Raw genomic sequence first — 115,343 nt, 5'->3', positions numbered from 1 at the left:
AGGAGTTCGATCTGGCCCTGGGCCGGCCCAGGGGGATGGGCCGATGGTTCGGGATCCACGTCACGTGGCCCACGTCCCCGGACGATCAACTGCACGTGGGCTCGGCGATCGAGTTCGACGCCCCGGTGGGGCCGTTCACGTTCGACTACGTCATGATCGTCGCGGACCGCGTGCCCGGTGAATCGCTCATGCTGCGCACCACCAAGGGGTTCGCGGACATGATCATGGAGTACGCGTGGCAGCCCACGAGCTCGGGGGTGACCGTCCAGCTGCGCGCGGATTTCCGACTGCGCGGGGGGTTGTGGTGGAAGCGTCCGTGGGCCCGAATGATGGCCGAGCGCCGACTTGCCCAGGGGCTGGAACGCATGCGGCGGGATCTGGCCGCGGGGCAGCCGGGGGAGCTGGCGACGTCGTCCACCGAGTATTCCTCTCGCGGCACCGGCCACGGCGTGCGGGCTGCCGCCCACGGGAGGCACGCGGGAACGCACCGGAAAGCCACGGGACGGCGACGCGCGCAACGCGCGTGAACCGCTCGAAACGCGCTTACTACTGAGAGCCGCGCGGTCGCCACCGGGACCAGCCGGGGGTGTCCCGCGGCGCCCGTCGGCCCCGGATCACGGGGTGAGGCGGCGCTCCATGCGCATGACCGTGACCCGGTAATCCAGCCGGGGGACGGTGAAATCCACGGCACCGCGGGGCGTGTAGCCCAGGCCCGTGTAGAAGCGCTTGAGCACCGGGTTGTCGTCGTCGCAGTCCAGGCGGGAGACGCTTCGCCCGGATTCGGCGATCACCCGTTCTGCGGTGCGGATCAGCCGGGCACCTATTCCGGTGCCCGCGAGCGAGCGGTCCACCGCGACCCCGTGGGTGTAACCGGCGGGCTCCGGCTGTTCGCCCCAGATCTCCGGATCCGCCCAGATTACCCGGACGCTCGCCAGGATGAGGTCCGGCTGCACCGGGGATTCCACGACCCACCATTCGCCGCGGTCGATCTCGCGGCGCACCTCGGCGGGGTCGAACTCGCCCTCGCGCCACTGGTCGATGCCCCGGCCCTGCAACCACCGCGCCAGACGGTCCCGCAGGTCCACGATGCCCTGCGCGTGGGACGCGTCCGCGCGCACGACCTCGAGGTTCGCGGGGTTGCCCTCGGCGGTCCGGGCCGCCGACGGCGCGTGGACGGCGTCGTCGCGTCCCGGTACGTGGGCGCTCGCGGTGGCGCCGCCGGAACCGGTGGCGGTCGCGGTGGCCTCCGGGGCGGTATCGGGGGTGGACATGGACCCGAGGATAGGTCACGGCCCGGGCGGCAACGCACCGGTTGTGACGGAAGATGACGGGCTCGGTGAAACATACGCTAGTGGCTGAACATTCTTGACCCGCCGAACCGCAGGGACGGACAGTTGAAGCATCACGCACCCGCAAAGGAAGGATGATTCACCGTGGCTGAAAAGTTCACTCTCCCCGATCTTCCCTACGACTACGCAGCGCTCGAGCCGCACATCTCGGCCCAGATCATGCAGCTGCACCACGACAAGCACCACAACACCTACGTGACCGGTGCCAACACTGCCCTGGAGAAGATGGAGGAGGCCCGCGCCAACGGCGACGCCGCCGGTGCCGCCAAGCTCTCCAAGGACCTCCAGTTCAACCTGGGCGGCCACATCAACCACTCCATCTTTTGGAAGAACCTCTCCCCGGAGGGTGGCGACAAGCCCGAGGGTGAGCTCGCCGCGGCGATCGACAACTTCTTCGGTTCCTTCGACGCCTTCCGCGACCAGTTCACCGCGGTGGCCACCACCATCCAGGGCTCCGGCTGGGCCATCCTGGCGTACGAGCCCATCGCCGGCAACCTGGTGATCGAGCAGATGTACGACCAGCAGAACGGTGTGCCCGTGGCCACCATCCCGCTGCTGCAGCTGGACATGTGGGAGCACGCCTTCTACCTGGACTACCAGAACGTGAAGGCCGACTACGTCAAGGCCTTCTGGAACATCGTCAACTGGGCGGACGTGGCCGAGCGCTTCGAGAAGGCTCGCGGCGGCGCCAAGTCCCTCATCTGATCCGGATGTGACGTTCGCACCCCACGGGGTGCATTAGAACCCCGCACGGCAGTTCTCGTGGCCGCGCGGGGTTCCGTGTTCCTTCGGGCGGCCGCCGACGACGCCGCTCCCCACCTCCCACGCCCATCCGCCCGGTCCGTGCCGCATGAGTCGGTGCGTGTCGCACCCGAGGAGAGTTCATGAAGACACCGCGTTTCCTGGTCACACGTGAGATCCCCGAACCGGGGCCGTCCATCCTGGAGGACGCGGGCGACGTCGAGATCCGGGACGGGATGAGTGGGGACGAACTGCGCAAGGCGGTGACCGGCGGCGAGTACGACGTGGTGGTCTCGCAGGTCTCCGACCGGTTCGACGCGGACCTGCTGAGCGAAGCGCGGATCCGGGGGATCGCGAACTACGCGGTGGGGTACAACAACATCGACGTCGCGGCGGCCGCCGAACACGGGATCGCCGTGGGCAACACCCCAGACGTCCTCAATGACGCGACCGCCAACACCGCCATGCTGCTTCTGCTCGGAGCCGCGCGGCGCGCCCACGAGGCCGCCGAGTACCTGCGGGACGGGAAGTTCACGGGGATCGGACCCCAACTGCTGGTCGGTCAGGACATCACCGGGGCCACCCTGGGGATCGCGGGCATGGGTCGGATCGGCAAGGCTGTGGCCCGCCGCGCACTGGGCTTCGGCATGACGGTGATCTTCACGCAGCGCCCGCCCGAGGACCGCGAGGTCTCCGACAACGAGCTGGGCGACCTGGCCGGGCGGGTGCGTCAGGTGCCGTGGGACGAACTGGTCGAGACGAGTGACTACCTCTCGCTGCACGTGCCGCTCACCGAGGACACCACGCACCTGGTCGACGCGGACGTATTGCGGCGGATGAAGTCCACCGCGGTGCTCGTGAACACCGCCCGCGGCCCCGTGGTCGATGAAAATGCATTGGTTTCTGCGCTGCGGGACGGGGAGATCTTCGCGGCCGGGCTGGACGTGTTCGAGAACGAACCCCAGCTCGCGGACGGTCTGGCCGATCTGCCCAACGCGTTCCTGTTGCCGCACGTGGGCTCCGCGGAAGTGGGCTCACGGGCGGGGATGGCCCGCAAGGCCGCGGAGAACGCCGTGGCCATGGCCCGCGGTGAGAAGCCGCCGTACGAGGTGACGCCCTAGGCGCTCAGCCGGCGGACGACTTCCGCGGTTGCCCGCACGGCGGCATCGACCTCTTCCTCCGTGGTGTCCCGACCGAGGCTGTAGCGCACGGACGTGGTGGCGAGCTCCGCGGGGATCCCCAGGGCCGTGAGCACGTGGGAGGGCTCGCTGGAGCCGGCCGCGCACGCCGAGCCCGAGGACACGAGCACCCCCGCGTTCTCGAGGTCCACCAGGACGGTTTCGCCGTTGACGCCCGGGAAGCAGAAGGACGCGTTGGTCGGTAGTCGCGTGATCCCGTTCCGTCCCGACGTCGGCATCCTTGCGGATGGGCTAAGGGGATCGGTGGCCGCCGGTTCCGCGCGGTCCGAGGGGGCGTGCACATGTCCGAGGCGCTCCGGTCGCGGATCCGGGCCGGTCAGGATTGCGCCCGGTACGCGGCTCAGGATGCCCGAGATCAGGTGGTCACGCAGGGCTGTCGAGCGGGCTGCGTAGGTAACCCGTTCCCGCTCGGCCAGCTCCAGTGCCACCGCCATGCCCACGGCACCGGCCACGTTGGAGGTTCCCGAGCGGCGCCCGCGCTCGTGACCGCCGCCGCTCATGAGCGGTCGCAGGGGAGTGCCCCGCTTGACCCACAGCAGACCGATGCCCTGTGGTGTGCCGATCTTGTGTCCCGCCAGGGTCAGTGCGGCCACGCCCAGGTCTCGGACGTTCAGCGGTAGGCTCCCGGCCCCTTGCACGGCGTCCGTGTGCAGGGGAACTCCGTGCTCCGCTGCGATCTCCGCGAGGGCGGGGATGTCCTGGACGGTCCCCACCTCGTTGTTGGCGAGCATCACCGACGCCATGGCCACGGTGGCTGGATCGGAGACGCCGCTGCTCCCGGGAGGGGCATGGGAGGCGACGCCGCGGGAAGGTGCGGCACGGTCGGGGAGGGTGTGAGCGGCGTCGTCGTCGGACACGAGGGCGGCGCGGAAGGTGTCGGGGGAGAGCGCACCGGAGGGATCGACGGGCAGTTCGAGCGCCTCGAAACCGTCGTGCCGGGCGAGCGCGCGGGCGGATTCCAGGACGGCGTCGTGCTCGATGGCGCTGACCAGCACGCGGTGACGCGAAGGCTGCCGTTCCTGGCGGGCCAGGGCGATGCCCTTGACCGCCAGGTTGTCCGCCTCGGTGCCGCCGGAGGTGAAGATGATCTCACCCGGGCGGGCCCCGAGGACCGCGGCAACGCGCTGGCGGGCGTCCTCGAGGGCGCGGGCCGCACGCTGGCCGCGCTCGTGATGACTGGACGCGTTACCGAACCCGCCGGTCAACCACGGCCACATGGCCTCGAGCACTTCGCGGCGCGGGGCGGTGGTCGCCGCGTGATCCAGGTAGATCATGATGTGACCTCTCGTGATGACGGACGTGTCGTGCCCGTGACGGGCGGTGAGCCGGACTGTAAAGATGGACCATGGAAGAAAACACGCTGACCACCATTGCCCAGGACATGCTCGCCGAGGCGCGCGAGGCGTCCAGCGGGCGTTCCGCCCACCACCTCCACGGCGGCCGCGAGCACACGCTGCAGCAGACCATGATCGCGCTGGCCGAGGGCCAGGACCTCAAGGAACACGAGAACCCGGGCGAAGCCACGATCCAGGTGATCACGGGTCGGGTGGAGCTGGTCGCCGGTGATGAATCCGTGCAGCTCGGTCCTGCCCAGCACGCCGTGATCCCGCAGCAGCGTCACTCCCTGCACGCGCATGAGGACTCCGTGGTGTTGCTGACGCTCGTGAACAAGGGCTAGGCCACGGCCACGTCCAGACCCAGGTCCAGCGCGCGCACCGAATGGGTGAGTGCGCCCACGGAGATGACGTCCACGCCGGCGGAGGCCACCCTGCCGATGGTCTCCAGCGTGATGCCACCGGACGCCTCCACGATGGCGCGACCGTCCACGACGGCCACGCCGCTGATCAGGTCCGCGTGGGCGAAGTTGTCCAGCATGATGGTGTCCACCCCGCCGGCCAGGACGTCCTCGATCTGATCGAGCCGGTCCACCTCGACCTCCACGTGCGTGGTGTGCGGCAGCTTCCTGCGCAGCTCGCGCAGTGCGTGAGTCACGGAGGTGCCGTCCGCGGTGAGCACGGCCAGGTGGTTGTCCTTGAGCATCACGGCGTCCGAGAGCCCGAAGCGGTGGTTGTGGCCGCCGCCGCACGTCACCGCATGTTTTTCCAGCGCTCGCAGCCCGGGGGTGGTCTTGCGGGTGTCGGTCACGCGGGTGCGCGTGATGGTTCCGGCGGGCAGATTGTTGGCGCGTTCCACCTCCGCCACGGCCCTCTCGACCTCGGCCACGTACCGGGCGGTGAGCGTCGCGATCCCGGACATCCGCTGCGCGAGGTTCAGCACGGTGCGTTCCGCGCTCAGCAGCGGCCGCGCCGGGCCGGTGATGGTTGCGATGGTGGTTCCGGGGGTCAGCGGGTCACCGTCATGCACGTGGAGCGTGACCTCCAGGCGCGGGTCCGCCGTGGTGAAGCCGGTCCGGATGACCTCCTCCCCGGCGAAGATCCCTTCCTCACGCGAGGTGAGCGTGGCGGTGGCGGTCGCCGCGGCGGGGATCACGAGCTCGGAGGTGATGTCACCCCACGGCGCGTCCTCGGCCAGGCTCGCACGGATCACGGTCTCAACGGCTGAGCGAGTCAGCATGGTCTGTCCTTTCGGGGGTGGGTGCTGCGGATCCGGAGGCGATCCACGCGGTGCTCGTGGCCAGGCGGGGGTCGGTGGCCGGGTGGTCCGCGCGCTGATGGGCCCCGCGGGACTCGGCGCGGGCCAGTGTCGCGCACACGAGCGCGTGCCCCACGGTCAGGAGGTTCCGGTCCTCCGCGTCAGTCAGGGTTCCAGGGGCCGCCGCCGTATCCTCCTCGTCCGATGACGACGCCGCCGCGAGCCAGCTCTCCAGCCCCGCCTTCGCCCGTTCGATGCCCTCGGCGGTGCGGAACACCCCGGCGCCCTGCCACATGGTGCGCTGCAGTGCTGCGCGGGAGAACGATTCGGCGGTGGTCGAATCGCAGTGAGGAAGTTCGCGCGGCTCCGGATCGGTGCCGCGGGCCACGGGCCACACGTCCGAAGGTGCTCCCGAGTCGCCGAGTAGCTCGCCGATCCGCCGTCCGAGGACCGCCGCTTCCAATAGGGAGTTGGAGGCCAGGCGATTGGCCCCGTGCATGCCCGTGCGCGCACATTCGCCGGCGGCCCACAGCCCGGGCACGGTGGTGCGGCCCAGCGCATCGGTGGCGATACCACCCATGAGGTAGTGCGCGGCGGGGCTCACGGGGACCCACTCGGTGGACCAGTCGATGCCTCGCCTCGTGAGTTCGGCGTGGATGGACGGGAAGCGGCGGGCCAGGAACTCGGCGCGGGTCAGCCCGGACGGGACGGGGATCGTGGAGCAGTCCAGGTACGCGGCGCCGTCGTCGGATGCCGTGCGCACCGCGAAGACCGCGCGCGCCACCACGTCCCGGGGAGCGAGTTCCTCGCGGGGGTCCACATCGGTCATGAAGCGGCGGCCGTGCTGATTGCGCAGTACCGCTCCCTCACCGCGGACCGCCTCGGAGATCAGGAACGAACCCGGTGCCGCCAACGCGGTGGGGTGGAACTGAAAGAACTCCAGGTCACGCACCTCGGCACCCGCGCGCAGGGCCAGTGCGATGCCGTCCCCGGTGGCCACCGGGGGGTTGGTCGTCCACGGATACAGCTGACCGGCGCCGCCCGTGGCGAGCACCACGTGGTCCGCGGGCAGGAACTCCTCGCCGCCCAGCTCGCGGCCGGGAAGAACCGGGCGGGCGGTGCAGCCCACGACCCGGTCACCGGCCACAATGACGTCCGTGACCAGGGTGTATTCGCACAGACGGATATGTCCCCCGTGCGCCATCTCGCGTGCCCGAGCGGATAGGGCCTCCTGGATCGCGTGGCCCGTGGCATCGCCTCCGGCATGCAGGATGCGCGAGACGCTGTGCGCGGCTTCCAGGCCCTGCACCCACGGGGAGTCGGGGCCGGCCACGCGGTCGAAGGCGACGCCGCGGCCGGTGAGATCCCGAACGGCCGCGGCGGAATCCCGGACCACGCCGTGCACCACCAACGGATCACACAGGCCCGCGCCGGCCACCAGGGTGTCCTGGACGTGCAGCCGTACCGAATCCGTGGGGTTTCCGCCGGGGAGGGATCCGGTCATTGCGGCCATCCCGCCCTGTGCGCGATCCGTCGCGGTGTGGCTCAGCGCGGCCTTGGTGACCACGGTGACGCGGGCACCGGCCTCTGCTGCGGACAATGCCGCGCTGAGACCGGCCACCCCGGTGCCGATGACCAGGACGTCAGTCATGACTCAGGCCCTCGGGACGGCGGCGAGCATGCGTTCGAGCGCCACGGACGCCTCCCGTGCGACGTCGTCGGCCACGGACACCTGGTTGATCACCCGGCCGGCCACGAGTTCCTCCAGGACCCACGCGAGGTAGCCCGGGTGGATGCGGTACATCGTGGAGCACGGGCAGATCACGGGATCCAGGCAGAAGATGGTGTGTTCGGGGTGTTCCGCGGCCAAGCGGTTGACCATGTTGATCTCGGTGCCGATCGCGAACGTCTGCCCCGGCTCCGCGGCCTCCACGGCCTTGCGGATGTGGTCGGTGGAGCCCGAGGAATCGGCGGCGTCCACGACCTCCATAGGGGACTCGGGGTGCACGATCACGGTGCAGCCGGGGTATTCCGCGCGGGCCTTCTCGATCTGGCCCACCGTGAAGCGCTTGTGGACGGAGCAGAAGCCGTGCCACAGGATCACGCGGGAATCCTGGAGGACCTGCGCGGTGTTGCCGCCCAGCTCCCTGCGGGGATCCCACAGGGGCATGTGCTCCAGCGGCACACCCATGGCCTTGGCGGTGTTGCGACCCAGGTGCTGGTCCGGGAAGAACAGCACGCGCTGGCCGCGGCCGAAGGCCCAGTCCAGCACGGTCCGTGCGTTCGAGGACGTGCACACGATTCCGCCGTTGCGACCGCAGAACGCCTTGAGCGCGGCGGACGAGTTCATGTAGGTCACGGGGATCACGGAGGCGAGCGGCTCGCCGTCCTCGCCCATGATCGTCCGGCCGTGGGCGTCCGTGGCGTGGGGGCCGAACACGTCCATGAGATCCGCCCAGCACTCCTCCACGGAATCCGCGTCCGCCATGTCCGCCATGGAGCACCCCGCAGCGGGATTGGGAAGGATCACGGACTGGCCGCCCCGGGAGAGGATGTCCGCCGTCTCGGCCATGAAGTGCACACCGCAGAACACGATGGCTTCCGCCTCCGGGTGCGCCTTGGCCTGCTGCGCGAGCTGGAACGAATCACCGATGAAGTCCGCGTGCTTGACCACTTCGTCCCGCTGGTAGAAGTGCCCCATGACGACGGCGCGCTCACCCAGAGTCTTCTTGGCCGCCGTGATCATGGCGTCCAGTTCCTCGGGGGAGGCATCCCGGTAGCGCTGCGGAATGGTGGGCTGCGCGGGGGAGCCGGCCGGAGCGGCGTCGTCCTGGGAAGCACCCGGGCCGTAACCCGCCGAGAGCGGGGCGGGGAACTCCCACGGGTCCTGGGTGAGAGCGGCGTTGCACGAACCGCCCTCAAGGGTCGCCGCGGTGCCGGATGGGCGGGTGGGTAGCAGCGTGAGTCGGGTGGCCACGGAGGTCATGGGGTCTCCTCGGTACGGTCTGACGGGGATGGGCGGAAGAGTCCGGGCGGTTTGGCCGCCGCGAAGCGGTACAGCGTGGGAGGGCGGTGCCGGGCGCCGGCGAGGCGCTCGCCGGTGTCTCGGAGCTGGCCGGAGGACAGGACGTGGCGCCGGAAATTGGGGGGATCCAGGGCTTTGCTGATGATGGCTTCGTGCACCTCGCGCAGGGCCGCGATCGTGAACGTCTCCGGCAGGAACGCCCGGGCCACGGTTGGCTCGGCGATGCGACCGCGCAGGTGTTCCAGGGCGTGGGCCACGATGAGTGAGTGGTCGAACGCGAGGTCCGGCAGGTCGGTGACGCGCAGCCACGTGACGTTGAGGTCGTTCTCGCCCATCGCGGCCTCGTGCGGCGGGAGGGAGGCCCAGTAGACCACGGTGACCTGGCGTTCTTCAGCCCCGGCGGAGCGGGTCAGCCCGCCGAACGTGGCCAGTTGTTCCAGGTGGGTGGGGGCCAACCCGGTGGTCAGGGTGAGGCTGCGCAGGGCGGAGTCCTCGAGATCTTCAGTGGATCGCAATGGACCGCCCGGCAAAGCCCACATGCCGCGGTAGGGATCGCGAATCCGGCGGACCAGGGGTAACCACAGCTCGTGGGCACTGTTCTCGCCCGTGGGGCGGACCGTGAAGATCACCGTGGACACGGCCAGCAGCACGCGCTGATCGGTCATGGCGGCTCCCCGGTCTTCGACGCCCCGCGGGGCCGAATCGTTAGTGTCAAGATGACTCTAACTTGCTAAAGTCGTTATGACCATAAGTGCGACGGGATGCTTCACCCAGCAGGGAGCAGGGCGGTCCACCGAGCGGGGGTCCCGTTCCCCGGGGATGCCAGGAGACCATCGGGGTGCGGGAGCGTGTCGGCGGGCCCGGCTTGCCGTGCGCCGTCGCCGACGCCGTCGGTGCGAGGGGTCGAACGCTCGGGATGCCTGCTACCGTGTGCCGTCGCGGTAGCCGTCGTCCCCCACGGCCGTCGAGTCCGTCGCGTTGGAGGTGGCCCCACCGCGGCGTAGCTAACGTCCAGGTCCGAGTGTTCGACGCCGGCCCGGGAGAGGATCTCGCGACCGTAGCGGACTGCTTCAGCAACCGTTCCGCCGTTGGCCACCACGGCGGCCATGATCCGTGCCGCGAAGTCCACGGCGAGCACGTCCGTTCCGGTGCCGTGGGACTGGGATGTGTGCTGGGTGCTCACGGGTGGACCGTCCTCGGACTCGCGGGTGGTGGATGTGGCCGGTGGTGGGTGTTGCTGATGGTGGGTGCCGCTGGTCAGCCTCATTCAGGGCGGGGAGGCCGGACCCCGCGGTGGGCGCGGTAGGGTCACACGTGCACCGCCGCATGGAAAGGATAGGCCCGGGTGAACGCGACCAATCCCTCCGAGCTGGTTCTCACCGGCGAGTTCCGGGAGGCCCTGCAGCGGCTGCACCACGGGGAGAGCGTGTTCCTCACGGGCAAGGCCGGGACCGGTAAGTCCACCCTGATCCGGGAGTTCATGGCCCACACCCGGCGCAACGTGGTGGTCGTGGCACCCACGGGTATCGCGGCGTTGAACGTGGGCGGGTACACGATCCACCGGTTGCTCTCGTTGGCCCCGGGGATGTCCCCGGAGGAGGTGCGGCGCGGGCGGTACTACCCCGGCCGGTTCGCGGCCACCCTGCGCGAGTTGCACACACTGATCGTGGACGAGGCGTCCATGGTCCGGGCGGATCTCTTCGACTGCCTCGTGGCCGCCCTGGAACGTTTCGGCCCCAAACCCGGGCGCAAGTACGGCGGTGTGCAGCTGGTGTTGGTGGGGGACCTCTACCAGTTGCCGCCCGTGGTCACCGATCACGAACGCGAGTACTTCGCGACCCGCTACTCCACCCCGTACTTCTTCTCCGCGGACACCTACCACCGGGACGACTTCGCCACGGTGGAACTGACCACAGTGTTCCGTCAGCTCGGGGACGACCGTCTCGTGGACATCCTCAATGCCGTGCGGGAGGGTGCGCTGCTCGAGGAGGCCCGCCGGGAGCTCAACGCCCGCACCGACCCGGACTTCACCCCACCCATCGACGAGTTCTGGCTGACCCTGACCACGACCAACCGGATGGCCACGTCCCGCAACCGCGGGATGCTCGAGCAGATCCCCGAGCCGGCTGTGCACCACTCCGCGATCCTCACGGGGCAGCTGGACGGGTTCGAGATCCCCGTGGACCGGGAGCTCGTGTTCAAACGCGGCGCGCAGGTCATGATGCTCACCAACGATCCCTCCGACCGGTGGGTCAACGGCACGATCGCCAAGGTGGCCGACCACTTCTGGGAGGACGGCGAGCTCATCGTGTACATCGAGCTCCCCGACGGTCGCCTGGCCAAGGTCGAACCCAATCTGTGGGAGGTGACGCGGCCCGCCGTCGAACACGGAACGCTGCGCCACGACGTGATCGGGACGTACACGCAGCTGCCGTTCCGCCTTGCGTGGGCGGTGACCATCCACAAGAGCCAGGGGCAGACGCTCGACAATGTGGTGGTGGACCTGACCGGGGGCACGTTCGCCGACGGCCAGTTGTACGTGGCGCTGAGTCGCTGCACGTCCTTCGAGGGGCTCGTGCTGCGGCGCAACGTGTTGCCGCGCGATCTCAAGGTCGATCAGCGCATTCGCCGCTTCCTGCGCTCGGGGTCCCGGGACGCGGACACGAGCAAGGGCAACGTGTACCTGGGCATCTGCAGCGTGGGGGACGTGGGCGAGCGCTGGAGGCCCCGGCCCGTGGAGCTCGCCCTGGTCACGGACGACGGCCTGGAGCTGAGCACCCTGGTCAACCCCACGCGGGACATGGGGGACGCGCGCAGCGCATACGGGATCACCGCGGGCCAGGTCCAGCTCGCGCCCCTGCTCACGGACGCGTGGGCCGCGCTCGCCCCGCACCTCGCGGGTCGCGTCCCCGTGGGCGCGGACATCGACCGCCAGCTCGGGTACCTCGATTACGAGCTCAAACGCACGGGGTACGTCACGCACATGCCCCTGGGGTACGACGTCGCCGCGGGGCGGGTCTCCGCCCAGCAGCGCCGCGGTCTCGAGGCGGCGACGGCGCTCGAACGGGCCCGTGCGGTGCGTGAGATCGCGGCTTCGTCGGGCGTCACGGAGGGACTGGCCGATCCGTTCCCCGAAGCTCAGGACCGGTCGGGCTATCTCATGCCCCGGCCGGACGGTGTCACCGGGTTCACCGTGCGGTGCAGTGCGGATACCGCGGGGCACCCGGGTGCGGTACTCGCCGAGAAGTTGCGGGAGGCCCGGGAGCGCGGGCGGCTCTCTGCGCAGAGCCTCGCGGTGGTGCGCGCCGTGGAGGAGCACACGGGTGAGTACATCCTGGACGGGTCGGCCGATGCGGCTCAGGGGATCGAGGCGGTCCTGGTGCCGGGTGCGCGGATCTGTTTCACCGGAACGGTGATCGGCCCCGACGGGCGGGAGGTCTACCGGGAGGACCTCGAGGACATGGCCGTGGAGCGTGGGCTGCAGCCGGTGGCAAACGTGACCAAGACCCGCTGCGACGTCCTGGTCACCGCGGAGGACGGCTCGCAGTCGAACAAGGCCAAGAACGCCGCGAAGTGGGGCAAGCCGGTGTTCACCGCCCGGGAGTTCACGGCGTGGTGGCGGGGTGAGCCCGCCTCCGCCGGACTGGAGTCGGCCGCGGAAGCGGGCGTGGTGATCCGCCCACTGATCGACCCGGCCGGCTGAACCGGGTTACTTGGAACCGGTGGCCACGGGATCCGTGGTGACCGCAGCGGCGTCGTCGGGCAGGACCGTGCGCTCGCGGCCCTTGCCGCGCACGAACGCGAAGAACACCGCCGTCATGATGACGAGCCACGCGAGCCCGGCGCTCAGGGCGATGCGGGTGTCCGGTGTGAAGGCGAGCAGCACGATTACGAACGCCATGAACGCGAGGGCCGCGTACGTGCTCACGCGACCGCCGGGCAGGGGGTAGGAACTGCGCGGGGCGCCGGCGCGGGCGCGCTCACGGGACATGCCCAGGTGGGAGACCAGGATCATGATCCACACCCACACGGTCGCGAACGTGGCCAGGGACGCGATGATCAGGAACACGTTCTCCGGGATCACCGCGTTGAGCACCACACCGATCAACAGCACCACGGCCATGAGCGCCACGGTGAGGGTGGGCACGCCGCTGCGGCCCACATGGGTGAACGCGCGCGGCGCGTGACCCTGCTGCGCGAGCCCGTAGACCATGCGCCCGGAACCGAAGATGTCCGAGTTGATCGCGGAGATCGCCGCGGTGATGATCACCGCGTTGAGGATGTGGGGTGCGAACGGGATGCCCAGGGAGTCGAAGATCTGCACGAAGGGGCTGACCTCGCCGGTGACCTCGTTCCACGGGAAGAGGCTCATGAGCACGAACAGGGTCAGCACGTAGAACAGCAGGATCCGCACGGGCACCGTGTTGATCGCGGCGGGGATGGTCTTGGCGGGGATCCGGGCCTCACCGGCGGTGATGCCGATGGTCTCGATCCCACCGAACGCGAACATCACCACGGAGAAGGACAGCAGCAGACTCGTGAACCCGTTGGGGAAGAGGCCGCCGTGATCCACCAGGTTGTGCAGCCCGGGCGGGGTGTCGGAGGGGACGGCGAAGCCGAAGAGCAGGATCGCGAAACCGCCCACGATCATGAGGATGATGGCCGTGACCTTCACGACCGAGAGCCAGAACTCCAGCTCACCGAAGACCTTGACGTTGAGCAGGTTCAGGCCGGTGATCAGCAGCACGATGGCCAGCACCCAGATCCACTGGGGTGTGTCCGGGAACCAGAACTGCATGTAGATGCCGAACGCCGTGACGTCCGCGAGGGCCACGATCGCCATCTCGAACACGAACGTCCACCCTGTGATGAAACCGGCCAGGGGACCCAGGTAGCGGCCGGCGTACTGACCGAAGGACCCCGAGACGGGGTGGAGCACGGCCATCTCACCGAGCGCACGCATCACCAGGAACACCACGGCCCCGCCCACGATGTACGCGAACAGCACCGCGGGGCCCGCGGTCTGGATGGCCGAGGCCGAGCCGTAGAACAGCCCCGTCCCGATCGCCGAGCCGAGGGCCATGAAGCGGACGTGGCGCACGGTCAGTCCGCGTTTGAGGGCGGCGGGGAATTCGCTCACGGGCGGTCCTTCTCGAGGGTTTCCAGGTGGCGGCCGGGGCGCCGCACACCAGGGGCGGCCGGATCCGGGCCTCTAGGAGATTACACCGGGCGCGTACCCGCCCCGGCTCGTGGGGCGAGAATGAACGGGGTGCATGCCAGGATGCAGGTGCGCCAGCGGAACAGGACGCCGGTGTATCGGTGACAAAGGTGCGCCACGTCACCACTGCTGCGCCGTAATCACGTGTCATGGCCCCGCGGTTGCGTACGTTGGGCGCAGCAGACTCCGCCGGCAGAACGGAACCAGAGATGTCCTCGTCCACGCCCCGTGCCCGCTCGCACGGCACACAGAAGGGGACCGGTGGCCTGCTCCGGGTCCTGAACTGGATCGAGTGGGTGGGTAACAAGCTTCCCGACCCGTTCTGGCTGTTCTTCCTGCTCGCGGGGGTCGTGATCCTGCTCAGCTGGATCCTCTCCGCCGTGGGACTCAGCGCGGTCAACCCCGCCACGGGCGAGACGGTGGCGGTCACCAACCTGTTGGCCCCGGACGGGCTGCGCAAGATGGTCGCGGAAGCAGTCACGAACTTCGTGGAGTTCCCGCCCCTGGGGCTCGTGGTCGTGATCCTGTTGGGCGTGGCCGTGGCCGAACAGTCCGGAATGCTCTCCGCGGCGCTGCGCGGCTCGGTGTCCCGCGTGGGTCCCAAGTGGCTGACCTTCGTCCTGGCACTCACGGGCATCACGGGGTCCATCGCCTCGGACGCGATGTACGTGGTGCTGATCCCCCTGGGTGCGCTCGCGTTCAAGGCCGCCGGCCGGTCCCCGGTCGTGGGGCTCGTGGTGGCGTTCTGCTCGGTCGCGGCGGGCTTCAACGCGTCCCTGTTGCCGACGGCGTCGGACGCCCTCCTGGGTGGCATCACCACCGCCGCCGCGGGGCTGATCGACGACAGCGTGATCGTCACCCCGGTCTCCAATTACTTCTTCACCTTCGTGTCGTCGCTCGTGCTCGCGGCGATCATCACCCTGGTCACGGAGACCGTGCTCGCCAAACGCGGTGCGGCGCTCGAGGAGGACACGGATACCAAGCAGCAGAACATGGGGGACTTCGAGGACATGCGCCTGAAGCCCCGCGAGAAGCGGGGTTTGCGCAACGCCGGCATCGCGTTCGCGATCATGCTCGTGATCTATCTCGCGGTCCTGCTGATCCCCGGCTCACCCCTGCGCGCGGAGGACGGTTCCGTGCTGATGTCCCCGCTGCTGCTCAACGTGGGCATCGTGATCGCGGTGATGTTCGCCGTCGTCGGTTGGATCTACGGACGGGCCGCAGGGACCATGACCGAGGCGCGACAGATCCCCGAGGCCATGGCCACGGGACTGACCACCGTGACCCCCGTGCTGGTGCTGTTCTTCGCCGCGGCCCAGTTCACCGCGTACTTCCAGTGGTCCGGAATCGGTCCCGTCCTGGCGATCTACGGCGCGGACTTCATCGGCTCGCTGGGACTGCATCCCATCCTCACGTTCACCGGGATCGTGGCGATCGTGGCGGTGATGAACCTGCTCATCACCTCGGGCTCGGCGCAGTGGACCCTGCTGGCCCCGGTGATGGTGCCCATGCTCATGCTGCTCGACGTCTCACCGGAGATGACCCAGGCGTTGTTCCGGATCGGGGATTCCCCCACCAATGTGATCAGCCCCGTGAGCCCGTACTTCGCCCTGGTCCTCGGGTACCTGCGCCGCTACCAGAAGGAAGCGGGCGTGGGCACGCTCATCTCCCTGGTGCTGCCGGTCTCGATCGCCATGCTCATCGGCTGGTTCCTGCTGTTCATCGTGTGGTACCTGCTGGGTCTGCCGCTGGGCCCGCAGGACCTCTGAGCCCACGGTGCCCGCGGGACCGTCTGAGTTGCTGGGCGGTCTCTGGGCGGACGGACTGCTGGAGAGACAGCTGGGCACCTCCCGGGGCAGAGGTGGCCTTTCGTGCTGACACCCCCTCCTTTGAGAAAAAGTTCTTCACCCGCGCACGCCATTCAATGGAGGGCCGTATATCGATGCACTGACCGAAAGGAGCGATACCATGCTGAGGGGTGTCCTAGTTTGCGTATTCCTCGCAGTTCTATACCTCTATCCGGGGAACTGCTGCATGGATAGGCCAGGGAGCTATTCAAGCAGTAGTCCCGTCTGACTGTGTTGGAGGTGCGGCTGTGTCGGTACCGATGCACCGGGGGCGGGCACGAATGGCGTCAGGACTGCGGCGTTGCAGCGCAGCCGTGGGCCATGCTCTCGCGCTGGGGGCTGCGGTGGCCTCTGGTAGTCGACGTGTGTGAGCACCTGACGTTCGCCAGGGTCGCCGAGGGCCTGGGAGTGTCGTGGAACACCGCGAACGACGCGGTCTAGTTGTTGCGGGGCATGAGGTATTCGCCGTGGGTGTGCCACTGAGATGAGGAGCGGGCTCCTCGCCACACGATGTTAGTTCCTACACCGTCCGTCCGCAGCAAGAGAGCCCGTTCATGCCCCACAACATTTAGCATTACCCATTTTTGGCTCCGACGGTTCCATGGACGGCCTGAAAAGGCACGAATACCCGTTCATGGTTCGTGCCTTCTGGTTCACGGAGCGGTACGCGCGTTCGGGTCGCTTGGAGAGAGCTTAGGAACCCGCGCGCACTCCGGTGGGGTCCTTATCGGAATTGGGCCTTCTGGTCGAAGAGTACGACGTAGCCGCCCACAGGATGGCGGGTAATTTTCCGCAAGGGTTCAGTCACCTGGGATTGACTCGAGCTGCGGGACGCGGGTAAATAATCGATCCGCCGGTCAGGCGCCGGTATGGCCCATGCGGCGGGAAATCTCCGTGGCCGCAAGACTGGCCGCATGGCACATGTGCCGCGCCTGTTCCTCACCTACGCGGAAGCGTGGCGCAGCGACCATGAGACCGGCCACCAGATCGCCCCGGTGGTCCCGGATCCCGGCGCAAATGCCCACCTCGTCCACGGAGGTCTTGCCGTAGTTGAGGGCCACGCCCGAGAGGCGGACCTCCGCCAGTTTCCCCAGGTAGTTCGCCACATGGGGTTCGTCCTGGACGGGTAGCTCTATGGCGCCCGACGTGACCAGAGACCGGATACGCGGTTCGGGGTGGTCGGAGAGGAACAGCTGGACGGATGAGCTGTATGCGGTGTTGTACCGGGTGCCCAGAGGGGAGGTGTGCTTGATCGAATGCGGGCTCGGCAATTGTTCCACGCACACCGCCTCGAAGCCGTTCCACAGCAGCAGGGCGGTGGTCTCCCCGGTCTGCGCTGTGAGCTCCTGCATGTGCGGGTAGGCTACGCGCCGAACGTCCATAGTGGCCAGCAGCGGACCGGACACCGTGATCAGCCCCATCCCCAGGCGGAACTGGCGGGACACAGGATCCCGCTCGACCACGTCCGAGTTCTCCAGGGTGGCGAGGATCCGGGACACCGAGGACTTGTGCAGGCCCACCCGGCTCGCGATCTCGGTGACCCCCAGCAGGGGTTCCTCCGCCGAGAAGCAGCGCAGGACGGCCAGGGCGTGGTCGATCACCGAATTGCCCTGCGGTCGCCCCGGTTGCTGGGATGTTGCGCTCATCGGTGTTTCGTCCTTCCGAGGGGTTGTCGACCGGGCCGGGGTGCTCGGTGGTGACACGGGTGGGGGCCGTGGGACGGTGATGCCGTCCCACGCCCCCACCCGTTCGGCGCCACATCGGGTTGCGGCGCCAAGGTCCGATATCGCGGATCAGGCGTCCACGATGTTCTTCTCCGGGCCGTACGGGAACTTGGTGATGTTCTCGGCACCATCCTCGCCGACCACCAGGATGTCGTGCTCACGGTACCCGCCCGCTCCGGGCTGGCCCTCGGGAACGGTGATCATGGGTTCCATGGACACGACCATTCCCGGTTCCAGAACGGTGTCGATGTCTTCACGCAACTCTAGGCCCGCCTCGCGGCCGTAGTAGTGGGACAGCACACCGAAGGAGTGACCATAGCCGAAGGTGCGGTTGGGCAGCAGGTTGTGGGAGATGTAGATCTTGTTCAGTTCCGCGGCGATGTCCTTGCAGACGGCACCGGGCTTGATGAGTTCCAAGCCAGCCTCGTGAACCTCCACGTTGACGTTCCACAGTCGTAGGGACTCGGCGTCCGGCTCACCGAGGAACATGGTGCGCTCCAGGGCCGTGTAATAACCGCTGGTCATGGGGAAGCAGTTTAGTGAGAGGATGTCCCCGCGGCGCAGCTTGCGGGTCGTGGCCCAGTTGTGGGCCCCGTCCGTGTTGATCCCGGACTGGAACCACACCCACGTGTCGCGAATCTCGGAATCCGGGAACGTGCGGGCGATCTCGTGGGTCATGGCCTCGACGCCAGCCAGAGCGACCTCGTACTCCATGATGCCCTCGCGGATGGCCTTGCGGATCGCCTCGCCACCCAGGTCGCCGATGCGGGCGCCGTGCTTGATGACTTCGATCTCTTCTGCGGACTTGATCGTCCGCTGGCGCATGGAGTCCTGGGAGACGTCCACCAGCTCGGCGTCCGGGAAGGTTTCCCGGAAACGACGGCGGATCAGCTCGGGCATCGTGTCGTCCTCCACACCGAGGCGCTTGGCGGTGATCCCGCGCTCCTGCAAGGCCTGCTGGACGCCGTAGTAGTAGTTGTCACGGCGCCAGTCGGTGTAGACGATGTTCTCGCCGTAGCTGCGCCGCCACGGCATGCCGGCGTCGATGTTGGCCGTCACCGAGACGGAGTCCTCGGGGGTGACCACGAGGGCGTATGAGCGGCCGAAGTAGGTGAACAAGAAATCGGAGTAGTACTTGATGCCCTGGTAGCTAGTGAGCACCACGGCGTCCAGGTCCTTCTCCGCCATGATCTGACGCAGCCCGCCCAGTCGACGCTCGAACTCCGCATCCGAGAACGTCAGGGGCGTTTTCTCGCCGTTGTGCAGGACCTTGAGGCGCTCGAGTTCGGAGACGCTGGTGGTGGTTGGGGTATTGGTGGACATTATTTCTCCTTTGTGTGGTGTGGATGTCCAGACTCGAGGGCGTACGTTCAGCGCTCGAGCCCGAGTTCGGTGGAAAGATCGGTTGCCAAGTCCGTAACGGTCCGCTCGAACAGCAGCCGCCCTTTCTGCGCCGTGGAACCACTCGGTGCGGACAGTGCGCCCGTGTGCGGGGTCCGTTCCGGAACGACCGGAAGCCGGTCGAACCGGGGGAGCAGCGCGGGGTTGTGTTCCACGGCCTTGTCCATGTGCACCAGCTCGGGGTGCAGATGGAGCATGAGGGAGGTTTCGAGGACTCCGCCGTGTTCGATGTCCCAGCCCGGGAAGCCCTGGGGGTACACGGTTGCGAGGGTGCTCTCGGAAACGTAGTCCCAGTAGGACAACAGAAGGACCGACGGGCCGGCGGGGTCGGACAGGCCGAGTTCACGCAGCGCCAGGTCCACGCCCTCGTAGAGAAATTGGTAGTTCTCGTAGTGGCCGTTGACGAACACCACGTTGCGGACACCTTGCTGCAGGAACGAGCGGGTGATGTCCCGGGCGATGCCGATCAAGTTGTCGGCATCGAGGCTCAGGGTGCCCCGCAAGTGGTTTCCCCCGCCGGACTTCTGCTGGGATTTGTATCCGTAGTTGAGAGTCTGGGCCATCTTGGCGCCGGTGCGCTCGGCCGCCCCCAGGCTCACGGCGGTCGCGAGCAGGCTGTCGGTTCCCAGGGGGAGGTGGGGCCCGTGTTGTTCGAGCGCTCCCACGGGGACCAGGACTGTGGCGCGTTCGTTGTCGAGCCAGTTGGAGAATTCAGGTGCCGTGGCATGTGCGAGCAGGGAAGTTTTCACGCGTGTCCCCCTTTCATGGGATCTTCATCCGGCGCGGTGGAAGGCCGGCGGGAATCCGCGACGGAGGTGTCGGTGAGGATGGGCATCTCTCCGGTGGGGAGACCGTGCTCGTCCACGTAGTCGTCCTCAGGGCGAGGATTCGGGTCGTTGATCTCTTTCTCGAGTCTCCTGCTGTCCTTGGTCCGTGTGACCAGCCTGCGGATCAGGTTGGCGATCATCAGGAAGATGATGAAGGAGAAGGGGAAGGCCCCGATAATGGTGCCGGTCTGGACCGTGTCGACCACCGAGGTGCCACCGATGGACAGGAGCACGGTTGCCACGGCGGCAATGCTCACAACCAGGACCACCCGGAACCACGGACCGGCCTTCCGGGGTGCGGACACGAACTCGGCAAGCGCGTAGGTCCCTGAGTCAAGGCTGGTGACGTAGTAGGTCGCCACGAGGATGGTGGCCACCACCAGGAGGATCCCTCCCACGATCGGGACCATTTCGAGCGCTGCGAACAGACCGGAGGAGGTGTCTGCGGCGACCTTCTCTGCAATTTCACCGCCGCTTTGTTGGTTGTAGTACACCGCGGCAGATCCAATGATGCCGATCCAGATCATGACGATCAACGACGGGATAATGGTCACGCCCAGGATGAATTCCCGGATGGTGCGACCACGGGAGATCCTGGCGATGAATCCCCCGACAAAGGGGGAGAAGGCGATCACCCAGCACCAGATGAAGACTGTCCACGGTCCACTCCAGCTATCGGACCAGCTCTCAAGAGGGGCGCCGGATGTGCCGGAGTCGGACCAGAAGCTCATCGGGATGAAGTTGTAGATGAAGGTACCGAAGGTCTGCGTTAGGTTCGAAAGAACGAAAACGATGGGGCCGAAGAGGAAGACCCCCACCACCAGCACGATACTGAGCACCGAGTTGGCCTCGCTGATGCGCTTCATGCCCTTGTTGACCCCGACGAATGCCGAGAAAGCGGCGAACGCGGCCAGTGCGACGATGACGATGACCCATACGGTGATGCTCGGCTCCACGCCGGTGAAGGTGGACAGGCCGCTGGTGAACTGCATCACGGCGAAACCGAAAGAAGTCGCGAGACCCAGGACGGTGGCGATGATGGCCAATAGTTCGACAATCACGCCTGCGGAACGCTGCAGGGGTGCGGGGAGAATGTCAACGGTGGCCTCACGGAAGGTCAGGGTCTTCCCCAGATTATGGTGGGAGTAGGCAAGGCAGATGGCAACCACGCAGTACATCGCCCACGCAGTCAATCCCCAGTGGAAATAGGCCCAGACCATCCCGGGTTCCCCCGGACTGTCGGAGCTCGGGACCACGGGAGCCTCGTCGCCCAGCAGGATGGGCTCGGCAACGGACCAGAAGATCAGTCCCACGCCCTGCCCGCAGGCGAACAGCATCGAGTACCAGGCGAACTTGCTGTGCTCGGGCCGAGCCTTCGGGCCGCCCAGTCGAACCCGGCCGATCTTGCTGAACGCCAACCACGCGCACACTGCGATGGCCGTCAAGGAATAGAGCACGAACCACCAGGTGAATCCGGAGGTCACCCACGTCCGAAGATCGTTGATGACGCGAGCCGACCCGTCGGGATTGACGCTGACGGCCACGATGACCGCGATGATCAACAGCGGGGGCAGGACCGTGATGATCGTTCGATCGACCGGTGGGATTACCCGTCCTCGGAACCGTGGAAGCGAAACCTTCAGCTGCTGATCTGCCTCGGGCACTGCTTCGCCCGTGCGGTCAGTGACCTGCTGGTCTTTAGTGCGGGCCATGGGGCCTCCTTCTATCGACGGCGATCTCGCCGACGACCGTTCGCTAAAAATGCAGGATGGCTGGCTGTCCACCGAAGTTGCATTCAGCAATACGGTGTTGCAAAGAAAGTGAACCACACCACAGTGCCTTGGTCAAGGGTGCCAGCAGATCTGGGTTCTTTTCTTCATACGCACGTAATTTCCCCACGAAACGTTGATGTAAGCGGAACCTGTACGCAACCCTGTTGCAACACTGGTCAGTTCTGCGACCCCAGCGCAACGGAGGGTGTTAGGGACAAACGCGATCAATGGGTGAGTGGGCGGCCTGCAGTCTCTTTGGAGACGGCTACGGCGATCAAAGATCCAAGAGCTGCAACCACCAAGTACCACGCGGGTGCCAATGGTGTACCGAGAGCTGAAATTAAAAGGGTAGCCATGAAAGGCGCGGTGCCGCCGAACAACGCATTGGAGACATTGAAACTGACGGCAAAACCGCTGTAACGCATTCGGGTGGGGAATGATTCGGCCAGGAAGCTGGGTAGTGTCCCGTCGTTGAGGGTCAGCATGGCTCCGAGGACCACCTGAAGTATGAGGATCAGGACAAACGAGCCGGTGTCCAAGAGCATGAAGATGGGGACCGTGAGCACCATGAAGCTGATAGACGCCGCCATCAGCACTTTCTTTCGCCCAAATCGGTCTGAGGCCATCCCTGTCAGGAAAATGAATCCCACATATGTGACCAGGGCGATGGACGTGGCAATGAAGGACTCCGTCTGGCCGAGCCCCACTTCCTCGTGGAGGTACGTGGGCATGTAGCTGAGCAGTATGTAGAAGCCCACCGCGTTCAGTAGTACCGCGCCAATGGTGCGCAGCAACGTCCACCAGTGGTACTTGAACATGTCCAGGACCGGGGTTGATTTTGTCTGTTCCTGTTTCGCGAGTTCGCGGAACACGGGTGCGTCCTCGAGCCGGTTGCGGATGTATCGGCCGATGAGACCCATCGGTCCCGCCAGAAGGAAGGGGACCCTCCAGCCCCAGGACAGCATCTGATCGTCGGAGAGAATGGCCGTGAGACCAGCGACGAACAACGAGCCGAAGAGCAGGCCACTTGCCGTACTCGCCGGTACCACCGCTGCGTAAATCCCTCGCTTGTGGTCCGGGGCGTACTCCACCAGGAAGGCCGAGGCGCCCGCGTACTCGCCCGCGGCTGAAAACCCTTGGACCACACGCACGAGCAGCAACAGGATGGGTGCCGCAATGCCAATAGTTTTGTAGTCGGGAATCAGGGCGATAGCGAACGTGGCGGCGGACATCACCAGGATGGAGAACGACAGAGCCACCGTTCGCCCGATTTTGTCCCCGATGTGCCCCCAGACGAACCCGCCTATCGGTCGGATGAAGAACGAGATGGCGAAGAGGCCGAAAGTTGCGAGCAGGGCTGTTTGCGGGTCCGATTCCGGGAAGAACACTCGTGCGATGGTTGCGGCCAAATAGCCGTAAACCGCGTAATCGAACCACTCCACGAAGTTGCCGACGAAACTCGCAGCAATGACTCGGCGTCGCTCGCTGGAGGTGACCGCGTTTGAGGTGATGCTGGATGTGTGTTGTGCCACAGGATTCCTTTCGGGCGGCCTGTCATGTAGAGGCAGGAGTGTGATCAGTGGCAGTGGAAAACTCGCTAAGCAGACAACTACGTTGCAGTGAGTGCAAGCTAGTTGCTTAAAAGTAAGCTACATCACATGTCGAGTCAAGGCTTGGAGGGCAAAATTTCGCGGTCGTTCGCTCCGGAACACCCCTCGGAAGACCTCTTCCAGGGCGCTGGGCCCTGATTCGTACAAACCCGGCGGGAGGGGGCAAACCTCACTAGAACGTCGCGACGGAACAACTTCGTTGCAATCTATGCAACTTTAAGGACGTTTCGACTCAACGACTGCGGCCAGCCTGCCGCCCCGGGAGGTTGGCCGGGAAGCAGAAGGGCATTGCTTCTCGGCGAAGACCCCACAGCCGCGGACCTCGCGAGGGGCGGGGCGCCAAGGGGGGTGGGAATTCGGTCCCTGCGGGACGGGCATCCACTTTCTCGCCGAATGGAGCCGCGGCGATATCGGTGGCGGACGGGACGATTTGGTGGGGCTGGGTGTCGTCCATGACCTGGTGCCGGGTTTCGGGCAGCAGCCATGTCGCGATAAGCGCCCCCGCGGCGGTCATTGTGAGATAGGTCGCGGGGGCCAGGTGGTTGTTGGTTTGATAAGAACTGCGCTTCTGCGTTCCCGGGAACGAGCCTTGAGCTCTTCCTGACCTCCAACCGCATCGACACTCTGATTGTGACCGGTGCGACTGCGGCCGGGTGTGTGTCACACCGTCGAGGATGCGATCGGGAAGGGATTCCGCCCGATCATCCCCAGGGAGACCATCGGCGATCGTGTCCCCGGCGTCGCGCAGTGGAACCTCTACGACATTGACAACAAGTTCGGTGACGTGGAGTCCACGGATTCGGTGGTGGATTACCTGAACGGTCTCCCACGGTTCGAGGACACGGTTCCGAAGAACCTCTCGGGTCCCCAGTCCGAGGTGCTGGCTCCTGCGAATCCGGCTTGAGGCGCATCGCGCTGTAGAGCCCGCTGCCCAAGGTCCCCAGCCCGGTCCGACTGTCGTCGGACCGGGCTGGGGACATGTGTATCTGACATAGGGCAAGCGGCAAAGATCCCGCTACGCCGAACCATTGCCGATACCGTCCGCTGATCCCGTGGGGTGTCAGAGCACCTCGCGCATGTGTTGTTCGAACTCCCCCACGTGCTCACGCATGATCTCCGCAGCGTCTTCACCGCGGCCGTTGAGAACGGCATCCAGCAGTTGTGAATGGGTCGCGATGTGTTCCACGGGAGTGGGATTCCGGGTGGCGGCCAAGCACCAGATTCGGGTAGCCAGGTTCCCGTACCGGTTCAGCGTGGCCTCCAGATGAGCATTGCCAGCCGCGCAGTAGAGAGCGCGGTGGATCGTGCTGTCCCAGCGCAACGCGTCCTGCGGATCCGAGGAACCTCCCGGGGTGGCCGTATCGAGCTGGTCCTTGAGGTCCTTGAGCTCACCGCGTGATCGGTGGTCCAGCCGCTTGGCCGCCAACCGCACAGCGAGGGGCTCAAGCACTTCTCGGACCTCGGAGATTTCGGAGAGCACGGTGATGTCCACAGGGGTGGCGAACGTGCCGCGACGAGGGAAAGTGGCCACCAATCGCTCGGTCTCCAACCTTTTCAGCGCCTCACGCAGTGGAGTGCGTCCCACCTCGAGCTCAAGTCCCAGCCGCGTCTCGTTCAATGGTTCACCGGGGGCGATCTCCAAGAAGACGAGCTTGTCCTGGAGGAGTTCGAACGCCCGGGTGGCCAGTGATCCGCTGGATTTAGTCTCTTTCATCCACCCACTCCTCTCGGTTCCGCTCAGATTCTAACCGGGCCCCGTGTCGACCGACCGACGGGCTGCCGGGCGGCAGTGTCCGGACCCAGGGTGGGTCCTGATAACGCCGGGGTCACCAGTTGTCAGAAGTTCATTGACGGCGTGCGCCTGCAACAGTAACCTGGATCACACCCTGATATATCAATTACGTATCAGACACGGACTAACACCTGAGGAGGCCGAGGATGGTCGATCTGAACACTCATCTCGCCCAGGGCGACCCGGAAGTGGCTGAGGCCATCGAGGCCGAGCTGCGACGCCAGCAAGGAACCCTGGAAATGATTGCGTCCGAGAACTTCGCTCCCGTCGCGGTGATGCAGGCGCAGGGGTCGGTGCTGACCAACAAGTACGCGGAGGGCTACCCCGGCCGTCGGTATTACGGCGGCTGTGAACACGTGGACGTGATCGAGCAACTGGCCATCGACCGGGTCAAGGACCTGTTCGGCGCCGAACACGCCAACGTGCAGCCCCACTCCGGTGCGCAGGCCAACGCCGCGGCGATGTTCGCGCTGTTGGACCCAGGGGACACGATTCTGGGGTTGAACCTGGCTCACGGTGGTCACCTGACCCACGGCATGAAACTGAATTTTTCCGGCAAGCTCTACAACGTGGTGGCCTACGGCGTGTCGGAAGAGGACCTGGAGATCGACATGGCCGAGGTCGAGCGCCTCGCCCTGGAGCACCGGCCCAAGCTGATCGTGGCCGGCTGGTCCGCCTACACCCGCCAGCTGGACTTCGAGCGGTTCCGGCGAATCGCGGACAAAGTAGGCGCCTATCTCATGGTGGACATGGCCCACTTCGCCGGTCTGGTGGCCGCCGGCCTGCACCCCAATCCCGTGCCCCACGCGGACGTGGTGACCACCACCACGCACAAGACCCTGGGCGGCCCACGCGGTGGGGTGATCCTGTGCAAGCAGGAGCTGGCCAAGAAGATGAACTCCGCGGTGTTCCCCGGCCAGCAGGGCGGCCCGCTCGAGCACGTGATCGCGGCGAAGGCCGTGGCCTTCAAGTACGCCGCCGGTGAAGAGTTCAAGGACCGGCAGCGCCGCACCCTCGAGGGCGCCAAAATCCTGGCCGAGCGACTGCTGCACGATGACGTGGCGGAGCAGGGGATCGGGCTGGTCAACGGCGGCACGGACGTGCACCTGGTGCTTGTGGATCTGCGCAACGCCCAGCTGGACGGCAAGCAGGGCGAGGACCTGCTGCACCGAGTGGACATCACGGTCAACCGTAACGCGGTGCCTTTCGACCCGCGCCCGCCCATGGTCTCCTCGGGGTTGCGGATCGGCACCCCCGCGTTGGCCACCCGAGGATTCGGCCCCGACGAGTTCCGAGAGGTGGCCGACATCATTGCCCGGACCTTGCTGACGGCCGCCGACGACGCCGCCGCCCTCGACGGCCTACGCGAGCGCGTGAACGCCCTGGCCGCCGCCTTCCCGCTCTACCCCGAACTCTCGGCGAGCAACGCTGACGCCGAATCCACCCATGACTACGCCGAAGCGGCGATGAACGGAGTGTCCTGATGGCTGATCTCTTGCCGGACCACCCGGATTTTCTGTGGCGCAACCCGGATCCCAAACCCTCCTACGACGTGGTGATCGTCGGCGGTGGCGGGCACGGGCTGGCTACCGCCTACTACCTGGCCAAGCACCACGGCATCACCAATGTGGCGGTGCTGGAGAAGGGTTGGCTGGGCGGCGGCAACATGGCCCGCAACACCACCATCATCCGCTCCAACTACCTGTGGGACGAGTCCTCGGGGATGTACGAGCACTCCTTGAAATTGTGGGAGCAGCTGCCGGACGAACTCGAGTACGACTTCCTGTTCTCCCAGCGCGGGGTGCTGAACCTGGCCCACACGCTGCAGGACGTACGTGAAAGCACACGGCGCGTGAATGCGAACAAGCTCAACGGCGTGGACGCGGAGTGGATCGACCCCCAGCAGGTCAAGGAACTGTGCCCCATCATCAACATCGGTGACGACATCCGGTACCCGATCATGGGAGCCACCTACCAGCCGCGCGCGGGTATCGCCAAGCACGACCACGTGGCCTGGGCCTTCGCCCGTAAGGCGGACGAGATGGGCGTGGACATCATCCAGAACTGCGAGGTCACCGGATTCGTGAAGGAAGCCGGGCGGGTAATTGCCGTGGAGACCAACCGGGGCCGGATCAATGCCGGCAAGGTTGCGCTGTGCGGGGCGGGTAACTCCTCGGTGCTGGCCGAGCTGGCGGGCTTCGAGCTGCCCATCCAGTCCCACCCGCTGCAGGCTCTCGTCTCTGAGTTGCACGAGATGGTCCACCCCACCGTGGTGATGTCCAACCACGTCCACGTGTACGTCTCCCAAGCGCACAAGGGCGAGCTGGTCATGGGCGCCGGCATTGACGCCTACAACGGCTACGGGCAGCGCGGTTCGTTCCACGTGATCGAGGAGCAGATGGCCGCTGCGGTGGAGCTGTTCCCCATCTTCGCCCGGGCCCACGTGCTGCGCACGTGGGGCGGCGTGGTGGACGTCACGCTGGATGCTTCCCCGATTGTGTCCAAGACACCCGTGGATCAGCTCTACGTCAACTGCGGCTGGGGCACCGGCGGTTTCAAGGGAACCCCGGGGGCGGGCTTCACGCTCGCGCACACCATTGCCCACGATGAACCACACCCGCTCAACGAGCCCTTCAGCCTCGAACGTTTCGAGACGGGCATGCTGATCGACGAGCACGGCGCTGCTGCCGTGGCGCACTAGAGGGAGCGAACATGCTGCAGATCAATTGCCCGTGGTGCGGTCCACGGGACGAGACCGAATTCCATTACGGGGGAGAGGCCCACGTGCCCTACCCCCGGGACCCGTTCGAGCTGGACGACCACCAGTGGGCCCGCTACCTGTTCTACCGCGCCAATCCGCGGGGGCTGCTGTCCGAGCGCTGGTCCCACGCCGCCGGCTGCCGCCGTTGGTTCAACGCCGTGCGTGACACGGTGACCTACGAGTTCAAGACCGAGTACAAGATGAGCGACCCCCGGCCAAACCTGGGAAATGTTGGAGGTGCCCTGTGAGCGAGCAGACCCATCGCCTGACGGCCGAGCGAGCCGCCGGGCACGGCATCGACCGTTCCACCGCGGTGGACTTCACCTTCGAGGGCGTCCCGTACACGGGCTACCGCGGGGACACCGTGGCCTCCGCGCTGGTGGCCAACGGCAAGATCGACTGCGCCCCGTCCATGTACCGGCGCCGCCCCCGCGGGCTGTACTCGGCCGGCGTGGAGGAGCCCAACGCCTTGATCAAGGTCTCCCCCCGTCACCAGCAGGACGTGGCCGAGTCCATGCTGCAGGCCACGGTCACCGAACTGACGCCCGGGATGGACGCCGTCTACCTCGGAGGCCACGGACAGTTGGACCCCGAGACCGACCGCGCCTACTACGACCGCAAGTACGTCCACACGGACGTGCTTGTCATCGGCGCGGGCCCGGCGGGGCTGTCCGCCGCCCGGGACGCCGCGGCCTCCGGGGCGCGCGTGATCCTCATGGATGACCAGCCGCGCCCGGGCGGGGCCCTGCTGTCCGGCAACGGCGAGCGCATCGACGGTGTCCCGGCCCTCGAATGGGTCGAGCGCGTGAGCGCCGAGCTGGAGGCGGCCGAGGAGGTCACGGTGCTCACCCGCACCACCGCCATCGGCAGCTACGACAGCAATTACGTGGTGGCCGTCCAGCGCCGCACCGACCACCTCACGGGGGAGGTGCCCAAGGGTGTGTCCCGCGAGCGAGTGTGGCACGTGCGCGCCCGGCAGGTGGTGCTCGCTCAGGGCACTCACGAACGCCCCGTGGTCTTCCGCAACAACGACCGACCCGGGATCATGCTGGCCTCCGCGGTGCGCAGCTACCTCAACCGCTACGGCGCCGCCGCCGGCTCCACCGTGGTGGTGGCCACCAACAACGACTCCGCCTACCGGCTCGTGGCGGATCTCATGGAGCGAGGCATCACGGTCGCCGGGATCGTGGACGCCCGCCCTCAGGCCTCCGCGGTCTCCGCCGAGATCGCCGAGGCCGGCGGCCTGTCGGTGCGCTACGGCTCGGCCGTAATCGACACCACCGCCGACGCGGACGGGCGCGTGAGCGGCGTCGTCGTCAGCGCGCTCGACGACGCGGGCGAACTCGCCGGTGAGCCCGAGACCCTCGAGGCGGACCTGCTGGCGGTGTCCGGTGGCTGGAACCCCGTGATCCACCTGCACAACCAGCGCCGCGGCCCGCTGCGCTGGAACGAGACGATCGCCGCGTTCGTGCCCGAGGCCGCGATGGCGGGCCAGCACGTGGCCGGCGGAACCGCGGGTACCCTGGACCTGGCTGGGTGCCTGGTCGAGGGCGCCCAAGCCGGGGCGAACGCCGCCCGCGCGGCGGGCTTCAGCGCCACGGCGCGTGCCGCCACGACCGACCCGGAGGCCCCGGGACTCGTGCGCCCGCTGTGGTTGGTCCCCGGCGCCGAGGGCGAGCCCGGCACGTGGGACGAGCACTTCGTGGACTTCCAACGCGACCAGGCCGTCAAGGATGTGATGCGCTCGCTGGGTGCCGGGATGCGCTCGGTGGAGCACGTCAAGCGCTATACCTCGATCTCCACGGCCAACGATCAGGGCAAGACCTCCAGCGTGAACACCATGGGCGTGATCGCCACCGCGCTGGGCGGCAGCTCACCGGACGAGATCGGCGTGACTGCCTTCCGTGCTCCCTACACCCCGGTGGCCTTCGCGGCGCTCGCGGGCACCCAGCGCGGGCAGATGTTCGACCCGGCCCGGTTGTCCGCGCCCCACGGGTGGCACCTGGCGCACGGGGCGAAGTTCGAGGACGTGGGGCAGTGGAAGCGGCCGTGGTACTACCCCCAGGACGGGGAAGATATGGACACCGCGGTGCTGCGCGAGTGCGCGGCAGTGCGCAACTCCGTGGGGTTCATGGACGCCACCACCCTGGGCAAGATCGAGATCCGCGGCAAGGACGCGGGGGAGTTCCTCAACCGCGTCTACACCAACGCGTTCAAGAAACTGAAGCCCGGTATGGGCCGCTACGGCGTGATGTGCAAGCCGGACGGCATGGTCTTCGACGACGGCGTGACGCTGCGGCTGGACGAGGACCGGTACTTCATGACCACCACCACCGGTGGGGCCGCCAACGTGCTGGACTGGCTCGAGGAATGGCTGCAGACCGAGTGGCCGGAGTTGGACGTGGTGTGCACCTCCGCGACCGAGCAGTGGACCACCGTGGCCGTGGCCGGGCCCCGTTCCCGGGACGTGGTCGCCAAGCTCGTCCCGGAGTTGAACGTGTCCAACGACGCGTTCCCGTTCATGGCCTACCGAGAGGTCTCCCTTGCCAGCGGGATCCCCGCCCGCATCTGCCGGATCTCGTTCTCGGGGGAGCTCGCGTTCGAGATCAACGTCCCCACATGGTGGGGAGCGGCGATCTTTGAGGACGTGTGGCAGGCCGGTCAGGAATACGGCATCACGCCCTACGGCACCGAGACCATGCACGTGCTGCGTGCCGAGAAGGCTTTCCCCATCGTGGGCCAGGACACGGACGGTACCGTCACCCCCCAGGATCTGGGGATGGATTGGGTGGTGTCCAAGCGTAAGGACTTCATCGGCAACCGCTCGTACTTCCGCAAGGGACTGGAGAGCGAGGTGCGCAAGGAACTGGTCGCCGTGCTGCCCGTGGACACCGACTATCGCTTGCCGGAAGGCACCCAATTGGTCAAACAGGGCACACCGATCACTCCTCAGGAGGGACCTGTGCCCATGGAGGGGCATGTGACCTCAAGTTACAACAGTGCCGCGCTGGGCCGGACCTTCGGGCTGGCCCTGATCAAGGACGGCCGCAACCGCATCGGTGAGACCCTGCAGGCACCCCTGGACGGGCAGCTGGTGGACGTGCTGGTGGCCGAACCTGTCGTGTACGACCCGGAAGGAAAGCGTCGAGATGGCTGAGCAAACCATGATGAACAGGGCCGAGCGCACGGCGGAGCACGTGGCGCACTTGCGCCGCAGCCCGGTCGAGCACCTGGCCGGGGAGATGAAGAGCGCGAGCGTGTCCGGCGAGCGCGGGGTGAGTCTGCGGGAGGTGCCCTTCCTGACCATGGTCGGGATCAGGGTGACGCCGGGGACCCCCGCCGCGGAGGCGGTCACCGAGGTGCTCGGCGTGGGGCTCCCCGCCGCATGCGGTGAGGTCACGGGGGACACCTCGGAGGTAGCCGTGGTGTGGCTGGGCCCGGACGAGTTCTTGGCCGTCACAGGGGACGAGGTCGCCCCCGTGCCCGGACTGGACACCCGCTCCGAGCGCGAGCCGGGCGCCCTGCCCACCCTGGCCACCCACCCGCTCGCGCAGAAGCTCGCGGCGGTCTTCGCCGAGGGTGGCCCGGCCGGGCAGGCCGTGGACCTGTCCGCCAACCGCACCACGTTGGAGCTGTCCGGGCCCTCGGCGCGCGACGTCCTGGAGAAGGGCTGCCACGTGGATCTGCACCCGCGCAGCTTCACCCCCGGTCGGGCGGTTTCCACTTTGCTGGGGCCGGTACCCGTCCTGCTGTGGCAGACGGAGGACCTCACCTACCGGATCATGCCCAGGGCGTCCTTCGCCGATTACACGGTCCGGTGGCTCCTGGACGCGATGGTGGAGTACTCCGGGGAAGAAGTCGCCTGAGGGTTCCGCCCGTGACGGTCACCATCAGCTCACGGGCGGAACCACCACAGTCGTGAAAGATCGAAGAAGGAGTTGCCTTGTGACGGACGTACAACGGGCGCGCACCGGCGCTGACACCACCGAACTGGTTCTGACCCTCGACTGCCCGGAGGACGTGGGCATCGTGCACGCGGTCACCGGCGTGCTGCTTGAGCACGGGTGCACCATTGCGGAACTGAAGCAGTTCGACGATCGCCGTCAGGAACGGTTCTTCATGCGCGTCCACGTGGTGTCATCCAGGGATGAGGCACTGGATGAGCAAGCGCTGCGGGCGGACTTGGAGCCGGTGGCGCAACGGTTTCACATGAACTGGGAGCTGCGACCTCACGAGCAGAAGCGCCGCGTGCTGGTGATGGTCTCTAAGTACGGTCACTGCCTCAATGACCTGCTGTTCCGTGCCCGAGTGGGGGAACTTCCCATTGAGATCGTGGCGGTGGTATCCAACCATCTGGATCACCAAGCGCTGGTGGAGTGGCACGGCATCGACTTCCATCACGTGCCTGTGACCAAGGAGAACAAGCCGGAGGCGGAGACACGACTCCTGGATTTGGTGGACCAATACACGGTGGATCTGGTGGTGCTCGCCCGGTACATGCAGGTGCTGAGTGAGTCCCTGGTGGAACGCATGCGGGGGCGGGTCATCAACATTCACCACTCGTTCCTCCCCAGTTTCAAGGGCGCCAAGCCGTACCACCAGGCGTACGAACGTGGGGTGAAGACCGTGGGAGCCACCGCACACTACGTGAGTGACGAACTGGATGAAGGCCCCATCATTGCTCAGCAGGTTCTGGAGGTCGATCACACTCACGGCCCGGAAGACCTGGTGGCCGTTGGGCGGGACTCGGAATGCAAGGCGTTGTCCAACGCCGTTCGGTGGCACTGCGAAGGCCGTGTGATCCTCACCGGGAACCGCACGGTGGTGTTGCGGTAGCCGATGTCGGCATCCAGGCCGCCCACCGCAGCAGTTTGATCGCACGGCCCGGTACGGAACCCCGCCAGGTGGTTAATGAGACAAGTCAGGTGGGCGGTGGAGTCTCCGCGGGAAGACGGGGACGCCAATCGCAGCCGGTAAAAGGGAGTCATTATGGCAATGCCAACGAGAACGGGAACCCGTCTGGATACGGCCGAGCGAACGAGTGTCTTGCGAGTGCTCACCTACGCGGGAGCGATCATCGCCTTCCTCATCGGATCCGGCTTCGCAACGGGCCAAGAAATACTGCAGTACTTCGCGTCCTACGGATTCCAGGGAATCGTCGGTACGGGTGCCGTGGTGTTGATCCTAATAACCTACGTGGCCGCTGAATTCCTCTTCGTGGGTCATATGAAGAAATTCGAACACCCCTCGATGATCTTCCGGTACTACACGGGGAAGCACCTGGGCACGTTCTTCGACTACTTCTCAATATTTTTCGTGTTCCTCAGCTTCACGGTGATGGTCTCCGGTGCGGGGGCAGTGTTCGAGGAGCACTTCGGATTGCCCAAATACCTGGGCGGTGCGGGTTTGGCCATCGTGGTGAGCGCAACGGTCTGGTTCGGGTTGAAGAACCTTGTCGATGTGATCGGCAAGATCGGCCCCGTCATCGTAGTTGTGGCGGTGCTGCTGGGGGTTCTATCCTTCATTCGTGAACCCGGGAACATCGCGGCGGGAAACGCCATGGTGGCCGATCTCGAACTTACTCGAGCATCGACTAACTGGTTCATGTCCGGGTTGTCGTACGTGGGATTCTGCATGTTGTGGTTGGCTGCTTTCCTCACGGCACTCGGGAAAACTGCTCGCAGTCGTAGGGAAGCAGTGTCCGGTGGCCTAGTCGGCGGTGCGGCGTTCTCGGCGGCGTGTGTGGTGGTCGGGTTGGGGCTGCTCGCCAACATCGCACGGGTCAACGGGACTGAGATCCCGATGTTGGTGCTTGCCAGGGACTTCAGCCCGGTACTGGCCGCCGCTATTTCGGTGATGATTGTCGCCGGTATTTACACCACGGCCGTTCCTTTATTGTGGACGGTTTCATCGAGGTTCTTCACGGACAGCACTCGAAATTTCAAATACCTCGCGATAGCGCTGGCGGCGGTCGGTGCCGTCGTGGGTCTTCTGCTCCCGTTTTCACAGATGGTCAACGTCGTTTATGTCATCAATGGCTACGTGGGAATTTTCTTGCTAGTTCTGATGATTGTGAAAACATGTCGTCGTCTCATACCCAGGCGGTCTGGGTGGGCCCATGACGCCGGAGCCAATATTGATAATTTTCAGGAATCATTGCTACCAGAAAACCGGAGGTGAGATCGTGGCACTCAGTGCTCTGGATTTGTTCTCGGTGGGTATCGGACCGTCGTCCTCCCACACGGTGGGGCCCATGCGGGCCGCACGGCTCTTCGTGGCCGGGCTCGCCGCCGACGCCCTGCTGGAGTCCGTGACCCGGGTCCACTCCCAGCTCTTCGGCTCCTTGGGGGCCACCGGGTGGGGCCACGGATCGGACAAGGCCGTGGTGCTGGGGCTCATGGGCGAGGACCCCGAGACCGTGGACACGGATCTCGCGGACCAGAAGGTCGCGCTCGCGGGGGAGAAAGGGCAACTGCTGCTCGGGGGCACACACCCCGTGGCCTTCGACCGTTCCCGTGACGTGATCATGCACCGCAGGAAGTCCCTGCCCACCCACCCCAACGGGATGAGCTTCACCGCCTACGACGCCGCCGGCGAGGTCATCCGCGAACGGATCTACTACTCCGTGGGCGGTGGTTTCGTGGTGGACGAGTCCGCGAGCGGTGCGGACAAGGTGGTCGCGGACAGCACCCCCGTGGCCTACCCGTTCAGCACGGGTGATGAATTGCTGGCCATCTGCGAGACCGAGGGTCTGAGCATCGCCCAGATCATGGCCGCGAACGAGCTGTCGTGGCGGCCCGCGGAACAGACCCGGGAGCAGCTGCTGCACATCTGGTCCGTGATGCAGGAATGTGTGGAGAACGGGTGCACGCGCGAGGAGAAGACCCTGCCCGGGGGACTGAAGGTGCGCCGTCGTGCGCCGGAGATGCGCAAGCGGCTGCTCGCCAAGGAACCCGGCAACGACCCCCTCTACGGCATGGACTGGGTCAACCTGTACGCGCTCGCGGTCAACGAGGAGAATGCGTCCGGCGGGCGGATCGTCACGGCCCCCACGAACGGCGCGGCGGGGATCATCCCGGCGGTGCTGCACTTCTACACGCGGTTCATGGCGGACGCGTGCGATGACAAGATCGTGGACTTCCTGCTCACCGCCGCGGCGATCGGGATCGTGATCAAGGAGAACGCCTCGATCTCCGGCGCGGAGGTGGGTTGCCAGGGCGAGGTGGGATCGGCGTGTTCCATGGCGGCCGCCGGCCTGTGTGCGGTGCTGGGCGGGAGCCCGCGGCAGGTGGAGTGTGCGGCGGAAATGGGGATCGAGCACAACCTGGGGCTCACGTGCGACCCTGTGGGCGGGCTCGTGCAGATTCCGTGCATCGAGCGCAATGCGATCGCGAGCGTCAAGGCCATCAACTCCGCCCGGCTGTCCATGCAGGGGGACGGGACCCACAAGGTCTCCCTGGATCAAGTGGTCAAGACCATGCGGGAGACCGGCGCGGACATGAAGATCAAGTACAAGGAGACCTCGCGCGGCGGCCTCGCGGTCAATGTGATCGAATGCTGACGGGCACAATGGGGGCGTGAGCACCTCGATCCTCCTCCTCGCGGACACCCACCTGCCCAAGCGGGCCAAGGCCCTCCCGGACCAGGTGTGGCGCGAGGTCGACGCCGCGGACGTGGTGCTCCACGCCGGTGACTGGGTGGACCTGGCCACGTTCGAGGCCCTCGAGCAGCGCTCCCGGAAGCTGATCGCGGTGTGGGGCAACAACGACGGCCCCGAGTTACGCGAACGCATGCCTGAAACCGCATACTGGGAGCTCGAGGGGGTGCGGTTCGCCATGACGCACGAGACCGGCGCCTCAAGCGGGCGGGAGCGGCGTATGGACCGGGCGTTCCCGGACATCGACGTCCTGGTCTTCGGCCATAGCCACATCCCGTGGGACACCGTGGCGCCCTCCGGGATGCGCCTGCTCAACCCCGGCAGCCCCACCGACCGGCGGCGCCAACCACACTGCACGTACATGCGCGCGGTCGCTGACGCGGGTGCCCTCACGAGCGTGGAGCTGATCCGGTTACCGCCGCGCACCGTCTAGGGTGGGCGCATGAGGCTGTTCGCGGCTGTTCACCCCACCCGGGCCGCACGTGAGCACCTGATCGGTGCATTGCGTGAGGTCCGTGAACTCACCGGCACCGCACTGCGCTGGGGCGACCCCGAGCAGTGGCACGTCACCCTTGCGTTCTACGGCGAGCGACCCGAGGCTGCGGTGCCGGAGCTCGGGGAGCTGCTGAGCGACGTCGCCCGGGACCACGCACCGCTCACCGTGTGCTTGCGAGGCGCGGGATCCTTCTCCGGCACAACCCTGTGGATGGGCGTGGGTAGTGCCTCGGACGCGCTCGTGGAGCTCATGCACGCGTGCTCGCTGGACCCCGAGGAGCGCGCAAGACAGCGCGCCCATCTCACGGTCGCGCGCATGTCCCGTGCCGAGCGCACGCGCAAGGCTCGCGAACGACGCCGCAGCTCACGCACCGTGGCGCGCCCTGGGCCCGAGCTCGCGCATGTAGTGCACGCGCTGTCCGTGTACGAGGGGCCCGCGTGGACCGTCAGCGAGCTCTCCCTGGTGTCCTCAGAGCTCGGCGAGGGCCGCGGCGGTGGCGCCCTGCACCGCACCGTGCAACGATTCCGGCTGTCGGAGCGCGTCGCCTCGGACGCCCCTGGGCGTATGCCTGAGGAAGGCTGCCGGTGACTGATTCGGTTCGTGGGGCACGCGCCGGCGCGTGGTTGTGGCTGCTCGTGGCGTGCGGGGTGTTGACCCAGGCCACCGTGAACCTGTTGCGACCGGTCACGTCCTACAAACTGCTCGCGCTGCACGCGGACTCGATCACGATCGGGTTGACCACGGCCGCGTACGCCCTGGTCCCGCTGCTCACCGCGGTGTGGCTCGGGCGGTACTCGGACCGCACCCGGCAATTGCGCGTGCTGACCCTTTCCGGGGTGTTTCTGCTGGTCGCCGGTGGGGCGCTGCTGGCGCTGTCACCCACGGTGTGGGCGGTCGTGGCCGCGAGCGCCGTGCTGGGCATGGGGCACCTGAGCTTCACGATCGGGGGTCAGACGGCGATCGCCCGTTACGCCGCGGACCGGGACCTGGACAAGGGGTTCGGGTGGTTCACCGCAGCGTTCTCCGCGGGGCAGATGATCGGCCCCGCCCTGGGCGGTTGGCTCGTGGGGCACAGCTCGTCCGCGACCTCCCCGGAGCGCCTCGCGGACGTGAACCAGGCACTGTGGATCGGTGCCGCGATCTCGCTCGCGGCCGTTCCGCTGTTGCTCCTGCGCGCCGGGACACCCGCGGCGGATGCGGCCCCGTCCCGCGCGGCCTCTGGTACTGCGGCGCGTTCCGAATCAGCCGACAAACCCACCATCGCACGGGTGCTCAGGGTGCCCCGGGTGGCGTCCCACATGCTCGCCGCACTGTCCCTGCTCGCGATGCTCGACATCCTCACCGCCTTCCTGCCGGTCATCGGGGAGGAGGCCGGTGTGGCTCCCGCGGTCGTGGGTCTGTTGCTCGGCGTCCGGGGTTTCGCGTCCATTGCCTCCCGGTTGCTCCTGCCGTGGTTGTCCCAGCGGTTCTCGCGGCGGGGTCTGCTGCTGACATGTTTGTTCGGGGCCGGCATCACGCTGGTCATCCCACCGCTCGTGCTGGGGAAGTTCTGGGCCGCGGCGTTCTTCCTGGCCGTGGGTGGATTCCTGTTGGGTTTGGGTCAGCCACTCACCATGACCATGATCACCACGTCCGTCCCGGGCAACTGGCGCGGCTCCGCCCTGGCGGTCCGGTTGACGGGTAATCGCCTGGGGCAGGTGATCCTCCCCCTGGTTGCGGGTGTCTTCGCGGCACCCCTGGGCCCGGCCGCCGCGGTGTGGATGTGCTGCGGGGTGCTCTTGGCCAGCGGTGCGGAGAAGGCGTGGGGGGACCGCCGCGCGGACCGTTCGTGATGTGACCGTGCCTACCGTGGCCGCAACTGGTTCATGGCTCAGGAGGGTTCATGTCCGCACTGCATCAGGCGCTCCCGCGGGATTTCCGGCGGATGTCCCGCAACGGCGGGCTCGAGTCCGGGGAGTGGAGTGCCAAGCGGCGACCACCGCGGACGGGCTCAATCGGCAGTGGTTCGTCGGGTGGTTGATCGCGCGCGGTGCCACGGTGTACTACGACGCGATGGGTAACGAGTTCGGCCTCGTCGAGCTGTGTCCGGGCGCCCCGTACGTGATGGTCGGCTCGCATCTGGACTCCCAGCCCAGGGCCGGCCGGTTCGACGGCGCCTACGGCGTGCTTGCCGGGGCGACCGTGTGCGCGGAGCTGTACCGAGCGGCGCCGTCCGGGGAGACGGAACTGACGTACAACCTGTGCGTGGTGAACTGGACGGGTAGCGCGCCCGGCCGAGCGTCGTCGCCCGTAGACGTGCGGCGGGCGGCGACCCGGAAGCGTAGCGACGTCGTCGAGCCGCGGCCGCGGCGGCGCACCTAGAGTGGAGGACATCGTCGATCCAAGGAGGACCCCGTGACCGAAGCGCTACCCCTGGACGGTGTGCTCGTGGCCGATTTCTCGCGCGTGCTCGCGGGGCCGCTGTGCACCATGACGCTCGCGGACCTCGGTGCCCGCGTGATCAAGGTCGAGCGCCCGGACACCGGTGACGACACTCGCGCGTGGGGTCCGCCCTATTCCGAGACCGGTGCCACGTACTTCGAGTCCGTGAACCGCAACAAGGAATCCGTGTGCCTGGACCTGCAGGACGAGGACGGGCGGGAACTCGCGCGCGAACTCGCCCTGCGCGCGGACGTGGTCGTGGAGAACTTCAAGCCCGGCGGGATGGCCAAGCTCGGCCTGGGCTACGAGGAGATCTCGCGCGAGAACCCCGGCGTGGTCTACGTGTCCGTGTCCGGTTTCGGCACCGCCGAGGGCGCCCACCTGGCCGGTTACGACTTCCTGGTCCAGGCCGTGGGTGGGCTCATGAGCATCACGGGCGCCGCGGACGGCGAGCCCACCAAGGTGGGTGTGGCCCTGGTGGACGTCCTGACCGCCAAGGACGCCACGATCGGCGCGCTCGCGGCCCTCGAAGCGCGACGCCGCACGGGCCGCGGCGCGCACATCGACGTCAGTCTGCTCTCGAGTCTGCAGGGTGCCCTCGTCAACCAGGGCCAGGCATACCTGGGTGCCGGTAAGGTCCCCGAGCGCATGGGCAATGCCCACCCGTCCATCGTCCCCTACCAGTTGTTGCACTGCGCGGACGCGCCCCTCGCGGTGACCGTGGGCAACGACGGGCAGTTCCGCAGGTTCACGGCCGTGCTGGGCATTCCTGAGGTCGCAGACGACGAACGGTTCGCCACGAACTCGGCGCGCGTGGCCCACCGCGAGGATCTCGTCCCGCTGCTGGAGGATGCGTTGTCCGCCCGGACCGCCCGCGAGTGGCAGGAAGAACTGACCGAGGAAGGGGTCCCTGCGGGCAAGGTCGCCGGGATCGGCGAGGGCGTCACGCTGGCCGAGGACCTCGGACTGGAACCCACGGTGGACGTCCAGGATCGGGAGGGCAGGACCGTGGGACGGCAGTTCCGTCATCCGGCCCGCTGGACCCCACCCCTGGAATCCCCCACGGTCGCCCCGCCGCAGCTCGGGCAGGACACGGAAACGATTGTGGCGTGGCTCCGTGAACCCCGTCACCGTACAGTGAGAACATGAGCCAACAGAACACTGTCAACGTCATGGACCTGGTGGGCTTCGACTCCCTGCTGAACGAGGAAGAGATCGCTCTGCGATCCACCGTGCGGGAGTTCGTGGACACCACCATCCGCCCCAACATCGCCGAGTGGTACGAGAAAGCGGTCTTCCCCCTGGAGATCGTCCCGGAGATGGCCAAGCTGGGCCTGCTGGGTATGCACCTGAAGGGATACGGCTGCGCGGGCCGTTCCGCCGTGGAATACGGCCTGGCCGGCGCCGAGCTGGAAGCCGGGGATTCCGGTCTGCGCACGTTCGTGTCCGTGCAGGGCTCCCTGGCCATGAGCGCCATCTACAAGTGGGGCTCCGAGGAGCAGAAGCAGGAGTGGCTCCCGCGCATGGCCGCCGGTGAGGCCATCGGGTGCTTCGGGCTCACCGAGCCCACCGCGGGTTCCGACCCCGGTTCCATGAAGACGTTCGCGCGCCGCGACGGCGAGGACTGGGTCATCTCCGGCGCCAAGCGGTGGATCGGCCTGGCGACCGTGGCCAAGGTGGCCGTCATCTGGGCCCAGACGGACGAGGGCATACGCGGTTTCGTGGTGCCCACCGACACCCCGGGCTTCAAGGCCACGCCCATCCAGCCCAAGCTGTCCATGCGGGCCTCGATCCAGTGCGAGATCGAACTCACGGACGTGCGACTTCCCGCATCCGCTCTGCTACCCGAGGCCAAGGGGCTGCGCGGCCCGTTCTCGTGCCTCAACGAAGCCCGGTACGGGATCATCTGGGGTGCCATGGGCGCCGCCCGCGACTCGTTCGAGGTGGCCCTGAAGTATTCCCAGGAGCGCATGCAGTTCGATCGCCCGCTGGCCGGGTACCAGCTCACGCAGCAGAAGTTCGCGGACATGGCCCTCGAGATCGACAAGGGCTTCCTGCTCGCACTGCAGATCGGCCGCCTCAAGGACGCCGGCACACTGCAGCACCACCAGATCTCGGTGGGCAAGCTCAACAACTGCCGCGAGGCCATCAAGATTGCCCGCGAGGCCCGCACGATCCTGGGCGGCAACGGCGTCACCCTCGACTACTCCCCGCTGCGCCACGCCAACAACCTGGAATCCGTGCGCACATACGAGGGCACGGATGAGGTGCACGCCCTCATCCTGGGCCAGCAGCTCACCGGGGAGGCGGCCTTCCGCTGATCCCGTGGGTGTTCAGCCCGCCCGACCCGCTCGCCCGTCCCACAGCCCCGTGGCGCGGGCGAGCAGGGGCGCTCCCAGCACGGGTTCCCGGTCCAACAGCGTGACCCGCAGTCCATGATCGCCCAGGCGTTCCCTGAGCTCCACGCCCACCGAGGTGGTTGCGAGCCCGCCTCCCATCACTACGGGGAGGGGCTCGCCCAGGTTCCTGGCCACGGTGATGATCAGCTCCGCGAGGTGCGAGGCGGCCGCCGAGACCAACTCGCGAGCGGCGTCGTCGTGCGGGGCCAGCTCGATCACCGTGCGGGCTAGACCGGCCCAGTGGGTGCGGTCGGGGCGGTCGTGGAACGCCGCGATCAGCTCGGTGGGCGTGTCGACCCCGGCGTGTCCCAACACGGCCCGAGCGAACCGGTCGTCCTCTGCGGGGGTCTCGTCGCTCGCTCCCCGGTGCTGCGCGTCCCGCAGCACATGGCGCACCGCTTCCCGGCCGAGCCAGTACCCGCTGCCCTCGTCGCCGAGCAGGTAGCCCCAGCCCCCGGCGCGGGTCCCGTGGCCGGAAGCGTTCACACCCCACGCCACGGAACCGGTTCCCGCGATCACCGCGATGCCCTCGGTGTGTCCGCCCGCGGCGAGGATCAGGCGGGTGTCATGCACCGCGATCACGGGCGTCTGCGACGCCGGGTAGGCGCCCGGTGCCGGGTGACCGTCCGCCGCCGAAAAAATGCCCGGCGCCGGGCCAGCGCCCGCTGCGGCCTCAGCCACGGAGCGAATGAGCTGCGTCAGTGCAGCGGCGTCGTGCGGGGTGTCCACACCGCCGGCGCCGGCGAGAACCGTGGTGCCGGGTGGCGGTTCCAAGCGGGCGAAGATCTCCCGCAGTGACTGGGTGGCCCGCTCCCGGCTGACGTTCTGCACGTTCGCGCTGCCGGAACGAGCTTCGCGCACCGGGGAGTCCCCGCGGAACAGTACGCCGCGGGTGTGGGATCCGCCGATGTCCAGGCCCACGAGGAACCGGTTCACGGGTTCACGGGTTCCCCGGTCATCAATGCCTCAGCCCTCGACGGTGACTTCACCCATCTCATCCCAGCCGTCACCGTCGATCTGGCGGGAGATGATGCGCGGGGTGCGGACGAGGTACGGCGGGAACTTCTCGGTCATGGCGGTGAAGTGCTCGGACTTCACGTGGGCCTCGGCGGCGTCGTCCTCGAAGGCCTCCACGAGCACGTACTCGTTGGGGTTGTCCAGGCTGCGGGACCAGTCGAACCACTTGTTGCCCGGCTCCTGGCGGGTCGCGGCAGTGAAGTCCGCGACGATCTCGGGCCAGCGCTCGGCGTACTCGTCCTTGACCTCGAACTTGACCACGATGAAGATCATTGCACTGCTCCTGTCCTGGGGTGTGACACGTCCCGTGCCGGTTCCATGCCGTGCCCCAGTATAAGTCGGCGGCTCGCCGTCATGCGGCGTCACGGCGGCCGCGGGAGGAGCGAACCGTGGGCTAGTGTGCAGACATGAGTAGCGCACCTACCCATCTGCCCGTCACGCACGAGCAGCGTGTCACCGCTCGCCGCGCCGTGGTCGCGTCCTCGATCGGTAACGCGCTCGAGTGGTTCGACATCATCGTCTACTCGTCCCTCGCGGTCGTGATTTCCGCGCTGTTCTTCGAGTCGGATTCGATCGGACAGGTCACGGGCACCCTGCTGACGTTCGGTACGTTCGCGCTGTCGTACCTGATCCGCCCGCTCGGTGCCCTGGTGCTGGGCTCCTACGCGGACCGCCACGGTCGCCGCCCGGCCCTGACCATCACGATTGCCCTGATGATGCTCGGCACGCTCATCATGCTGCTCGCCCCCACGGCGGCGGTCATCGGCCCCGCGGCAGCGCTGCTCATCCTGCTCGCCCGCCTGATCCAGGGCTTCTCCGCCGGTGGCGAGTTCGGCACGGCCACCGCGTTCCTGATCGAGAACGCCCCCGACAAGCGCGCCTTCTACGGGTCGTGGCAAGTGGCGACCCAAGGCCTTGCGATCCTGATGGCCTCCGGTTTCGGGTTCGCGCTGCACACCCTGCTGAGCCACGACGCGCTGTACTCGTGGGGCTGGCGCATCCCTTACCTCTTCGGCCTGCTCATCGGCCCCGTGGGTCTCTACATCCGCTTGCGCATGGACGAGACCCCGGACTTCCGGGCGTTGCAGGACGAGCGTGCGCGAGCGGCGTCGTCGCCCTCGGAGAGCACGGGTACAACGACGCCGCCCCGCCCGTCCCTCGGGCGCGGTCCCCTCGCGCAGACCATCGTCCACTCCGCCGGCCGGTGGCTCACGGCCGCAGGTGTGGTGGGCCTGGCGTCCATGTCCGTGTACACGATCCTGTTCATGCCCACGTACTCGATCCAGAACTTTGACCTGCCCTCGTGGGCCGCGTACTTGGGCGGTGTGGTGGCCGGCGCGGTGACCCTGGTGGGCTCCCCGTTCGTGGGGCACCTCGCGGACCGCGTGGGACCTGCCCGGGTCATGCTCGTGGCCTCCGCGGTGGGCATCGTGGTGGTGTACCCGCTGTTCCTGTGGTTGGTCGCGGTCCCGACCGTGGCTACCCTAACCGTGGTGCAAGCGGTGCTGGGCGTGATCATGGCCCTGTACTTCGGCCCCATGCCCGCGCTGCTCACCGACATGTTCCCCACGCAGATCCGCACCACGGGGATGTCCGTGGCCTACAACCTGGGCGTCACGGTGTTCGGGGGATTCGCACCCCTCGTGCTCGCGTGGCTCGTGAGCTCCACCGGCTCTCTGACCTCACCGAGCATCTACTACGCGGTGGTGGCGGCCCTATCCCTGGTGTGCCTGCTGATCGCGCGCAAGCGGTTCGCGGTGCGGTGATCCGGACCCACTGCAGCCCCTGCTTTATCTGAGTAGAAGCAGGATTCGGTGCCCCGAAGCTGCTTTTGCTCCACTAATGCAGGGGTGGTGGGGCGGAGTGCACGACAGGCGCCGTTGCCGGCGGTGGGGCGGGCAGACGAAAGGCCCCCGTCGTGTTCACGACGAGGGCCCTCCGGTCGAAAGGTGGCGGGTGCGGATCTCAGCCCAGCCCGTCCTTCAGATTCTTGCCGGCGTCTTTGATGTTCTCCACGGACTGCTTGGCGCCACCGGAAGCTTTCTCCCCGGCACCCTCAGCTTGCAGATCTGCGTTGTCCGTGGCGTCACCAAGCTTTTCCTTGGCGGAACCGGAAGCCTTCTCCGCAGCATTACTGATCTTGTCACCGAGTCCCATAGGCACTTCCTTCCGTGGAGCGAACAGGTCCTCATAATCTAGACCCGACATCCCGGCCGGGGGAAGACATGGCGCGGAACAATTTCCTGGGAGCACCCGCTTCGAAAGCTCGGGAGTGGCGGGCCTTCCGGCCCGGGCGACTCACCGGAACCGCGGTGTCTGCCGAACCAAAAGACTCCGCCAGCCCGAGCGGCTCACTGGTAGGACACGAACCACGGCTTGGGCGTCAGCTCGAAGGTCTGCTTGGGGGTGAACGTGGGGGTGTCCTCGTCGTAGAAGTTCTTCCACGCCATGCGGATCCCCCGGGGCAGCTCGTGCTGCAGAGCGTCCCACGTGGACATCTTCAGATCCGGGGTGCCGTGTCCGTCCGCATGCAGGAGGAACGCGAGCTCGGGGTGGTCCGTCGTGATGGCCTCACGGTTCTGGATCATGGGCATGGAGAACTGGTGCAGGATCAGGGTCTTCTGGGGCAGGCCGTTCTCGGTCGTGAGCCGGGCGAGCCACTGCGTGGTCTCGTTGATCTCCTGAGCGCTCACGGACCCGATCTGCTGCAGCGGGTACTGCCCGGGCCCCAGCCGCCACTCGGGGTCCAGGGCCAGGCCCACGTTGGGCCGCTTGAGCAGTTCCTCGTACCGCTTGGCCTGGGACAGGAAGTCCGAGCGGCCGGGCTGCAGGTCCAGGACCACGTAGATCCCGTGCTTCTGCGCGGCCTCGATGTACGGCATGAGGCGCTCCACGGGAGCCTCGCTGGAGAAGTCGCCGTCCGGTCCCGGGTCGGAGGAGGCGGTGGTCGCGATGATCTCGAACGCCGGGATCACTTTCTCCTGGCTGTAGGGCTCGTACTGCTTGGCCAGCTCGATCGCCCGCTCGGCGGATTCCTCCGGCCCCTGCTCACCCAGCGCGCCCAGCCCCGGGGTGCCCGGGTGTCCGTAGAGCGCCACGAACCGGCGCTCGGGGAACAGGGTGGTGCCCCCGCCGATCAGCTCTGGCGGCTGGGTGGGCGTGGGTGTCGCGCTGGGCTGTTCGGTCGCGGTGGACGACGTCGCTGCGGTACCGTTCGCGGCGTCGTCGCCCCCCGCGTCGCCGCCGGAACCGCAACCGGTGAGCAGCAGCATGGCGCAGAGGGCGGAAAGGGCGGCGGGGGCGACGGAGCGCATGGTGCGTGACCTCGATCGGTAGGGGGAGCGCGGGGGAGTCGAGTGTGCTGGTTCCACGGTACGTGTTCGCGGGCGTGAACACCCGGAATCCCGGGGCGGGCGGGGCCGTATGACGGTGCGCTCAGCCCAGTGCCACGCGCTGCAGCAAGTCCAACAGGGTGGCCCGTTCGTCCTCGCTCAGGGGTGCCATTGTCCCGTCCGTGCAGCGGTCCACCGCGGCGCGCGCACGCCGGTAGAGCTCGCGGCCCTTGTCCGTGGGCTCGATCAACTTGGAGCGGCGATCATTGGGGTCGGTGCGCCGCACTACGGCCCCGCGACGCTCGAGGGAATCCACGATCAGCACGATCTGGCTGGGGTCCAGGACAAGGTACCTGCTCAGGTCCCGCTGGGACGGGTGCAGGTCCGAACACACGAGGGACAGGGCCGAGTAATGGCGCACCTTCAGGTCCAGTTCCCCCAGGGCCCGGTTGGCGGACGCGGAAGCCAGGGAACTCGCCCGGGCCATGAGGAACACCGGCTCGCTCGCGAGATCACTCGTCCTCAGGTCCGGCGCTGGGTCAAGGGCGTCCTGCGGAAGGGGGGTGGTCATGTCGCTGCTCCTGGGTGTCGTGTCGTGACGTGCTCCGTGCGGTGGGCGGGGGGTGGGACCGTCCGCCGAAGGATCATGGTGGATAATCTTAACCGTTGGTAATCTCAATTAAATACGGTCCCATGAAAGAAACATGCGGTGACGCCCATCACCGCCGGAGCAGAACCCCAGAGGGAGCATGTCATGACCGCCAGGACCGTTGTTCTGTTCGACGAGGTGGCCGAGCTCGCGGGGAAGGATTTGGGCTACTCCGAGCGGCGCGAGATCACCCAGGACCAGGTGAACCTGTTCGCGGACGCCACCGATGACCACCAGTGGATCCACACCGATCCGGAGAAGGCCGCGGACGGTCCGTTCGGTGGGCCCATCGCACACGGGTTCTTGACCCTGTCGCTGCTGATCCCCATGTGGTCCGAGCTCTTCGACGTGTCCGACGTGAAGACCAAGGTCAGCTACGGCGTGGACAAGGTCCGTTTCACGTCACCGGTGAAGGTGGGCGCACGCATCCGGATGACCGTGACCATCGCGGAGGTCTCGGAGGTCTCGGAGGTCAAGGGCAACGGCCTGCACCTCGTGGCGGATGCGACGATCGAGATCGAGGGGGAGGAGCGCCCCGCGGCGGTGGCGCGCTTCCTGAACCGGTTCTACAAGTAGGGTTCAGGGCCCCTCACTACATTCCTGCCCCGATAATGCACGCTACGACGCTGTGGCGTGCATTATCGGGGCACAGGTGTTCTCAGGGGTGGGTCCCAGGTCGTTCACTTCTCGGTTCTGTCCGCGATCCACTTCTGGAACACCGCGGAGTCCTGCTCGCCCAGCCCCCCATCGATGAGCTGTTGCGCCGCGGCCACGATGGGCCCGCCCAGCACCGACGTGGTTCCGGTGGCACGGGCGGCATCCAGGTACGCGGAGACGTCCTTGTGAACGAAGGCCGCCTGCGCGGACACCGAGTAGTCGTGGGCCACGAGCTTGGGAGTCTTGTCCGCCAGGATGGTGGATCCCGCGTAGCCGCCCTGGAGCAGGTCCAGCAGTGTGGCCAGGTCCAGTCCGGCCCGTTCGGCCACGACGCTGGCCTCGGAGATCGCCACGATCTCCGCCGCGCAGATCAGCTGGTTGCACGCCTTCGCTACCTGCCCGGCCCCCAGCGGCCCCAGGTGGACGGGGCGACCGCACGAGGACAGAACGTCCGAGACCAGGCCTGCGGCGGCGGCGTCGCCACCCACCATGACGGACAGGTCCCCGCGGATCGCCCCGGCCTCCCCGCCGCTGATGGGCGCGTCCACGAACTCGACACCCGAGGTGTCCCGGTGCCAGCGGGTGATGTCCACGGGGGAGACGGTGGAGCTGATCGCCAGGACCAGGCGGTCGTGGTCGGCGTCGCGCTCGCGGGCGCCCTCAGCGAGTTCTTCCAGCACGCCGTCGATTTCCGGGGCGCCGGGCACCAACAGGATCACGACGTCGCACTGGCGCGCCATGTGCCGCGGCGTGTCCACCGCGCGGGCCCCCGGGGCCTTGGGGAGGCTGCGATGCAGAACCACCACGTCGTGCCCGGCGCTGATGATGTGCCCGGCCATGGGCTTGCCCATGGATCCGAGACCGATGATTCCCACGGTGTGCGGTGACGGGCTCATGCTGCGGCTCCTCGCGACGGTGACGGGTGGTCCCATCATGCCCCGAATGCTGGCGCCGGCGTCCAGGGGTGGGGGCGAATTACCTCGAACAGAAATGCCGAAATGAGGATGGGCGTCGTACTGCCGGGAAAATTCTATGCAATCTTTGATTTGGTGGAACTGGGTGGCAGTGGGTTATCGCCATGGGAGGTGCCGAGGGTGCATCCAGCCCTTATGGGTGGGATATTTATGACTGGATTTATGACTGCATTACGTGCATTGCGGGGCCGCGCCCCAATATCCGGCGTCTCGAGCGTTTGGTCATCGGCGTCGGCGTGGATCATCCGGGTCAGATGGCCGGTTGGAGCCGCCGCACAGTGCGGATTTAAGGACACTTCCGAAAAAGTAAATGAGGCCAGCAACCAGAAGGATAAGCAATATCGAACCGATAAGAATGGCTAGGTGATCCATTATTCACTCCTCGCACGTCGTGAAGTCCATTGTCATGTGTATTGATGGGGATTCAGTCTAGCAGGATCACCCTCATGAAAATAGTGTGGTACTTCATTCGCATTTCTTCTTCGAAACGGACAGGGAATGCCGGCCATTGATTGGGCGATGCACGGGGGTAGGTCATGGAGCCTCCCGCAGTCATGCTCACCACCCGCACCCGGGGGCGTAATGACATCTCACGGAGGGGCGGTCTGGGGCTGGAACCGCCGGGCCCACCCGGAGGGACGAGGGAACCGGTGGGGCCGATGGTACGACCGAACGGAAGACCGAGCACCCGCACCACGGTGTGGCGCTCGAGCTGACCGACGGCACACTGTTCACGACCCAGGGCACGGAGGATGAACGGCACACCGCGCGCGTGCTTGGCAAGGACGGCGCCGTCAAGGCCGAGACGACGGACTGCCCGGGCGTGCACGGTGAGGCGGCGGCCGCGCCGGGAGCGAGCACCGACACCGTGATGGCGGGTTGCGAGAACGGGCCCGTGATCTATCGGGACGGGACGTTCCACAAGGTGGCCGTGGCGGACGCCTACGCGCGCTCGGGCAACCTCGCAGGTTCGGAGAGGTCGCCGATCGTGCTCGGCGACTACAAGGTGGACGAGGATGCCGAGCAGGAGTGCCCCACGCGAGTGGCCCTCTTCGACACCCGGGACGGGTCGCACCGGCTGGTGGACCTGAGCTCGTCCTACTGGTTCCGTTCGCTGGCCCGCGGGCCGGAGGGTGAGGCTTTGGTGCTCACGTACGACGGCAAGCTCAACGTGATCGACGTGGAGTCCGGAAAGGTGGTCCGGAAGATCGACGTGATCCAGTCGTGGGAGGAGAAGGCGGACTGGCAGGAGGCGGGTCCCGCGATCAAGGTGGCCGGCTCGAGCGCCTACGTGACCGACGCGCAGAACAAGAAACTGCACGTGGTGGATCTGACCAAGGGTGAAGTGGCCAAGACCATCGACCTGCCGCAGACGCCGGTGGAACTCGCGGTGGTGACGGGCAAACCGGAGGCTCCGGCGCGGGAGGAGAAGGCGCACGGACACGTTTCCCACGAGGGTCACGACCATGCCCACGACGACGCCGCTCCCTCAGGGGATGCCCCTGCGGACGCCGGAGGTCACGGCGGGCCCGGGCGCTGACGGTCCCGGATGATGTGCTCCTCGATCACTGGAACAGATCGGGCAGTGGCCCCGTGGACGCCATCACGCGTCCACGGGGCCACTGCATTGTCAGGTCGTCTCGGTCAGGTTCAGTCCGCTACCGACGTGAACGCACCGTGCGGGTGCGCCAGTTCGTCATCCGACGGAACCGGTCCGATGGCGTCCCACAGTTCGACCCACGCGCCGTCCTCGATGCGCCACAGTTCACAGAAGAAGTGGCGGTCACCGGCGATGGATCCTTCCGAGAACGTCAGGACGAAGTTCCCGTCAGCCACCGTGCGGTGCAATGTGTCGTAGGTCAGTGCAGAGCCGTCCTCCTTGAGTTGTTTCAAGAAGTCGACCATGTTCTGCACACCGTCGGCGATGTCACCCGAGTGCTGCGTGAACCGCCCGTCCGAACGCGTGAAATCGCCCGCAGCGTCGTAGTCCTGGCCCTGTAAGAACGTAGCCCAGGCCCGCTTGACGAACTCCCTGTTGGCCTCGGTGTCGGCGGATGCGTCCACCTCCGTGGGGCCGTCCAGCTGGGTGTGGCCCGACTCGTTGGGTGGTGTCTGATCCACCAGGCCGTCCCAGTGCTCCACGATCTTGCCGTCGGCCACGCGGTAGATGTCGAACCCCACGAACACGGTGTCCGGATCCAACCCGGGATAGGCACCGTGCAGCGCGACCAAACCGGCCTTTTCGTCCACGACTACGCGCGCGACGTCGTGCCTCAGACCCTCGCCCGCGTCGGTGACCAGCTCCCGCAGGCCTTCCTTACCGTTGGCCACGAGCGGCGAATGCTCCACGTATTCCTCGGCGAAATTGCGGTCCAGGGTGCTCAGGTCGTGCTCGGTGAACAGCTCGCGGTCAGCGGTGAGCACGAGCTCTCGAATGTCGGTCATGATGCGCTCCTTCCCTCGTTCGTTCCCGCCGTCAGTCCAACGAGCTCATCACGTGCTTGACGCGGGTGTACTCCTCCACTGCGTACTTGGAGAGGTCCTTGCCGTAGCCGGAGTGCTTGAAGCCGCCGTGGGGCATCTCGGCGACCAACGGGATGTGGGTGTTGATCCATACGCAGCCGTAGTCCAGATCGCGGGACATCCGCAACGCGCGGCCGTGATCCTTGGTCCACACGGACGACGCCAATCCGTATTCCACCCCGTTCGCCATCTCCACGGCCTGCTCCTCCGTGGAGAAGGTCTGGACGGTGATGACGGGACCGAAGATCTCATTCTGAATGGCCTCGTCCTCCTGCTTGAGATCCGCCACGATGGTCGGCTCGAAGAAGAAGCCGGGCCCGTCCGCCTGCTTGCCGCCCGTGGTCACGGTGGCGTGCTCCGGCAAACGATCGATGAACCCGGACACCTGTTCGAGCTGCTTGGCGTTGTTGAGCGGGCCGTAGAGGATGTCCTCCTTGTCCGGGGTGCCGAATGCCGTGTCCTTCGCGGCCTGGGTGATCTTCTCCAGGAACTCGTCACGGACCGATCCCTCCACGAGGATGCGGGTGGAGGCGGTGCAGTCCTGGCCGGCATTGAAGAAACCGGCTTCTGCGAGCGTGGCGGCGGCGGAGTCCAGGTCCGCGTCCCCGAACACCACGCAGGGCGCCTTTCCGCCCAGTTCCAAGTGAGCGCGCGTGAGGTTCTTCGCTGCGGATGCGGCGACAGCCAGACCGGCTCGGATCGAGCCGGTGATGGAGACGAGTCCCGCCGTGCGGTGTGACACGACCGTTTCCCCGGTCTTGGCATCGCCCAGGACGATGTTGAAGGTGCCTTCAGGAAGGAACTCCGAGGCGATTTCAGCGAACAGCAGTGTCGACTCCGGAGTCGTGTCCGATGGTTTCAACACGATGGTGTTGCCTGCGGCCAGGGCTGGCCCCACTTTCCAGACGGCCATCATGAGGGGATAGTTCCACGGCGTCACCTGGCCCACCACGCCGATCGGTTCCCGGCGGATCACGGAGTTGAGACCCTCCATGTATTCGCCACTCGCGAGGCCCTCCATCAAGCGGGCTGCGCCGGCGAAGAAGCGGATCTGGTCCGCGGAGACATCGACTTCCTCGGACTGGATCAGGTACTTGGGTTGGCCCGTGTCGCGAGATTGCGCGTCCACGAGTTCGGACCCCCGTGCTTCGAGGGCGTCGGCGATGCGCAGCATGGCGAGTTGTCGCGCACCGGGGGTCATGCGCCCCCATGTCTTCGATGCTTTAGCGGCTGCCTCGTACGCGGCATTCACATCTTGCTCGTTCGAGTTGGGGGACTGTTCCGTCACCTCACCGGTAGCCGGGTTGACCAGGTCGAAGGATTCCTCGGATGCGGATTCCACATAGGTGTTGTTAATGAAGTTCTTGAGCATGAGTGCTCAACCCCCGTTCTCAACTGCCTCTGCGTCTTTCGCAGATGCTTCGGGGCTCACGTCCTTGTGAAGCCCCGCTCCCACCGTACCCACCGCGGCGTGAGATTGCTCACAAAGAGCCAGGGGTTCCCGTGTGCGCGCCGAAACCAGCACAGGGATGGTTTGGTGATGGTTCATGACCCGGGTGATCCATTGACCCCACTGGGGGCTTGCGGGAGCGACGTCGTCGTCCCCGAGTACCGTGGACCCCATGAACGCCCCAGCCAACGAACCCGGTAGCGCCCGCCTGGACGTGTGGTTGTGGTCGGTGCGGTTGTTCAAGACCCGCTCCGCCGCCACGACCGCGTGCCGCGCGGGACACGTGCGGCTCAACGGCGCCCCCGTGAAGGCCGCCCAGCCGGTGCGGGTGGGGGATCGGGTGAGTGTGCGCCGCCCGGGGTGGCAGCAGGAGTTCCAGGTCACCAAGCTCATCGTCAAGCGTGTGGGCGCCCCCGTGGCGGCCCAGTGCTACATCGACCACTCCCCGCCGCGGCCCGCGGAACTCAGCGTGCCGGTGGCCCGCCGGGACCGTGGGGCGGGGCGGCCCACCAAGAAGGACCGCCGCGAGCTCGAAAGGCTCAGGGGCCTGCGTTAGTCCTTGTGCGCCGTCGTACCCGCGGCCACCTGAGGGGGGCCGGGATCCACCCAGCCCCGGAACCCACCGTGGGTCAGCAGGGTGCGGGTGCGGGGATCGATCAGCGCCAGGTAGAGCGTGAAGGCCACCGTGATCACGAACGCCACCTGGGACACGCTCACGCTGAGGTCGATGAACGGCCACACGGACAGCTGGTCCTGGGCACCGAAGACCACGAAGAACGTGATCACGATGTACAGGATGCGGATCTGCCAGTTGTCCTTGATGCCGGTCGCGGCCAGCAGGGGGATGAGCCACAGGATGTACCAGGGCTGGATGATGGGGGACAGCAGCACCACGGCGGAGAACGCGAGGGCCATCCGCCGCACGATCCTGCGGTCCTCGCCCACGAACATCAGCACGAGGACCAGGGCGATGGCCGCGTACTGCAGCACCTGACGGAACACCGATGCGAGGGCGTCCCCCGGCAGGCCGAAGAAGTTTCCCACGCGCTCCACCTGTTGTCCCAGGAACCCGGACGGCGAGTACCCCGTGTACCCCGGGGTGGGGTCCAACAGGGCCCAGGCCCAGCCCAGACCGAGGTTATCCGCGTAACCGCTCACCGCGAGGATCCCGAAACTGAGGAGCGCGGTGGCCGCCCAGATGACGAACCGCCGCGGCCACGAGGCACCCTTGCCCGCCCAGAGCAGACCGATGAACGGCAGCAGCAGGATGGTGATGGGTTTGATCCCGATGGACCCCGTGACCAGAAGTATGCCCAGCAGGGGATATTTTGTGGCCGCGGCGTATACGCCGGCCACGGCGAGGCCCACCATGAGTGCGTCGTTGTGGGCGCTGGCCACGAAGCTGATGAGGAACAGCGGGTTGGCCACGGCGATCCAGAGAGCCCGGGCACCGTTGATCCCGTGCAGGCGCGCGAGCTTGGGCACGTAGATCATGCACAGCACCACTCCCACGTACGCCACCGCCCGGAACAGCATCACGGAGGCGTCCGGCTGGGCGTTGGTCAACCGGACGACCCCGGCGGCGATCCACAGGAAGTAGGGGCCGTACGGGGTGCGGGCCTCCGCCCATTCCGGATCCGCGCCCAGCATGAACCAGTTGTCGAGCGAGGAGATCCCCTCCACGTACGGGTCCTTGCCGGCCAGCATCAACCGGCCCTGACCGATGTACGCGTACACGTCCCGCGAGTAGATGGGAACGGCGAGGAACAGGGGCAGGGACCATGCGATCACGGCGATCATCACGGTGCGCAACGACCCGTGCGGCCATCCCCGCAGGCGTTGACCGAGGCGCAACCACGATCGGATGAGCAGCATGGCGCCCACGGTGAGCAGCACGGTGCACCCGTACACGCCCCACACGTTCACGCGCAGTTCGATGACCAGGGGGTGCCGGACCATGGGGGAGCCGTTGGCGATCCACCCGGTCCCCACGGACCCCACGAGCATCATGAGCGAACCAATGACGCCCTGGATGATCGCCATGTGGGCGCGCGAATCATTCTTGGCGGTGGAGCCGGTGTGCGCGGGAGAGGGGCGAGAACCGGTCGCGGTCATGGATTCCAGCCCCCTCAGCCAACCAGTGGTGGGCGAGCCGAGGTGTCCAGCGGCTCCGACCCCTGACTTTACAGGACGGTTTGCACTCGAACAGTGCGCGTTCTGGGGGTTCCCTGGGGGCGGGGTGAGCGCATCATGGCGCCGTATGCGGTCCCCGGAGTGGTTCCCCATAGAATCGGAACCGGTATGTCCGAGGCGCCGGGACCCTCGGGCGCCGCACGCCCCCGAACAGGACCAGTGCACACCCCCGGACCAGAACAGAATCCCGCGCGCATTCGGACAAGGACCTCATCCGTGCCCACAGAGAGATATTTCACGGCCGCCACCCGGGCACGGGACGCCGTGCTCCCCCGCGCCGCGCAGGATCGTCTGATGACACCGGGCGCGCTGCTCGTGGGGTTCCTGCTGGTGCACGTGGGCTTCCTGATTTTTGCCCTGATCGTCTCGCTGCAGGGCAATGCCTTCAGCGACACCAACATCTACCGCGCGTGGGCGGAAGCGGGTTTCGACGACCGCAACATCGCGTACGGTCCCAGCCCCTGGGTGTACCCCGTGCTCGCGCAGATCCCCATGGGACTCGCGGGCATCGCGGGACCGGGCCCGTACTTCTTCCTGTGGGTGCTCATCATCGCGGTGCTCAACGCCGTGGCCATGGGCAAACTGACCGACTGGGGTCGTAACCGTGCCGCACTGCCCGCTGGCTGGTGGTGGCTCGTGTTCATCCTGCTCATGGGCTGGCTGGGCTTTGCGCGCGTGGACGGTCTCACGGCCCCGCTCGTGCTGCTGGGCCTGGTCTACGGGGTGTCCCGCCCGTTCGTGGCCTCCACGATCCTCAGCCTGGCCACGTGGATCAAGGTCTGGCCGGCCGCCGTCGTGATCGCCCTGTTGACCGCCGCACGACGCCGCGGCGCCGTGTTGCTCGCCGGGATCCTGGTCACGCTGTTCGCCGTGGCGGCCGCGTTCGTGTCCGGATCACCGCGCCAGATCGCGGACTTCATGACCCAGCAGGGCGACCGCGGCATGCAGCTCGAGGCCACGTTCAGCACCCCGTGGCTGTGGCTCTCGGTGCTGGGTGTGGGTGATTCCCGCATGTACATGAACACGGACATCAACTCGATGCAGGTCAGCGGCCCCGGCTCGGACGTGATGTCCCGGCTCATGCAGCCGCTGTTCGTGGTGGCCGCCGTGGTGGTCGTGGTGCTGATCGCCCGCGGGCTGCGTCGCGGCGTGCACGCCGGTGCCCTGGACCGCACGGCCCTGTTCCTCGCGGGTTCGCTGACCATGGTCACGGCCTTCATCGTGTTCAACAAGGTGGGCTCGCCCCAGTTCATGGTGTGGCTGGGCCCCGTGATCGCGGTGGGCCTGGTGCACAACTGGAAAGTGTGGCGCACCCCGGCGTTCCTCGCGGTGCTGATCGCGATCGCCACGTTCTTCATCTACCCGCTCTTCTACACCGCGCTGAGCCACAACAACCCCGTCATGGCCGGCGTGCTGACCCTGCGCAACCTGCTGCTCGTGGTCCTGCTGTCGTGGTCCGCGCGCGGGCTGTACCGGCTGGGGTCCGCCGGGCCCGCCGGTTCCGCCGCGAAGGGAGGCCCGGTTGCCGGCCCGCACGCCTGACGACGACGCGGCTCCCGCCCCCGGGGACGCCCACCGCACCTCGGTGCCGCGCACGGGTGCCCCCGCGGCACCCACTGGCGGAGCCACCGCGCACCCCGAGGCTGCCTCTGCCGACGACGCCGCTCACTCGGTGACGGGCGCGCGGCCCGGGCCGCAGCGCCGTCGTCCGCAGGAGTGGCTGAACCGCCCCGCCGCCGTGTGGGTGGGCTTCGCGGTGGTGCACGTGTACTTCCTGTGCTGGATGGCAACGTTCTTCCTGCACGGGTGGGCCTTCAGCGACACCGAGCAGTACCGCGAATGGGCGATGGCCGGGTACAACGCGCCCGACCAGGGTTCCGTCAGCCCGTGGGTCTACCCCGTGCTCGCGCAGGTGCCCATCATGTTCCCGAGGATCGCGGGCTACGGCCTCTACCTTCTGGCGTGGACGCTCATGATCACCGCATTGAACGCCGTGGCCATGTGGTTCCTCCTCCACCGCGCCCCGCGCAGCGGTGTGCTGGCCGGGTGGTGGTGGGTCGTCTTCACCGTGTTCCTGGGGTACCTCAGCTTCGCGCGTGTGGAGGGTGTGGCGGCGCCGATCGTGTTCATCGGCCTGCTCTACGCCGTGCGCCATCCGGTGGTGGGATCGGCGCTGCTGAGCATCGCCACGTGGATCAAGGTGTGGCCGGCCGCGGTGCTGCTGGCCATGGTCATCGCGCTCAAACAGCGCGTGCGCATCATCACGGCGGGCGTGGTGGTCACGCTGTTCGTGGTGCTGGGCGTGCTGGTGCTCGGCGGGATCGAGCGGATCGCGGACTTCCTGCTCAACCAAGGCTCCCGCGGGATGCAGCTCGAGGCCACGTTCTCCACGCCGTGGGTGTGGGCCGCTGTCCTGGGGCTCGCCGACTCCCGGATCGCGGACAACACCGCGATCAACTCCACCGAGGTCTACGGTCCCGGTGTGGAGGTCATAGCCTCCCTCATGCAGCCGCTGCTGCTCATGGCCGTTCTCGTTGCCGCGGTGCTGCTCATCCGGGCACTGCGGCGCGGTGCGGACAGGGCGCGCCTGGTCCACGCCGGATCCTTGCTGCTGACCATCGTGCTGATCGTGTTCAACAAGGTGGGCTCCCCGCAGTTCATGATCTGGCTGGCCCCGGTGATCATGGTGGGTCTGCTGCACGACCGCGTCCGGTGGCGTATCCCGGCCTTACTGACCCTGGGCATCGCGGCGACCACGTTCGTGATCTACCCGCTGTTCTACACGCCGCTGATCCACGCGAACCCGGTCATGGCCGGGGTGCTGACCCTGCGTAACGTGCTGCTCGTGATCCTCCTGGGTTGGACCGTGCGGCGGATCTGGCAGCTGGGTGCGCCCGCGGCGGCCGGGGCCCGGCCCGGTGCCACTGTGTTGAATGCGGAGGAGCCAAGCGCCAAAGATAAGAAGTCATCCCCGCGACGATAGCCAAACGCCGGAGAAGCTCCCCGTGGCGGTCGTTGAGCGTTAGGAGTCGTCCCCGCGCCTCGTGAGCCGGTTTTTGGCGTACCCCCACAGCGAGGGCGCCTCCTCGGGCTGCCGGGCCTCCGCATTGCGCAACCGGTCCTCCCGCTTGTCGCGGTGGCGTTGCATGTGGTCCTCGTAGCGCTTCTGGTTGAGCCGCTGCTGTTCCTGCTCCGCGGCCTCCCCCTGCGGATTCGTCTTATAGCCGTCCCGCGGGTCGGTGCGCTGCGAATCACGTACCACCCGGGGGGCGGTGGCGTGCGTGTCCGCCCGTTCGGCCTCGACCACGCGCGGGAGCCTCCGCCGGATCGCCTCGCGCTCCGCCCGCTCCGCCAACCGTCGCTGCGACGCACTCATCCGGCGGGGCTCGGTGTACCGGTCGCGGATCTTCTCGATCACGGGCAGCTCGTCGGTGGTCTCGTACGGCTCCTCCGGGTCGTCGACCTCGTACGACGACGGCGCCGCTCGCTCCCGTACGTGCGGCGCCGCGGCGTCGTCGTCCGTGACGTAGGAGACCCGGGTGACGGGGTGGTGTGCGGTGTCCTGGTCCCGCAGCGGGGTGACACGCGGGACGGAACCGGTGTCGACTTCCCGCGGCGCCTGCCACGGCGTGTCCGCGAAGACGCGGTGGCTGCGCCAACCCCGGAAGAGTTTCCAGCCGAGGTAGAGCACGCCCAGCAGCAGGACGGCGGCGGGTTCGGCGTAGCCCGTGGAGTAATAGATCGAGGCCGCGATGAGCGCCACGATCCCCGCCCCCAGGGGCACGAGGGCCGCGGGCGACTGAACGGGCAGTAAACCCAGGAGATCACGGGTGTAGCGGCTGTCGTGACGACGACCGTGCACCGTGTGGGCCCGGATCTTCACGCCCGGGGGAGTGTGCTCCGAGAGTCGGTGCGTGGTGACCGGGGGATCCTCCGGGTCCTCGGGCTCGAGCACCACGGTGCGGGCGCGCCCGGCGGCCAACGCCGCCCTATTGGTCGCCAGAAAGCCGGCGAGCAGTAGATACACGCCCATGGTCAGAAGCACGTAGGGCAGCATTACCGCCACGACCAGGGCGATCACCCGCCAGACCCAGGCCACGTCCCCGGCCGGAAAGTTCTCGAAACGGAAGGGTCCGTGGGTTACCCACAGGAGAAGCGCCCCGAGGATCACGGCTCCCACCCCGTTGCGCACGGCGTGCACGCGCAACCGCGGCCAACCGCGGGCCGACCGCGCGGCCCGGCGCTGTTCGCGTGTGCGCATAAGGACTCCTGTGATCCCGGGGAAAAGGGTGCTCCCAGGGTATGTGGTGCGGGGGACACGCACGAGGACTCAGGGGTGGGGCGCACGGGCCGTACTTGCATCGTGACGGGTGAGGTGCACACCCCCACCTGCCCCTAGGATCGACCCGTGGCCCGTTTCCTGCTCGACATCGCCCCCGTGCGGGACATCCCCGCCTTCCGGCGACTGTGGATCGGGTCCACGCTGTCGATGCTCGGAAGCCAGTTCACTGTGATCGCGATCAGCCTGGAAGTGTTCGAGCTGACCGGATCCACGTTCGCCGTGGGGATGGTGGGCTTCTTCGCGCTCGTGCCCCTGATCATCGCAGGTCTCTACGGGGGCAGCATCGGGGACGCCACCGACCGGCGTTCGGCGGGCCTGTGGACCACGTTCGGCCTGTTCATCATGACCGTGGCGTTGGCCGCGCACGCGTGGCTGGACATTGCGAGCGTCGCGGTGCTCTACGGCATCGTGGCCCTGCACTCCTTCGCGCAGGGACTGAACCAGCCCGTGCGCGGTGCGATCGTCCCGCGCCTGGTCCCCATGCGACAACTGCCCGCCGCCAACGCCCTGTTCCAACTGACCATGGGCTCGTGCCTCATGGTGGGCCCGCTGCTGGGCGCGCTCACGGTGGCCGGACTGGGTTTCCGGTGGGCCTACACGGTGGACGCCCTGAGCTTCGCCGTGAGCCTGTGGGCCATGTACAAACTGCCACCCCTGCCGCCCATCCCCGGGGAGGACGGCGCCACGAGCAAGGCCGGTTTCCGCTCCGTCGTGGAGGGGTTCCGGTTCCTGGCCACCCGCCCCAACCTGCGCATGACGTTCCTGCTGGACCTGGCCGCCATGATCTTCGCGATGCCCCGCGCGCTGTTCCCCGTGCTCGGGGCGTCCGTGCTGGGCGGGGACCAGTTCACGGTGGGGCTGCTCACCGCGGCGCTCGCGGCGGGATCCGTCCTCGCGGGAGTCTTCTCGGGAACATTCATTCGCATCAATCACCACGGTCGCGGGTGTGCCGCCGCCGTGGCCGCGTGGGCCGTGTGCATCATGGCGTTCGGTGCGGTGATCCTGGTGGCCTCCGGCGGCTGGGGGCGGGACACCGCGTGGCCCCTCGTCATGTCCTGCCTGGTGCTCGTGGCCGCGGGGGTCATGGACTCGGTGTCCATGCTGTTCCGCACCACCATCCTGCAGGCGGCCACCCCCGACTCGCTGCGCGGCAGGCTCCAGGGCATCTTCATCGTGGTGGTTGCGGGCGGCCCTCGCCTGGGCGACGCCGCGATGGGCACCGGCGGCCAGTGGCTCGGTCCAGGGTTCGCCGCCCTGGTGGGTGCCGTGATCTGCTTCCTGCTCGTGCTGCTGCTCATGCGGATGTTCCCCGGGTTCATGCGCTACGACGCCCGCGACCCGCAACCCTGACCGCCTGCGCCTTCCTCGACGGGGCTCGTCTTCGGGGACGACGACGCCGCTCGCGCACCCTCGGGTCGCCCGCTCACTCCCATGCCGTTCGCGGGCCGCGGATATCACCCGGCCCCGTGGTCTGGATGGGGCCGGCTCCCGCACAATGGAGATCGATCACGTGGCACACCAGGAGGTAAGGGACATGGCGATTCTCGAGGACGGCCGATGGGACGGGAAGATCTTCGACGGGGAGTGGACGGAGGGTTCCGGTGAGCCCATCACGGTGCTGAACCCGGCCTCGGAAGCGGTCCTGGGTCACGTGGGTGCGGCCACGCCGGAGGACGTGTACCGGGCGGCGTCCGCGGCGTCGTCGGCCCAGCAGTCCTGGGCAGCGCTCAAGCCCACCGAGCGCGCGGCCGTGCTGCGCCGGGCGGGGCAGTTGTTCGAGGAGCACGCTGACGAGGTCGTGGACTGGGTCGTGCGCGAGACCGGCGCCATCCAGCCCAAGGCCGGGATGGAGGCCCACGTGGCCGCGCAGGAATGCTTCGAGGCGTCCGCGCTGCCCACGCACGCGAAGGGCCAGGTGCTGGCTTCGGACGACCCGCACTGGTCGCTCGCGCGGCGTCTGCCCGCCGGGGTGGTGTCGGTGATCTCCCCGTTCAACTTCCCCCTGATCCTCTCGATCCGTTCCGTGGCACCCGCGCTCGCGCTCGGTAATGCGGTGCTGCTCAAGCCGGACCCGCGCACGCCCGTGACCGGCGGAGTGCTGATCGCACGCATCTTCGAGGAGGCCGGGCTTCCCGAGGGCGTGCTGCACGTGCTGCCCGGCGGCGGGGACGCCGGTGCGGCCGCCGTGGACGCACCCGAGGTCCGGATCGTGTCCTTCACGGGTTCCACCGAGGCGGGGCGGCACGTGGGCGCGGCCGGTGCCCAGCATCTCAAGCGCACGCACCTGGAGCTCGGTGGCAACAACGCGATGATCGTGCTGCCCTCCGCGGACCTGGACCTGGCCGCGAGCGTGGGTGCCATGGGGACCTTCTTCCACCAGGGTCAGGTGTGCATGACCACGGGACGGCACATCGTGCACCGGGACGTCTACGAGGAATACGTCCAGCGACTCGCGGACAAGGCGGACGCCCTCGTGGTGGGCGACCCCTCCGAGGGGCAGGTCCACCTGGGCCCGATCATCGACGAGAAGCAGCTGAAGTCCGTGGACTCCAAGGTCCAGGAATCGGTGATCGCCGGCGCCACGATCCGGGCGGGTGCCACCCACGACGGGTTGTTCTATCGCCCCACGGTGCTGACTGATCTCTCCCCTGAGATGCCGGCGTGGAACCAGGAGATCTTCGGCCCGGTGGCACCCGTAATCGCGGTGTCCTCCGTGGACGAGGCCGTGGCGCTGGCCAACGCCTCCGAGTACGCGCTGTCCCTGTCGATCCTAGGCGAGGTGGGGGAGGCCATGAAGGTCGCGGACCGCGTCACGGCCGGGAAGATCCACATCAACGAGATGACCGTGATGGACGAGGCCACCGCCCCCATGGGTGGGATGAAGGCCTCCGGCACGGGCGTGCACTTCGGTGGGGCGGACGCCAACGTCGAGGCGTTCACCGAGCTGCAATGGGTCACCCTCAGCCCGGACATCCCGCAGTACCCATTCTGATCGGGCAATCCCGCCCGGCCCCGAGGACCGCGACGGCGTGTGATTTTGCTGAGCTAAAGCAGCGAACCACCCTCTGAGAGGGGGTTTGCGTGCTTTAGCTCAGCAAAATCAGTGCACCCGCACGTGGGAGAGGGCGGGGTTTGCCCGGAGACGAGTCGGCTCAGACGTCCCTGCGGGTGCGGCTCGTGACTCTGCTGCGCAGTGTCAGGAGCAGGATGATCACCAGGACCCCGTAGAGCACGAGCACGATCGGACCGCTCACCAGGACCGAGGCGTCACCGTCCGCGCTGATCAGGGCGTCCCGCAGGCTCGTCTCCGCGAGCGGACCCAGGACCACCCCGATGATCAGCGGCGCGAGCGGGTAATCATGCATACGCATCAAGAAGCCGACGAGTCCCACGCCCAGGAGCATGAGCAGGTCGAAGGCGGAGCCGGACGTCGCGTAGATGCCCAGGCCGCAGAACACCGTGATGCCCGCGTACAGGTACGGGCGCGGGATGAGCAGTAGCTTGGCCCACACCATCGCGAACGGCAGGTTGATGATCAGCAGCACGATCATCGCGATGAAGAAGCTGGCCAACAGCGCCCACACGAGATCAGGGGCGCGCTCGAACAGCAGCGGTCCCGGTTGCAGCCCGTACTGCCGGAACGCGGCGAGCATGATGGCGGCGGTCGCGGAGATGGGCAGGCCCAGCGCGAGCAGCGCACCCATGGCCATACCGGTGGTGGCGTTGCCCGCGGCCTCGGGTGCGGCAAGACCTCGAATGGCGCCCTTGCCGAATTGCGGGTCGCGACGACGCCGATCCAGCTTGCGTTCTGCGCCGAATGCCAGGAACGTGGGGATCTCCGCGCCGCCGGCCGGGACCACGCCGAACGGCAAGCCGATGGCCGTGCCGCGCAACCATGCCGGGGTGGCCTCCCGCAGTTCCTTGCGGCTCAACCAGGGCCGCCCCTGGGCCTTCAGCATCCTTCCCTGGCTCTGGAACCGGGCGGTCGTGGCGAAATAGATCACCTCGCCCAGCGCGAGCACCGCCACCGTGACGGTCACCAGGGAGATCCCGTCGAAGAGGTAGGGGGAGTTCATGGTGAACCGCGGGATGCCGGTCACGGAGTCGATACCCACCACGGCGATCCCCAGTCCCAGGGCGAGGGACAGCAAACCCTTGACCGCGGAGTCCGTCACCACGGAGGACGTGGCCACGAACGCGAACAGGGCCAGGGCGAAGAACTCCGCCGGACCGAACTGGGTGGAGAACTCGGCCAGGAAGGGTGCGAAGAACACGACCACCACGGACGCCACGAAACCACCGATGAACGCTCCGATGGCCGCCGTGGCGAGCGCTTGTGGGGCTCTGCCGGTGAGCGCCATCTTGTGGCCCTCGAACGTGGACGCGATGGCCGAGGCCTGCCCCGGGGTGTTCATGAGGATGCCCATGGTGGAATCCCCGAACAGCCCGCCGAAATACACGCCGGAGAACATGATGAACGCCGCGGTGGGATCCAGGGCGAACGTCACGGGCAGCAGCAGCGCCACGGCCATGGAGGACCCCAGGCCGGGCATGACACCCACGGCGGTGCCCAGGAAGCATCCGAGCACCACCCAGAAGAGGTTCTGCAGGGTGAGCGCCCCGGCGAAACCGTCCAGCAACAGCGAGAGGGTCTCCATCTAGAACCCACCCCCCAGGAGGCCGGAGGGCAGGGACAGCCCCAGGGCCATGTCGAAGGCGATGTACGCGAGGGAACTCACGGTCAGCCCCACGACCAGTGAGAACAGCGGGCGGGTGGAGCCGAAGCCGCGGGCCACGCACCAGAACAGTACGGCGGCGCCGATGATCCACCCCAGGAACTCGAGCAGTAGTGCAAACACCAGGAAACCGCCCACCACCCAGGCGAAGGACCGCCACGAGAATTGGGGCGTGGCGGGCTCGTAGGCACCTACGAACTCGTAGCCGGCATCGTCCGCCGAGGGTGCGGCGTCGTCATCGGCGGGGGAGGTGTGCGCGGTGCTGCCCGTCGACGTCGTCGGGTGGCCTCCAGGGGAACGGTCCGCGGACCGGCGGCGCAGGATCGAGAGCACCTCCACGATCACCAGGGCGTAGATCACGGCCGTCACCACGGCCGGGAAGAACCGGGGCCCGGGGAAGTCCACCGACTCCGGGACGGACATGCTGAGCATGCTCACCAGCAGGTACGTCGCGAAAGCCGCGAGCACCAAGGGCATGGTCAGCTCGGACAGCAGCGACCGGTGCGCGGAGGGCGGCGCCTCGTGCGGGGATGGTGCGGACGCCGGGGTCGACCCGGTCACCTGTGATGTCACAGTCCCAACTCCTTGTAGAGGCCCTGGATGCGGGTCTTCTCGTCCGCGAGGAAACGGGTGAGCTCCTCGCCCGTGATCACGTTCTCGTTCCAGTTGAAGCGTTCGATGGCCTCCCGCCACTGCGGTGTGGCGATCGTTTCCCGCACAATGGTCTCGAGCTCGGTCTTCTCCTCCGGCGTGATCCCACCCGGTGCCACGAGCAAGCGCCAGTTGGCCAGGGTGACGTCGAAGCCCTGCTCCACGGTCGTGGGGATCTCCACCCCGGGCACGGGTCCGCGGGCCACGATGCCCAGGGCCCGCAACCGCCCGGACTCGATCTGGTCGATGGAATCCGGGTACCCGCTGGCCGCGGCGGCCGCCGTGCCGTTGAGCAGGGCCTGGGTAGATTCACCGCCGCCGTCCGAGGACACGTAGATCATGTCCTTGGGTGCCAACCCGGCACTGATCGCCATCTCGGTCACGACCAGCTGGTCGAAGGAACCGCCTCCGGTCCACGGGACCTTGCCGGGGGTCTTGGCCCACGCCGTCATGAGTTCCTTCAGAGACGTGTACGGGGAATCGCCGGGGACCACGATCACGTCGTACTCCTCCACCACCACGGCCAGGGGATTCACGTCCGCGTAGGTGGTGGCGGAATCGTACTGGATGGTGGCCGCCAACTGACCCGTGCCACCCACCATGAGGTTGTTGGCCTTGCCAGAGAGGATCTCCAGGTTCCCGAGCGCGATGGTCCCGCCGGCACCCGGGATGTTCACCACCTGGGTGTTGTTCACGATGCCGTTGGCCCGTTGGGCCTGCTGCATCTCCCGGGCCACGGTGTCCCACCCGCCGCCCGCGGCCGCCGGGGCGATAATGGTCAGCGACGAACGGAGGTCGTTGCCGCCGGAGGCCGATGCGATGGACCCCGCCGTCGCGGTTCCGATGGCCCCCAGGGCCACGAGTCCCCCGAGACCGTAGGTCAGGAACGTGCGGCGGTCGGGGGAGTGGGTGGAGCTCATGGATTCTCCCGGGATTCGCGGTAAGGAGGATTCCCGCCGCCCACGGGGCCGCGAGAAGTGTGACTTAGGATACACATACCCCCACGTGGGAGGCGGTACCGACGCGGACCCCGGGATTCACCGGGCCGGCACCGGTTCACCGCCCGGGGGCGATCTCGCCCCGCCCCGGAACCTGCCCCCAGATGGATCGCGCACAGAGAAGAGGACCCATGGCCATCATCCTTGCCGCCGCCGAGACTCCGGCCGGTCACGCCGCCCGCGACTTCGCCGTCCAGGAAGCCCGGCGTCGCGACACGGACCTCGTGGTATTCCCCGTGGACGGGAACGAGCCGGATCTGTCCGCGATCCCGTACGAGCGCGTGAGCGTGGAGCATGCCGCCGCCCGCAGCCGCAATGCCGTGGGGGATCTGGTGGACGCCACCAACAGCGCGGAGATCGACGCCGTGGTGGTGGGGGTCCGACGGCGGTCCCCCGCGGGCAAGATCTTCCTGGGTTCTTCCGCGCAGCAGATCATCCTGGAATCCGCCGTCCCCGTGATCGCGGTGAAACCCGCCCCGGGACGCTGACCCTGCCCGCCTCGGCGGGTGACTGATCCCCTTACCCTGGTGCGGTGCCTTCCTTCCGCTCACGCCCGAACTCCCGCGCGCCCCAAAACGCCCGCCCCCCGGAGCCCAGTCCCGGAGGTCTCCACCGCGGGGGCCCCGCAGCTTCCGAGGAGCCCGTGACGCCCGAGGGCCCGGCAACGCCGTCGGATCCTGGGACCCCGTCCAAGACCGCGGGCGGGAAGAGCCTGAACCGCCAGATCCTCGCGCTCGCCGTCCCGGCGTTCGGAGCGCTGATCGCGGAGCCGCTGTTCCTGCTCGCTGACTCGGCGATCATCGGCCACCTGGGCACGGCGCAGCTCGCGGGGGTAGGGATCGCCGCGACGGTGGTGCAGACGGTCGTGGGACTCATGGTCTTCCTGGCCTACAGCACCACCCCCGCGGTGGCCCGGCACGTGGGTGGTGGCAGACTCGCCGATGCCCTGCGCGTGGGTCGGGACGGACTGTGGACCGCCGCGGGTCTCGGGGTGCTGCTCGCCGCGGTGGGTGTTGTGGCCGTTCGTCCCCTGCTGCGCGCCCTGGGTGCGGAGGGCGAAGTGCTGGAGCACGCGACGTCGTACGCGTTGTGGTCCCTGCCCGGACTCGTGGCCATGCTGATCGTGCTGGCCGCCGTGGGTGTGCTGCGAGGTCTGCAGGACACGACCACCCCGCTCGTGATCGCGGGCGTGGGCGCCGCCGTGAACGCGGGGCTGAACGTGGCGCTCGTGTACGGCGCGCAGCTGGGCGTCGCGGGCGCGGCGATCGGCACGAGCATCACGCAGTGGGCCATGGCTGTGACGTACCTGATCATGCTCACTCGGCAGTTCCGACGGCGCGGCGTGAGCCTCGCGACGTCCTGGGCCGGGGTGCGCACGCACCTCACGGTGGGGACATGGCTCATGCTGCGCACCCTGTCCCTGCGCGCCGCGATCCTGGTGACCGTGGTGGTGGCCACGGCGCAGGGGGCCGAGAACCTCGCGGCCTACCAACTGACCATGACGATCTTCAACTTCCTGGCCTTCGCACTGGACGCCCTGGCCATCGCCGCCCAGGCACTGCTGGGCAAGGAACTCGGCGCGAGGGACCTGCAACGGCGCGAGGAACGTGAACATGTCCGGCGGCTCATGCATCGGCTGATCCGCTGGGGTCTGGGCTTCGGCGTGGTCACGGGCGTGATCGTGGGTCTGCTCGGACCGCACCTGGGCTTCCTCTTCACCCCGTCGCGGGACGTCCAGGTGATCTTCGGGGTCGCGTTGATCGTCGTGGCCGTGGGTCAGCCCCTCGCGGCATTCGTGTTCGTGCTCGACGGCGTGCTGATCGGCGCCGGCGACGCTCGCTATCTCGCCCTGGCCGGGGTCATCAACCTGGTCGTGTATGCGCCCCTGCTGTGGCTCGTTCTCGAACGGGGCGGGAGTGACACTGCGGGAGCGGCGTGGTTGTGGCTCGCGTACGCGGGCGGGTACATGGGCGCCCGTGCCGTGACCCTGGGTCTGCGCATCCGCGGGGACCGGTGGATGTTCGCGATGGCGTGAGCGGCCCGCGGAGCCGGCCCGGCGAGAGGAGCGCGAGGACGCTCCGTGCGGCGTCGTCACGGGCCGGAAATCGCGTGGTGGACCGCGCCGTTGCAGGGCGCGGAGACTATTCTGGAGGTATGAACAATGACGTTCTGAACACCTCGTCCAACGCTCCCGTCCTGGTGGGCATCGATGGTTCCGAGATCGCGCTGCGCGCCCTCGACCGTGCCCTCGCGGAGGCCACCGCCCGCAAGGCCCCCGTGCGCCTGTTGTGCGCGTTCCCCGTCGCGGTCGTGGGGGATCCCGGCCTGGAACAGCGCTTCCACGACGCCGTGAAGGCGGAGAGCGAATCCCATCTCGAGGCCGCCGAGGAGTACGCCCGCTCCCACGCCCCTGACGTCGAGATCCGCAAGGTCCTGGGCGAGGGCGACGCCGCTCGGGCCGTCCTGCACGCCGCCAAGGATGCCTGCTTGGTCGTCATGGGCAAGCGCGGCAAGGGCGGTGCCCTGCGGGGTCGGCTGGGTTCGGTCTCCGCGGCCGTGGCGGCCCACAGCCCCGTGCCCGTGATCGTGGTCCCGCCCGGAACCCACGAGGACGACTCGGACGCCGAGCTCGCCCGCGAGGAGGCCCGGGACGGCAAGGACGTGCGCGTCTCGGATGACGAGGCCCAGGGCGGAACCCGCACCCCGGCCTCCGAGATGGACTTCTCCGGCTCCGTGGTCGTGGGCGTGGACGGCGCGGGGGAGAAGAACCCCGCGGTCGCGCACGCGATCCAGTACGCCCTGTCCCACGACGCGACCCTGAGCCTGGTCTCCGTGAACGGCGCCCTGTCCGGGACCCCGGAGTGGTTCCAGGACCAGTACAACCAGACCTACTACTTCCAGGAATCGCTCGAACGGCTCTCAGAACTGGCGCGCACCATTGCAGAGCGGGAACCCCGGTTGCGGGTCACGCAGCACGCGTTCCTGGGCCGCCCCGGCCGGGTGCTCGTGCAGGCCACCCGGACCGCGGACCTCGTGGTCGTGGGCTCCCGCGGGATCGGCGGGTTCACGGGTCTGCTGCTCGGATCCGTGTCCCAGGCCGTGCTGAGCTCCGCTGCCGGGCCCGTGATGGTGGTCCCCAGCGGCCGCTGAGCCCCGATCCGCATTCCCCCTCGAAATACAGTTAAGAAACTAGGTGCAGACAGATGACACAGAACATCGTGGTGGCGTACGACGGTTCCGATCACAGTGAGCGGGCCCTGGACTGGGCGATCCTCGAGGCCCAGAAGCGGCAGGAGCCGTTGAAGATCGTGCTCTCCATGGGCCGCCAGACCGGCCTGGACCAGTCCATCTATGGAGCCTTCGCGGATGCGCTGCACCAGGAGTCGGAGCGGCTGGCCACGCGCGCCGTGGAGAAGGCCAAGGCGGGCGGCGTCACCGGGCAGGGCATCATCGAGCGCGGCGACGCCGCCGGCGTGATCGTCTACGAGGCCCAGGACGCCTCCGTGGTGGTCCTCGGCAAGCGCGGGCACCACGGGGTGCGCGGGCGCGTGGGTTCGGTCTCCGCCGCGGTGGCCGCCCACTCCGCCGCGCCCGTGGTGATCCTCCCGGAGGAGTGGCGCCCTGACGAACGTGAGACCCGGCCCGAGGGTGAGAGCTTCGAGGGTCGCGTGGTCGTGGGCGTGGACAAGCTCGGCGCCAAGAATGAGGCGGTCCCGCAGGCCGCCCGGTACGCCGCGGATCACGGGCTGCGGCTCGCGATCGTGAGCGTGGTCCCCACCACGAGCTACCTGCCCATGAACTCCGCCGAGCTGGATCGCGCCGTGCAGGAACAGCTCATGGCCCCGGCCAAGGAGCTCACCGATTCCGTGGCCGAGGAACTGCGCAAGGACTTCCCGGACCTGGAGATCGAGACCCGCGTGCTGGAGGGCCGCCCCGCGGACGCGCTCGTGGACGCCTCCCGCACCGCCGAGCTGCTCGTCATGGGCACCCGCGGGTACGGCGGGTTCCGCGGTCTGCTCATGGGTTCGGTGTCCCAGGCCGCCCTCGCGGACGCCGAGTGCCCCGTGATGGTGGTCCCCACCGCGCGCCGCTGAGTCGGGCGCTCTCGAAACCCACTGGGTCTCGAGAGCAACGCGCCGTCGGGACCGCCGGGCCGCGCGGCGTCATCGTACCCGCACCCTGGCCTACGAGAACCTGTGCCGGCCAGCATGTGACGAAACCCGGGAGGACCCGTGGACACCGAAACGCTCAGGATGGCGCCCCTGCGGCGCATCATCACGACCGGCGCGCTGGGGGCGGTGCTCGTCACCGGAGTCGCCGCTCCGGCCCACGCCCTGGACGTGCCACCCCGCCCCACCGAGGGTGCGGTGCAGGACCAGGCGGACCTGCTGACCCCGGACCAGGAAGCACAACTGAATCGGTTGATCGGGGAGAAGAACTCCGAGAACGAGTACATCCGGGCGGCCGTGCTCACGGTGGACGAGACCCAGGGCGAAAGCATCGAGGACTACTCCCGCAAGGTGGCCACGGACTGGGGTGTGGGGGACGACGGCCGCAACAACGGGGTGCTCGTGGTCGCGGACATGGGCGAACGTGAGCTGCGCATCGAGGTGGCGGACGGGGCCCGCGAGGTGCTCTCGGACAGGGACGCCCGGAACATCATGCAGGACGAGCTGGAACCGGGGTTCAAGAAGGAGGACTACGCGGGAGCGTTCACGAACACCATCACCGAGGTCTACGACGAGGCGAATCCGCAAGCGGCCGCTGATCGGGAGGCCACGAGCAACATGTGGGCCCGTGTGCTCCTGGGGGTCGTGGGCGTGGCGGTCCTGGTGGGCCTGCTGAGTTGGTGGCGCCATCACCGGCAGCGCAAGCAGATCCGAGAGCAGGCGGACCGCGAGATCGAACAGTTCCAGCGGGAGCATCCGGACGAGGAGATCACGGACGGGATGCGCCAGGCGTACTACAAGTACCGCTACCAGAATCGCAAAGCCCCCGGTCTCAACGACAAACCCAACAGGGCCAAGGATGCGGACGGCATCGAGCACGAGATCCAGTACGCGCCCACGTTCCGCTCGTGGCTACCGCTCTACGTGATGTACCCGGCGGTGTACAACGGTTCGGCGGCATCTTCGGCGGGGTCGTCGTTCGGGAGCTCGTCCCCCTCGTCCTTCGGCGGGGGTGGCGGGTTCACCGGCGGGGGTTCATCAGGGAGTTTCTGACCAGGGACGTTCCGGGAACGTGTCTTCGACACTCCGAGCGGCCGCCGCGGGACGAACGCGCGGCCGTGGCCCGCGCTATGCGTTCGCGCCCGTCCGGACCATGCTCAGCAGTTCCTCGTGCACGGTGGTCTCTCCCATGAGCTCGGGGTGGAAACTGATGCCCAGGACATTGGCCTGGCGAACGGCCACCACCGTGTCGCGGTAGCGGGCCAGCACCTGCACACCGTCCCCCACCTCGGTCACCGAGGGTGCTCGGATGAAGGCCGCGCGGACGACGCCGCTCGGGGTCATCGCGGTGTCGTCGTCCGTCTCCGCGTGGCCAGCGGTGCCGGCCCAGGGGAGCGAAACTTCCGCGGAGTCGACTTGGGAGCCGAACGCATTGCGGTCCACCGTGACGTCCAGAACACCCAGGCTCTGCTGCCCCGGCGCGGGATCCGCAATCCGCGTGGACAGCATGATGAGTCCCGCGCACGTGCCCAGAGTGGGCAGGCCGGCGCGGATGACCCGCTGGAGGGGCTCGAACAGACCGAACGTGCGGCACAGCCGGTCCATCGTGGAGGACTCACCCCCGGGCAGGACGAGCGCGTCCACGGCGGGAGCGTCGTGGTCGCCCAGCAGGTCCGAGACGGAACGGACGCGAACCGCCCGGGCACCCAGCGATTGGAGCATCGCCAGGTGCTCGGCCACCCCGCCCTGCAGCGCCAGGACACCGACGGTGGGGGCGGAGCTCACCAACCGCGCTCCGCGAGGCGGTGCGGTGCGGGCAGGTCCGCCACGTTGATGCCGACCATGGCCTCGCCCAGGCCTCGGGAGGCCTCCGCGATGCGGGCGGGATCGTCGTAGTAGGCGGTCGCGGCCACGATGGCGCGGGCGCGCTCGGCGGGGTTGCCGGACTTGAAGATGCCCGAGCCCACGAACACTCCGTCCGCGCCGAGCTGCATCATCATGGCGGCGTCCGCGGGGGTCGCGATCCCCCCGGCGGTGAACAGCACCACGGGGAGCTTGCCCGTGCGGGCGACCTCCGCCACCAGCTCGTACGGCGCGGACAGTTCCTTGGCCTTGACGTAGAGGGCGTCCGGGGTGGAGGTGTAGAGGCCCTGCAGCTCGGCGATCTGGGCGCGAATGGTGCGGATGTGCTTGGTGGCCTCGGAGACGTCCCCCGTTCCGGCCTCGCCCTTGGAGCGGATCATGGCCGCGCCCTCGGTGATCCGGCGCAGCGCCTCACCCAGGTTGGTCGCACCGCACACGAACGGGACGTTGAAGCGGTGCTTGTCGATGTGGTTGACGTAATCGGCGGGGGAGAGCACCTCGGACTCGTCGATGTAGTCCACCTTGAGGTGCTCGAGCACCTGGGCCTCCACGAAGTGCCCGATCCGCGCCTTGGCCATCACGGGGATGGACACCGAGTCGATGATCTGCTCGATCAGATCGGGATCACTCATGCGCGCCACGCCACCCTGGGAGCGGATGTCCGCGGGAACGCGCTCGAGCGCCATCACAGCCACGGCTCCGGAGTCCTCGGCGATCCGGGCCTGCTCAGCGGTGACCACGTCCATGATCACACCGCCCTTGAGCATGTCGGCCAGGCCGCGCTTGACGAGGCGCGATCCGGTCACGGGGGTGGGGTCCTGGGCGGAGGTCTGCAAGGTTTCGGTCATGGCCTCCATCCTGGCAGCGTGGGTGGTCCATTGACAGAGCCAAAATCGACGAAATGAAGTGGTCCACTTACGCAACGACCGGCACTTAACCCGCGGCCTCTGGCAGCCGTCGATCGATACGCTATCGAAATCTAAGTAAGTATAAAAATATTTATATAATGTTTTACACTTCGGTACATGGACCTCGCAGCCAACCCCTACAGCCCCGGATCCGGGCTGCGTCCCAAGGTGCTCAGTGGCCGGGAGGCAGAGATTTCCGCCTTCGACCTCATGATCGCGCGCGCCAAGCTCCACCGCCCCAACAGGGGCATGGTGCTCACGGGTCTACGCGGAGTCGGAAAGACCGTCCTGCTCAACGTCCTGCGTGCGCATGCGGACAATCACGGCTGGCTCACCGTCCAACTGGAGGGGCGGGCGGAGGCTCGGGGCAGGCAGGACGTGAGAGACAGGTTCGCCCGGGAACTCGTGGTGGCGGCTCGGCGTCATCTCGGCCGTCACCCCGGTCAGTTCTTCGCTGATGCGCTCACGACCATCCAGTCCTTCAGTGTCTCCGTGGGGACGAGCGGTGTCTCGGCCAGTGTCGATCTTCATCCCGTACGCGCGCAGTCCGGGCGGATCGACATCGATGTGGAAGAGCTGGTCGAGGATCTCAGTGAACCACTGAAGGCACAGCACAGCGCATTCGGCCTGTTCATCGACGAGATGCAGGACCTAGACCCGGACATGATGAGCGCAATCGTCACGGTCCAGCACATCGCGGGCCAGCGTGACTGGCCGTTCTACGTGATCTGCGCCGGTCTGCCGAACCTTCCCACGATCCTGAGCGCCACACGCAGTTATGCGGAAAGACTCTTCGACTACCGGGTCATCGGACCGCTGGACCCGGAGCAAGCGCGATACGCGGTGGCACGCCCGGCCAAGGACGTGGGCGCCGAATTCGACACCGAGGCGCTGAACGCCATCGTCGCGGCGTCGGGTGGTTATCCGTACTTCATCCAGGAGTTCGGGAAAGCAGTGTGGGAAGTCGCACCGACCACGCCGTTCACGCTCGAGGACTCGAGGGTGGCCATCGAGAAGGGGTGGGCGCAACTGGACTCCGGATTCTTCCCGGCCCGCTGGGGCAGGGCGACGCCCAAGGAGCGCGAGTACATGAGCGTCATGGCGGTGGACGGTGCGGGCCCCTCCCGCACGGGTGAACTCGCAGCTCGACTCGGTACCAAGGCCAGCAGCCTGGGCCCCACGAGAGCGCAACTGATCCAGAAGGGGATGATCTACGCTCCCGATCACGGTCAGGTGGCGTTCACCGTTCCCGGCATGGCCGGCTTCATCGCGCGGCAGTCCCGGGAATGAGGCACGCCAGGGACACCGACCTCCCCCTGACCGTCGATCGCACCGCGAGCACGGGTCTGGGGGAGCAGCTCGTGCGGCAGATCCGCGAGCTCGTGGCGCGCGGGGTGCTGCGCCCCGGCGACCCCCTGCCCTCGTCCCGCGCATTGGCCGCCCGGCTGGGGATCTCGCGCGGAACGGTCACCGCCGCGTGGGACGTCCTCGCGGGTGAGGGCTACCTCGTGGCCGATCGCGGTGCCACGCGGATCACCCCGCACCTGGAAATGCGGCGCGGTACAGGGCCCGTCGCCCGTGCTGTCGCTACGACCGCCGAGGCTCACCGGGCCCGCCCGTCCGGCCCGGCACCCGGGGGCGACGCCGCGGCGTCGCCCCGCGTCGGACAGCATTCCACCCCCACGTCGCCTCGCCCTGGAATGCCAGCTGCGAGCATTCCCGCCCCGACGACGTCGCCCGCGCCCCCTTCACCGCGCACGGCCCGTCGGTCCGCGGCGCGGCCCGAGGTGATCGACCTGCGCCCGGGGAAGAGCGCCATCACGTCCCTGGACACCCCCGCGTGGCGCGGGGCGTGGCGGGACGCGGCGAGCGGCGTCGCCACGGGACGCACCCTGCGCACCGATCTGCGGGACCACCTCGCGGACTACCTGCGGCTCAATCGGGGAATCGTCCGTTCCCCCGAGGACATCCTCGTCACGGCGGGTGTGCGGGACGGGTTACAGCTCGCGTTGCGGGTGCTGGGGCTCGCGCGCGGCAGGAGACTGCGCGTGGCCGTGGAGAATCCCGGGTACCCCGCGTTGCGCCGGGTCGTGCGGGCGCTCGGGCACATCGCCTTGCCGGTGGGGGTGGACGAGCACGGTCTCGTACCCGAACAGCTGCCCAGCGGCCGGTGGGGCGGGGCGGGGCGCTGGGACGTCGCACCCGCGCCGGACGCCATCGTGCTCACGCCCGGTCACCAGTACCCGCTGGGCGGGACCATGCCCGTGACGCGCCGGATGGAACTGCTCGCGTGGGCCCGTGAGCACGGCGCGCTCGTGCTCGAGGACGACTACGACTCCGAACTGCGCCACAGCGCCCAACCCCTGCCCGCCCTCGGGGCGCTGGACACCGCCCGGGACACCGTGGTGACCCTGGGCAGTTTCGCCAAGGTGCTCGGCAGTTCCGTGGGCGTGGGGCACCTCGTGGCCCCGGATTCCCTGCTCCCGGACCTCGAGCGCACGCGCGCGGAGCTGGGTTCGCCCGTCTCGCTCATCGCCCAGGAAGCGCTCGCGCGGTTCATGGATACGGGGGAGTTCCAGCGCCATACGGCCAGGATGCGCCGCTCCTTCCGACGGCGCCGCTCGTTGCTCTCCGATGTCCTCGGCGACCTCCCGCACGTGAGCGTTCTGCCCATGGCCGGCGGTGCCCACGCGGTGCTCGCCGTCCCGGACGAGGACGTCGCGATCGAGCGCGCACGACGCCGCGGGGTCCTCGTGGGTGCCCTGGGCGAGTACTGGACGGGGCAGGGCCGCGCGGGTGGTGAACGTGGTGGGGCAGCGGCGTCGTCAACGGAAGCGGAAGCGGAAGCGGGCCGGGGAGTCGACGAACGGGGCGGGGTGGTGCTGGGCCTGACCGCGCCGGACCGGGACGTGGAACGCGGGGCCCGGCTGCTGCGGGAGGTGCTGGGAGAGCCCTGAACCCGTCCAGGGAAGCTCGTTAGACTGGGCGGGACATCCCCGGCAGATTCAGGAGTTCTCGGCGTGCCCCAACAGATTTCCGCACCGCACGGCGGGCAGGACCGCGGCAGGTCCCGCGGGGCCGACGTGCGCCACGACCTGTGGGGACCCACCCTGCTGCGCGCCGTGGTGGCGCTGATCTTCGCGGCGGTGACCGTCTTCTGGCAGGAACCGTCCCTCGGGGCGGGCCGGTGGGTCATGGCGTTCTTCCTGGTGGGAACGGGCGTCTCCGCGATCTTCCTGCAGCTGCGGCTGAACCGCCGCGAGGACGTGGACCTGGGCCCGAGCCGGAACATCCCGCAGTCCTACGGTGTGCTGTACGTCCTGGGCGGGGTGCTCACCGCGGTGGTCGCGAGCAGTGACTGGCTCTTCGTCCTGTTCTCCGCCGTGATCCTGGGTCTGTGCGGGATCACCGAACTGGTGTTGGGCATGCGTTTCCGTGGCCAGTTCCCGCTGGGTCGTGACTGGACGTTGTGCGGCGTGGTGACCGTGTTCGCGGCCACGGGTATGGTGCTCGTGGAGACCCTCGGAACCAAGGCAGAACTTGGTGTGGTGGGCGGTGCGGCCATCATTGTCGGCGTCACCCAGCTCATCGCCGCACTGAGCCTGCGCCACGATGCGCGCGCAGCGGACAAGGCCCTGACGGACCCGGGCCGTACGGCCTGAACGCGTACACTGACACGTTGAACTCGCGGGCGGATCCCCTACCCCCGCCCCACACCCCGACCACCGCCAGGAGGAATCACGTGGCCCAGCGCACTGAGCACAATGGCCGGCGCAGAACCGATATCAAGGGGCCCCTGATCATCTCGGCCGTTCTGGCGGTCGTGGCCTTCGTGGTGGTGTCCGTGGTAGCAGCGGGCGGCACGGACAACGCCGCCCGGATGGGCCTGGGCCTGATCGCGGCGGGCATCGCGTTCATCGCCTCCGTGGTGGTGTGCGCGACCCTCATGCTGCTCGAGAAGCCCAACGCGGAAGAGCTCGGTCAGGGCACCGGCGTCAACCGGTCCTCCGCCAAGCTGTACGCGGAGAACAAGGCCCGCCGGCAGGCCGAACAGGCGCGCGGGGAAGGCTCGGCGGCGACGTCGTCCGGTACCGCCGGTGCCGCGGGGGCGGCAACCAACGACGAACCCCAGTTCGGCCAGCGCGTGCGCCCGGACACCAAGGGCGAGGAGCCGGGCTCGAGCGCTCGTTGACCGCAGGGATCAGGGCTCCTATAGAGAGCGGAGGCCCCGGGGAACCAGTGGTTCCCCGGGGCCTCGCTTTCTTACGCCGTGTCACCCGTGCCGTGCGGCTCTGGTCGCGTGACCCGTGCTGGGCGGCCGTGCGACCGGCTGGTCAGCGCGCGAACCGCTTCAGTCGCAACGAGTTCAGCACCACGAACACCGAGCTGAAGGCCATGGCGGCGCCGGCGATCATGGGGTTCAACAACCCCAGGGCCGCCACCGGAATGGCCACGGTGTTGTAGGCGAAGGCCCAGAACAGGTTGGACTTGATGATGTGCAGCGTCTGCCGGGAGAGCTTGATCGCCAGCGGGATGGCCGTGAGGTCACTGCGCACCACGGTGATGTCCGCGGCCTGCATGGCGGCATCCGTGCCGGAACCCATGGCGATGCCCAGGTCCGCGCGGGTCAGGGCGGGGGCGTCGTTGACGCCGTCACCCACCATGGCCACCACGCGGCCCTGCGACTGTAGCTCTTCCACGGCCTGGACCTTGCCGTCCGGGGTGACGTCCGCGATCACGTCTTCCGGGGCGATCCCCACGTGGGCGGCCACGGAACGGGCCACGGCGGCATTGTCCCCCGTGAGCAGCACCGGGCGCAGCCCGAGCCGCTGGAGTTCCGCGATCGCGGCCGGGGCCTCGTCCTTCACGGTGTCCTGCAGGTCGATGAACCCGGCCACGCGCCCGTCCACGGCCACGAGGATGGTGGTGAAACCGTCCTCGCGGGCGCGGCGCAGGGCCTTGGACTCGTCCGCGGTCAGCCGGATCCCGTTCTGGGCGAGCCACGATTCTCGGCCCACCACGACGGCGCGTGCGTTCATGCCGTCCGGGACGTATCCCTTGACGCCGCCGCCCGGGGCGGACTCGAAGTGGGAGACCTCGTAGCGGTGCGGCGTCGCCTCGGTGATCGCGTGGGCGATCGGGTGCTCGGAGTAGCTCTCCACGGCCGCGGCCAGGTCCAGCACCTGATCCCGCGACCACGAGTTCACCGGGGTCACGGCGGTCACCGCCATGTCCCCGTGGGTCACGGTCCCGGTCTTGTCCAGCACCACGGTGTCCACCGAGCGGGTGTCCTCCAGTACCTCCGCGGAGGTGATCAGGATGCCCAGCTGAGCGCCGCGCCCGGTGCCGGTCAGCATGGCCGTGGGAGTGGCCAGGCCCAGGGCGCACGGGCACGCGATCACCAGGACGGAGACCGCCGCGACGAACGCCTGATTCAGGTCCCCGGACACCAGCCACCAGATCGCGAAGGTCAGCACTGCGATGCCCATGACCACGGGCACGAACACGGCAGAGATCCGGTCCGCAAGTCGCGCCACGGGGGCCTTGGTGGCCTGTGCGCGCGCCACGGTGCGGCTCATGGAGGCGAGGACGGTGTCCGCGCCCACGTGCGTGGCCCGTGCCAGCAGACGACCGGTGGTGTTCACGGTGGCCCCCGTGAGCTCATTCCCCGGGCCCACTTCCACGGGAACGGATTCCCCGGTGAGCATGGAGGCGTCCACGGCGGACTCGCCCTCCACGACCACGGCGTCCGTGGCGATCTTCTCGCCCGGGCGCACCGTGAAGGTGTCCCCCACGCGCAGCTCGGACACGGGCACCGTGCGTTCGGTGCCGTCCTCATCCACCACGGTGGCTTGCTGCGCGCCGAGATCCAGCAACGCCTTGAGTGCCTCACCCGAACGGGATTTGGCGCGCGCTTCGAGCCAGCGGCCCAGCAACAAGAACGTGGTGATGATGGCCGCGGACTCGAAGTACAACTGGTGGCTGGACATGTCCATGGCCATGTCTGGATGGGCATGGGCGGTCATGTCCGGCTCCACGAGCAGGTGGCCCAGCGAGAACAGGTAGGCCGCGGTCACGCCCAGGGACACCAGGGTGTCCATGGTCGTGGAAAGGTGGCGCGCGTTCACGGCGGTGGCCTTGTGGAAAGGCCAGGCCGCCCACGTGACCACGGGCAGTGTCAGCAGCGCGGCCACCCAGCCCCAGTGGGGGAACTGCGCGCCGGGGACCATGGAGATCACGAAGACCGGCACGGAGAAGACCGCGGCCACGATGAACCGCTTCTTGAGGTCGCTCATCCGCCGTTGCGCGGGGGTGGTCTCGAGCGCGGGATCCCGGTGCTCGTTCTCGGCCCGCAGGGTCTCCTCGGCGGTTCGCTCGGGGGTTGTCTCCGAGGACGCATGCCCGCGGGGGTATGCGTCGGTCGTCCCGAGTGCCGATGACGCCCCGCCCCGCGTACCCGCGTGAGCGGCGTCGTCGGCTTGTCTGGGCGTTTCGGCAGGAGCGGAGGCCCGCTGCACGCGGTCCCCACCCGTGATCTCGGCGCCGTAACCGGCGTTGCGGATGGTGTCCAGGATCTGCTCGTCGGAGACGTCCCCGGGGACCTTGACGGACGCGGACTCCAGGGCCAGGTTGACCGCGGGATCCACGCCGTCGATCTTGCGCAGCTTCCGCTCGATCCGTCCCACGCAGGACGCACACGTCATGCCCGTGATCTGCAGGTCCAGATCACGCAGCGGCCCGTGCACCTGCGGTTCGGCCGTAGCTGGTTCAGACGACGGCATACCCGGCCTCTTCCACGGCCGCGGAGATCTCGTCCGAGGTCAGTTCGCGCGAGCTCTCGATGGTCACGGGGGAGACGCCGCCGGCGTTGAGGTCCACGGCCACGGAGGTGACGCCGGGAACCTCGGCCAGTTCCTCCTTCACGGAGGCGACGCAGTGTCCGCAGGTCATGCCGGAAACGTTGACGGTGGTGTTCATGGGATTCTCCTCAATGCTCGTGATTCTCCTGCCGGGCCGTACGGCCCGAAGTCCTGGTGGCCGCGGCGTGGGCCGACGGCGCCCGCTCAGCTCTTGACGAGCCGGGCGATCGCGGCGTTGGCCTCCGCGAGTTTGGCGTCCATGTCCGAGGGGTCCCCGGAGTCGTGGGCGGCCTCCACGGCGTGCTTGACGCAGTGACCCAGGTGCTCTTCCATGAGCCCCAGGCTCACGGATTTCAGGGCGGACTGGATGGCGGAGATCTGGGTGAGGACGTCGATGCAGTAGGTGTCCTCGTCGATCATCCGCTGCACACCGCGCACCTGACCCTCGATGCGCTTGAGGCGGCGGGCATAAGCCGCCTTGTCCTGGGTGTACCCGCGGGTGGGGGTCTCGGGGCTGCTCATGGGTCCAAATTATACCCTACGGGGGTATGGGTCAAGAGGGCCGCCGGGGGCTTCCGGCCGAGGTCCAGGCCTCACGAATCCTTGATTCGGATGGCTACTCGGGGGGTCGAGTGCCTGCCGACTCGGCAACCCTGCGGTTGTGCAGCACCCTGCGCACGGGGGAGTCATCAGCACAAAGGTGGGCACAGGATCCCGGTACCAGGCGGACGGTGACGGCCGCTTACGCCGGGCGATCCACCTGTACTCAGACCGCGATGCACGACCGGAGAACGTGGTCCCCTTGCGAGGAAGTTTCCGATGGTGCGCCACGACCCCCCCCCGGCTCACCGGAGGACTGTGTCGAGCGGGGAGTTTTGGGGGCGAGGACGTCATTGGGGCCTTTTTCGCGTGTGAGGACTCGAGTGGATTCGATTGCTTTTACGAATTCCGCAGATGATGCTGATCGCCCACAGGATCACAATGGGCAGGGGCGCGAGAGTCATCCAAGAGGGGTTATCGATGACCGTCATGCCATCGCCGACGTTGTCCCACGTGCAGGTATGTCCTAGGGGTGCCCAACTCCATCCCGGCCGCCCGTATATCGAATCTGCCCTTGGCAGCTTGCATGAAACGGCGTCGTTGTACATGAGACGCTCTGCTGCGAGCGCTGCGGCCCAGGCGGCCACAGAAGCGCCCCACAGCAGAAGGCTCAGCAAGACGGGGTTTGTGCGGCGACGAACGTTCAAAATATGCCTTCCTGGGGTCACGCTGACAGGCGATGTGTACAAGCCGTGCCTGGCTTGACCTCGTGCGTTCCGGGATCTGTGTTGCATCACCCCGCCCAATGCAGCGAACCAGGTACCTATAGATGGGCCATGAAAGAGGGCTAACGGAAGTGTCCCGATTCGGACTGACTGGTATTGCTCAGCGCGTCGTCTTGCTCAGATGAGGAATTCGCGGGGTCAGAGGGTTCCGACCGGGTGACCCTGCGGTTGTGCAGGGCCATATATACGACAGAGGGGGCCATCAGGATCAGGACGAATATCGCGATCCAGTACCAGGCCAAGCCGTCGGAGAACACGGCCCCGGAAATCAGTAACAGTATCCCCGCCATGCGGACCGCAAACGCGCGGCCCGGGTTGTTGGGTGGAAGGCCTATCCAGGTCGGGATTTTTGCGTGCGGGTTGGCGCTGACGATCACGTGGGTCGCGTAGAAGAACGACGCGCACCCGAGGATCATGAGAAGAACGGCAATCACTGGTTGTCCTCCTTGTCAGGGCGAAGTTCACGTGCGATGGGCCGCTGCGGGCGTCCCGGTGGGAATCGTCTGGTTGTCGAACCGGGCGCCCCGCGGATCCGGCGGGAACGCCGCCATCACCAGCAGGGCCAGATGGCCGAGCAACGGGATGAGGGCCAGCAGAACCCACAACCCGGAGGCATTGATGTCGTGCAGCCGCCGCACGGACAGCGACAGGCTGAAGATGGCCAGGAAGATCGTGGCGGCGAAGAGCAGCAACGCCAGAATCAACCCCAGGGCGCTCGATCCCCAAGGTTCGTCGGACAACCGGAAGTTGCCCAGCTCCGTCAGCAGCGAGACCACAACCGTCCACAGGGCAACCCACCAGTACTCGGACCGTGACGCCCTGCCGGAGAACCAGAAACCCTTGCGCACGTAGTTGCGGACCGCGCCGAGCGGCCCCACGGGCTCACCGGGTTGGGTCGAGCGGGGGAGCAACTGGGACGGGTACGTCATGGGGTTCTTCCTGTCGGGAACGCGGACAACGAACAAACCACGTTAGTGGCGGAACGTCACCGAACCCAGTGGCCATCCGGCCAGACTTCCCCTGAGGGCAGGGGCCCGTTCCTCGACACGGGCGCCCATGCTCCGGCGTGAGCCGCCAGGGCGTTTGTGGGATTCTGGGCCCATGGCTTCCAAGATCGAGGACTACGCCCTGCTCTCCAACATGCGCAGTGGGCCGTTGGTCTCCCGTCATGGCTCGGTGGACTGGTGGTGCGTCCCGAGCTTCGATTCGCCCGCGCTGTTCGCGGCGCTGCTGGGCACCCCGGACCACGGCCGCTGGTTGCTGGCGCCGTACTGCGCCGTGGACGACGACGCCGCGGTGGACCTCTCCCTGCCCGGCGTCACCGCGGTGGAGCGGTTCTACGCGGAGAACACGTTCGTGCTGCACACCGTGTGGACCACGGACACCGGCGTGGTGCGGGTCACCGATTTCATGCCCCTGAACTCCCGCACGGAACTGATCCGCCGGGTGGAGGGCCTCACGGGCGAGGTCGAGATGTTCCAGGACCTGCGGCTGCGCTTCAACTACGGCTCGTCGGTCCCGTGGCTGAGCCGCTTCGACGTGCTCGAGGAGGAATCGGAGGAGGGCGCGGTCGCGGAGTCCGTGCTCGTGGGCATGGCCGGCCCCGATTCCGTGGTGTTCCACGGTGACCCGCTGCCGGAGGCGGACCCGGACCGCAGCAAGCGGCGCCATGCGGGCTCCTTCACGGTGGCCGCAGGCCAGACCAGGGACTTCACACTCACGTGGTTCCCGTCCCACGGCGTCCCGCCGGAAGCGGTGGATGTCAATGAGACCCTCACGGCCACACTGAACCTGTGGCAGGAGTGGACGGATCTGTACGAACCGTACGATCCGCTCACGGACCCCGCCGCGGACCCCGAACTCCCGGAGGACGGGGACGACGGCGCGTGGGCGGCGTCGTCGGCGGAAAGAAGAGACGCGGGCGAGCCCGCGTCAGGCCGGGACGTGGGGCGCCACGGGGACCGCCCGGCGGACGCCGACGCCCAGGAGACGGTGCACTTCACGAGCACCCAGGATGCCCCCGGGGACATCATCCGCCGCAGCCTGCTCGTGGTGCGCGGGCTCATGCACCAGGCCACGGGCGGACTGATCGCCGCGGACACCACGTCCGTGCCGGAGGTGCTGGGCGGGGAACGCAACTGGGACCACCGCCACGCGTGGCCCCGGGACGCGGCCTCCGCGCTGGAGATCATGCTGGACCACGGCCACGACCGGGAGGCCGCGCAACTGCGCAACTGGCTGCTGCGCGCCGTGGCCGGGGACGTGGACAACCCCTCCAACATCTACACGCTGGACGGCTCCGGGCAGATCCGCGAACGCCTCGTGGACCTGCCGGGTTACGAGCGATCGCGCCCGGTGCGCGAGGGCAACGCATCCGGCAACCACTACCAGGCGGACGTGGCCGGTCACGTGCTGCGGGTGTTCGAGATGCTGCGTCGGCGCGGCGTGCAGGAGGACCACCTGTCCTGGCCGTTGCAGCAGGCGTTGCTGCGCGCCGTCGTGGCCAACTACGAGGAGAAGGACCAGGGCGTCTGGGAGATGCGCGGCGAACCCCAGTACTACACGCACTCGCGCGTGATGATGTGGGCCGCGCTGCAGGCCGGCGTGGACGCCGTGCGGATCCACGGGCTGCCCGGGGACGTGGAGACGTGGGAGGAACACCGGGACCAGCTCGCGCACGAGATCTGGACCAACGGCTACGACCCCCAGGTGGGTTCGTTCGTGCAGTACTACGGCTCCACGGACGTGGACGCCTCCCTGTTGCAGCTGCCCACGGTGGGTTTCGTGGCCTACGACGACGAACGCATGCTCGGCACCGTGGCGCGCATCCGCAAGGAGCTCACGGACCGATCGGGGCTGCTGCACCGCTACCGCAACCTCCCGCAGCTGACCGACCTGGACGACGCCGAGGCGTTCGCGTCCTCGATCGGTCAGGACGGTTTCGCGGGGCAGTCGGTGCCGTCCGTGTCCGCGACCCTGCAGCTGGCCGAGCAGTTGGCGTTGTGCGGACACACGGGGGACGCCACGCGGCTCACGGACCTCGTGCTCGGCACGGCCAACGAGTTGGGTCTGCTGCCGTCCACGTATTCGCCGTCCCAGCGCCGGGCCACCGGTAACTTCCCGCAGGTGGAGGCCCACCTGAACCTCATCCGGGTGCTGGACATCCTGCAGGCGGAGCTCGATCGGTCGTAGGTCGGCGATTCTTCGCCGTGGCGGGGATCACGATAGCGTGTGAGAACCAGCCACGCCGGGCCCGGTGAGACTCGGCTGGTGGCCGAGGGAGTGCCTCGGCATCCTTCCCGGGCCGAGACTTTGGAGGCGTTGCAATGGCACGCACCGTCAATACCGGAACCGATCCTCATGCCCTCGCCGATCCCGCCGTGGACCTCGTGCGCACGTGGCTGCTCAGGGCTCAGGAGAACCAGCGCAAGAACACACAGAAGAACCCCGCGGAGGACCGTCTGGCCGCCGTGCTCCAGGACCCCAACGGGTTGGAGTTCACGGTGGGATTCGTGGATCGCGTCGTCCGCACCGAGGACACCAAGGCTGCGGCCAAGGCCCTGCAGGACATCGCGGCGTTGACCCCGCAGTCCATGCCCGCCACGGACCGGGCCCAGATCCAGGCGGGCACGGCGCTGTCCGGTGTGCTGCCCTCCGTGGTGGTCCCCGCGGCACGCACCCGGTTGCGGCAAATGGTGGGACACATGGTCGTGGACGCCCGCCCCGGCCCGTTCGGCAAGTCCGTCAAGGCCCTGCGGTTGCACGGGCACCGGCTCAACATCAACCTGCTGGGCGAGGAAGTGCTCGGCGAGGACGAGGCCAAGAAGCACCTCGCGGACGCCGAGGGCCTGCTGCGCCGCGAGGACGTGGACTACGTCTCCCTCAAGGTCTCCTCCGTGGTACCGCAACTGTCCCACTGGGGCTTCGACCGCACCGCCGAGCGCGTGGTCGAGCGGTTGCTGCCGCTGTACGAGACCGCGGCCACCAAGGGCACCGGCAAGATGTTCATCAACCTGGACATGGAGGTCTACTCGGACCTCGAACTGACCATCGAGGTGTTCCAGCGGCTGCTGAACAAGCCCCAGCTGAAGAACCTCGAGGCCGGCATCGTCATCCAGGCCTATCTTCCAGACGCCCTCGGCGCCATCCAGCGGCTCTCCGAGTGGTCCGGGCAGCGCGTCGCGGACGGCGGCGCACAGATTAAGGTCCGCCTGGTCAAGGGCGCGAACCTCGCCATGGAGAACGTGGACGCGGAAATGCACGGCTGGCCGCTGGCCACCATGGAGTCCAAGCAGGCCACGGACACCAACTACAAGCGCGTGCTCACCTGGCTGTTCCACCCCGAGCGCATGCGCGGTATGCGCCTGGGGGTCGCGGGGCACAACCTCTTCGACATCGCGTTCGCCCACCTGCTCGCGGCGGAGCGCGGCGTCACCGACCGCATCGAGTTCGAGATGCTCCAGGGCATGGCCACCTCCCAGAGCGAGGCCGTGTCCACGGACGTGGGCCAGCTGCTGCTGTACGTGCCGGCCGTGAAGCCCGCGGAGTTCGACGTCGCCGTGTCCTACCTGGTGCGGCGGCTCGAGGAGAACTCCGCGAACGAGAACTTCATGTCCGGGATCTTCGACCTGGGTCCGGACAACTGGGTCTTCCAACGCGAGGAGGCCCGGTTCCGGGCGGCGCTCGCTGACCTCGAGGACGATCCCCGGGCGCTCGATCCGCGGCGCGTGCAGGACCGCCGCGCGGAAACCGCGGGGGAGACCCCCACGATCCCCCTGGACGAGCCGTTCCGCAACGAACCGGACACGGACGTCTCCGTCCCCGCCAACCAGAAGTGGGCGGAGGAGATCGCCGCACGCATCGGGGACCCACAGTGGTACGCATCGCTGGCGGTCCCCGAGCTGCTGCGGGACGTCGAGGAGAACTCGGGGGATGCGGTCGAGGCCGTGAACGACGTCGTCGCCACCGCTAAGGCCGCGGGGCAGCGGTGGGCCGCCACGCCCGCTCGTGAGCGCGCCGAGATCCTCAACCGCGCCGGGGACATCCTCGCCGCACGCCGCGGCCACCTCATGGCCGTGGCCGGTGCGGAGACCGGCAAGGTGCTGGAGCAGAGCGATCCCGAGGTCTCCGAGGCCGTGGACTTCTGCCGCTACTACGCCCGCCGCGCGCTGGAGCTGGAGTTCGTGGACGGTGGCGACTTCGTGCCGCACGCCGTGACCGTGGTGACACCGCCGTGGAACTTCCCGCTGGCCATCCCCACGGGTACCACCGTGGCACCCCTGGCCACTGGCTCGGCCGTGATCCACAAGCCGTCCCCCGAGTCCCGCCGCTGCTCCACCGCGGTGTGCGAGGCGCTGTGGGAGGCCGGTGTGCCGCGCGACGTGCTGCAGCTCGTGGACGCCGTGGAGGGGGAGGCCGGTCAGCAGCTGATCTCCCACCCGGACGTGGAGCGGGTGGTGCTCACCGGCGCGTACGAGACCGCGCAGCTGTTCGCCTCGTGGGATCCGCAGCGCCCGCTCACCGCGGAGACCTCCGGCAAGAACTCCCTGGTGATCACCCCCAGTGCGGACCGGGACCAGGCCGTCTGGGACCTCGTCTCCAGCGCGTTCGGCCACGCGGGGCAGAAGTGCTCCGCGGCATCGCTCGGCATCCTGGTGGGGTCCGTGGCCAGGTCCGAGCGGTTCCGCCGCCAGCTCGTGGACGCCGCCTCCTCCATGGTGGTGGACTGGCCCGTGAACCTGCAGGCCACCGTGGGCCCCACCGTGGAGCAGCCCTCCGAGAAGCTCCTGCGCGGGCTCACGCAACTGGAGCCCGGTGAGGAGTGGCTGATCGAGCCCAAGCAGTTGGACGACACCGGACGGTTGTGGCGTCCCGGGATCCGCACCGGTGTGAAGCCGGGGTCCTTCTTCCACCTCACCGAGTGCTTCGGGCCGGTGCTGGGGCTCATGGCCGCGGAGGACCTGGACCACGCCGTGGAACTGCAGAACGGCACGGACTACGGGCTCACCGCAGGCATCCACTCCCTGGACGCGGACGAGATCCTGCGCTGGGTGGACTCCGTGCAGGCCGGCAACCTCTACGTGAACCGCGGGATCACCGGCGCGATCGTGCAGCGCCAGCCCTTCGGCGGCTGGAAGCGCTCCTCCGTGGGTCTCGGCGCGAAGGCCGGTGGCCCCAACTACCTGGCGTCGCTGGGCCGCTGGAAGCGCGCCGGGTTCTCGTCCTCCAGCACGGACCGCGGCGCGGCCGGCGCATGGGTCCTGGACCCGCGCGTGCACCGCGCGCTGGACGCCGTGACCCCGTTGATCTCGGACGAGGACCTCGTGTGGTTGCGCCGCGCCGCGCAGTCGGACCAGTCCGAGTGGCAGCGCGAGTTCGGCCAGGTCAAGGACCCCACTGCCCTGCGCAGCGAGGCGAACCTGTTCCGCTACCGCCCCCGCACCGTGGTGGTGCGCGCCCAGGAGGGTGCGTCCCTCACGGACGTCCTGCGCGTGGGTCTCGCGGCGGTGCGCTCGGGCTCGCAGGTGGTGCTCAGCGCCGCCTCGGAGGTGCCGGCCGCCGTGAACGGCCTGTTCGCCACCGTGCTGAACCCTGCCACGGACGAGGAGTTCGCGCACGCCCTGGGCACGGGCTCGCTGGGCCCGCTGGGTCAGCTCTCGGACCTGCGCGCCCTGGACGACGCCGCCCTCGACGTCCGCCACGGCGCCCGCGTCCGCGTGATCCCCCCGTGGGACGGCTCCGAGGAGGACCTCAAGGACCTCTACGCGGTGCGCGCCGAGCACCCGGACATCGCCCTGATCACCGAGGACGTGGTGGGCGCCGGGCGCGTGGAGATGATGTACATGCTGGCCGAGCAGGCCGTGTCCATCACCATGCACCGCTTCGGCAACCATAGCCAGTCCATGCAGCGGGTGGTGGACGAGCTGGTGCGGTGACCCGGTGGCGTCGCCCCTGACGCCTGACCGACCACGAGTCGCGCTCCCGATCCACGGGGGTGCGGCTCGTGCCGTGAGGGGCGGTCCCGGTGCGCCGCTCCCCGGCCCACGGTGCGGTTCCCGGCCCCGGGGCATTTCGCGCCTCAGATTCACCGCCCCCTGGTGTTCTCCTTCTGCTGCCGCCACCTCCGCCCACCGGTCACCATCACGAGCACCGCCACCAGCAGGAGGGCCCACCCGATGAGACCTCGCCAGGCGACGTCGGTGAACGTGAGGAGCGTCGCCGCCAGCACGGCCAGGAGGGCGCCGGGGAAGTAGAGCCGGGCCCGTCGTGAGGCCTGCGCAGTCATGTCTCCACGGTACCGAGGGCCAGGGCACGGGAGTATTGGCCGAACGGGTTGGCGCTTGCCGGAGGACCGGGTCACTCGCTCGTGAGCGCCTTGACGAACACGTCCTGGATATCCTCCGGGGTGCGGGCGACGTGCGAGGAGCCGCCCGTGGCCTCCGCGATCTGCTTCAGGACGTCCTCGTCCGCGTCCTTCGAGATGCCCACGGTGATGATGCGCACGGGGTTGTCCGGGTCCTGCTCGTCCTTGAGCATGGTGAGCAGGTTGTCGAGGGAGATGGAGCCGGGGTCGTGGTTCATGCCGTCGGTCAGGACGATCACCGTGCGCAGATGCCCGGGGGCGTCTTCGTGGAGCACCTCGCGGTAGGCGGCCAGGGTGGTGTCGTACAGGCCGGTGTAGCCGTCCGGGGCGTAGGTCAGGGACTCCACGTCCCGGGAGAGCTGGTCCCGCTGGGTGCCGCCGTCCACCGACGCGGAGAGCTCGCGCACCGGGGTGAGGGAGCGGTAGTCCTTGTCCCCGTCCAGGTGCCGCTGGAAGGTCCACAGGCCGAGGGCGTCGTGCTCGGGGAACAGCCCCACGGCGGTCGCGGCGGCGGCCTTCGTCAGATCCATGCGGGTGGAGCCGTCCTGGCCCACCTTCTCGCCCATGGACCCGGAGGCGTCGATCGCCACGAGTGCGTGGAACGGTTCCGCGAGGTGCTGCCACTGGGCGAGCGCCTGCTGCAGGGCGGCGTCGTCCGCGGTGGGGGCATCGTCGCCGGGGGTGCTCGCCACGAGCTCCGTGTCCGCGTTACGGGAGTGGTAGGCGTCCCACTCCGCGCGAGAAACCACGGTCGCGCTGCGCGGTGGGGCGCCGGAGGCCGCGCCCGCGGCCAGGGCGGGGCTCAGTGGGCTCGGGCTGGCGGTGGTCGCCGCGGTGGAGTGCTTGACGAGCTGCTCGAGTCGCTCGTCGGCACTGCGCACGGGCGCGGCGTCGCCCTCCGTGCGCGCACGGAATTTCAAGGCCTCGTCCGTGGCGGCCTTATCCGCGCGCCCGTTCTCGGCCTCGCCCAGCGCACGGGAGACCAGCTCGCGCGTGCCGGCGTCCTCCTGGGGGCGCCCCAGCTCCACGTTGCTGTCCTGCAGCACGGCGGACCAGGTGGTCGCACTGGTCTTGGCGCGGGCGACGACGACGGGTTCCCCACCCGCCGTACTCGCGTCACCGGACGCGGCGCTCGAGGCCGCGTCCGAGGGTTTCTCGCTCGCGGCGTCGTCCCCGCGCGGGATCAGGAAGACGGCGGCGAGCAGCAGCAGGACGGCCACCAGGCCCAGGGCCAGCCAGGTCAGCAGCGTTCCGCTCGGCCCGCGGCGTTCGGCGCGGTGCGCTCCGCGGTGCCGGTGCGTTCCAGGATCGGTCATCTCGGTGTTCCCCCGTCTCGTGCGTCACGGCCCCTGCGGGCGGTGGTGCACAGCCAGCCCGCTGCCCGCAGTGATGCGGCCGCGGTGCGTCCCCACGCCGTGGTGAGGTGGCACACACGACGTCTTCCCCGGGGATAACATTACGAGGTTTCGACGACGCCGCGGCGGCATGACGCCGTTTGGCGCCGCCGCTGGGGCCGGGCCATCCCCCTGCCCGTGCAGACCACCCGGCCCGACCGCCGGGTCAGCCCAGCACGGCCCGCAGGTACGGTGCAGTGGCGCTGTCCGGGTGCGCCGCGACGTCGGCGGGAGTGCCCGCGACAACCACCCGCCCGCCGTCCGAGCCGGCACCCGGGCCCATGTCGATCACGTGATCGGCCTGGGCAACCATGCGCATGTCCAGCTCGGCCATGACCACCGTGTTGCCCGCGTCTGCCAGCCCCTGCAGGTGGTTCATGAGCCGGTCGCTGTCCGCGGGGTGCAGTCCGGCGGTGGGCTCGTCCAGCACGTAGAGAGTGTCCCCGCGCGAGGCCCGCTGCAGCTCGGAGGCGAGCTTGACCCGCTGCGCCTCCCCGCCGGAGAGCTCGGTGGCGGGCTGGCCCAGCCGCAGGTAGCCGAGTCCCACGTCCCGCAGCACGCCCAGAGTGTGGTGGACGGCGTCCTCGCCCTCGAAGAACGTGTGCGCCTCGTCCACGCTCATGGCCAGCACATCCGCCACGGAGCGCTCCCGCCACAGCACCTCCAGGGTCTCGGCCTTGTAGCGGGTGCCGTGGCAGTCCGGGCAGGGTGCGTAGATGCTCGGCAGGAACAGCAGCTCCACCATCACACTGCCCTCGCCCTCGCACGTGGGGCAGCGCCCGCCGGCCACGTTGAACGAGAACCGCCCGGCCTTGTAACCGCGCCGTTTCGCCTCGTCCGTGGCGGCGTAAAGCTTGCGGACGGCGTCGAACAGACCGGTGTAGGTGGCCACGTTGGAGCGCGGGGTGCGCCCGATGGGCTTCTGGTCGATCACGACGACGCGCCGCACGCTCCCCGGCAGGGAGACCACGTGCCCGCGCACGTCGTCCGCGGCGTCGTCGGCCGTCAGCAGGTCCGACTCCGGGTCCCCGGTGATCTCCGTGTCCTCCGGGCCGCCGTGGCCCAGCCGCTCGCGCACCAGCACCGGCAGCGCCTGACTGACCAGGCTGGACTTGCCCGAGCCGGAGATGCCGGTGACGGCGGTGAGGCACCCAGCGGGGAGGCTCACGCCCAGGCCGCGCAGGTTGTTGCGCGTGACGCCTTCGAGCTGCAGCCACCCCTGCGGCGTGCGGGGCTCGCGTGCCTCGGCCGACGGCGCGTGCTCGGCGAAGAGGTAGCGGCGTGTCGCAGACTCGGGGACTTCCGCGAGACCGCGCGGCTTACCGCTGTAGAGCACCCGCCCGCCGCGCTCGCCGGCGTCCGGGCCGATGTCCACGAGCCAGTCCGCCTCGTGGATCACGGTCAGGGAGTGCTCCACCACGAACAGACTGTTGCCGCGGTCCTTGAGCCCGTGCAGGATCCCGATGAGCGCGTCCAGGTCCCGGGGGTGCAGGCCCGCGGAGGGCTCGTCGAGCACGTAGACCACCCCGAAGAGCTGGGAGGAGAGCTGGGTGGCCAGCCGCAGCCGCTGCCGCTCACCTCCGGAGAGCGTGGGCGTGGTGCGGTCCAGGGAGAGGTATCCCAGGCCCAGGTCGATCATGGGCTGCAGCCGCGCCACGAGGTCCGCGGCGAGGCGCTGCGCGGCGGCCCGCTTCTCCACGGAGAGGTTCGGGGTGCGCCGGACGTCCGGGGCGGCGTCATGCGAGGCACCGCCCTCCGCGACCCGCGAGGCGGTGGAGGCGGCGCGGGTCTCGGCGTCGAGCACGTGGTCCTCCAGGCGCTGCGCCTCACCCGGGGTCCAGTCCTCGGCGGTCACCGAGCGCGCGATCTCCGCCACGCGTGCGAGCGGCAGGTGCGAGAACTCCGCGATGTCCAAGCCCTCGAACGTCACGGACAGGGACTCGTGCTTGATCTTCTTGCCGTGGCACTCCGGGCACAGTTCGCTCGTGAGGTACTGGGCCGCGCGCTTCTTGGTGCTCGGGCTCTTCGCGTTGGCGAAGGTGTCCAGCACGTAGCGCCGCGCCCCGATGAACGTGCCCTGGTACGTGGCCTCCACACCCTCCTCCTGGGCCTTGCGCGTCTGGTTCGGGGTGAGCCCGCGGTACACGCCCACCGTGGGGCGGTCCTCGGTGTAGAGAATCCAGTCCCGGTCCTTCTTCGGCAGGTCCTTCCAAGGGGTGTCCACGTCGTAGCCCAGGGAGACCAGGATGTCCCGCTGGTTCTGCCCCGCCCACGCCACGGGCCAGGAGGCGACGGCGCGCTCACGGATGGTCAGCGACGGGTCCGGGACCATGGTGTCCTCGGTGACCTCGTAGACCCGCCCGATCCCGTGGCACGTGGGGCACGCGCCCTGCACAGTGTTCGCGGAGAAGTCCTCCGCGTAGAGCATGGCCTGTTCCGGCGGGTACCAACCGGCGCGAGAGTACAGCATCCGGACCAGGCTCGACAGCGTGGTCACGGTGGCCACGTCCGAGCGCGCTCCGCCCCCGCCGCGCTGCTGCTGGAGGGCGACGGCGGGCGGCAGCCCCTCAATCACGTCCACGTCCGGGACACCCGCCTGGTCGATCAGCCGGCGCGCGTACGGCGCCACGGACTCCAGGTAGCGTCGCTGCGACTCCGCGAACAGCGTGCCGAACGCGAGGGACGACTTCCCCGAGCCGGACACCCCCGTGAACACCACGATGGAGTCCCGGGGCAGGTCCAGGGAGACGTCCCGGAGGTTGTTCTGGCGCGCGCCGCGCACCACCACGCCGTGCTGCCAGGATGCGGTGCCGTTCTGTTCAGTAGTCACCTAGTCCACGCTACCCGGGGGTTCCGTCAGGCGGAGCGGGCCTGCCCTTCGGCGGTGTCCGGCATGGGGGACAACCAGCCATACAGCGTCGTCAACACCGTCGACATCCCCGCGGGCGCCGCATGACCGCCCATCACCACGGGGCGCGGTCGAGTGCTGCTCGAATACACCGCAGAGCGGCCCGGACCGCGGCCGCGCTCGCCCCGATTGAGCACTATGGGATGGACGTGGACTTCGAGCGCACGGGTATTCTCAACCCGGCCGGGGAGCCTCACCGGGTGCAGTGGCTGAACGAGCCCCATGCCGAGGACGGTTCCAGCGTCTTCCTGGATGAGCGCGTGGTGCGTGGGCAGGTCCGCTCCCCACGTACCTCGCCGGGCGGTGGAGGAAGCGGGCGTGTGCCATGGTTCACCCCGCCACACTGGCCCGGGTGGTCGCGGAACTGGGTGGCGGGATCCACGAATACAGCCGCATGACCGAGCTGGACACCTCGGGTGACGGCGTGGTGGCCCGCACCGACGCCGGGCTCGTGGGGGAGCCTCGTGTCGTGCTGGCCACCAACGTGTTCCCGTCCCTGCTCGAGCGCGACAGGCTCAAGACCGTCCCGGTCTCCGACTACGCGCTGATGACCGAGCCGCTCACCGACGGGCAGCTGGACTCGATCGGGTGGCGCAACAGGCAGGGCCTGGCGGATCTGGCCAACCTACCGGCCCGGCGGGGGTCGGCGGTCCTGAAGCGGTCAGAACAGGAGCACCAGCACCACGATGACCGCCACGATCACTGCGAACACGATGGCCCAGTTGCGGGCCACGTGGCGGTCCTCGGCCCGGGTCTGCTCGCTGTCCGGGTCCCGGTTCGCGTACCGGTCGCTGCCCACGCCGTAATACAGCTCGTTGGTGGACGGTTCGCGCGGGGGCACCGGCGGTCCGTGGCGGTCGGGCGAGCCCGAGGGACCGGCCGGGTGGGCGGCGTCGTTCCCGTCCTGGGACTCGCCGCCGGTGGGACGTCCCGAGAGGCTGCCCGGCTCCCAGGTCTGCCGCGGTGCGTTGGCGCCGGGGCCCGCGATCGAGTCGCGCACGGGCACACCCTCGCCGGGGTAGCGATGTCCGGGCCGGGAGGGCTCGTCCAGCTCGTCCTCACCCAGCATCTCGGAGGCCGGGATGCCGGTGGTCGTGACCGCGGGGCCCTGCGAGCCGACGGGACCCTGCGGCGTCGGCATCGAACCGGGCGCGGACGACGCCGCCGCTCCGCCGTCCCGGGGGTTGTCCGCCGCCGCGCGCAGCACTTCCGAGAAACGGGCCAGTGGCTCCCGCTGCGCGGGTGCCGCGTCGTGGGCGACCTGGTCCGCGCGATCCGCGACGGAACGCAGCACTGCAGCGTCGGACAGCCCGAGATCCCGGGCCGCCATGGCGAGTTCGAGGGGCGGGTGAGAAGGGTTTGCGGTGGTGGCCCACTCCAGCAGGCCGGTGCGGACGGGGGAGGACAGGGATTCCCGCAGGGCGGGCTGGAGCGCCGGGACGTCCGCGAGCGCGAGCAGTTCGAGTGGCGGGGTGCTGCCGTAGCCGTGGGCGGCCTGGTCCAGCGGGCCGCGGTGGCCGAAGAGGGCGGCGAGCATGGCGGCCGCCGCGTACCGGTCCTCCACGGTGCGCACGTCTGAAACGCGGCGCATCAGTTCCGCCTGGGCAGGGGAACCCGCCTGGCGGACCGTGTCCAGCAGTGCAGGGTCCGCGCGCACCAGCCGCGCCGGTTCCTGCAGGGCCCGGGCGAGCTCCGGATCCAGTGAGTCACTCATGACGTCCGCCTTTCTCAGTCGTGGGGAAAGCCTACGGGAGGTCGAGGGCGCGGTGCGGGGCTAGGGTGATCGACTGTGACCCGCACCCCATCCGCGCCGACGCGCAAGGCCCCCGGAATCCTGCTGGCGGTGCTCATGGCCGCGATGGCCGCCGGGCCGGTGTTCAACTACGGGGTGGGTGCGCTGAGCGCCACCATCGTGGAGAGCTACGGGATCACCGAGGGGCAGTATGGGTTCATCATCACGGCGGTGTTCGTGGTAGCGGGTCTCGCGGCGCCGCTGCTGGGGGTGCTCGCGGACCGCATTGACACCCGCGTGCAGCTCACCCTGATCTTCGGGGGTGTGCTGGTGGCGTTCCTGCTCAGCGCCACGTGGCAGTCCTACGCCATGCTGCTGGTCGCGGCCCTGATTGCGGGTCTCGCGCAGTCCTTCTCCAACCCGGTGACCAACCGCATCGTCGCGCAGCGCGTGCCGCTGGCCCAGCGCTCCGCGTGGATGGGGTGGAAGCAGTCCGGGGTGCAGGTGGGTCTGCTGGTCGCGGGCCTCACGTTCCCGGTGGCGGGCGCGGCGTTCGGGTGGCGGGGTGCCGCACTGTTCGGCGCGCTGCTGTGCGTTCCCCTGCTCATCACGGGGTGGACCGTGGTCACCCGGCTACAGCGCCGCGCCCGAGAGAACACCCCGACGACGCCGCCCGCTCCCTCTCCCGTCGCGCCCTCCGCCGCGGCGTCGTCGGGGGCGCTGCCGCCCGCGGTGTGGCTGCTGACGCTGACGTCCTTCCTCAACGCGGTGGGCACGCAGGGCGTGAACGTGTACGCGTCCCTGTTCGCGGTGCGGGCCATGGGGTACACCGTCACGGTGGCCGGGTTGCTGCTGGGCATGATGGGGGTGATCGGGATCGGAAGCCGGATCGGGTGGGGCCGGGTGACCGGCAGGCTCGGCAGACCCGCACCGCTGATCCGGGTCATGAGCCTGGGCGGGATCGTGGGGCTCGGGCTGCTCGTGCTCGCGGAGACGACGCAGCAGCACTGGCTCATGTGGCTGGGCGTCGCCTTCCACGCCGCGCTGCCGCTGGCCGCGAACGTGGTGATCAACTCGGGAATCGTCGCCGCCGTGTCCGGGGCACGGATCGGTGTGGCGTCCGGACTGGTGGCCACCGGGATGTACCTGGGCTTCGCGCTGGGGCCCGTGGTGGTGGGCCAGCTCGTGGACCTCACGGGGGCGTTCACCGCCGGATGGGCCGCCGTCGCCGGGGCGTACGTGCTGTGCTTGGTGGTGGCGCTGGTGCTGGGGCGGGTTACTGACCGTCCAGTTCCTGGAGCCTGAGAAGCAATTCCTCCACCAAGAGGACGAACGATTCTGCTACCTCCCCTGCGTCGTCATCGGCGGCGTGCGCGGCCAGCTGTGGCAGGAGCGAGTTAGTGTCGGCAGAGCGCGTTGCCAGGAACGAGATTGCCTCGCGGGACTCACTGTCGGCTTCGGGAGAGCTGCGGTGGATCATGAACCTGTCAGCGAGAGGCGCAGTTTCTGTGGCGTACAAGAGACGAAAAATATCCAGCGAATCTTTGGCCTTGATGCGGTTCCGCTCGCCCGCCTGCATTGCCTCGTGGCGTTCCTTGATTTTGATGCACTTGGCCACGATTAGCGCAGCCGGAGACGCCACTAAGACCTGCGCCCTCCGAAAGTCTCGAGGGCTGAGGGCCTCGATGGTGCGCAATTCATTGTCGATGAGTGCGGGGGCCAGCCCACGGCCCCGTCTGGCCACGAAACTTTCGTGCGGTGGGATCTTGGCCGAACGGCGACCCTTCCCTGCCTGGTGCTCGGACACCATGAGGTCGACGGCTATGTCATTGCTGCTCAGCCACTGCCCAGGATTCCCACCGGGGCGGCGGGAGAAACCGTGCGCTGTGAGGGTCGCGGCGATTTCAGGTGTGGGGTCTAGCCTGTTGGCATCTAGGGCTAGGTCTGCGTCCGTGGTCATGACGGCGACGGCAAGTTCACCCTCCCCCGTCCACTCGTAGACGGCCTGCGCCCCGATGAGGATGATGGTTGAGCTGTGATCGCGCAGTGCGATAAGCGCGTCGATGAGTGCGGACCTGGCCATGACATATTCGACGGGAGCAGTCATTTGAACCTCCAAGACGTGCCGGTCTCTCCGCTGATCCAAGGTCGGCCGTCGTCTGGCAGCCGTTCCATCACTTGGTGCGCCAGGTCGGCTTCTCGGCCACCACTGGACTGGAGATCCACCAGAACCTGTCCCGTGGGCGCAAGTCTGAGTTCCGTCCGGGGCGAGACCCACCCCTCCTCCATAAGTCTGCCGTCCATGGGGGCAGCCAGAAGAACGTTTGCTCGCGCTCGCTCCCCGCGTCGCAGCCCCAGATCTTCGGCGAGAAGGAGTGGGTCTGCGGTGTACGCCAGGACGCGTTTTGCGGGGACCACGGCAGTGGTTCCCTCCGGCAGCAGGGCACGTCCTGCATGGACACCACTGAGCAGAACATCCTCTCTGCCGTGCAGCATCGTCAAGGCATGCTCCGGGCCCCTGGGGTCAAGCAGGGAGAGGGGGTGCCGATTGCCGGAGAGGAAGCTGTAGTCCTGCGCCCATCGGTAAATAAGTTCCCGGCGATGGATTGACTGAATCCCCCCCCGGGGGGTCCGGGTGATGATGCCTTCTCTTGTCAGGGTGGGTAGGAGCTTGGCAACTGTGCCGGGGCTGACACTGCATGCCAGGGCAAGCTCTCGCACACCGAGGGGGGCATCAGAGGTGATCAACTGTCGGAGGACGCGGGAGGTTGAGGGGCCCGTGAGGCGTTGAATTGTCTCATCACGTACCCAAGGTGCCCGGGTGGCCCCGGGGTGCGTCATGAGAATCGCGGGATAGCTGGAGACGATACGGACCCATCCCGTGGTGTCCACGCTATTGATGCCCAGTTCCTCCAACCGTCCACGAACGGAGGGGGGTATGTATTCCGCGAACAGTGCTGGTTCCCCGCCCGCCATGGAGGCATAGTGCGAAACCTGGTTGGCGACCTGGGAGAGCAGCTGACCACCTACCGAACGTTTCACCTCTGTGACCAGTTTGAGCGGTTCTCCGGCGGGGGGCGTGATGGTGACGATCGCATCCGGGCGAACAACGCGCCCGCCGCCGTCTGTGCCACCGAAGCCCACGCGGCGCGGTTCTTGCTGGGCCTCTATGTCCCACGAGCCAGGCAGGAGGGATCGAAGCAGCCCCGTGCACTCACGCAGGAGAACTGTTTCTTCAAACTGCTCGTTTCGCATATTGCGAAACTTAGCATATGAAGAAACAGTAGTCGCGGGTTCGTGGCGTCAATCTTGGCCCGCCCATCCTTCTGGATCCTGCCAAGCTGCTGCGTCTGGTTCGTTCGCCGGCTCCGTGGAAGAGCTGGCGCCAGGGCGTGCTGAACCCCCGGTTCGTGTGGTGCCATGGACCCATGAGCTCACCGCGCACGGACCTCGCCCAGACCCTCCGCCGCCTGGACGGCAGCAGCTACGGCGCCTACAAGCAGCTCAAGGGCTCGTGGCGGCTGGGGGATGCGGAGCTGATCGTGGACCGGGTGCAGTCGGACCCGTACGCCCCGCCGTCCCTGGCCCGGATCCGGGTCAGCCTGTCCGACACGAGGATCCCGCCCGAGCTGATCGCCACCCGGGACGCCCGCGTGGCCGCCGGGGACTTCCTCACCCGGGAGTTCGCCCGGGCCGCCCGGGACCTGGGTCCGCGCGGCGGCAAGGACTCCGGTGGCATCTCGATCCAGCGCACGGGCCAGGAGATCCTCGAGCGCTCCTCCGTGATCGTTCCGAATCCCGGGAACGCGGTGGATCCCGCCCCGGCACGCGAGTCCGGGATGCGCCGTGCGGGGGACGCCGGAACGGTGGACCGGGGGCGCGGAGCCGGCCGTGCGGCGTCGTCGGAGACCGCTGACGCGGGAGCCGTGGAGGTGCGCTGCGAGATCGCCCTGCCCGCCGCGGGCCGCCGCATCAAGGGCCATGCCGCGCACCGGCTGCTCACCGAGGTGCTGCCGGGCGTCGTCGAGCGCGCGCTGCGGTACGAGAACCTGGACGCCCGCGCCCTGCAGGCCCACGTGACCTCCCACCTGGACGCCCAGCACCTGCGGGAGCAGCTGCCGCAGCGTGGACTCGTGGCGTTCGTCGCGGACAGCGCCGTGCTGCCGCGCGCCTCCGGGCACCGGGACGAACCGCTTGCCCGGGGCGCCGTCCCGTTCGAGACGCCTCCGGAGCTGCGCGTGGAGCTCGAGCTCGAAGACGGGTCGACCGTGAGCGGCATGGGGATCCCCGAGGGCGTCACGGTGGTCGTGGGTGGCGGCTACCACGGCAAGTCCACGCTGCTGCAGGCCCTGGAGCGCGGGGTCTACAGCCACGTGCCTGGCGACGGCCGCGAACGCGTGGTCACCCTGCCGAGCGCCATGTCCGTGCGCGCGGAGGACGGCCGGGCCGTGAGCAACACGGACGTCTCGCCGTTCATCAACAACCTGCCCACCGGCGCGGACACCCGCGACTTCAGCACGTCCAACGCCTCCGGCTCCACGTCCCAGGCGGCCGCCACTGTGGAGGCCGTCGAGGCGCAGGCGGCGGTGCTCCTGCTGGACGAGGACACGTGCGCCACCAACCTCATGGTGCGGGACGAGCGGATGCGGGCCATGGTTCCGGGCGAACGCGAGCCCATCACACCGTTCGTGGACCGCGCGGGGGCCCTCTACACGGAGCGTGGGGTGTCTTCGATCCTGGTCACGGGTGGCTCCGGGGCGTTCCTGGACGTCGCGGACCTGGTGATAGCCATGGACGCCTACCGCGCCGTGGATGTCACCGACCGCGCCCGGCAGGTGGTGCGGGACTTCCCGCGCCCCGAGGACATGCGTCCTGCGGCATCCTTCGGGGAGATCCGCCCGCACGTTCCTGGCGGCGCCCCGGAAGCGCCCGGCACGGTCCCGGCCGAACGCGGTGCCATCCCGTCCGGACTAGGTGCCGCGGGGCACGACGTCTCCCGGTCCGGTCCGCGACATGGCGCCGCCCAGCGGGGCGGCAGGGACAAACCCGCTCGCGCTCGCGGTCTCGACACCATCCAGTGGGGCCGCGAGGACGTGGACCTCTCCGCTCTGAGCCAGCTCGTGGACCCTTCGCAGACGGAAGCGATTGCGCGGCTTCTGGAGGAGGTCGAGCGCACGGCCGACGGCCGCACTCCTCTGACCGAGCTGGTGGACGCGGCCCTGGAACGGGTGGTGCGGGACGGACTGGATGCCCTGGCCCACCACCGCGGCCACCCGGGCCATCTGGCCCTGCCCCGTGCGCAGGACGTGGTGGCGGCCTACCACCGGGTGCGCCGATGAGGGGCAGCGCGTGACCCCGGCAGCGGTGTGCGTCCCCTGGTACGGCTGCTCCCTCGGGGCAGAGGAGGGGCAGAAATCCGCGGCGGTGGAGCGCCGGCGGTGCACAGGCCGAGACTCGCAGAGGAGAAGGGGAGGAGAGACGCGCAGGTGGGGGGCGACGTCGTCCGGGGTTAGTTATCCACCGCGCGGCGAATGTCCTCCAGCGAAGTCAGCTCGCCCGCGTTGATGCGTTCGCGCACCGACTCGTACTGCTCCTGGGAGGACGCGAACGGGATCTCCTGCCCCTGGGCATCCAGCAGGCGGCCGTCCACGAACTGGTCGCCGTCCTGCAGTGCGCCGGCCTCGCGCGGGGAGAGCACCCGCAGCCCCACGGTGTTCATGCCCATGGCCTCGGTGGTGCGCCGGCTGCGGCCCATCTCGTTGAAGAAGAAGTTCAGGACCAGCGCGGCCACGGCGGCGGACGAGATGCCGGAAGAGAAGATGATGCCCACCCAGTCGGGGAACGCGTCGTAGAAGGTGGGGACCACGATCGGGACCATGCCGAAGGACAGGGAGACGGCCACGATGATCAGGTTCATGCCGCCGCGGTAGTCCACACGGGCCAGCGTGCGGATGCCCGAGGACATCACGGTGCCGAAGAGCACGAAGCCCGCACCGCCCATCACCGGCAGGGGGATGGCGGCGATGACCTGGCCGAGCACGGGCAGCATGCCCAGCAGCACCATGAACACGCCACCCAGGGCCACCACGTAGCGGCTCTTGACCTTGGTGATCGCCACCAGGCCCACGTTCTGCACGAACGCCGTCTGCGTGAAGGAGTTGAACACCGGCGCCACAGCGGAGGACAGCATGTCCGCGCGCAGCCCGTCCGCGATGCGTGCCGAGTTGATGCGCGAGCCCGTGATCTCGGACAGGGCCAGGATGTCAGCGGTGGTCTCCGCCATGTTCACCAGGATCACAATGCCCATGGCCACGATCGCCGCCATGTGGAACGTGGGTGCACCGAAGTGGAAGGGGGAGGGCAGCGCAACCCACGGCCCCTGCCCCACGTGCGAAAAGTCCGCCATGCCGGTGGCCCACGCCACCACGGTGCCCACCACGATCGCCACCAGGATGGCCAGCCGTGACAGCACCGCTCCGCCGAACTTGGACAGCAGCAGCACGGCAAGCAGCGTGACCCCCGCCAGGGCGATGTTGCCCAGTGAGCCGTAGCCGGGTGCCTTCTCGTCCCCGCCCATGGACCACGACGCCGCCACGGGCACCAGGGTGATGCCAATGGTCGTGATGATGGACCCCGTGACCACGGGCGGAAAGAAGCGCAGCACGCGGGCAAAGAAGGGGGCCACCAGGAACCCGAAGGCGGAGGCCACCATGATGGAGCCCATCACCGACTGGATGCCGCCCCCCGTGGCCAGCACGGACAGCATCGTGGCGATCCCGGTGAAGGAGACCCCCTGCACGAGCGGCAGCTGGGAACCGATCCGCGGCAGCCCCCACGCCTGCAGGAACGTGGCGAACCCGCCCACGAACAGGGCGGCGGCCACGAGCAGGGCGGTGGTGGCGGCGTCGTACCCGGCGGCACTGGCCACCACGAGCGGCACGGCGATCAGACCGCCGTACATGGTGAGGATGTGCTGCACGGCGTACGCCACGGTGCGCCCGGCGCCCAGCCGTTCGTCCTCGGGGCGGGACCCCCGCTCGTGGGAAAGGGCGGGTGATGCGCTGCTGGGCATGAGGATCCTCGATCGGGGCAGTCGTGAGGGGACACAGAAAGTGTAGGCGGGCGCGGCGCGTGCAGTGCCCGCCGCGCAAAACCGACTACCCTACGGGAATGGCCTTTCACGCGGACTCCACCGAACTGGACAACAAGGAAATCCTGACCTGGGAGGGGTTCGGGACCGCCACCCGGGAACTCGCCCAGCAGATCGTGGACTCGGAATTCGTCCCAGACATCATCATCGCGGTGGCGCGCGGTGGTCTGCTGCCCGCCGGGGCACTGTCCTACGCCATGGGCGTGAAGCTCTCTGACGCCGTGAACGTCGAGTTCTACACGGACGTCCACGAGACCCTTCCGGACCCGGTGCTGCTCGCCCCCATGCTGGACACGGACTCCATCAGCGACAAGAAGGTGCTGGTCGTGGACGACGTCGTGGACTCCGGACGCACCCTTTCCCTCGTGCTGGAGCTGCTGCGCGGCTATGGCGCCGAGTGCCGCTCCGCCGTGGTCTACGAGAAGCCCCGCTCGGAGGTCCGTCCGGACTTCTCCTGGAAGTCCACGGACGAGTGGATTGTCTTCCCGTGGTCCGCGCAGGAGCCGGTGACCAAGCAGGGCTGATCCGCCCGTCGGCGCCGCCCCGCGCGCTGCAAAAACTCAGCAGGTGCCGTCTACCGAACAGTAGATGGCACCTGCTCCGTTACAGCACGCGATTGCGGGGGGGCGGGGCGTGGGGGGTCTGGTGCGCGAGGTGCTACTTCTTGACCCGCTCCCACACCAGCCCGGCCGTGGCCTCCGCGATGGCCCGCTCCTCGTCCGTGGCCACCACGAGGACCTCGATTGCGGAGGTCTCCGCACTGATGCGGGCCACGTCCCCCCGGGGGGCCTCGTTGAGCGTGGGGTCCAGGGTGATCCCGAGCGCGCCCAACTGGTCGCACACCAGGGCGCGGAACTTGGAGGAGTTCTCGCCGATGCCCGCCGTGAAGATCAGCGCGTGGGCTCCACCGACTGCCACGTGGTAGCCGCCGATGTACTTCGCCAGGCGGTAGGCGGCCATGTCCAGTGCGAGCTGCGCCCGCCGGTCCCCGGAGCTGGCCCGCTGCGCCACGGCCCGCATGTCCGAGTCCCCGCAGACGCCCTGCAGACCGGACTCGTTGTTGAGGATTCGGTTCATGTCCTGGGCGCTCATCCCGGGGTTGCGCTCCAGCATGGCGGTGACCACGGAGGGGTCCAGGTCCCCGCTACGGGTGCCCATGACCAGTCCGGCCAGGGGGGTGTAGCCCATGGAGGTGTCGTAGGAGCGGCCCTCGCGGATGGCGGTGGCCGAGGCGCCGTTGCCCAGGTGGGCCACCACGGTGTTGAACTGTTCCCGCGGGATGCCCAGGAACTCGCAAGCCTTGCCGGTCACGTAGTCGTGCGAGGTGCCGTGGAAACCGTAGCGGCGCATCCCGTGTAGCTCGTACCACTGCTCGGGGACGGCGTAGCGCCAGGCCTTCTCGGGCATCGTGCGGTGGAAGGCGGTGTCGAACACGCACACCTGGGGCATCCCCGGATAGGTCTTCTGGATGGCCCGCAGTCCCAGGGCATGCGCGGGGTTGTGCAGCGGTGCCAGCGGGGCCAGCCGCTCGATCGCCCGGATGATCTCGTTGTTCACCAGCACGGGGGCGGAGAAGCGCTCGCCACCGTGCACCACGCGGTGGCCCGCGGCGTCGATGGTGCGCCCGCCGAGCTCTTCGTCCAGACGCTGGGCGAGGATTTCCAGGGCCTGGGTGTGGTCCTGGATCTCCGACGTGCCGATGTTCTCGATCAGCCCCTTGGTGATCACCTCGCCGCCGGCCATTCCCGCCGTGGCCGTGGCGAGGGGGACGTTCTCGTCGATCGCGGGCATGGAGGAAGTGTAGGCCTGCGGTTCCCCGTCCGCCGGTTCGACCTCCCGCACCTGGTACTTGATGGAGGACGAGCCGCAGTTGACGACCAGTACGAGCATGGTGGTTTCCCTTCGGCGGCGCGCGGGCCGCGGTTGCCAGTGGCGGAGTTCGGGGTTGACGACGCCGCTGCGTCACCAACGCGGACACGGCGGCCCCGCGCGCGGGGCCGCCGTGTCGTCACAGCGTTTGTGCTTGGATCGCGGTGATCGCGACCGTGTTGACGATGTCGTCCACGGTGCAGCCGCGGGAGAGGTCGTTCACGGGCTTGCGCAGCCCCTGCAGCACGGGGCCCACGGCCACCGCGCCCGCGGACTGCTGGACGGCCTTGTAGGTGTTGTTGCCGGTGTTCAGGTCCGGGAACACGAACACGGTGGCCTGCCCCGCGACGTGCGAGCCCGGCAGCTTGGACCTGGCTATCGAGGCGTCTACGGCAGCGTCGTACTGGATGGGGCCCTCCACCTCGAAGTCCGGGTTCGCGGCGCGCACGAGCTCGGTGGCCGCGCGCACCCGCTCCACGTCCTCGCCGGAGCCGGAACCGCCGGTGGAGTAGGAGAGCATGGCCACCCGGGGGTCCACGCCGAACTCGCGGGCGGTCTGCGCGGAGGCCAGGGCGATGTCCGCGAGCTGCTGCTCGTCCGGGTTGGGGTTCACAGCGCAGTCGCCGTAGACGAGCACGCGGTCTGCGAGCAGCATGAAGAACACCGAGGAGACGATGTTCACGCCCTCCCGGGTCTTCACAAACTCGAGGGCCGGGCGGATGGTGTTCGCGGTGGTGTGTGCGGCGCCGGAGACCATGCCGTCCACGTCCCCCATCTGCACCATCATGGTCCCGAAGTAGGAACCGTCGGTCATCCGTTCGAGGGCCTGTTCCTTGCTCACACCCTTGTGGGAGCGCAGTTTCACGTACTCGTCGGCGTATTTCTCGCGCAGTGCGGCGTCGTGCTGGAAGTCGACGACGTGCAGACCCTCGGCGTCGAAGTCGAGATCGATGCCCTCCGACTGTGCGAGCGCCCGGACGCTCTCGGGTTCGCCCAGCACGGTGAGGTCGCAGAAGTTGCGGCGGTGGATCATCTCCGCGGCGCGCAGGATGCGGGGGTCGTCACCCTCGGGCAGCACGATGTGCTTGCGGTCCGCGCGCGCGGATTCCACGAGCTCGTGGAGGAAACGCAGCGGCGTGCGCTTGACGGGTCGCGGCAGGGAGAGCCGGTCGGAGAGTTCGTCGCTGTCCACGTACTCGGCCCACGCGCCGCGCGCGGCGGCGATCTTGCGGGAGTGGGCGCCGGCCAGGGTACCGCGCGTGGTGCCCACGGCCTCCGCGGTGGAGAACGTGTCCTGGTCGGTGGTCAGCACGGGGAACGGCGCCGCGGCCAGCAAGGACGCGACCGCGCCCTCGGGGCGGAACCCGCCCGTGAGCAACATTCCCGCGGGCACGGGCAGGGTCGAGGCGAACGACGACGCCAGGGTCGCAGAGACCACGTCCGTCCGGTCCCCGGGGGTGATCACCAGATCCCCGTCCGCGATCTGGTCCAGGAAGTTCCCGGCGGTCATCGCGGCCACCTTCACGGCCTTGATGTCGCGGTCCAGGGACGTAGAGTTGAAGTCCGTGCCGTAGCCCTGGGCATCCACGAGCTCGGCGACGGTGGGGTTCGAGATCGCGGGGATCTCCGGGATCACGTACGCGGGGAGGTTGTGGTTGCCGGGCTTGGCCTCCCGGCGGATCTGCTCCGCCTGCTCCGGGTCCGCGCGGTTGACAATCACGGCGTAGATGTCGCACCCGGCCTGGCGCAGCTCGGTGCGGGTCACGTCGATCGCGTTGAGCACGTCCTTCACACGCCCGGACTCGTGGGCTCCGATCACCGCGGCCACGGAGCAGCCCATGTTGTTGGCCAGGCGGGCGTTGAGGTCGAACTCGGCGGTGACAGCGTTGTGGGCCAGCAGGTCGGTGCCGTCCACGACGATCACATCGCACTCCAGCGCCATCTCGGAGTACACGGCCATGGCGGCGGAGTCGAGGTCGTCGTGCTCACCGGAGGCGAGGATCTCGCGGCAGCGCTCCAGAGACACCGCGCCCCGGCACCGGGAGTCCGGGAGGTCGAAGGTGCGCTTCATGAGCTGCAGGACGGAGTCGTCTTCCGGTGCCGCGCCGTCGAAGACCGGACGGAAGAAACCCAGGGCGTCCGTGCGCTTGAACATGGTGTCCGCGAGGCCCAGTGCCACCAGCGTCTTGCCGCTCCGCGGTGTCATGGCGGAAATGTAGATGCCCTGCGTCATGGAACGAGCTCCCTCACGGTCGACCGGCTATACGTCCCAGTCTAGGGAACCCGCCTCCGACCACGAGTCGTCCCACCGGGCTGGTTTCGTACGAAAATCGCATGAACAGGCGGTGTGCGGGCCTCGGGGCCGACGCCGAGGGAACACATTGTGGCGGGGGTCGCGCTCGCCCGACACCGGTGCGAGACTGGGTCCATGTTGGTTGCCTTCTCAGTTTCCCCCAGCGGCGGGGACAACCCGGACGCCTCCGTCCACGACGCGGTGGCCGCGGCGGTGCACGTGGTGCGCGAGTCCGGGCTGCCCAACCGCACAGATTCCATGTTCACCACCATCGAGGGTGAGTGGGACGAGTGCATGGCCGTGGTCAAGGAAGCCACGGCCGCGGTGGCCGATTACGGCCCGCATGTGTCCCTCGTGCTCAAGGCGGACATCCGCCCGGGGCACACCGGTGAGCTCGCGGGCAAGGTGGAGCGCCTCGAGTCCGCCCTGCACACCCACGAGCTCGGTAGGTCCCAGGAGCGGCGTGGGATCACGACCGGTGACAACTAGCGGCCTCCCCAACCTGTGCGTGTCCAGCGGCGAGCGCGCGGGTGAGCACGAGCGGGCGAGCACGTGGGTGACGTCACACAGGTGAGCAGGAAGAACCGGAAGAAGGGCACGGAAGCGGGTGGCGCGGCGTCGTCGTCGGATGCTCCGGGGCTCGTGGAGCGCACCTGGACCACGGACACCGGGACCGTGGAACTGCAGCGGGATCCTTACGTCCCGGGGGCGTGGTTGCTGCGCGTGAACGGGGTGCCGTCCTCGCACATCGTCCCGGACCGCCCGGACCAGCTCGAGTTCGAGTACATGCGCTGGTTCTCCACCGTGGTCGAGGAGCATGTGAACACGCACCTGAATCCCACCTCGCTGCGGGTCCTGCACCTGGGCGGCGGCGCGTGTTCCATGGCCCGCTACCTCGCGTGGCGCTATCCGCAGGCACGCCAGGTGGTCGTGGAGTTCGACGCCGCTCTCACGCGCCTCGTGCGCGAATGGCTCGATCTGCCCCGCGCACCGCTGCTGCGGATCCGCGCGGGCGAGGCCCGGGAGGTCACGGAGACACTCACGGAGGACTCGCGCGACGTCGTGCTGCGGGACGTCTTCGCGGGGGAGCAGACCCCGGGACACCTGCGCACGGTGGAGTTCACCCGGCACGTGGACCGGGTGCTCTCCCCGGACGGGATCTACGTGCTGAACGTGGGGGACACTCGCAACCTCAAGGGCACACGCGCGGAGATCGCCGCGTTGCTCGAGGTCTTCGAGCACGTGGCCGCCGTCGCGGATCCCGCGATGCTCAAGGGCCGCCGCTACGGCAACGTGGTGCTCGCGGCCTCCCGCGCCGCCCTGCCCGCGGCCGGTTCCGCCGACGCCGCCGCGCTCGCCAAGGAGCTACTGGGCGGTTCCCTGCCCGCGCAGTACAAGGACACCGCGTGGTGCCGGGAGTTCGCGGGGGATGCCCAGCCGTGGCAGGACAAGCCCGCGGATCCGGTCCCGATGCCCCCACCCGGCAACGGTTCCGAGGCGTGACCCGTCACGGCACCCGCGGGGGCTGAGCGCGGAATGGCGCGAGTGGCGTCGTCGTCAGGAGAAGGGCGGTGTCAGCGGGTCCAACCCTCTACGACGCCGATGCCGAAGAACAGCACGAAGGCGAGCGCCACCACGTACATGAGTGGGTGGACGTCCTTGGCGCGGCCCTGCACCAGGCGGATGAAGACGTAAGAGACGAAGCCCGCGCCGATGCCGTTGGCGATCGAGTAGGTGAACGGCATGACGGCGAAGGCCAGGAACGCGGGGACGGAGACACCCCAGTCGCTCCAGTCGATGTGCACCACGTTGCGGGCCATCAGGAAGCCCACGACCACCATGGCCGGGGCCACGGCCTCGAAGGGCACCACGTTCACGAGCGGGGTGAGGAACATGGCCGCGAGGAACAGCACGCCGGTGACCACGTTGGCAAGACCGGTGCGGGCGCCCTCGGCGATACCCGTGGAGGACTCCACGAAGATCTGGTTCGAGGACACGGAACCGGTACCGCCGGCCACCGCGCCCAGCGCGTCGACGAGCAGCACGCGGTCCACGCGTTCGATCCGTCCGTTCGCGTCCACGAGACCCGCTTGTTGGGACAGGCCCACCATGGTGCCCATCGCATCGAAGAAGATGGAGAGCAGGATCGTGAAGATCAACAGGGCGCACGCGATGACCCCGAGCTGACGGAACGCGTCGATGGGCGCGGCCGCACCGATCAGGGACAGGTCCGGTAGGGCGAACAGACCCTCGGGGTTGGCGGGTACCACCAGCGACCAGCCGTGAGGGTTCTCGGTCGCGGACCCCGCGGGGGAGACCGCTTCCAACACGTGCGCCAGGATGGTAGTGAGCACCACGGAGATCAGGATCCCGCCCTTGACGTTGCGCACCACGAACGCCACGGTCAGCAACAACCCCACCACGAACGTGAGCGTGGGCCAGCCGAACAGCTGACCGCCGTTGCCCAGTTGCACGGGAACCGTGGTGTGGGCGGCGTCCGGGATCCGCCGCACGAAGCCGGCGTTGACGAAACCGAGCAGTGCGATGAACAGCCCGATCCCCACCACGATCGCGGTCTTGAGGGAGTCCGGCACGGCGTTGAACACGGCGGTGCGGAACCCGGTGAGCACCAGGATCACCATGATCACACCGGCCCAGATGACCAGACCCATGACCTCGGGCCATGTGAGCCCCGGGTTCGTGGCGATCGTCACGGCCAGGAACGCGTTGACGCCCAGACCCGTGGCCATGCCGAACGGGGACTTGGCCCACAGCCCCATGAGGATGGTCAGCACGCCGGCCACGAGTGCGGTCATCGCGGCGACACGTTCACCGCCCAGGATGTTGCCCGCGCCGTCCTCGCCGTAGCCCAGCACGAGAGGATTGAGCACCACGATGTAGCTCATGGCGATGAACGTGGCCACGCCACCGCGGATCTCACGGCCCACGGTGGAGCCGCGACGGGTGATCGAGAAGTAGCGGTCCAGTCCGCCTCGCGGTTCGGTCCGGGTGGCTGGCGGAGTGCTTGACGACATGGGGATCCTCACGGACGGCTGGGCAGGGAGCACCGACAACGGCGGGGGTGTTTGTGTAGAAATACTACGTCGATGCCGCTCGCACCCTCCGCAGATGCTCGTTCGTCCGCCCGTGTTTAGGCACTAATGAGTTGATGTCACTACCGTGGAGGCAGTCCCCGCAAGCACGTGAGACACGCGTGCGCGTCGAAAGGAATTCCGTGGCAACTTCCAACACCCAACGTCCGCTGCGCGTGGCCGTGATCGGCGCAGGCCCGGCCGGCATCTACGCCGCGGACATGCTCACCAAGACCGAGGCGGTCCGTGAGGGTGAGCTCGAGGTCAGCGTGGATCTGTTCGACCGTTACCCCACCCCGTTCGGGCTCATCCGCTACGGCGTGGCCCCGGACCACCCCCGGATCAAGGGCATCATCACGGCGCTGCGTTCCATCCTGGACCGTGGTGACATCCGGTTCTTCGGCAACGTGGAGTACGGCAAGGACATCACCCTCGGGGAGTTCCTGACCCACTACGACGCCGTCATCTTCGCCACGGGTGCGGTCAACGACGCGCCGCTGCAGATCCCCGGCGCGGACCTGGACGGCTCCTACGGCGCCGCCCGTTTCGTGGCGTGGTACGACGGCCACCCCGACTACCCGCGCACGTGGCCGCTCGAGGCCAAGGAGATCGCGGTGATCGGCAACGGCAACGTGGCCCTGGACGTGGCTCGCGTGCTGTCCAAGCACGCCGAGGACATGCTCGTGACCGAGATCCCGGGCAACGTGTACCAGGGGCTGCGCAAGTCCCCCGTCACGGACGTACACATCTTCGGCCGCCGCGGTCCCGCCCAGATCAAGTTCACGCCGCTCGAGCTACGTGAACTCGCGAAGTCCCGTGACGTGGACATCGTGGTCTACGACGACGACTTCCAGTTCGACGAGGCCTCCGAGAAGGCCATGACCGAGAACAACCAGATCAAGGTCATGATGAAGACGCTGCAGAAGTGGCGCGAGGACGATTCCCCCAAGACGGCGTCCCGTCGCCTGCACCTGCACTTCCTGCAGACCCCGGACGAGATCCTCGGGGACGAGAACGGCAAGGTCCGCGCGATCCGCATGGAACGCACCCGGCTCAACGGGGACGCCTCCGTGACCGGCACGGGTGAGTACACCGAGTTCCCCGTGCAGGCCGTCTACCACGCGATCGGGTACCTGGGCTCGCCCCTGCCCGAGTTGCCGTTCGATCCCGAACGCGGGGTGATCCTCAACGAGGAGGGCCGCGTGATCGAGGCGGACGGTTCCCCGGTTCCCGGCGTGTACGCCACGGGCTGGATCAAGCGCGGCCCCGTGGGCCTGATCGGGGCCACCAAGTCCGACGCCCTCGAGACCGTGAACCACATCATGGAGGACCGCGCGTCCCTCGCGGATCCGGATCACCCGCAGCCCGAGGCCGTGGTGGAACTGCTCGAGGACAAGGGCGTTCAGTACACCACGTGGGACGGCTGGCTCGTGCTGGACGAGTACGAACAGAGCTTGGGCCAGTCCTCCCACGACGCCGAGGGCAACCCCCGCGAGCGCGTCAAGGTCGTGGAGCGGGACGAGATGATCTCGGTCTCGCGCGAGGGCGTCGCCAAGTAGTCACGCGCCCGCGCTCCAGCGGCCCGCACCCGGGTTCATGACACCGGGGTGCGGGCCGCGGCCGTTCCCGACTCAGACCCCCAGGACCTCCCGGGTGTGTTCACCCAGCAGCACGCCGTCGGGATCGAGTTCGGCGCGCAACGCGAGGAACTCGTCCCAGTGCGGATAGCTCGACGCGAGGTCCTCGGCGGTACGGGTGTGCAGGGTGCCCCAGTGCGGGCGCCCGCCGTGGGCCACGAAGATCTCCTCCGCCGCGCGGAAGAACGTCTTGTGGGGGCGCTTGCCGTACTGGCGCAGGTTGATCCACCCCGTGTACCGGCCTGCCGCGGGGGAGAGGTAGCCCTGTTCCGGCGGGGAGCAGCGCACGTGCATGGGGAACGTGAGCTCGTACCCGTCCCGTTCTACGAGGGCCTTCAGTTCCCGGAACGCGGGGGCGGTGGCCTCCAGGGGCAGGGCGTGCTCGCTGGCCACGTAGTGCACCGGACGTGAGGCCGTGAAGGCCCGGTAGGAGATGTCCGTGTAGCGCCGGGAACTCACGGCCATGGAGCCGATCTTGTTCAACCCGCCCACAGCGCGGGGCATCAGGGCGCCCACGCGTCCCAGGCCGGCGGAGAGGGAGGTGCGCAGAACGGCGTCGTCGGTGCGGCGCAGCGCGCGGGAGATCGGTGAGGCGGGACGCGTGTAGGTCGCGGAGAGCCGGTGCAGGCGGCTCATGATGCGTGTGTGGGCCACGGACGTGCCGGGCACCCAGGAGAACTCGAAGTGGTCCGCGCCGGACATCCGTTCCTGCAGCGAGTCCACCAGCCCGGCGACGGGTTCGCGGAACTCCGCGCAGTGCAGGCGGAACGCGCTCACGCAGCGCAGCGTGACCGTGAGGACCACGCCCAGCACGCCCAGGTGCACGCGGGCCGCGCGCAGCAGCTCGGAGCGGTGGGTCTCGGAGCACGTGACCACGTCCCCGGAGGGCGTCGCGAGGCTGACCCCGATCACTTGGTCCCCCAGTGAGGGCTGGCCGAGCCCCGTGCCGTGGGTTCCCGTGGCGATTGCTCCCGCCACGGTCATGTGGGCGCAGTCCGGCAGGTTGGCCAGGGCCAGGCCGTGCTCCTCCAGGATCAGGTTGAGCTGGTGCACCGTGGTGCCCGCGAAGACCGTGACCTGCTGGCGGTCCTCGTCCACGCTCGCGAGCCCGGTGAGCGCGGAGGTGTCCAGGCGGACCCCGTCCGTGGGCACCAGCGGGGACCAGCTGTGACCGGAGCCCGAGGGCCGGACGCTCTTGCCCGCTGCCACGGCCTCCTCGAGCACGTGCAACACCTGGTCCGAGTCGTCCGGGCGCACCGTGACGGAGGGTCTCGCGGTGAGATTGCCGCCCCAGGAATGCCATGCGGTGCTCCTCACCTGCGCCGTCATGGCGGGCTGGTGCGCTGATCCGCGTGTGCTCACGGTTCGTCTCCGTTCCGGGGTCCCGGGGACCCCTGTGCAGGACGGGCCGGTGCCGCAGGCCGTGCCGCCCCCGGGATCGATCCGTCGAGTGTCTCCCCGTCCCCGTGCGTGCCGTGGCGTGCGACCGGGGCGTCGGTTCCGAACCACACCATCATGTCACCGACCCCGCCCGATCCGCTCCCCGCGTGACTAGGCTGGGGCCAGGAACCGAGGGCGCAGGAGGATCATCATGGACACACGTACTGCCGAGATCGTGGTGGGCGTGGACGGCTCCGAGCAGAGCATGGGCGCACTGCACTGGGCCGCCCGTGAGGCCCGGCGCCGCGGCGCGCCCCTCCACGTTGTCACCGCCTATTCCGTCCCCATGTTCGGCGGCTCCACGTTCGACGTGGGCTATGCGGCGTTCGACGACACCGCCATGAACCGCGCCGTGGAGGACCTCGTGGGCGAGGCACGACGCCGCGTGGCCGAGTTGGACGTGGGCGTCCGGTCCACCGTCCAGGCCGGGGACCCCTCCGGCGTGTTGCTCGAGCTGAGCGAGGACGCCCAGTTGTTGGTCCTGGGTTCGCGTGGCCGGGGCGGGTTGATCGGCCGCCTGCTGGGTTCGGTCTCCACCGCGGTGCCCGCCCACGCGCACTGCCCCGTGGGGATCGTCCCCCTGCAGTGGGGCAGGGAGTACCAGTTGCACGAGAACGTGAGCCGCCGCCAGTCGTTCGTGGACGGCGTGACCGTGGGCTCGGACGGTTCCGAACAGGCGAGTTCGGCGATGCTGTGGGCCGCGGAGGAGGCCGAACAGCTGGGGGTGCCGCTGACCGTGGTGTGCGCCGCGCCGTCGGACTCCGGATCCTCCGCGTGGCTGCCCTCGCCCGTGGACTTCGACAACCTGCGCGGGGAGATCCAGGCCGCGATCGACGCCGGTGTGCGGTGGTTGCGCGGGCACTTCCCGAACGTGGACATCACCGGTGAGCTCGTGGACGGGTCACCCATCCAGGTGCTCGTGGAACGCTCCGCCCAGAACCAACTGGTCGTCACGGGAACCCGCGGTCGTGGTGGGTTCGCGGGCATGCTGCTGGGCTCCACGTCCCAGGGGGTGCTGCACAACAGCGCGGGGCCGGCCATGATCGTGCCGTGCATCCGGGATCCGCGGCTCTCCGACCGGCCGGACGTCGCGATCTGAATCGAGGCGGCGCCGCTGCTCGGTGCCGGCGCCCGGTGTTGAACGCGATGTGCCCCATCGGGGTGCCGCCCCCGGGGTGCCATCCCCGCCGTTTCGCGGCGTGCGCGGTCCCGGCGGGACACCGCGCGGGTTTGTGCAACCGAGCCGTTTGCCTCTAAGCTACTCACGGTCCATCGTCCGATATTGCCGCTGGTGATGCTCGGACGGCGTTCTGGCCCCCATCGTCTAGCGGCCTAGGACACCGCCCTTTCACGGCGGCGGCACGGGTTCGAATCCCGTTGGGGGTACGGTTTCCGGTGTGAGGTACCGCGGGGTGAACGATTTGCACAGTGAGTCGTTCGTCCTGGTAGGATATTCACTCGTTGGAAACAATCAAGGCCCTGTAGCGCAGTTGGTTAGCGCGCCGCCCTGTCACGGCGGAGGTCGCGGGTTCAAGTCCCGTCAGGGTCGCTCAGGCGGCGATGAAAAGGAAACTTTTCGCGCCGTCGCGGCATATCACCGGAGGTTGCCTCCGGGAACGTGCCTGGCTCTGTAGCTCAGTTGGTAGAGCGTACGACTGAAAATCGTAAGGTCACCGGATCGACGCCGGTCGGAGCCACTGAACCCCCGCGTGGCTTCTACACGCGGGGGTTCTTTCATGCCCTCCCCATTTCTCGGGACATCCTTTCGGGCAGCCCGGCGGGCGACGGACGGCCTCTCGTCGGGCAGCCCGGCACGTGCCGGGCCGCGACGTCGTCGTGGTGGCTCGCACCCGACCCCCAGGGTGCGCGGAGGTTGGGACCCTAGCGTGGTGAGGGCCATTCGCGGACGCTGCGGAAGGCTCTCGCGGTCCCGCCGCTCTGGATCTCGTCGGCCCGCGAGCGCGGCCAGTCGCGACGTCGCGGGCGGCGGCGTCGTCACAGCGGGACCCGACGTCGGATCGGACGGGCTCGGGCGCCCCGGATCGGAAGGATCAGCCGTGAATCATCGAGTGCGCGCACTGCTGGCGGGAGCCGGTCTCATCGTGCTCCTCACGGCGTGCGGCGCGCGGCAGGGTCAGACCACCACGATCGAACTCTCGCCCATCACACCGACCGCGAGCGCCCCCGCGCCACACGCGCCGGCCGCGACCCCCGCGGACACCCAGACGTGCTTCGATGTGGCCGAGGTCTACAGCGGCCTGGAACTGCTGCCCCTCACCGACCACAGCGAGGAGGAGGACGCGGACGAGGACGCCCTGGAACAGGCCCGCGATTCCGTCAGCCGCCTGCGGGGGAAACTTCCCGCCGCGGTGCGTCCGGCGTTCGACGACGTCCGGGACATCCTCGACGACGCCGGCGCCACCCTGCAGCCCGCGGAGGCCGTGCGGATCCACCGGGCGCTGGAGCCGGCCGAGTCGTGGTTGCGGGCCAATTGCGCGAGCACGCCGCGCCACTGACCCAGGGATTCGTATCGAGCTTTGCCCCTCGGGGGCGAGACTCAGCTGACGATGAGGGCCGGCCCGGGAACGAAACTCACCTCGGGAGCGGGGCTCACTTCGGGAGCGGGGCTCACTTCAGGCGTAGCCACACCGCGCTGTCCACGCTCAGCCGGTCATTGACCACGGCGTTCTGACCGCTCGCCAGGAGCAGCTCACCGCGGGAGAGCTCGTCGAATCCGACCTCGCTCTCCCCGAGGTTCGCGGCCACCAACACGGTCTCGCCGGTCCCGCACGTCATGGTGTAGGCGAGGACATCCTGGTCACCCTCGCTCAGGGGATGCCACGCGAACTCGGCCGTGCCCAGTTCCAGGTCGTGCCGGAGTTCCAGAGCCCGGCGGTACAGGTTGAGCGTGGACTGCGGGTCACCCAGTTGGTGGTCCACCGTGATCCCAGCGAAGGACTCGGGCTGCGGCAACCACGGATCCGGACCGAAACCCAGCCCGTCACCCACGGGAGCCCACGGCAGGGGGACGCGAGCGCCGTCGCGCCCCAGCTCCGAACCCGCGGTGCGATGGAAGGTAGGGTCCTGCCGCGCGGCATCCGGCAACTCGGTGTGCTCCGGCAGACCGAGCTCGTCGCCCTGGTAGATGTACGCGGAACCCGGGAGGGAGAGCTCCACGAGGGCGGCGGCGCGCGCCCGGCGCAGCCCCTGACCGGCATGCGGTTGCTCGTCCTGCGCGCCGATCCCGTTGGGGTAGGCCGTGCGGGAGCCCAACCCGTAGCGCGAGGCGTGGCGGACCGTGTCGTGATTGGAGAGCACCCACGTGGACGGCGCGCCGACGGCCGCATTGGCGCGCAGGGAGATCTCGACGGTGTCCCGCATGCGGTCGCGATGCCACCCGGCCACCAGGAAGTCGAAGTTGAAGGCCTGCTGCGCCTCGTCCGGGCGCACATAGCGAGCCAGGCGCTCGGCGGGACCCACCCATGCCTCCACCACGAGCATGCGATCACCGGGGTACTCCTGAAGCACCGTGTGCCAGTCCCGGTAGATCTCGTGCACCCCGTCCTGGTCGAAGTAGGGGCCGGTGTCCATGGTCTTGCTGGGCCCGTCGGGCTCGTCCTGGGCGCCCTGGACATCCGTGCCCTCGACCATGTGGACCTGCTCGTCCCAGTCCGGCAGGCCCGGGGCCTTGATCATGCCGTGGGCCACGTCCACCCGGAAACCGTCCGCCCCGCGGTCCAGCCAGAACCGCAGGATCGCCCGGAACTCCTCCCACACCTCCGGGTTCTCCCAGTTGAGGTCTGGTTGGGAAGAATCGAACAGGTGCAGATACCACTGCCCGTCCGGCACCCGGGTCCACGCCCGGCCCCCGAACAAGGACTTCCAATTGTTGGGCGGCTCCTCGCCGTTCTCGCCCCTGCCCTCGCGGAACATGTAGCGGTCCCGCTCCGGGGAGCCCGGCTCGGAGGTCAGGGCGGCCCGGAACCACTCGTGGTCCTCGGACGTGTGATTGGGTACCAGGTCCACGATGATCTTCAGGCCCAACCGGTGCGCTTCCTCCCGCATCCGGTCGAAGTCCTCGAGCGAACCGAAGCGCGGATCCACGGTGCGGTAGTCCGCGACGTCGTACCCGGCGTCGTGCTGCGGGGAGAGGTAGAACGGGGAGAGCCACACCGCGTCCACGCCCAGGTGCTTGAGGTACGGCAGCTTCTGGGTGACCCCGCCCAGGTCCCCCATGCCGTCCCCATTGGAGTCCTTGAAGGAGCGGGGATACACCTGGTAGATGACGGCGTCGCGCCACCATTCCGTGCCGGTCGCGGTACGGGCGCTGGTGTCGCTGGCGCTGACAGTGGAGACCGAGGCGGTCTGGTCGGACCGGGCGGAGGGAGCCGTGGCGCGGTGGTCGGAGTGCGTTGAGGGGTCGGAAGTCACGGGATCCAGGCTACCCATCTCCCACGGGGCCTCGCAGCCACCGCGCCCCCATCGCCGAACGTTCCCCCGCTTTTACTTAGCAAAAGCAGCTCAGCGTCCGAAAATCTGCTTTAACTGAGTAAAAGCGCAAGGATGGGTTGGCGCGGATGCGTCGGACGACGGCCCGCCGCCCCTCCCCGCCTCAGTTCGCCTGCTGCAAGTGGGCCAACGGTGCCCAGCGCATGAAGATCCGGCGCAGCGCCGCGGTGGCCGCCGCCAGATCCCCTTCGCGCAGCAGTTCCACGGCGTCCGCCATGTCCCGGGGGCTCTCGTCCGGCTGGAGCCGATCCGCGATGGACCCGTAGTCCAGGCTCACCACGGAGGCAGCGCTGAACGCGCCCAGCCACCGCCCCAGGCGGGTGAGGTCCTGCGCGAACGCCGCAGCCTGGCGCGCCTCGTCCGGGAGGTCGTGCTCGTCAGCGCCCCCCGAGGCTTGCTGAGCGGCGTCCTCCACGGTCTGGGCGGCCTGGATCACCCGGCGCGCGGCGGTGTCCGCGGGGGCGATGAGTCGGTGCAC

At 68.3% G+C, this 115,343-nt stretch carries 94 protein-coding genes, 3 tRNA genes and 2 pseudogenes (2 of these 99 cut by a window edge); 53 read left to right on the top strand and 46 right to left on the bottom strand.

Translation table 11 applies throughout. The annotated features are described in order from the left end of the window. A protein-coding gene (locus RF637_RS04800) for a hypothetical protein (RefSeq protein ID WP_368844277.1) crosses the window boundary here: on the top strand, window positions 1-527 show its 3' portion. The gene continues 82 nt to the left of window position 1, outside the view; 527 of the gene's 609 nt are visible here — the last part of the coding sequence; its start codon lies off the left edge, out of view; its stop codon occupies window positions 525-527. An 87-nt stretch (window positions 528-614) separates the two neighbouring features. On the opposite strand, the gene RF637_RS04795 is transcribed toward RF637_RS04800, so the two are convergent. Beyond that, window positions 615-1,271, bottom strand: coding sequence for a GNAT family N-acetyltransferase (locus RF637_RS04795; protein ID WP_270240645.1), 657 nt, complete (start codon window positions 1,269-1,271; stop codon window positions 615-617). A 162-nt stretch (window positions 1,272-1,433) separates the two neighbouring features. On the opposite strand from RF637_RS04795, the gene RF637_RS04790 reads away from it, so the two are divergent. Further along, entirely contained in the window at window positions 1,434-2,054 is a 621-nt protein-coding gene (locus tag RF637_RS04790; protein ID WP_035962724.1) for a superoxide dismutase, read from the top strand. Window positions 2,055-2,233: 179 nt separating this feature from the next. Next, window positions 2,234-3,211, top strand: a complete 978-nt coding sequence (locus RF637_RS04785; protein WP_035962722.1) for a D-glycerate dehydrogenase — start codon at window positions 2,234-2,236, stop codon at window positions 3,209-3,211. Here RF637_RS04785 and RF637_RS04780 read toward each other — a convergent pair. After that, window positions 3,208-4,563: a cysteine desulfurase family protein gene (locus tag RF637_RS04780; protein WP_368844276.1), complete on the bottom strand. Its 1,356-nt coding sequence runs from the start codon at window positions 4,561-4,563 to the stop codon at window positions 3,208-3,210. The genes RF637_RS04785 and RF637_RS04780 overlap by 4 nt on opposite strands. A 71-nt stretch (window positions 4,564-4,634) precedes the next feature. Here RF637_RS04780 and RF637_RS04775 point away from each other — a divergent pair, with 71 nt between their 5' ends. Continuing rightward, window positions 4,635-4,967 carry a cupin domain-containing protein gene (locus RF637_RS04775; protein WP_368844275.1) on the top strand — a complete coding sequence of 111 codons (333 nt, stop codon included), beginning with the start codon at window positions 4,635-4,637 and terminating at the stop codon, window positions 4,965-4,967. Here the strand turns inward: RF637_RS04775 and nadC are convergent. The 4 genes from nadC to RF637_RS04755 are packed head-to-tail and all read right to left on the bottom strand — an operon-like array spanning window position 4,964 to window position 9,571. Continuing rightward, the gene (gene nadC, locus RF637_RS04770; RefSeq protein WP_368844274.1) at window positions 4,964-5,863 is read right to left on the bottom strand and encodes a carboxylating nicotinate-nucleotide diphosphorylase; all 900 of its coding nucleotides are present in this window, start codon (window positions 5,861-5,863) and stop codon (window positions 4,964-4,966) included. The genes RF637_RS04775 and nadC overlap by 4 nt on opposite strands. Continuing rightward, entirely contained in the window at window positions 5,841-7,532 is a 1,692-nt protein-coding gene (gene nadB / locus RF637_RS04765; RefSeq protein ID WP_084118028.1) for an L-aspartate oxidase, read from the bottom strand. The genes nadC and nadB overlap by 23 nt, the downstream gene beginning before the upstream one ends. Window positions 7,533-7,535: 3 nt before the next feature. Next, a complete protein-coding gene (nadA, locus tag RF637_RS04760; RefSeq protein WP_368844273.1) occupies window positions 7,536-8,867 on the bottom strand; it encodes a quinolinate synthase NadA in 1,332 nt (443 codons plus the stop codon). Next, on the bottom strand, window positions 8,864-9,571 hold the full coding sequence (locus tag RF637_RS04755; RefSeq protein WP_368844272.1) for an NUDIX domain-containing protein: 708 nt from the start codon (window positions 9,569-9,571) through the stop codon (window positions 8,864-8,866). The genes nadA and RF637_RS04755 overlap by 4 nt, the downstream gene beginning before the upstream one ends. 423 nt (window positions 9,572-9,994) lie before the next feature. On the opposite strand from RF637_RS04755, the gene RF637_RS04750 reads away from it, so the two are divergent. Both RF637_RS04750 and RF637_RS04745 read left to right on the top strand, forming a co-directional pair. Beyond that, window positions 9,995-10,147 (top strand): hypothetical protein, encoded by a 153-nt coding sequence (locus RF637_RS04750; RefSeq protein ID WP_368844271.1) that lies wholly within the window; start codon window positions 9,995-9,997, stop codon window positions 10,145-10,147. 104 nt (window positions 10,148-10,251) lie between these two features. Next, entirely contained in the window at window positions 10,252-12,609 is a 2,358-nt protein-coding gene (locus tag RF637_RS04745; protein WP_368844270.1) for an AAA family ATPase, read from the top strand. Between the two features lie 6 nt (window positions 12,610-12,615). Here the strand turns inward: RF637_RS04745 and RF637_RS04740 are convergent, their stop codons facing one another. Continuing rightward, on the bottom strand, window positions 12,616-13,989 hold the full coding sequence (locus RF637_RS04740) for an amino acid permease (protein WP_368844313.1): 1,374 nt from the start codon (window positions 13,987-13,989) through the stop codon (window positions 12,616-12,618). Between the two features lie 344 nt (window positions 13,990-14,333). On the opposite strand from RF637_RS04740, the gene RF637_RS04735 reads away from it, so the two are divergent. Both RF637_RS04735 and RF637_RS04730 read left to right on the top strand, forming a co-directional pair. Further along, window positions 14,334-15,893: an AbgT family transporter gene (locus RF637_RS04735; RefSeq protein WP_144933034.1), complete on the top strand. Its 1,560-nt coding sequence runs from the start codon at window positions 14,334-14,336 to the stop codon at window positions 15,891-15,893. Between the two features lie 300 nt (window positions 15,894-16,193). Beyond that, a pseudogene (locus RF637_RS04730) lies at window positions 16,194-16,409 on the top strand (ISL3 family transposase); the annotation flags it as partial. A gap of 419 nt (window positions 16,410-16,828) precedes the next feature. On the opposite strand, the gene RF637_RS04725 reads toward RF637_RS04730, so the two are convergent. From RF637_RS04725 to RF637_RS04705, 5 genes are all read right to left on the bottom strand, one after another. After that, on the bottom strand, window positions 16,829-17,617 hold the full coding sequence (locus tag RF637_RS04725; protein ID WP_085108252.1) for an IclR family transcriptional regulator: 789 nt from the start codon (window positions 17,615-17,617) through the stop codon (window positions 16,829-16,831). Between the two features lie 147 nt (window positions 17,618-17,764). Then, on the bottom strand, window positions 17,765-19,018 hold the full coding sequence (locus RF637_RS04720) for a M24 family metallopeptidase (RefSeq protein WP_085108255.1): 1,254 nt from the start codon (window positions 19,016-19,018) through the stop codon (window positions 17,765-17,767). A gap of 47 nt (window positions 19,019-19,065) precedes the next feature. Beyond that, window positions 19,066-19,845, bottom strand: coding sequence for a creatininase (locus RF637_RS04715; protein ID WP_313362545.1), 780 nt, complete (start codon window positions 19,843-19,845; stop codon window positions 19,066-19,068). Continuing rightward, window positions 19,842-21,635, bottom strand: coding sequence for a BCCT family transporter (locus RF637_RS04710; protein WP_368844269.1), 1,794 nt, complete (start codon window positions 21,633-21,635; stop codon window positions 19,842-19,844). Before RF637_RS04710 ends, RF637_RS04715 begins: the two co-directional genes overlap by 4 nt. A 284-nt stretch (window positions 21,636-21,919) precedes the next feature. After that, window positions 21,920-23,227 carry an MFS transporter gene (locus RF637_RS04705; RefSeq protein ID WP_368844268.1) on the bottom strand — a complete coding sequence of 436 codons (1,308 nt, stop codon included), beginning with the start codon at window positions 23,225-23,227 and terminating at the stop codon, window positions 21,920-21,922. A gap of 733 nt (window positions 23,228-23,960) precedes the next feature. Between RF637_RS04705 and RF637_RS04700 the strand changes: the two genes are divergently transcribed. Next, the gene (locus tag RF637_RS04700; RefSeq protein WP_240505790.1) at window positions 23,961-24,209 is read left to right on the top strand and encodes a hypothetical protein; all 249 of its coding nucleotides are present in this window, start codon (window positions 23,961-23,963) and stop codon (window positions 24,207-24,209) included. A 156-nt stretch (window positions 24,210-24,365) separates the two neighbouring features. Here the strand turns inward: RF637_RS04700 and RF637_RS04695 are convergent, their stop codons facing one another. Further along, complete coding sequence (locus tag RF637_RS04695) at window positions 24,366-25,019, bottom strand: GntR family transcriptional regulator (RefSeq protein ID WP_368844267.1); 654 nt, start codon at window positions 25,017-25,019, stop codon at window positions 24,366-24,368. A gap of 224 nt (window positions 25,020-25,243) precedes the next feature. Between RF637_RS04695 and glyA the strand changes: the two genes are divergently transcribed. From glyA to RF637_RS04625, 14 genes and pseudogenes are all read left to right on the top strand, one after another. Then, window positions 25,244-26,581, top strand: a complete 1,338-nt coding sequence (gene glyA, locus RF637_RS04690) for a serine hydroxymethyltransferase (protein WP_085108784.1) — start codon at window positions 25,244-25,246, stop codon at window positions 26,579-26,581. Further along, a complete protein-coding gene (locus RF637_RS04685) occupies window positions 26,581-27,798 on the top strand; it encodes a sarcosine oxidase subunit beta family protein (protein ID WP_368844266.1) in 1,218 nt (405 codons plus the stop codon). The genes glyA and RF637_RS04685 overlap by 1 nt, the downstream gene beginning before the upstream one ends. Window positions 27,799-27,809: 11 nt before the next feature. Beyond that, window positions 27,810-28,106 (top strand): sarcosine oxidase subunit delta, encoded by a 297-nt coding sequence (locus RF637_RS04680; protein WP_085108782.1) that lies wholly within the window; start codon window positions 27,810-27,812, stop codon window positions 28,104-28,106. Further along, a complete protein-coding gene (locus RF637_RS04675; protein ID WP_368844265.1) occupies window positions 28,103-31,015 on the top strand; it encodes a sarcosine oxidase subunit alpha family protein in 2,913 nt (970 codons plus the stop codon). The genes RF637_RS04680 and RF637_RS04675 overlap by 4 nt, the downstream gene beginning before the upstream one ends. Continuing rightward, on the top strand, window positions 31,008-31,724 hold the full coding sequence (locus RF637_RS04670) for a sarcosine oxidase subunit gamma (protein ID WP_368844264.1): 717 nt from the start codon (window positions 31,008-31,010) through the stop codon (window positions 31,722-31,724). Before RF637_RS04675 ends, RF637_RS04670 begins: the two co-directional genes overlap by 8 nt. A 79-nt stretch (window positions 31,725-31,803) precedes the next feature. Further along, window positions 31,804-32,694 (top strand): formyltetrahydrofolate deformylase, encoded by an 891-nt coding sequence (gene purU / locus RF637_RS04665; protein ID WP_064845405.1) that lies wholly within the window; start codon window positions 31,804-31,806, stop codon window positions 32,692-32,694. Between the two features lie 153 nt (window positions 32,695-32,847). Further along, window positions 32,848-34,038 (top strand): hypothetical protein, encoded by a 1,191-nt coding sequence (locus RF637_RS04660; RefSeq protein ID WP_368844263.1) that lies wholly within the window; start codon window positions 32,848-32,850, stop codon window positions 34,036-34,038. 4 nt (window positions 34,039-34,042) lie between these two features. Continuing rightward, on the top strand, window positions 34,043-35,419 hold the full coding sequence (locus RF637_RS04655) for an L-serine ammonia-lyase (protein ID WP_368844262.1): 1,377 nt from the start codon (window positions 34,043-34,045) through the stop codon (window positions 35,417-35,419). A gap of 16 nt (window positions 35,420-35,435) precedes the next feature. Then, window positions 35,436-35,948, top strand: a complete 513-nt coding sequence (locus tag RF637_RS04650; RefSeq protein WP_144931892.1) for a metallophosphoesterase — start codon at window positions 35,436-35,438, stop codon at window positions 35,946-35,948. Window positions 35,949-35,957: 9 nt separating this feature from the next. After that, on the top strand, window positions 35,958-36,599 hold the full coding sequence (gene thpR, locus RF637_RS04645) for an RNA 2',3'-cyclic phosphodiesterase (RefSeq protein WP_368844261.1): 642 nt from the start codon (window positions 35,958-35,960) through the stop codon (window positions 36,597-36,599). After that, window positions 36,596-37,843: an MFS transporter gene (locus RF637_RS04640; RefSeq protein ID WP_368844260.1), complete on the top strand. Its 1,248-nt coding sequence runs from the start codon at window positions 36,596-36,598 to the stop codon at window positions 37,841-37,843. Before thpR ends, RF637_RS04640 begins: the two co-directional genes overlap by 4 nt. Window positions 37,844-37,935: 92 nt before the next feature. Then, window positions 37,936-38,267, top strand: a pseudogene (locus RF637_RS04635) (Zn-dependent hydrolase); the annotation flags it as partial. A gap of 138 nt (window positions 38,268-38,405) precedes the next feature. Continuing rightward, the gene (locus RF637_RS04630; RefSeq protein WP_064845399.1) at window positions 38,406-39,581 is read left to right on the top strand and encodes a CaiB/BaiF CoA-transferase family protein; all 1,176 of its coding nucleotides are present in this window, start codon (window positions 38,406-38,408) and stop codon (window positions 39,579-39,581) included. Next, the gene (locus RF637_RS04625) at window positions 39,578-40,753 is read left to right on the top strand and encodes an acyl-CoA dehydrogenase family protein (protein WP_368835642.1); all 1,176 of its coding nucleotides are present in this window, start codon (window positions 39,578-39,580) and stop codon (window positions 40,751-40,753) included. The genes RF637_RS04630 and RF637_RS04625 overlap by 4 nt, the downstream gene beginning before the upstream one ends. Before the next feature lie 12 nt (window positions 40,754-40,765). On the opposite strand, the gene RF637_RS04620 is transcribed toward RF637_RS04625, so the two are convergent. Then, window positions 40,766-41,767 (bottom strand): N-acetylglucosamine kinase, encoded by a 1,002-nt coding sequence (locus tag RF637_RS04620; RefSeq protein ID WP_368844259.1) that lies wholly within the window; start codon window positions 41,765-41,767, stop codon window positions 40,766-40,768. A 30-nt stretch (window positions 41,768-41,797) separates the two neighbouring features. After that, on the bottom strand, window positions 41,798-42,121 hold the full coding sequence (locus RF637_RS04615) for a putative quinol monooxygenase (RefSeq protein ID WP_064845396.1): 324 nt from the start codon (window positions 42,119-42,121) through the stop codon (window positions 41,798-41,800). Window positions 42,122-42,255: 134 nt separating this feature from the next. Here RF637_RS04615 and RF637_RS04610 point away from each other — a divergent pair, with 134 nt between their 5' ends. Further along, window positions 42,256-43,614: an MFS transporter gene (locus tag RF637_RS04610; RefSeq protein WP_206399078.1), complete on the top strand. Its 1,359-nt coding sequence runs from the start codon at window positions 42,256-42,258 to the stop codon at window positions 43,612-43,614. Window positions 43,615-43,813: 199 nt separating this feature from the next. Here the strand turns inward: RF637_RS04610 and RF637_RS04605 are convergent, their stop codons facing one another. From RF637_RS04605 to RF637_RS04595, 3 genes are all read right to left on the bottom strand, one after another. Continuing rightward, window positions 43,814-44,005, bottom strand: a complete 192-nt coding sequence (locus RF637_RS04605) for a CsbD family protein (RefSeq protein WP_035965533.1) — start codon at window positions 44,003-44,005, stop codon at window positions 43,814-43,816. Between the two features lie 194 nt (window positions 44,006-44,199). Further along, window positions 44,200-45,162 carry a hypothetical protein gene (locus tag RF637_RS04600; protein ID WP_239320055.1) on the bottom strand — a complete coding sequence of 321 codons (963 nt, stop codon included), beginning with the start codon at window positions 45,160-45,162 and terminating at the stop codon, window positions 44,200-44,202. A 121-nt stretch (window positions 45,163-45,283) separates the two neighbouring features. After that, window positions 45,284-45,751 carry a MarR family winged helix-turn-helix transcriptional regulator gene (locus RF637_RS04595; RefSeq protein WP_144931903.1) on the bottom strand — a complete coding sequence of 156 codons (468 nt, stop codon included), beginning with the start codon at window positions 45,749-45,751 and terminating at the stop codon, window positions 45,284-45,286. A 183-nt stretch (window positions 45,752-45,934) separates the two neighbouring features. On the opposite strand from RF637_RS04595, the gene RF637_RS04590 reads away from it, so the two are divergent. Continuing rightward, complete coding sequence (locus RF637_RS04590; protein ID WP_368844258.1) at window positions 45,935-46,405, top strand: MaoC family dehydratase; 471 nt, start codon at window positions 45,935-45,937, stop codon at window positions 46,403-46,405. A gap of 104 nt (window positions 46,406-46,509) precedes the next feature. Here the strand turns inward: RF637_RS04590 and RF637_RS04585 are convergent, their stop codons facing one another. Beyond that, a complete protein-coding gene (locus tag RF637_RS04585; protein WP_368844257.1) occupies window positions 46,510-47,382 on the bottom strand; it encodes an NAD(P)-dependent oxidoreductase in 873 nt (290 codons plus the stop codon). 778 nt (window positions 47,383-48,160) lie between these two features. Between RF637_RS04585 and RF637_RS04580 the strand changes: the two genes are divergently transcribed. Next, a complete protein-coding gene (locus tag RF637_RS04580) occupies window positions 48,161-49,000 on the top strand; it encodes a hypothetical protein (RefSeq protein WP_368844256.1) in 840 nt (279 codons plus the stop codon). Window positions 49,001-49,110: 110 nt separating this feature from the next. Here the strand turns inward: RF637_RS04580 and RF637_RS04575 are convergent, their stop codons facing one another. Next, the gene (locus tag RF637_RS04575; RefSeq protein WP_368844255.1) at window positions 49,111-49,905 is read right to left on the bottom strand and encodes a nuclear transport factor 2 family protein; all 795 of its coding nucleotides are present in this window, start codon (window positions 49,903-49,905) and stop codon (window positions 49,111-49,113) included. Between the two features lie 31 nt (window positions 49,906-49,936). Beyond that, complete coding sequence (locus RF637_RS04570; protein WP_368844254.1) at window positions 49,937-51,355, bottom strand: gamma-aminobutyraldehyde dehydrogenase; 1,419 nt, start codon at window positions 51,353-51,355, stop codon at window positions 49,937-49,939. Window positions 51,356-51,605: 250 nt separating this feature from the next. On the opposite strand from RF637_RS04570, the gene RF637_RS04565 reads away from it, so the two are divergent. Beyond that, window positions 51,606-51,989: an RNA-binding S4 domain-containing protein gene (locus RF637_RS04565; RefSeq protein ID WP_035960951.1), complete on the top strand. Its 384-nt coding sequence runs from the start codon at window positions 51,606-51,608 to the stop codon at window positions 51,987-51,989. Here RF637_RS04565 and mptB read toward each other — a convergent pair. Continuing rightward, window positions 51,986-53,548: a polyprenol phosphomannose-dependent alpha 1,6 mannosyltransferase MptB gene (gene mptB / locus RF637_RS04560; protein WP_144997489.1), complete on the bottom strand. Its 1,563-nt coding sequence runs from the start codon at window positions 53,546-53,548 to the stop codon at window positions 51,986-51,988. The two genes, RF637_RS04565 and mptB, sit on opposite strands and share 4 nt — an antisense overlap. 294 nt (window positions 53,549-53,842) lie before the next feature. Here mptB and RF637_RS04555 point away from each other — a divergent pair, with 294 nt between their 5' ends. Together RF637_RS04555 and RF637_RS04550 are read left to right on the top strand one after the other, a co-directional pair. Then, entirely contained in the window at window positions 53,843-55,168 is a 1,326-nt protein-coding gene (locus RF637_RS04555) for a glycosyltransferase 87 family protein (RefSeq protein ID WP_368844253.1), read from the top strand. Window positions 55,169-55,298: 130 nt separating this feature from the next. After that, window positions 55,299-56,609, top strand: coding sequence for a glycosyltransferase 87 family protein (locus tag RF637_RS04550; RefSeq protein ID WP_144932019.1), 1,311 nt, complete (start codon window positions 55,299-55,301; stop codon window positions 56,607-56,609). 39 nt (window positions 56,610-56,648) lie between these two features. Here the strand turns inward: RF637_RS04550 and RF637_RS04545 are convergent, their stop codons facing one another. Then, a complete protein-coding gene (locus RF637_RS04545; protein WP_368844252.1) occupies window positions 56,649-57,887 on the bottom strand; it encodes a hypothetical protein in 1,239 nt (412 codons plus the stop codon). A 147-nt stretch (window positions 57,888-58,034) separates the two neighbouring features. Between RF637_RS04545 and RF637_RS04540 the strand changes: the two genes are divergently transcribed. Both RF637_RS04540 and RF637_RS04535 read left to right on the top strand, forming a co-directional pair. Further along, window positions 58,035-59,318 (top strand): MFS transporter, encoded by a 1,284-nt coding sequence (locus RF637_RS04540; RefSeq protein WP_368844251.1) that lies wholly within the window; start codon window positions 58,035-58,037, stop codon window positions 59,316-59,318. A gap of 184 nt (window positions 59,319-59,502) precedes the next feature. Continuing rightward, window positions 59,503-60,960: a benzaldehyde dehydrogenase gene (locus RF637_RS04535; RefSeq protein ID WP_167317903.1), complete on the top strand. Its 1,458-nt coding sequence runs from the start codon at window positions 59,503-59,505 to the stop codon at window positions 60,958-60,960. A 160-nt stretch (window positions 60,961-61,120) separates the two neighbouring features. Here the strand turns inward: RF637_RS04535 and RF637_RS04530 are convergent, their stop codons facing one another. The 3 genes from RF637_RS04530 to RF637_RS04520 are packed head-to-tail and all read right to left on the bottom strand — an operon-like array spanning window position 61,121 to window position 64,275. Beyond that, window positions 61,121-62,626, bottom strand: coding sequence for a tripartite tricarboxylate transporter permease (locus RF637_RS04530; protein WP_368844250.1), 1,506 nt, complete (start codon window positions 62,624-62,626; stop codon window positions 61,121-61,123). Then, entirely contained in the window at window positions 62,627-63,277 is a 651-nt protein-coding gene (locus RF637_RS04525) for a tripartite tricarboxylate transporter TctB family protein (protein ID WP_368844249.1), read from the bottom strand. Then, window positions 63,274-64,275 (bottom strand): tripartite tricarboxylate transporter substrate binding protein, encoded by a 1,002-nt coding sequence (locus tag RF637_RS04520; RefSeq protein ID WP_368844248.1) that lies wholly within the window; start codon window positions 64,273-64,275, stop codon window positions 63,274-63,276. Before RF637_RS04520 ends, RF637_RS04525 begins: the two co-directional genes overlap by 4 nt. Window positions 64,276-64,484: 209 nt before the next feature. Here RF637_RS04520 and RF637_RS04515 point away from each other — a divergent pair, with 209 nt between their 5' ends. From RF637_RS04515 to RF637_RS04495, 5 genes are all read left to right on the top strand, one after another. Next, complete coding sequence (locus RF637_RS04515; RefSeq protein WP_368844247.1) at window positions 64,485-64,841, top strand: universal stress protein; 357 nt, start codon at window positions 64,485-64,487, stop codon at window positions 64,839-64,841. 224 nt (window positions 64,842-65,065) lie between these two features. Then, window positions 65,066-66,388 carry an MATE family efflux transporter gene (locus tag RF637_RS04510; protein WP_368844312.1) on the top strand — a complete coding sequence of 441 codons (1,323 nt, stop codon included), beginning with the start codon at window positions 65,066-65,068 and terminating at the stop codon, window positions 66,386-66,388. 119 nt (window positions 66,389-66,507) lie between these two features. After that, on the top strand, window positions 66,508-67,503 hold the full coding sequence (locus tag RF637_RS04505) for a universal stress protein (protein ID WP_035960940.1): 996 nt from the start codon (window positions 66,508-66,510) through the stop codon (window positions 67,501-67,503). A 53-nt stretch (window positions 67,504-67,556) separates the two neighbouring features. Next, window positions 67,557-68,447: a universal stress protein gene (locus RF637_RS04500; protein WP_144931928.1), complete on the top strand. Its 891-nt coding sequence runs from the start codon at window positions 67,557-67,559 to the stop codon at window positions 68,445-68,447. 138 nt (window positions 68,448-68,585) lie between these two features. After that, on the top strand, window positions 68,586-69,575 hold the full coding sequence (locus tag RF637_RS04495) for a YgcG family protein (protein ID WP_368844246.1): 990 nt from the start codon (window positions 68,586-68,588) through the stop codon (window positions 69,573-69,575). A gap of 75 nt (window positions 69,576-69,650) precedes the next feature. Here the strand turns inward: RF637_RS04495 and pdxT are convergent, their stop codons facing one another. Next, window positions 69,651-70,307 carry a pyridoxal 5'-phosphate synthase glutaminase subunit PdxT gene (pdxT, locus tag RF637_RS04490; RefSeq protein WP_085106751.1) on the bottom strand — a complete coding sequence of 219 codons (657 nt, stop codon included), beginning with the start codon at window positions 70,305-70,307 and terminating at the stop codon, window positions 69,651-69,653. Then, window positions 70,304-71,233 carry a pyridoxal 5'-phosphate synthase lyase subunit PdxS gene (pdxS, locus tag RF637_RS04485; protein ID WP_368835620.1) on the bottom strand — a complete coding sequence of 310 codons (930 nt, stop codon included), beginning with the start codon at window positions 71,231-71,233 and terminating at the stop codon, window positions 70,304-70,306. The genes pdxT and pdxS overlap by 4 nt, the downstream gene beginning before the upstream one ends. Before the next feature lie 177 nt (window positions 71,234-71,410). On the opposite strand from pdxS, the gene RF637_RS04480 reads away from it, so the two are divergent. From RF637_RS04480 to RF637_RS04465, 4 genes are all read left to right on the top strand, one after another. Beyond that, window positions 71,411-72,583 carry an ATP-binding protein gene (locus RF637_RS04480; protein ID WP_167317909.1) on the top strand — a complete coding sequence of 391 codons (1,173 nt, stop codon included), beginning with the start codon at window positions 71,411-71,413 and terminating at the stop codon, window positions 72,581-72,583. Further along, a complete protein-coding gene (locus RF637_RS04475; RefSeq protein WP_368844245.1) occupies window positions 72,580-74,250 on the top strand; it encodes a PLP-dependent aminotransferase family protein in 1,671 nt (556 codons plus the stop codon). The genes RF637_RS04480 and RF637_RS04475 overlap by 4 nt, the downstream gene beginning before the upstream one ends. Window positions 74,251-74,313: 63 nt before the next feature. Further along, on the top strand, window positions 74,314-74,955 hold the full coding sequence (locus tag RF637_RS04470; protein WP_239316959.1) for a hypothetical protein: 642 nt from the start codon (window positions 74,314-74,316) through the stop codon (window positions 74,953-74,955). An 80-nt stretch (window positions 74,956-75,035) separates the two neighbouring features. After that, window positions 75,036-75,485, top strand: coding sequence for a hypothetical protein (locus RF637_RS04465; protein WP_368844244.1), 450 nt, complete (start codon window positions 75,036-75,038; stop codon window positions 75,483-75,485). Between the two features lie 142 nt (window positions 75,486-75,627). Here RF637_RS04465 and RF637_RS04460 read toward each other — a convergent pair whose 3' ends face one another. The 5 genes from RF637_RS04460 to RF637_RS04440 form a co-directional block, all read right to left on the bottom strand. After that, window positions 75,628-78,075: a heavy metal translocating P-type ATPase gene (locus RF637_RS04460; protein ID WP_368844243.1), complete on the bottom strand. Its 2,448-nt coding sequence runs from the start codon at window positions 78,073-78,075 to the stop codon at window positions 75,628-75,630. Next, window positions 78,062-78,271, bottom strand: a complete 210-nt coding sequence (locus tag RF637_RS04455) for a heavy-metal-associated domain-containing protein (RefSeq protein WP_035960929.1) — start codon at window positions 78,269-78,271, stop codon at window positions 78,062-78,064. Before RF637_RS04455 ends, RF637_RS04460 begins: the two co-directional genes overlap by 14 nt. A gap of 86 nt (window positions 78,272-78,357) precedes the next feature. Beyond that, window positions 78,358-78,675 (bottom strand): metal-sensitive transcriptional regulator, encoded by a 318-nt coding sequence (locus RF637_RS04450; RefSeq protein WP_064846429.1) that lies wholly within the window; start codon window positions 78,673-78,675, stop codon window positions 78,358-78,360. An 865-nt stretch (window positions 78,676-79,540) separates the two neighbouring features. Then, the gene (locus RF637_RS04445) at window positions 79,541-79,912 is read right to left on the bottom strand and encodes a hypothetical protein (protein WP_144997460.1); all 372 of its coding nucleotides are present in this window, start codon (window positions 79,910-79,912) and stop codon (window positions 79,541-79,543) included. 27 nt (window positions 79,913-79,939) lie between these two features. Then, window positions 79,940-80,407 carry a DUF805 domain-containing protein gene (locus RF637_RS04440; RefSeq protein WP_368844242.1) on the bottom strand — a complete coding sequence of 156 codons (468 nt, stop codon included), beginning with the start codon at window positions 80,405-80,407 and terminating at the stop codon, window positions 79,940-79,942. 127 nt (window positions 80,408-80,534) lie between these two features. On the opposite strand from RF637_RS04440, the gene RF637_RS04435 reads away from it, so the two are divergent. Next, window positions 80,535-82,670: a glycoside hydrolase family 15 protein gene (locus RF637_RS04435; RefSeq protein WP_368844241.1), complete on the top strand. Its 2,136-nt coding sequence runs from the start codon at window positions 80,535-80,537 to the stop codon at window positions 82,668-82,670. 134 nt (window positions 82,671-82,804) lie between these two features. Further along, window positions 82,805-86,413: a bifunctional proline dehydrogenase/L-glutamate gamma-semialdehyde dehydrogenase gene (locus RF637_RS04430; protein WP_368844240.1), complete on the top strand. Its 3,609-nt coding sequence runs from the start codon at window positions 82,805-82,807 to the stop codon at window positions 86,411-86,413. Between the two features lie 149 nt (window positions 86,414-86,562). On the opposite strand, the gene RF637_RS04425 is transcribed toward RF637_RS04430, so the two are convergent. The 4 genes from RF637_RS04425 to RF637_RS04410 form a co-directional block, all read right to left on the bottom strand. Further along, window positions 86,563-86,763, bottom strand: a complete 201-nt coding sequence (locus tag RF637_RS04425; RefSeq protein WP_144931944.1) for a hypothetical protein — start codon at window positions 86,761-86,763, stop codon at window positions 86,563-86,565. Window positions 86,764-86,834: 71 nt separating this feature from the next. Next, window positions 86,835-88,157: a VWA domain-containing protein gene (locus tag RF637_RS04420; protein ID WP_368844239.1), complete on the bottom strand. Its 1,323-nt coding sequence runs from the start codon at window positions 88,155-88,157 to the stop codon at window positions 86,835-86,837. Between the two features lie 244 nt (window positions 88,158-88,401). Continuing rightward, window positions 88,402-91,065, bottom strand: coding sequence for an excinuclease ABC subunit UvrA (locus tag RF637_RS04415; protein ID WP_085106761.1), 2,664 nt, complete (start codon window positions 91,063-91,065; stop codon window positions 88,402-88,404). A 739-nt stretch (window positions 91,066-91,804) separates the two neighbouring features. Continuing rightward, window positions 91,805-92,857, bottom strand: a complete 1,053-nt coding sequence (locus tag RF637_RS04410) for a hypothetical protein (RefSeq protein ID WP_368844238.1) — start codon at window positions 92,855-92,857, stop codon at window positions 91,805-91,807. Between the two features lie 75 nt (window positions 92,858-92,932). Here RF637_RS04410 and RF637_RS04405 point away from each other — a divergent pair, with 75 nt between their 5' ends. Continuing rightward, complete coding sequence (locus RF637_RS04405) at window positions 92,933-94,180, top strand: MFS transporter (protein WP_144931949.1); 1,248 nt, start codon at window positions 92,933-92,935, stop codon at window positions 94,178-94,180. Here RF637_RS04405 and RF637_RS04400 read toward each other — a convergent pair. Both RF637_RS04400 and RF637_RS04395 read right to left on the bottom strand, forming a co-directional pair. Continuing rightward, complete coding sequence (locus RF637_RS04400; protein WP_085106765.1) at window positions 94,152-94,982, bottom strand: hypothetical protein; 831 nt, start codon at window positions 94,980-94,982, stop codon at window positions 94,152-94,154. The genes RF637_RS04405 and RF637_RS04400 overlap by 29 nt on opposite strands. Then, window positions 94,979-96,130: a helix-turn-helix domain-containing protein gene (locus tag RF637_RS04395; RefSeq protein WP_085106766.1), complete on the bottom strand. Its 1,152-nt coding sequence runs from the start codon at window positions 96,128-96,130 to the stop codon at window positions 94,979-94,981. Before RF637_RS04395 ends, RF637_RS04400 begins: the two co-directional genes overlap by 4 nt. A gap of 173 nt (window positions 96,131-96,303) precedes the next feature. Here RF637_RS04395 and RF637_RS04390 point away from each other — a divergent pair, with 173 nt between their 5' ends. Then, window positions 96,304-98,214 carry a P-loop domain-containing protein gene (locus RF637_RS04390; protein ID WP_368844237.1) on the top strand — a complete coding sequence of 637 codons (1,911 nt, stop codon included), beginning with the start codon at window positions 96,304-96,306 and terminating at the stop codon, window positions 98,212-98,214. A gap of 170 nt (window positions 98,215-98,384) precedes the next feature. On the opposite strand, the gene RF637_RS04385 is transcribed toward RF637_RS04390, so the two are convergent. Beyond that, window positions 98,385-99,947 (bottom strand): nucleobase:cation symporter-2 family protein, encoded by a 1,563-nt coding sequence (locus tag RF637_RS04385; RefSeq protein WP_144931953.1) that lies wholly within the window; start codon window positions 99,945-99,947, stop codon window positions 98,385-98,387. A 98-nt stretch (window positions 99,948-100,045) separates the two neighbouring features. On the opposite strand from RF637_RS04385, the gene RF637_RS04380 reads away from it, so the two are divergent. Next, the gene (locus RF637_RS04380) at window positions 100,046-100,549 is read left to right on the top strand and encodes a phosphoribosyltransferase (RefSeq protein ID WP_064846448.1); all 504 of its coding nucleotides are present in this window, start codon (window positions 100,046-100,048) and stop codon (window positions 100,547-100,549) included. A gap of 133 nt (window positions 100,550-100,682) precedes the next feature. On the opposite strand, the gene RF637_RS04375 is transcribed toward RF637_RS04380, so the two are convergent. Both RF637_RS04375 and pta read right to left on the bottom strand, forming a co-directional pair. Then, the gene (locus tag RF637_RS04375) at window positions 100,683-101,915 is read right to left on the bottom strand and encodes an acetate/propionate family kinase (protein ID WP_368844236.1); all 1,233 of its coding nucleotides are present in this window, start codon (window positions 101,913-101,915) and stop codon (window positions 100,683-100,685) included. Window positions 101,916-102,033: 118 nt separating this feature from the next. After that, window positions 102,034-104,127: a phosphate acetyltransferase gene (gene pta, locus RF637_RS04370; RefSeq protein ID WP_368844235.1), complete on the bottom strand. Its 2,094-nt coding sequence runs from the start codon at window positions 104,125-104,127 to the stop codon at window positions 102,034-102,036. 195 nt (window positions 104,128-104,322) lie between these two features. Here pta and RF637_RS04365 point away from each other — a divergent pair, with 195 nt between their 5' ends. Further along, window positions 104,323-104,676, top strand: a complete 354-nt coding sequence (locus tag RF637_RS04365) for an MTH1187 family thiamine-binding protein (RefSeq protein ID WP_368844234.1) — start codon at window positions 104,323-104,325, stop codon at window positions 104,674-104,676. A gap of 81 nt (window positions 104,677-104,757) precedes the next feature. Next, the gene (locus tag RF637_RS04360) at window positions 104,758-105,690 is read left to right on the top strand and encodes a spermidine synthase (RefSeq protein WP_368844233.1); all 933 of its coding nucleotides are present in this window, start codon (window positions 104,758-104,760) and stop codon (window positions 105,688-105,690) included. Window positions 105,691-105,761: 71 nt separating this feature from the next. Here the strand turns inward: RF637_RS04360 and RF637_RS04355 are convergent, their stop codons facing one another. Beyond that, window positions 105,762-107,222 (bottom strand): NCS2 family permease, encoded by a 1,461-nt coding sequence (locus tag RF637_RS04355; RefSeq protein ID WP_186317157.1) that lies wholly within the window; start codon window positions 107,220-107,222, stop codon window positions 105,762-105,764. A 200-nt stretch (window positions 107,223-107,422) separates the two neighbouring features. Here RF637_RS04355 and RF637_RS04350 point away from each other — a divergent pair, with 200 nt between their 5' ends. After that, a complete protein-coding gene (locus tag RF637_RS04350) occupies window positions 107,423-108,838 on the top strand; it encodes an FAD-dependent oxidoreductase (protein WP_131332145.1) in 1,416 nt (471 codons plus the stop codon). Window positions 108,839-108,910: 72 nt separating this feature from the next. Here the strand turns inward: RF637_RS04350 and RF637_RS04345 are convergent, their stop codons facing one another. Further along, on the bottom strand, window positions 108,911-110,245 hold the full coding sequence (locus RF637_RS04345) for a D-arabinono-1,4-lactone oxidase (RefSeq protein WP_085106774.1): 1,335 nt from the start codon (window positions 110,243-110,245) through the stop codon (window positions 108,911-108,913). A 262-nt stretch (window positions 110,246-110,507) separates the two neighbouring features. Here RF637_RS04345 and RF637_RS04340 point away from each other — a divergent pair, with 262 nt between their 5' ends. The 5 genes from RF637_RS04340 to RF637_RS04320 all read left to right on the top strand — a co-directional run bounded on the left by RF637_RS04340 (window position 110,508) and on the right by RF637_RS04320 (window position 112,872). Further along, a complete protein-coding gene (locus RF637_RS04340; protein ID WP_085106775.1) occupies window positions 110,508-111,455 on the top strand; it encodes a universal stress protein in 948 nt (315 codons plus the stop codon). 214 nt (window positions 111,456-111,669) lie between these two features. Then, window positions 111,670-111,742: transfer RNA gene (locus RF637_RS04335), tRNA-Glu, on the top strand. A gap of 89 nt (window positions 111,743-111,831) precedes the next feature. Continuing rightward, window positions 111,832-111,905 (top strand) — tRNA-Asp (locus tag RF637_RS04330). Between the two features lie 75 nt (window positions 111,906-111,980). Next, a tRNA-Phe gene (locus tag RF637_RS04325) sits at window positions 111,981-112,053 on the top strand. 360 nt (window positions 112,054-112,413) lie between these two features. Next, complete coding sequence (locus RF637_RS04320; RefSeq protein ID WP_035960901.1) at window positions 112,414-112,872, top strand: hypothetical protein; 459 nt, start codon at window positions 112,414-112,416, stop codon at window positions 112,870-112,872. Between the two features lie 112 nt (window positions 112,873-112,984). On the opposite strand, the gene RF637_RS04315 is transcribed toward RF637_RS04320, so the two are convergent. After that, window positions 112,985-114,631 carry a glycoside hydrolase family 13 protein gene (locus RF637_RS04315; protein ID WP_368844311.1) on the bottom strand — a complete coding sequence of 549 codons (1,647 nt, stop codon included), beginning with the start codon at window positions 114,629-114,631 and terminating at the stop codon, window positions 112,985-112,987. 337 nt (window positions 114,632-114,968) lie between these two features. Further along, on the bottom strand, window positions 114,969-115,343 hold the final stretch of the coding sequence (locus RF637_RS04310) for a hypothetical protein (RefSeq protein WP_064846459.1). 540 nt of this gene lie beyond the right edge of the window; only the last 375 of its 915 coding nucleotides appear in the window; its start codon lies beyond the right edge, outside the window; the stop codon is at window positions 114,969-114,971.

Origin of the sequence: Kocuria sp. CPCC 204721 (genome assembly GCF_040980945.1) — a bacterium.
GTDB classification, from domain to species: Bacteria; Actinomycetota; Actinomycetes; order Actinomycetales; family Micrococcaceae; genus Kocuria; species Kocuria marina.
The sequence above is the reverse complement of the archived record's forward strand: the minus strand, read 5'-3'. Positions and strand labels throughout refer to the sequence as shown.

Bases quoted from the DNA above. Each gene is read 5' to 3' on its own strand.
- RF637_RS04795 (WP_270240645.1), bottom strand. From the start codon at position 1,271: ATGTCCACCCCCGATACCGCCCCGGAGGCCACCGCGACCGCCACCGGT.
- RF637_RS04785 (WP_035962722.1), top strand. From the start codon at position 2,234: ATGAAGACACCGCGTTTCCTGGTCACACGTGAGATCCCCGAACCGGGG.
- RF637_RS04780 (WP_368844276.1), bottom strand. From the start codon at position 4,563: ATGATCTACCTGGATCACGCGGCGACCACCGCCCCGCGCCGCGAAGTG.
- RF637_RS04775 (WP_368844275.1), top strand. From the start codon at position 4,635: ATGGAAGAAAACACGCTGACCACCATTGCCCAGGACATGCTCGCCGAG.
- nadC (WP_368844274.1), bottom strand. From the start codon at position 5,863: ATGCTGACTCGCTCAGCCGTTGAGACCGTGATCCGTGCGAGCCTGGCC.
- nadB (WP_084118028.1), bottom strand. From the start codon at position 7,532: ATGACTGACGTCCTGGTCATCGGCACCGGGGTGGCCGGTCTCAGCGCG.
- nadA (WP_368844273.1), bottom strand. From the start codon at position 8,867: ATGACCTCCGTGGCCACCCGACTCACGCTGCTACCCACCCGCCCATCC.
- RF637_RS04755 (WP_368844272.1), bottom strand. From the start codon at position 9,571: ATGACCGATCAGCGCGTGCTGCTGGCCGTGTCCACGGTGATCTTCACG.
- RF637_RS04740 (WP_368844313.1), bottom strand. From the start codon at position 13,989: ATGGCCCTCGGCTCGGCGATCGGGACGGGGCTGTTCTACGGCTCGGCC.
- RF637_RS04735 (WP_144933034.1), top strand. From the start codon at position 14,334: ATGTCCTCGTCCACGCCCCGTGCCCGCTCGCACGGCACACAGAAGGGG.
- RF637_RS04725 (WP_085108252.1), bottom strand. From the start codon at position 17,617: ATGAGCGCAACATCCCAGCAACCGGGGCGACCGCAGGGCAATTCGGTG.
- RF637_RS04720 (WP_085108255.1), bottom strand. From the start codon at position 19,018: ATGTCCACCAATACCCCAACCACCACCAGCGTCTCCGAACTCGAGCGC.
- RF637_RS04710 (WP_368844269.1), bottom strand. From the start codon at position 21,635: ATGGCCCGCACTAAAGACCAGCAGGTCACTGACCGCACGGGCGAAGCA.
- RF637_RS04695 (WP_368844267.1), bottom strand. From the start codon at position 25,019: ATGAAAGAGACTAAATCCAGCGGATCACTGGCCACCCGGGCGTTCGAA.
- glyA (WP_085108784.1), top strand. From the start codon at position 25,244: ATGGTCGATCTGAACACTCATCTCGCCCAGGGCGACCCGGAAGTGGCT.
- RF637_RS04685 (WP_368844266.1), top strand. From the start codon at position 26,581: ATGGCTGATCTCTTGCCGGACCACCCGGATTTTCTGTGGCGCAACCCG.
- RF637_RS04680 (WP_085108782.1), top strand. From the start codon at position 27,810: ATGCTGCAGATCAATTGCCCGTGGTGCGGTCCACGGGACGAGACCGAA.
- RF637_RS04670 (WP_368844264.1), top strand. From the start codon at position 31,008: ATGGCTGAGCAAACCATGATGAACAGGGCCGAGCGCACGGCGGAGCAC.
- RF637_RS04660 (WP_368844263.1), top strand. From the start codon at position 32,848: ATGGCAATGCCAACGAGAACGGGAACCCGTCTGGATACGGCCGAGCGA.
- thpR (WP_368844261.1), top strand. From the start codon at position 35,958: ATGAGGCTGTTCGCGGCTGTTCACCCCACCCGGGCCGCACGTGAGCAC.
- RF637_RS04625 (WP_368835642.1), top strand. From the start codon at position 39,578: ATGAGCCAACAGAACACTGTCAACGTCATGGACCTGGTGGGCTTCGAC.
- RF637_RS04615 (WP_064845396.1), bottom strand. From the start codon at position 42,121: ATGATCTTCATCGTGGTCAAGTTCGAGGTCAAGGACGAGTACGCCGAG.
- RF637_RS04610 (WP_206399078.1), top strand. From the start codon at position 42,256: ATGAGTAGCGCACCTACCCATCTGCCCGTCACGCACGAGCAGCGTGTC.
- RF637_RS04605 (WP_035965533.1), bottom strand. From the start codon at position 44,005: ATGGGACTCGGTGACAAGATCAGTAATGCTGCGGAGAAGGCTTCCGGT.
- RF637_RS04600 (WP_239320055.1), bottom strand. From the start codon at position 45,162: ATGCGCTCCGTCGCCCCCGCCGCCCTTTCCGCCCTCTGCGCCATGCTG.
- RF637_RS04595 (WP_144931903.1), bottom strand. From the start codon at position 45,751: ATGACCACCCCCCTTCCGCAGGACGCCCTTGACCCAGCGCCGGACCTG.
- RF637_RS04590 (WP_368844258.1), top strand. From the start codon at position 45,935: ATGACCGCCAGGACCGTTGTTCTGTTCGACGAGGTGGCCGAGCTCGCG.
- RF637_RS04585 (WP_368844257.1), bottom strand. From the start codon at position 47,382: ATGAGCCCGTCACCGCACACCGTGGGAATCATCGGTCTCGGATCCATG.
- RF637_RS04575 (WP_368844255.1), bottom strand. From the start codon at position 49,905: ATGACCGACATTCGAGAGCTCGTGCTCACCGCTGACCGCGAGCTGTTC.
- RF637_RS04570 (WP_368844254.1), bottom strand. From the start codon at position 51,355: ATGCTCAAGAACTTCATTAACAACACCTATGTGGAATCCGCATCCGAG.
- RF637_RS04565 (WP_035960951.1), top strand. From the start codon at position 51,606: ATGAACGCCCCAGCCAACGAACCCGGTAGCGCCCGCCTGGACGTGTGG.
- mptB (WP_144997489.1), bottom strand. From the start codon at position 53,548: ATGACCGCGACCGGTTCTCGCCCCTCTCCCGCGCACACCGGCTCCACC.
- RF637_RS04545 (WP_368844252.1), bottom strand. From the start codon at position 57,887: ATGCGCACACGCGAACAGCGCCGGGCCGCGCGGTCGGCCCGCGGTTGG.
- RF637_RS04535 (WP_167317903.1), top strand. From the start codon at position 59,503: ATGGCGATTCTCGAGGACGGCCGATGGGACGGGAAGATCTTCGACGGG.
- RF637_RS04530 (WP_368844250.1), bottom strand. From the start codon at position 62,626: ATGGAGACCCTCTCGCTGTTGCTGGACGGTTTCGCCGGGGCGCTCACC.
- RF637_RS04520 (WP_368844248.1), bottom strand. From the start codon at position 64,275: ATGAGCTCCACCCACTCCCCCGACCGCCGCACGTTCCTGACCTACGGT.
- RF637_RS04515 (WP_368844247.1), top strand. From the start codon at position 64,485: ATGGCCATCATCCTTGCCGCCGCCGAGACTCCGGCCGGTCACGCCGCC.
- RF637_RS04505 (WP_035960940.1), top strand. From the start codon at position 66,508: ATGAACAATGACGTTCTGAACACCTCGTCCAACGCTCCCGTCCTGGTG.
- RF637_RS04500 (WP_144931928.1), top strand. From the start codon at position 67,557: ATGACACAGAACATCGTGGTGGCGTACGACGGTTCCGATCACAGTGAG.
- pdxS (WP_368835620.1), bottom strand. From the start codon at position 71,233: ATGACCGAAACCTTGCAGACCTCCGCCCAGGACCCCACCCCCGTGACC.
- RF637_RS04480 (WP_167317909.1), top strand. From the start codon at position 71,411: ATGGACCTCGCAGCCAACCCCTACAGCCCCGGATCCGGGCTGCGTCCC.
- RF637_RS04475 (WP_368844245.1), top strand. From the start codon at position 72,580: ATGAGGCACGCCAGGGACACCGACCTCCCCCTGACCGTCGATCGCACC.
- RF637_RS04460 (WP_368844243.1), bottom strand. From the start codon at position 78,075: ATGCCGTCGTCTGAACCAGCTACGGCCGAACCGCAGGTGCACGGGCCG.
- RF637_RS04455 (WP_035960929.1), bottom strand. From the start codon at position 78,271: ATGAACACCACCGTCAACGTTTCCGGCATGACCTGCGGACACTGCGTC.
- RF637_RS04450 (WP_064846429.1), bottom strand. From the start codon at position 78,675: ATGAGCAGCCCCGAGACCCCCACCCGCGGGTACACCCAGGACAAGGCG.
- RF637_RS04440 (WP_368844242.1), bottom strand. From the start codon at position 80,407: ATGACGTACCCGTCCCAGTTGCTCCCCCGCTCGACCCAACCCGGTGAG.
- RF637_RS04435 (WP_368844241.1), top strand. From the start codon at position 80,535: ATGCTCCGGCGTGAGCCGCCAGGGCGTTTGTGGGATTCTGGGCCCATG.
- RF637_RS04430 (WP_368844240.1), top strand. From the start codon at position 82,805: ATGGCACGCACCGTCAATACCGGAACCGATCCTCATGCCCTCGCCGAT.
- RF637_RS04425 (WP_144931944.1), bottom strand. From the start codon at position 86,763: ATGACTGCGCAGGCCTCACGACGGGCCCGGCTCTACTTCCCCGGCGCC.
- RF637_RS04420 (WP_368844239.1), bottom strand. From the start codon at position 88,157: ATGACCGATCCTGGAACGCACCGGCACCGCGGAGCGCACCGCGCCGAA.
- RF637_RS04410 (WP_368844238.1), bottom strand. From the start codon at position 92,857: ATGAGTGACTCACTGGATCCGGAGCTCGCCCGGGCCCTGCAGGAACCG.
- RF637_RS04400 (WP_085106765.1), bottom strand. From the start codon at position 94,982: ATGACTGCTCCCGTCGAATATGTCATGGCCAGGTCCGCACTCATCGAC.
- RF637_RS04395 (WP_085106766.1), bottom strand. From the start codon at position 96,130: ATGCGAAACGAGCAGTTTGAAGAAACAGTTCTCCTGCGTGAGTGCACG.
- RF637_RS04390 (WP_368844237.1), top strand. From the start codon at position 96,304: ATGAGCTCACCGCGCACGGACCTCGCCCAGACCCTCCGCCGCCTGGAC.
- RF637_RS04385 (WP_144931953.1), bottom strand. From the start codon at position 99,947: ATGCCCAGCAGCGCATCACCCGCCCTTTCCCACGAGCGGGGGTCCCGC.
- RF637_RS04380 (WP_064846448.1), top strand. From the start codon at position 100,046: ATGGCCTTTCACGCGGACTCCACCGAACTGGACAACAAGGAAATCCTG.
- RF637_RS04375 (WP_368844236.1), bottom strand. From the start codon at position 101,915: ATGCTCGTACTGGTCGTCAACTGCGGCTCGTCCTCCATCAAGTACCAG.
- pta (WP_368844235.1), bottom strand. From the start codon at position 104,127: ATGACGCAGGGCATCTACATTTCCGCCATGACACCGCGGAGCGGCAAG.
- RF637_RS04365 (WP_368844234.1), top strand. From the start codon at position 104,323: ATGTTGGTTGCCTTCTCAGTTTCCCCCAGCGGCGGGGACAACCCGGAC.
- RF637_RS04355 (WP_186317157.1), bottom strand. From the start codon at position 107,222: ATGTCGTCAAGCACTCCGCCAGCCACCCGGACCGAACCGCGAGGCGGA.
- RF637_RS04345 (WP_085106774.1), bottom strand. From the start codon at position 110,245: ATGACGGCGCAGGTGAGGAGCACCGCATGGCATTCCTGGGGCGGCAAT.
- RF637_RS04340 (WP_085106775.1), top strand. From the start codon at position 110,508: ATGGACACACGTACTGCCGAGATCGTGGTGGGCGTGGACGGCTCCGAG.